General features: G+C 41.4%; 103 protein-coding genes. 53 read left to right on the forward strand and 50 right to left on the reverse strand.

Annotated features, from left to right (window positions below; translation table 11 throughout):
• Nucleotides 1–44: 44 nt before the first annotated feature.
• On the forward strand, nt 45–13049 hold the full coding sequence (locus NNX04_RS21905) for an SNF2-related protein (protein ID WP_261948555.1): 13005 nt from the start codon (nt 45–47) through the stop codon (nt 13047–13049).
• Here the strand turns inward: NNX04_RS21905 and NNX04_RS21910 are convergent.
• On the reverse strand, nt 13039–13437 hold the full coding sequence (locus tag NNX04_RS21910; RefSeq protein ID WP_261948556.1) for a hypothetical protein: 399 nt from the start codon (nt 13435–13437) through the stop codon (nt 13039–13041). The two genes, NNX04_RS21905 and NNX04_RS21910, sit on opposite strands and share 11 nt — an antisense overlap.
• A gap of 129 nt (nt 13438–13566) precedes the next feature.
• On the opposite strand from NNX04_RS21910, the gene NNX04_RS21915 reads away from it, so the two are divergent.
• From NNX04_RS21915 to NNX04_RS21950, 8 genes are all read left to right on the forward strand, one after another.
• The gene (locus NNX04_RS21915; RefSeq protein WP_261948557.1) at nt 13567–15687 is read left to right on the forward strand and encodes a DNA topoisomerase; all 2121 of its coding nucleotides are present in this window, start codon (nt 13567–13569) and stop codon (nt 15685–15687) included.
• A 10-nt stretch (nt 15688–15697) separates the two neighbouring features.
• Nucleotides 15698–16264: a hypothetical protein gene (locus NNX04_RS21920; protein ID WP_261948558.1), complete on the forward strand. Its 567-nt coding sequence runs from the start codon at nt 15698–15700 to the stop codon at nt 16262–16264.
• Between the two features lie 7 nt (nt 16265–16271).
• Complete coding sequence (locus NNX04_RS21925; RefSeq protein ID WP_261948559.1) at nt 16272–17054, forward strand: hypothetical protein; 783 nt, start codon at nt 16272–16274, stop codon at nt 17052–17054.
• 1 nt (nt 17055) lies between these two features.
• Nucleotides 17056–18240 carry a hypothetical protein gene (locus NNX04_RS21930; RefSeq protein WP_261948560.1) on the forward strand — a complete coding sequence of 395 codons (1185 nt, stop codon included), beginning with the start codon at nt 17056–17058 and terminating at the stop codon, nt 18238–18240.
• Nucleotides 18233–19693 carry a secretion/conjugation apparatus DotM-related subunit gene (locus NNX04_RS21935; protein WP_261948561.1) on the forward strand — a complete coding sequence of 487 codons (1461 nt, stop codon included), beginning with the start codon at nt 18233–18235 and terminating at the stop codon, nt 19691–19693. Before NNX04_RS21930 ends, NNX04_RS21935 begins: the two co-directional genes overlap by 8 nt.
• Before the next feature lie 35 nt (nt 19694–19728).
• A complete protein-coding gene (locus NNX04_RS21940) occupies nt 19729–20241 on the forward strand; it encodes a hypothetical protein (protein WP_261948562.1) in 513 nt (170 codons plus the stop codon).
• A gap of 11 nt (nt 20242–20252) precedes the next feature.
• Nucleotides 20253–22847, forward strand: coding sequence for a hypothetical protein (locus NNX04_RS21945; protein WP_261948563.1), 2595 nt, complete (start codon nt 20253–20255; stop codon nt 22845–22847).
• 140 nt (nt 22848–22987) lie between these two features.
• A complete protein-coding gene (locus tag NNX04_RS21950) occupies nt 22988–23533 on the forward strand; it encodes a hypothetical protein (protein WP_261948564.1) in 546 nt (181 codons plus the stop codon).
• On the opposite strand, the gene NNX04_RS21955 is transcribed toward NNX04_RS21950, so the two are convergent.
• Genes NNX04_RS21955 through NNX04_RS21985 form a run of 7 tightly spaced genes read right to left on the reverse strand, consistent with a single transcriptional unit; the run spans nt 23463 to nt 31130 of the window.
• The gene (locus tag NNX04_RS21955; RefSeq protein WP_261948565.1) at nt 23463–26018 is read right to left on the reverse strand and encodes a hypothetical protein; all 2556 of its coding nucleotides are present in this window, start codon (nt 26016–26018) and stop codon (nt 23463–23465) included. The two genes, NNX04_RS21950 and NNX04_RS21955, sit on opposite strands and share 71 nt — an antisense overlap.
• Before the next feature lie 5 nt (nt 26019–26023).
• The gene (locus NNX04_RS21960) at nt 26024–27625 is read right to left on the reverse strand and encodes a hypothetical protein (RefSeq protein WP_261948566.1); all 1602 of its coding nucleotides are present in this window, start codon (nt 27623–27625) and stop codon (nt 26024–26026) included.
• A gap of 41 nt (nt 27626–27666) precedes the next feature.
• Nucleotides 27667–27798, reverse strand: coding sequence for a hypothetical protein (locus tag NNX04_RS21965; protein ID WP_261948567.1), 132 nt, complete (start codon nt 27796–27798; stop codon nt 27667–27669).
• A complete protein-coding gene (locus NNX04_RS21970; protein WP_261948568.1) occupies nt 27788–28966 on the reverse strand; it encodes a hypothetical protein in 1179 nt (392 codons plus the stop codon). The genes NNX04_RS21965 and NNX04_RS21970 overlap by 11 nt, the downstream gene beginning before the upstream one ends.
• Nucleotides 28956–30047, reverse strand: a complete 1092-nt coding sequence (locus NNX04_RS21975) for a hypothetical protein (RefSeq protein WP_261948569.1) — start codon at nt 30045–30047, stop codon at nt 28956–28958. Before NNX04_RS21975 ends, NNX04_RS21970 begins: the two co-directional genes overlap by 11 nt.
• On the reverse strand, nt 30044–30631 hold the full coding sequence (locus NNX04_RS21980; RefSeq protein ID WP_261948570.1) for a hypothetical protein: 588 nt from the start codon (nt 30629–30631) through the stop codon (nt 30044–30046). Before NNX04_RS21980 ends, NNX04_RS21975 begins: the two co-directional genes overlap by 4 nt.
• 16 nt (nt 30632–30647) lie before the next feature.
• The gene (locus NNX04_RS21985) at nt 30648–31130 is read right to left on the reverse strand and encodes a hypothetical protein (protein WP_261948571.1); all 483 of its coding nucleotides are present in this window, start codon (nt 31128–31130) and stop codon (nt 30648–30650) included.
• 136 nt (nt 31131–31266) lie between these two features.
• On the opposite strand from NNX04_RS21985, the gene NNX04_RS21990 reads away from it, so the two are divergent.
• Nucleotides 31267–33972, forward strand: a complete 2706-nt coding sequence (locus NNX04_RS21990) for a DotA/TraY family protein (protein WP_261948572.1) — start codon at nt 31267–31269, stop codon at nt 33970–33972.
• A gap of 19 nt (nt 33973–33991) precedes the next feature.
• Here the strand turns inward: NNX04_RS21990 and NNX04_RS21995 are convergent, their stop codons facing one another.
• From NNX04_RS21995 to NNX04_RS22030, 8 genes are all read right to left on the reverse strand, one after another.
• On the reverse strand, nt 33992–34720 hold the full coding sequence (locus NNX04_RS21995; protein ID WP_261948573.1) for a hypothetical protein: 729 nt from the start codon (nt 34718–34720) through the stop codon (nt 33992–33994).
• A gap of 78 nt (nt 34721–34798) precedes the next feature.
• On the reverse strand, nt 34799–35332 hold the full coding sequence (locus NNX04_RS22000; protein ID WP_261948574.1) for a hypothetical protein: 534 nt from the start codon (nt 35330–35332) through the stop codon (nt 34799–34801).
• A gap of 244 nt (nt 35333–35576) precedes the next feature.
• The gene (locus NNX04_RS22005) at nt 35577–36356 is read right to left on the reverse strand and encodes a hypothetical protein (RefSeq protein ID WP_261948575.1); all 780 of its coding nucleotides are present in this window, start codon (nt 36354–36356) and stop codon (nt 35577–35579) included.
• Nucleotides 36356–36925 carry a hypothetical protein gene (locus NNX04_RS22010; RefSeq protein WP_261948576.1) on the reverse strand — a complete coding sequence of 190 codons (570 nt, stop codon included), beginning with the start codon at nt 36923–36925 and terminating at the stop codon, nt 36356–36358. The genes NNX04_RS22005 and NNX04_RS22010 overlap by 1 nt, the downstream gene beginning before the upstream one ends.
• A 9-nt stretch (nt 36926–36934) precedes the next feature.
• Nucleotides 36935–38053, reverse strand: coding sequence for a ParM/StbA family protein (gene parM, locus NNX04_RS22015; protein ID WP_261948577.1), 1119 nt, complete (start codon nt 38051–38053; stop codon nt 36935–36937).
• Between the two features lie 328 nt (nt 38054–38381).
• A complete protein-coding gene (locus NNX04_RS22020; protein WP_261948578.1) occupies nt 38382–39560 on the reverse strand; it encodes a type IV pilus twitching motility protein PilT in 1179 nt (392 codons plus the stop codon).
• Complete coding sequence (locus NNX04_RS22025) at nt 39557–40459, reverse strand: type IV secretion system DotC family protein (protein WP_261948579.1); 903 nt, start codon at nt 40457–40459, stop codon at nt 39557–39559. Before NNX04_RS22025 ends, NNX04_RS22020 begins: the two co-directional genes overlap by 4 nt.
• Nucleotides 40460–40461: 2 nt before the next feature.
• On the reverse strand, nt 40462–40956 hold the full coding sequence (locus NNX04_RS22030; RefSeq protein ID WP_261948580.1) for a DotD/TraH family lipoprotein: 495 nt from the start codon (nt 40954–40956) through the stop codon (nt 40462–40464).
• Nucleotides 40957–41603: 647 nt separating this feature from the next.
• On the opposite strand from NNX04_RS22030, the gene NNX04_RS22035 reads away from it, so the two are divergent.
• Nucleotides 41604–42623, forward strand: coding sequence for a hypothetical protein (locus NNX04_RS22035; RefSeq protein ID WP_261948581.1), 1020 nt, complete (start codon nt 41604–41606; stop codon nt 42621–42623).
• A gap of 609 nt (nt 42624–43232) precedes the next feature.
• On the opposite strand, the gene NNX04_RS22040 is transcribed toward NNX04_RS22035, so the two are convergent.
• The 9 genes from NNX04_RS22040 to NNX04_RS22080 all read right to left on the reverse strand — a co-directional run bounded on the left by NNX04_RS22040 (nt 43233) and on the right by NNX04_RS22080 (nt 47652).
• A complete protein-coding gene (locus NNX04_RS22040) occupies nt 43233–43529 on the reverse strand; it encodes a hypothetical protein (RefSeq protein WP_261948582.1) in 297 nt (98 codons plus the stop codon).
• A gap of 75 nt (nt 43530–43604) precedes the next feature.
• On the reverse strand, nt 43605–43988 hold the full coding sequence (locus tag NNX04_RS22045) for a hypothetical protein (RefSeq protein ID WP_261948583.1): 384 nt from the start codon (nt 43986–43988) through the stop codon (nt 43605–43607).
• A gap of 156 nt (nt 43989–44144) precedes the next feature.
• Entirely contained in the window at nt 44145–44654 is a 510-nt protein-coding gene (locus NNX04_RS22050) for an ADP-ribosyltransferase-containing protein (RefSeq protein WP_261948584.1), read from the reverse strand.
• Between the two features lie 6 nt (nt 44655–44660).
• Nucleotides 44661–45155, reverse strand: coding sequence for a hypothetical protein (locus NNX04_RS22055; RefSeq protein ID WP_261948585.1), 495 nt, complete (start codon nt 45153–45155; stop codon nt 44661–44663).
• Between the two features lie 57 nt (nt 45156–45212).
• Nucleotides 45213–45680, reverse strand: a complete 468-nt coding sequence (locus NNX04_RS22060) for an ADP-ribosyltransferase-containing protein (protein WP_261948586.1) — start codon at nt 45678–45680, stop codon at nt 45213–45215.
• 75 nt (nt 45681–45755) lie between these two features.
• A complete protein-coding gene (locus NNX04_RS22065) occupies nt 45756–46040 on the reverse strand; it encodes a hypothetical protein (protein WP_261948587.1) in 285 nt (94 codons plus the stop codon).
• Between the two features lie 229 nt (nt 46041–46269).
• Complete coding sequence (locus tag NNX04_RS22070) at nt 46270–46644, reverse strand: hypothetical protein (RefSeq protein ID WP_261948588.1); 375 nt, start codon at nt 46642–46644, stop codon at nt 46270–46272.
• A gap of 4 nt (nt 46645–46648) precedes the next feature.
• Nucleotides 46649–47137: a hypothetical protein gene (locus tag NNX04_RS22075; RefSeq protein WP_261948589.1), complete on the reverse strand. Its 489-nt coding sequence runs from the start codon at nt 47135–47137 to the stop codon at nt 46649–46651.
• Nucleotides 47138–47226: 89 nt separating this feature from the next.
• Nucleotides 47227–47652, reverse strand: coding sequence for a hypothetical protein (locus tag NNX04_RS22080; RefSeq protein ID WP_261948590.1), 426 nt, complete (start codon nt 47650–47652; stop codon nt 47227–47229).
• A 124-nt stretch (nt 47653–47776) separates the two neighbouring features.
• Here NNX04_RS22080 and NNX04_RS22085 point away from each other — a divergent pair, with 124 nt between their 5' ends.
• Complete coding sequence (locus NNX04_RS22085; RefSeq protein ID WP_261948591.1) at nt 47777–48352, forward strand: hypothetical protein; 576 nt, start codon at nt 47777–47779, stop codon at nt 48350–48352.
• A 17-nt stretch (nt 48353–48369) separates the two neighbouring features.
• Nucleotides 48370–48678 (forward strand): hypothetical protein, encoded by a 309-nt coding sequence (locus NNX04_RS22090; protein ID WP_261948592.1) that lies wholly within the window; start codon nt 48370–48372, stop codon nt 48676–48678.
• A 151-nt stretch (nt 48679–48829) separates the two neighbouring features.
• On the opposite strand, the gene NNX04_RS22095 is transcribed toward NNX04_RS22090, so the two are convergent.
• Together NNX04_RS22095 and NNX04_RS22100 are read right to left on the reverse strand one after the other, a co-directional pair.
• Nucleotides 48830–50137 (reverse strand): type II toxin-antitoxin system HipA family toxin, encoded by a 1308-nt coding sequence (locus NNX04_RS22095; RefSeq protein ID WP_261948593.1) that lies wholly within the window; start codon nt 50135–50137, stop codon nt 48830–48832.
• Nucleotides 50116–50499 carry a helix-turn-helix domain-containing protein gene (locus NNX04_RS22100; RefSeq protein ID WP_261948594.1) on the reverse strand — a complete coding sequence of 128 codons (384 nt, stop codon included), beginning with the start codon at nt 50497–50499 and terminating at the stop codon, nt 50116–50118. Before NNX04_RS22100 ends, NNX04_RS22095 begins: the two co-directional genes overlap by 22 nt.
• 206 nt (nt 50500–50705) lie before the next feature.
• Here NNX04_RS22100 and NNX04_RS22105 point away from each other — a divergent pair, with 206 nt between their 5' ends.
• A complete protein-coding gene (locus NNX04_RS22105) occupies nt 50706–51365 on the forward strand; it encodes a hypothetical protein (RefSeq protein ID WP_261948595.1) in 660 nt (219 codons plus the stop codon).
• A gap of 173 nt (nt 51366–51538) precedes the next feature.
• On the opposite strand, the gene NNX04_RS22110 is transcribed toward NNX04_RS22105, so the two are convergent.
• From NNX04_RS22110 to NNX04_RS22125, 4 genes are all read right to left on the reverse strand, one after another.
• On the reverse strand, nt 51539–51880 hold the full coding sequence (locus tag NNX04_RS22110) for a hypothetical protein (RefSeq protein WP_261948596.1): 342 nt from the start codon (nt 51878–51880) through the stop codon (nt 51539–51541).
• A gap of 78 nt (nt 51881–51958) precedes the next feature.
• Complete coding sequence (locus NNX04_RS22115) at nt 51959–52543, reverse strand: hypothetical protein (protein ID WP_261948597.1); 585 nt, start codon at nt 52541–52543, stop codon at nt 51959–51961.
• Nucleotides 52544–52555: 12 nt separating this feature from the next.
• Complete coding sequence (locus NNX04_RS22120; protein ID WP_261948598.1) at nt 52556–52957, reverse strand: DUF7659 family protein; 402 nt, start codon at nt 52955–52957, stop codon at nt 52556–52558.
• 19 nt (nt 52958–52976) lie between these two features.
• A complete protein-coding gene (locus NNX04_RS22125; protein WP_261948599.1) occupies nt 52977–53360 on the reverse strand; it encodes a DUF7659 family protein in 384 nt (127 codons plus the stop codon).
• Nucleotides 53361–53737: 377 nt separating this feature from the next.
• On the opposite strand from NNX04_RS22125, the gene NNX04_RS22130 reads away from it, so the two are divergent.
• On the forward strand, nt 53738–53929 hold the full coding sequence (locus tag NNX04_RS22130) for a hypothetical protein (RefSeq protein WP_261948600.1): 192 nt from the start codon (nt 53738–53740) through the stop codon (nt 53927–53929).
• A gap of 149 nt (nt 53930–54078) precedes the next feature.
• Here NNX04_RS22130 and NNX04_RS22135 read toward each other — a convergent pair whose 3' ends face one another.
• From NNX04_RS22135 to NNX04_RS22185, 11 genes are all read right to left on the reverse strand, one after another.
• The gene (locus NNX04_RS22135; RefSeq protein ID WP_261948601.1) at nt 54079–54696 is read right to left on the reverse strand and encodes a hypothetical protein; all 618 of its coding nucleotides are present in this window, start codon (nt 54694–54696) and stop codon (nt 54079–54081) included.
• A gap of 148 nt (nt 54697–54844) precedes the next feature.
• The gene (locus NNX04_RS22140) at nt 54845–56116 is read right to left on the reverse strand and encodes a hypothetical protein (protein ID WP_261948602.1); all 1272 of its coding nucleotides are present in this window, start codon (nt 56114–56116) and stop codon (nt 54845–54847) included.
• Between the two features lie 303 nt (nt 56117–56419).
• Entirely contained in the window at nt 56420–56839 is a 420-nt protein-coding gene (locus tag NNX04_RS22145; RefSeq protein WP_261948603.1) for a helix-turn-helix domain-containing protein, read from the reverse strand.
• 2 nt (nt 56840–56841) lie between these two features.
• Entirely contained in the window at nt 56842–57108 is a 267-nt protein-coding gene (locus NNX04_RS22150) for a hypothetical protein (RefSeq protein WP_261948604.1), read from the reverse strand.
• 29 nt (nt 57109–57137) lie between these two features.
• Nucleotides 57138–58592, reverse strand: a complete 1455-nt coding sequence (locus tag NNX04_RS22155) for a DNA cytosine methyltransferase (RefSeq protein ID WP_261948605.1) — start codon at nt 58590–58592, stop codon at nt 57138–57140.
• Nucleotides 58593–58747: 155 nt separating this feature from the next.
• Nucleotides 58748–59407, reverse strand: a complete 660-nt coding sequence (locus NNX04_RS22160) for a hypothetical protein (protein WP_261948606.1) — start codon at nt 59405–59407, stop codon at nt 58748–58750.
• Nucleotides 59391–59621 carry a hypothetical protein gene (locus tag NNX04_RS22165; RefSeq protein WP_261948607.1) on the reverse strand — a complete coding sequence of 77 codons (231 nt, stop codon included), beginning with the start codon at nt 59619–59621 and terminating at the stop codon, nt 59391–59393. The genes NNX04_RS22160 and NNX04_RS22165 overlap by 17 nt, the downstream gene beginning before the upstream one ends.
• A 12-nt stretch (nt 59622–59633) precedes the next feature.
• Nucleotides 59634–59876: a hypothetical protein gene (locus NNX04_RS22170; protein WP_261948608.1), complete on the reverse strand. Its 243-nt coding sequence runs from the start codon at nt 59874–59876 to the stop codon at nt 59634–59636.
• Between the two features lie 107 nt (nt 59877–59983).
• Entirely contained in the window at nt 59984–60316 is a 333-nt protein-coding gene (locus NNX04_RS22175) for a hypothetical protein (RefSeq protein WP_261948609.1), read from the reverse strand.
• Between the two features lie 69 nt (nt 60317–60385).
• Nucleotides 60386–60796, reverse strand: a complete 411-nt coding sequence (locus NNX04_RS22180) for a hypothetical protein (RefSeq protein ID WP_261948610.1) — start codon at nt 60794–60796, stop codon at nt 60386–60388.
• A gap of 66 nt (nt 60797–60862) precedes the next feature.
• Nucleotides 60863–62446 carry a hypothetical protein gene (locus NNX04_RS22185; protein ID WP_261948611.1) on the reverse strand — a complete coding sequence of 528 codons (1584 nt, stop codon included), beginning with the start codon at nt 62444–62446 and terminating at the stop codon, nt 60863–60865.
• A gap of 650 nt (nt 62447–63096) precedes the next feature.
• Here NNX04_RS22185 and NNX04_RS22190 point away from each other — a divergent pair.
• The 3 genes from NNX04_RS22190 (at nt 63097) to NNX04_RS22200 (ending at nt 65917) form a co-directional block, all read left to right on the forward strand.
• Nucleotides 63097–63435: a helix-turn-helix domain-containing protein gene (locus NNX04_RS22190; protein WP_261948612.1), complete on the forward strand. Its 339-nt coding sequence runs from the start codon at nt 63097–63099 to the stop codon at nt 63433–63435.
• Nucleotides 63419–64765 carry a type II toxin-antitoxin system HipA family toxin gene (locus tag NNX04_RS22195; protein WP_261948613.1) on the forward strand — a complete coding sequence of 449 codons (1347 nt, stop codon included), beginning with the start codon at nt 63419–63421 and terminating at the stop codon, nt 64763–64765. Before NNX04_RS22190 ends, NNX04_RS22195 begins: the two co-directional genes overlap by 17 nt.
• 255 nt (nt 64766–65020) lie before the next feature.
• On the forward strand, nt 65021–65917 hold the full coding sequence (locus tag NNX04_RS22200; protein WP_261948614.1) for a hypothetical protein: 897 nt from the start codon (nt 65021–65023) through the stop codon (nt 65915–65917).
• Nucleotides 65918–67896: 1979 nt separating this feature from the next.
• On the opposite strand, the gene NNX04_RS22205 is transcribed toward NNX04_RS22200, so the two are convergent.
• Nucleotides 67897–68343 (reverse strand): hypothetical protein, encoded by a 447-nt coding sequence (locus NNX04_RS22205; RefSeq protein ID WP_261948615.1) that lies wholly within the window; start codon nt 68341–68343, stop codon nt 67897–67899.
• A gap of 151 nt (nt 68344–68494) precedes the next feature.
• Between NNX04_RS22205 and NNX04_RS22210 the strand changes: the two genes are divergently transcribed.
• From NNX04_RS22210 to NNX04_RS22230, 5 genes are all read left to right on the forward strand, one after another.
• Complete coding sequence (locus NNX04_RS22210) at nt 68495–69331, forward strand: ParA family protein (RefSeq protein ID WP_261948616.1); 837 nt, start codon at nt 68495–68497, stop codon at nt 69329–69331.
• Nucleotides 69332–70630, forward strand: a complete 1299-nt coding sequence (locus NNX04_RS22215) for a hypothetical protein (protein ID WP_261948617.1) — start codon at nt 69332–69334, stop codon at nt 70628–70630.
• The gene (locus NNX04_RS22220) at nt 70627–71139 is read left to right on the forward strand and encodes a hypothetical protein (RefSeq protein WP_261948618.1); all 513 of its coding nucleotides are present in this window, start codon (nt 70627–70629) and stop codon (nt 71137–71139) included. Before NNX04_RS22215 ends, NNX04_RS22220 begins: the two co-directional genes overlap by 4 nt.
• Nucleotides 71140–71362: 223 nt before the next feature.
• Entirely contained in the window at nt 71363–72625 is a 1263-nt protein-coding gene (locus NNX04_RS22225; RefSeq protein ID WP_261948619.1) for a DNA cytosine methyltransferase, read from the forward strand.
• A gap of 12 nt (nt 72626–72637) precedes the next feature.
• Nucleotides 72638–72955 carry a hypothetical protein gene (locus NNX04_RS22230; protein ID WP_261948620.1) on the forward strand — a complete coding sequence of 106 codons (318 nt, stop codon included), beginning with the start codon at nt 72638–72640 and terminating at the stop codon, nt 72953–72955.
• A gap of 44 nt (nt 72956–72999) precedes the next feature.
• Here NNX04_RS22230 and rdgC read toward each other — a convergent pair whose 3' ends face one another.
• Nucleotides 73000–73932 (reverse strand): recombination-associated protein RdgC, encoded by a 933-nt coding sequence (gene rdgC / locus NNX04_RS22235; protein WP_261948621.1) that lies wholly within the window; start codon nt 73930–73932, stop codon nt 73000–73002.
• Nucleotides 73933–74012: 80 nt separating this feature from the next.
• Between rdgC and dnaG the strand changes: the two genes are divergently transcribed.
• Nucleotides 74013–75980: a DNA primase gene (gene dnaG / locus NNX04_RS22240; protein WP_261948622.1), complete on the forward strand. Its 1968-nt coding sequence runs from the start codon at nt 74013–74015 to the stop codon at nt 75978–75980.
• A gap of 33 nt (nt 75981–76013) precedes the next feature.
• Here the strand turns inward: dnaG and NNX04_RS22245 are convergent, their stop codons facing one another.
• Nucleotides 76014–77021 (reverse strand): DsbA family protein, encoded by a 1008-nt coding sequence (locus tag NNX04_RS22245; protein WP_261948623.1) that lies wholly within the window; start codon nt 77019–77021, stop codon nt 76014–76016.
• Between the two features lie 107 nt (nt 77022–77128).
• Here NNX04_RS22245 and NNX04_RS22250 point away from each other — a divergent pair, with 107 nt between their 5' ends.
• The 21 genes from NNX04_RS22250 (at nt 77129) to NNX04_RS22350 (ending at nt 102795) form a co-directional block, all read left to right on the forward strand.
• The gene (locus NNX04_RS22250) at nt 77129–77848 is read left to right on the forward strand and encodes a DotI/IcmL/TraM family protein (RefSeq protein WP_261948624.1); all 720 of its coding nucleotides are present in this window, start codon (nt 77129–77131) and stop codon (nt 77846–77848) included.
• Nucleotides 77845–78819, forward strand: coding sequence for a DotH/IcmK family type IV secretion protein (locus NNX04_RS22255; RefSeq protein ID WP_261948625.1), 975 nt, complete (start codon nt 77845–77847; stop codon nt 78817–78819). Before NNX04_RS22250 ends, NNX04_RS22255 begins: the two co-directional genes overlap by 4 nt.
• Nucleotides 78809–82057 (forward strand): hypothetical protein, encoded by a 3249-nt coding sequence (locus NNX04_RS22260; protein ID WP_261948626.1) that lies wholly within the window; start codon nt 78809–78811, stop codon nt 82055–82057. The genes NNX04_RS22255 and NNX04_RS22260 overlap by 11 nt, the downstream gene beginning before the upstream one ends.
• On the forward strand, nt 82054–85212 hold the full coding sequence (locus NNX04_RS22265; RefSeq protein WP_261948627.1) for a hypothetical protein: 3159 nt from the start codon (nt 82054–82056) through the stop codon (nt 85210–85212). The genes NNX04_RS22260 and NNX04_RS22265 overlap by 4 nt, the downstream gene beginning before the upstream one ends.
• A 2-nt stretch (nt 85213–85214) precedes the next feature.
• Nucleotides 85215–85757 (forward strand): hypothetical protein, encoded by a 543-nt coding sequence (locus NNX04_RS22270; RefSeq protein WP_261948628.1) that lies wholly within the window; start codon nt 85215–85217, stop codon nt 85755–85757.
• 38 nt (nt 85758–85795) lie between these two features.
• Complete coding sequence (locus NNX04_RS22275; protein ID WP_261948629.1) at nt 85796–86248, forward strand: hypothetical protein; 453 nt, start codon at nt 85796–85798, stop codon at nt 86246–86248.
• A 3-nt stretch (nt 86249–86251) separates the two neighbouring features.
• Nucleotides 86252–86878: a hypothetical protein gene (locus tag NNX04_RS22280; protein WP_261948630.1), complete on the forward strand. Its 627-nt coding sequence runs from the start codon at nt 86252–86254 to the stop codon at nt 86876–86878.
• Between the two features lies 1 nt (nt 86879).
• The gene (locus NNX04_RS22285; RefSeq protein ID WP_261948631.1) at nt 86880–87959 is read left to right on the forward strand and encodes a hypothetical protein; all 1080 of its coding nucleotides are present in this window, start codon (nt 86880–86882) and stop codon (nt 87957–87959) included.
• Entirely contained in the window at nt 87952–91056 is a 3105-nt protein-coding gene (locus NNX04_RS22290; RefSeq protein ID WP_261948632.1) for a hypothetical protein, read from the forward strand. The genes NNX04_RS22285 and NNX04_RS22290 overlap by 8 nt, the downstream gene beginning before the upstream one ends.
• A gap of 147 nt (nt 91057–91203) precedes the next feature.
• Nucleotides 91204–91992, forward strand: a complete 789-nt coding sequence (locus tag NNX04_RS22295) for a hypothetical protein (RefSeq protein ID WP_261948633.1) — start codon at nt 91204–91206, stop codon at nt 91990–91992.
• An 11-nt stretch (nt 91993–92003) separates the two neighbouring features.
• The gene (locus NNX04_RS22300; RefSeq protein ID WP_261948634.1) at nt 92004–93494 is read left to right on the forward strand and encodes a hypothetical protein; all 1491 of its coding nucleotides are present in this window, start codon (nt 92004–92006) and stop codon (nt 93492–93494) included.
• Entirely contained in the window at nt 93494–94744 is a 1251-nt protein-coding gene (locus tag NNX04_RS22305) for a hypothetical protein (protein ID WP_261948635.1), read from the forward strand. Before NNX04_RS22300 ends, NNX04_RS22305 begins: the two co-directional genes overlap by 1 nt.
• Nucleotides 94741–95592, forward strand: coding sequence for a hypothetical protein (locus NNX04_RS22310; RefSeq protein WP_261948636.1), 852 nt, complete (start codon nt 94741–94743; stop codon nt 95590–95592). The genes NNX04_RS22305 and NNX04_RS22310 overlap by 4 nt, the downstream gene beginning before the upstream one ends.
• A gap of 2 nt (nt 95593–95594) precedes the next feature.
• Nucleotides 95595–97301: a GspE/PulE family protein gene (locus NNX04_RS22315; RefSeq protein ID WP_261948637.1), complete on the forward strand. Its 1707-nt coding sequence runs from the start codon at nt 95595–95597 to the stop codon at nt 97299–97301.
• Nucleotides 97302–97322: 21 nt separating this feature from the next.
• The gene (locus NNX04_RS22320) at nt 97323–98408 is read left to right on the forward strand and encodes a hypothetical protein (RefSeq protein WP_261948638.1); all 1086 of its coding nucleotides are present in this window, start codon (nt 97323–97325) and stop codon (nt 98406–98408) included.
• Nucleotides 98409–98426: 18 nt separating this feature from the next.
• Nucleotides 98427–98885, forward strand: coding sequence for a type II secretion system protein (locus tag NNX04_RS22325; RefSeq protein WP_261948639.1), 459 nt, complete (start codon nt 98427–98429; stop codon nt 98883–98885).
• 41 nt (nt 98886–98926) lie between these two features.
• On the forward strand, nt 98927–99397 hold the full coding sequence (locus tag NNX04_RS22330) for a hypothetical protein (protein ID WP_261948640.1): 471 nt from the start codon (nt 98927–98929) through the stop codon (nt 99395–99397).
• A complete protein-coding gene (locus NNX04_RS22335) occupies nt 99394–100836 on the forward strand; it encodes a prepilin-type N-terminal cleavage/methylation domain-containing protein (RefSeq protein WP_261948641.1) in 1443 nt (480 codons plus the stop codon). The genes NNX04_RS22330 and NNX04_RS22335 overlap by 4 nt, the downstream gene beginning before the upstream one ends.
• Nucleotides 100837–100932: 96 nt before the next feature.
• Nucleotides 100933–102009 (forward strand): hypothetical protein, encoded by a 1077-nt coding sequence (locus NNX04_RS22340; protein ID WP_261948642.1) that lies wholly within the window; start codon nt 100933–100935, stop codon nt 102007–102009.
• A 199-nt stretch (nt 102010–102208) separates the two neighbouring features.
• Entirely contained in the window at nt 102209–102421 is a 213-nt protein-coding gene (locus NNX04_RS22345; RefSeq protein WP_261948643.1) for a hypothetical protein, read from the forward strand.
• Between the two features lie 77 nt (nt 102422–102498).
• Complete coding sequence (locus NNX04_RS22350) at nt 102499–102795, forward strand: hypothetical protein (protein ID WP_261948644.1); 297 nt, start codon at nt 102499–102501, stop codon at nt 102793–102795.
• 112 nt (nt 102796–102907) lie between these two features.
• Here the strand turns inward: NNX04_RS22350 and NNX04_RS22355 are convergent, their stop codons facing one another.
• The 4 genes from NNX04_RS22355 to NNX04_RS22370 all read right to left on the reverse strand — a co-directional run bounded on the left by NNX04_RS22355 (nt 102908) and on the right by NNX04_RS22370 (nt 107485).
• A complete protein-coding gene (locus NNX04_RS22355) occupies nt 102908–103882 on the reverse strand; it encodes an endonuclease (RefSeq protein ID WP_261948645.1) in 975 nt (324 codons plus the stop codon).
• 5 nt (nt 103883–103887) lie between these two features.
• Nucleotides 103888–104913 (reverse strand): hypothetical protein, encoded by a 1026-nt coding sequence (locus tag NNX04_RS22360; RefSeq protein WP_261948646.1) that lies wholly within the window; start codon nt 104911–104913, stop codon nt 103888–103890.
• 696 nt (nt 104914–105609) lie between these two features.
• A complete protein-coding gene (locus NNX04_RS22365; RefSeq protein ID WP_261948647.1) occupies nt 105610–106479 on the reverse strand; it encodes a nucleotidyl transferase AbiEii/AbiGii toxin family protein in 870 nt (289 codons plus the stop codon).
• Complete coding sequence (locus NNX04_RS22370; RefSeq protein ID WP_261948648.1) at nt 106442–107485, reverse strand: type IV toxin-antitoxin system AbiEi family antitoxin; 1044 nt, start codon at nt 107483–107485, stop codon at nt 106442–106444. The genes NNX04_RS22365 and NNX04_RS22370 overlap by 38 nt, the downstream gene beginning before the upstream one ends.
• A gap of 399 nt (nt 107486–107884) precedes the next feature.
• Here NNX04_RS22370 and NNX04_RS22375 point away from each other — a divergent pair, with 399 nt between their 5' ends.
• The 3 genes from NNX04_RS22375 to NNX04_RS22385 all read left to right on the forward strand — a co-directional run bounded on the left by NNX04_RS22375 (nt 107885) and on the right by NNX04_RS22385 (nt 110251).
• Complete coding sequence (locus NNX04_RS22375) at nt 107885–108703, forward strand: hypothetical protein (protein ID WP_261948649.1); 819 nt, start codon at nt 107885–107887, stop codon at nt 108701–108703.
• A 152-nt stretch (nt 108704–108855) separates the two neighbouring features.
• Entirely contained in the window at nt 108856–109749 is an 894-nt protein-coding gene (locus NNX04_RS22380; RefSeq protein WP_261948650.1) for a GIY-YIG nuclease family protein, read from the forward strand.
• Between the two features lie 43 nt (nt 109750–109792).
• On the forward strand, nt 109793–110251 hold the full coding sequence (locus NNX04_RS22385) for a hypothetical protein (RefSeq protein ID WP_261948651.1): 459 nt from the start codon (nt 109793–109795) through the stop codon (nt 110249–110251).
• Nucleotides 110252–110528: 277 nt separating this feature from the next.
• On the opposite strand, the gene NNX04_RS22390 is transcribed toward NNX04_RS22385, so the two are convergent.
• Nucleotides 110529–111236 carry a hypothetical protein gene (locus NNX04_RS22390; RefSeq protein WP_261948652.1) on the reverse strand — a complete coding sequence of 236 codons (708 nt, stop codon included), beginning with the start codon at nt 111234–111236 and terminating at the stop codon, nt 110529–110531.
• A gap of 376 nt (nt 111237–111612) precedes the next feature.
• Here NNX04_RS22390 and NNX04_RS22395 point away from each other — a divergent pair, with 376 nt between their 5' ends.
• Genes NNX04_RS22395 through NNX04_RS22415 form a run of 5 tightly spaced genes read left to right on the forward strand, consistent with a single transcriptional unit; the run spans nt 111613 to nt 114796 of the window.
• The gene (locus tag NNX04_RS22395; RefSeq protein ID WP_261948653.1) at nt 111613–112128 is read left to right on the forward strand and encodes a hypothetical protein; all 516 of its coding nucleotides are present in this window, start codon (nt 111613–111615) and stop codon (nt 112126–112128) included.
• Nucleotides 112129–112158: 30 nt separating this feature from the next.
• Nucleotides 112159–112803, forward strand: a complete 645-nt coding sequence (locus NNX04_RS22400; protein ID WP_261948654.1) for a hypothetical protein — start codon at nt 112159–112161, stop codon at nt 112801–112803.
• On the forward strand, nt 112790–113059 hold the full coding sequence (locus NNX04_RS22405; RefSeq protein ID WP_261948655.1) for a hypothetical protein: 270 nt from the start codon (nt 112790–112792) through the stop codon (nt 113057–113059). Before NNX04_RS22400 ends, NNX04_RS22405 begins: the two co-directional genes overlap by 14 nt.
• Nucleotides 113060–113065: 6 nt before the next feature.
• Complete coding sequence (locus NNX04_RS22410) at nt 113066–114271, forward strand: tyrosine-type recombinase/integrase (RefSeq protein ID WP_261948656.1); 1206 nt, start codon at nt 113066–113068, stop codon at nt 114269–114271.
• A 15-nt stretch (nt 114272–114286) separates the two neighbouring features.
• Entirely contained in the window at nt 114287–114796 is a 510-nt protein-coding gene (locus tag NNX04_RS22415; RefSeq protein ID WP_261948657.1) for a hypothetical protein, read from the forward strand.
• Nucleotides 114797–115343 lie beyond the last annotated feature (547 nt).

A 115343-nucleotide genomic window follows, 5' to 3' on the forward strand; every position in this document is an offset into this window, starting at 1 on the left:
CGATAGCAAGCGGCGAGTATAGTAACTCGATATCTGTTGGCGACTTGGTTGATGCCTTTGGGCAGGAAGACACCTACGAAATTGTTAAATCGCTTTCACCCGGAGATTGGATTGCCGCACCAATGGACGCGGCTAACCCGTTGCAAGACTCTTCTGCGCTGATAAATTCGTACTCGCTTGTTTCCAACCCTCATTTAGTGCGAACTGCACTTAATCGCGGCGCTGACGCTCTCATTTTCTATCGAATGATAGATACACCAATTGATGGCCGTGATGCCTTTATCAGCAATGATAATCTCGCCCTTTATGTAAAACCTCTTATTACGTCTATTGTAGAGCTCGGACATACCGAACCATTGGTTAATATGAGCAAGGTTCCAGATGGCTTTTATGTTAAAGCTGGGCAAGGTGTACACGAAGGCCGATATGCACTAATCCACAATGAAACTGGCGAATACGTTAAAAATAGGGAAGTTGTATTTTTCCCAAATGTTGTACAGGCAATTTCCTCCATAGAGCTACCCGAAAACTCCTATTTTATTAATCCTACCGGCATTGATATTACAGCCGCGCTCGATGATGTATTCACTAACCCAGTCGATGTAATCGCTTATCGCGGGGAGCACGGTGCTGCTGTTGAAGGTAGCCCATTTCATTCCCGCCACTATGCAATCAGCTTTTCAAATGAAGATGTTGCACGCCAATATGCTCTCTCCCCAAATAACCTTCTTGATTTAGTTGAAGAGCCAAGACTGATTCAAGCTCGTATTTCCATTAAAAACCCGGTGATGAATGACAATGAAGATCCATTCATCGATTTCCAACACATCGCATCCATACTTGGTGCTGACCGCGCCAAAGAGATAGCACTTAGCCTGCAACCGCAGATTGAAGAGACAAATAACTTTGAAGAGCTCATTAATGAATATGCGCCGTCTCTATCCTCGTTAGATGAGCTATTAGAAGCGCACCCGGTTTTGCTGGATAAACTCTATGTGGATGCCCACCACGTTTTTGATAACGATACTTGGGTGCTCTGGTTTAAAGATGCCGGTTATGATGGTTTAGTGCACGGTGGCAATGGTGATTCGGCTTTGCAGGCTGAATACAAAATCTTTGACGAATCACAAGCCGAAATTCTGAGTGTAACTTCGCTAGAACCAGTGCTCGATCAAGAAAATACGGGGAATCAGTTTAATGCTGAATCCGCACAATCGCTATTAGAGTCGATTGCAGCATCAATCCGCGATATGGCTACCAGCGTATTGGACACTACTGAAAACTCTCCTGAGCGCGTTGCTGCGCTGCGTGCTGTAACTCCGAACCTGCTTACCGATCTAAATCAATTTGCAAGCCTTTTAAATCAGCTTCAAATTAATGGAATTAAGTCATCCGATGCTTTGCTCCCGGATCTCCTTGATCTTGGCGATCCAGTTATTTCTGAAGTTTACAACCGCATTAATGATACCGATGTAGAAATTCAGATTGTTTCGTTAAGTGCCTCGCTCGCCGCGATTGAACCTGTTCAACCACACCAGGTACAACCTGAGCCAGCAGATGTTGATTTGGCACTGGTAGAAGAGGCACTTGAGTCACTAGAAACGAGCAAAAACTTTGCAGATGCCGGAATATCAACTGATCGGGATGGTGAAACGTGGAGCATTAAATTTAAAGGCGTTGTTGTTGCTGAATTGGATGGTGCCCTTACCCGTACTTCCGTACAAGAAGCATTTTTGCGCAAGCTGGGCATTGCCGAACTTTCAAACGAAAAGCTATACGCGAACATTAAGGACATTCCTGAAAAGCTATTACAAATGCAGGATGTGTTAGATCCAATTTTTACTCAACGCTACTACGCGCTGCGGAATCAGCTCTTAGAAATGGGCTACACCGACCGTACTCGCGCATCGGTTTTCTTATCTCCCTCAAATGAAAGCACTATTCGAACTGAATTCTTGCATGTTGGTGTCGGTAAAAATGTTGCAGGTATCACTTATCACGTTGGTGACAAGGCCTACGAGGATACACTGGCTCTTTCTCCTGATGAAATAGTCAAACAATTGCATTCCTGGGTGGAAGTTGCAGAGCAAGAACAAACTGAACTGCTTGAAACGGCACCCGCGATCGTTAATGTTGGTGACTTCAAATCAGTTGAGGAATTGAGCAAAGCTTTAGATGATGGCCGCAAATTATTGGATGGTGATACTACCCATGAAGTCGTTCAATCAACTGTAGGTTGGATGGTAGTTGAGACTACCGGGGCGTTCGCGGTTACAAAAGGCGGTGATCCGCGCGGCAAAGGTTACAGTAAAAGCGAGGCAATTAAGCAAGCAGTAGAGGCATTACAGTACAGCCTAACCCAAACTCTGCCTGAAGAGGTACAGGCTGATCCAGAAACGGATTTATTCGAGCAACAGACAGCTAGTGTTGAAAATGCTCCAATAGAGGATATGTTTGGCAGTGCCCAACCGGTCCTTGGTAAAAGGGTAACTCTTAGTCACGGCACCTCAAATAAACATTTCCATGTTTTAGGTGATGGCCTTATTGCCATTGACTCACAACTAGAAAGGGCCGGTGGTCGCTTCTTAAAAAAACTAGCTGGCTACCGTTTTGATAAACTCAGTGAGTCCAGTGTTCGTGCATTGTTAAAACGTGCAAGCGATGAAGGCTTAGTTGTCGTGAACGATGAAATCCGTAAACCATTTGAATTACGGGTAGACGCGCGCGTAAGGAAACACAATGGGCATGGAGGTAAAGTAACTGAAATCAAGCGAAACGATAAAGGTGAACTAGAAGTTGTCATTTTGGCAGACACCAATACCAGTTTTATCATTGCCTACACGCACACGAGCGCTCTCGGGATGGAAGCGGACTACGATGTAACAATCACGAATTGGGATGAATTAAACAAACTCTATCCTATCGCTCAAGTGGATAAAGCACTTACCGCAGTACCAAAGTTAGTACCGGCGCCCGAGCCCTCAATCGTTGACGAAAATCCCGCAGCATCTGTAGAAATTGGACAGAACGAGATATACCCGGAATTCACAGTCTTTCGTGGCAACACGGTAGAGCGAATTGGAAAGAATACTGATAACGAGTATGTATATCGCAGTGACGATGGCATTAGATACATCAAAGATTCATTGGGGGTGGTTCATTCAGAAGCTCCATTCATTGAAGACTCCGGCGAACTATCCGCTCCCGCAAACCGCGACGACAGATTTAAACTTCTATTGGAAGTAGAGGCTGAAAATTATATTGGAGGCAACGTTATCCCCCTAAGAGGGAATCAGCCATCTACTGGTGAAGAAACAGCGCCCACTAAAATCGTTTCCAGCGAAGAACTTGATACCTTATATGCGAATACAGGTATCAATGCAGCACTTTTGAGTGATTATTTAAAGTCATTTGCAAAATTGGAGGACCACCAGCAAAACAATTTTGATGATGGGGGTGGAGGCTATGATTTCACCACGCGTCGCCTGAAGATGGATCTGGACAGAAAATTTATCAATCTAAGCAATCTAGCTGCATCTAACGGCTACGAAATTCCATTACATGTTCTAAATGAACTGGCCGAGAGCGCCTATAAAAAAACCGAATTGCTAGCAAGCCGTTTAGCAAACGTAATATTTAAGAACGAAATCTCCACCGCTATAGACAGCAAGAAAGTAGTGACTCTGAAAGACGCACTGGAACTTGGTGAGAGCTACGCCCATGGCTTACCTGCATACTGGGTAAATGAGAAAATTAAGAGCTTTAAAAACCGAGATGATCACAGCACCTTTGCGGTGTTTGTATCTAAGGTTTACGGCTCCAAAGAGGAACAAGAGCGTGCTATCTCTTTAGTGGAAGGCGGCGATAACGAATCTATAAGAGCATATTCGGAAGAACTGGAGGCCAAATATGCACGTTCTCGCGCACTAGTTGAACTGCCAGCAGTAATCCAAAATTTAACTGCTATACATAAAGCATTCAGGGGTAATAATCCGATCGCGCGCGATAACACTGCACGCGCCATCAATAAACACCGCAAAGAATATGCAGCAATACAATATGATATTGATGCAATTCAAATCACTTCCGATGATGAAGATATTTACAGTAATAGTGGTAGCTTAACTGAGATTGCTGAAATATATGCATTAAAGCATGGCTTGTCCTACGATGCCGGATTGCTCTACTCACAGCGAGTAAATGATTTTCGCACAGCAAAAATGCTAGTTGCTTTTGCGAATGAGCCTGAAACAAAACTTATCCAAGAAGCAGCGCGAGTAATACAATCGAAACTACCTGATGGCGTAAAAGTAGTTACTGGTGAAACGCCAGAATCTGCACATATATATTTCCGCTATGGTACTGGATCAATAACCATTGGTCGCCCTCGGATCACTGACGAAAATAAATATGATGTGGGTTTTTATTACCGTGCAACAGACTTCCATGGTAATGAATTCAACCGCACTAGTGCATTTAATTACCAAACTCTTCCAACGCCAGAACAACTTGCTGAAGATGGATTGTCGTTCACTCAAGTATCATTCTCAAATATTAAATCATTTAACTCTCCAACTTATGGTGAGAAATACGCATCCCTTCCATCAGATATAAAACATAATCTGAAGGAGATTGCAAAAATGATCCGCGAAGATATAAAGGCGGCAATTGAAAACGGGAGTCTTCCAAAAGGTTTAAAGGTTGGAGTCAGAAAAGATTACAAAACCATTGATCTAACCATTACCAAAATTCCTGATGGGTTCAAGGTGGTTAATCCTGCTTATGCGTTATTCACGTCTACAGCAAAATCGTATGACTCTCCACCTCGTGATATACCACGATACACGCATGAATATTATGTTCTCCGCCAATCCCTAAAGAATTATTTAGACGCATACAATTACGATAACTCAGATAGACAAACAGACTATCACAACTATAACTATAGCTCTGATGTGGACATTGATAATGAACTTATTAGTGCAAGTCAAAATGCTGCACTTTTAGAAGCCACTCTACCTGAAGCGGAACAGTCGATATATCGCAATCTCAACCGCGATAGTTTGTACGAAGTGATTGATTTCCAAAAACGCGGCTTTACCTATATTGGTAATAGACGTGTCGGTTTGGAATTTGGTAACGCGGAATTTCAACGCATCAAGGAAACATATCAAACTGCGCCTGATTATATTATTGATAATAATGGATTATCTGTTGTTGAATCGACTACGGCAGGAGAATTGCTAAGACTTGCACATGCTGCAATTAAAGAGGCTTCAAATTTAGAAAATATTCCATTCTTTAAAGATCAAATCACACCAGTTAGCGATCAGGACAATGAGCCAGGATTGGAATCTGAAGTCGTTGACATGGCAGTAGATGATAATTCAGCTGATGAAGATTCGCTGCAAGCTCAAATATCATTTTCAGATAATGCGCCTGACCCACAGGTTTCCATAATTACGGATGTTAAAGGGAATAACTTTGCACCGACTCTAAAGAAAGCCGTTTCTCTGATGACATCGCTGAACGCTATTGTCACACCATTCCCTTCGCCTGTTTCACGTAACTTTAATCGCATGTACGTTCCGCCTGCTACGAATGGAATGCATGAGGTTCTGCTAACTGCAGAGGTTGTTTCTGGTGATTCACGAGCTGTATACATCCATGCGTCAAATCAACCAAGTCAAGATGCAGCAATGCTTGCAGTAGCTAAAGCATATGAATCTTACGCAAAACAAGCGTTCGATGACACCGTGCCTCTTTCAATGGCTGATTCATTAATTATTTTGAACTCATTTGAGAATAATATTGGAAGAACAGTTTTTACATCATCTCTTCTTACACTTTCAGAGCGGAATATTGCAAAAAAGGGAATAGATGAAATCTTCAATTATTATGAAGGCCTTAGCGATCGCAATATCGATTTTATGGCGCCATCCCTTATCATAACGCAATCAGTTGTTTTACCGCCTATTGATGGATTTATGAGTGGTGGTGAATACACACTTGGGCAACTTGATAACTCGAATTATGTTTGGGGCAGTGTCGTAAGTCTAGGCAATGGCAATAAAGCTGAGCACAAAATTAGTGTTGATTCGACTCAGTACGAATCAGCTAGTGATGCGGCAGTTGCCTTTGTAAAGACTGTTGCTGCTTTAAATCCTGATATGGCTGGCACAATTAACGATTCTCTTTATTCTACTTTTAGAGAAGTTATACCAGTTAATGCCATGAATGAAGACAACCCAATCCCTGATTTAACAAAGTCCGAGGCTTATACCATTCTTGCCAGTAGGTCAAAAATGGATAGAGAACTTCAAGAAAAATTAGCAAACGCTACAACGGATGAAGAGCGTGCCGAAATTCAAACTCATATTGCGGAGTTTGAACAAGAATTAACTGAGTCATTAGTTGTTCATTGCTTGGAGCAAATCAAATCTAAGACCTCGGCAGTTCTAAACTTTAGTAATGAATACATTGAATCACTCGCTGCCGACTATCCCGAACTACGCAGAGAGTGGAATCAATACCATTTGGATATGTCCGCTCTGGCAGTAGATGCAGACAGTGAAATGGTTCAACTCTGGTTACAGGATGCTGGATTAGCTAGCACCCATGTAATCAAAGATGGCGATCTTGTTACTACTCACCCCTTCCCTCTAATCGACAAGTTTGTAGTCAGCGAAAGCATCCATGGCACCAGCCTTGAATCGAGCTATTCGCTTGATATGGACTCAATACCCACTGAACAAAGGGAGGTGTTTGCAAACCAGGCTCGCCTCTTCGGTGCCATAAATGATGGCGATACTCTTCTGTTTAGCAATAAAGATAACCTTAATCAGTTTTCTCATAGCATTAACACTCCATACTCAGTTATTCAGCTTATAGAAAATGAGCAATCTTCGATTAACGGTGAACAACGTAATGGCAATATTTCTAGCGCTTTAAAATTAGAGCTGGAAAATGCAGGTTATATCCAAACCGTGCACGATAACATCTGGCTAACAGCGACTGAAAACAATGTATCAGTACAAGTCGCCTTCCACCCCGGAATTGGCAATCAATCTGTCGATGTAATGGTTAGTCGCGCCGATGCAGGTACGACTAAAGAAGTAGTAGTCACTTTAGATAATGATGTTCAAATAGAAGCGCTGGAAGCCTCCATCAATGAAATACTTGACCGGGCTGGGCTTGAACCACTTAGAAAGCCTTCATTTAATCCATCTTTAAACGATATTAGCGGTGATGAGGTCTGCAAAGTCTTACTCGGCGCTGGGCTCAATGTAGAAGAGACTGCAGCTAAAACATGGATTGTTACTGGCACTATGATTCGTTTTTTAAGCCGCTTTAGACAGCTTGGGGGCACACCAACGTACCAACGAACTAACAAAGCCTTCTGGGAGTTTAATGAGCCAATAGCTAAAAAACTGGCAGTTGTCATCGCAAACCAAATTGAAAAAGCCAATCCCGAGACTGAAGTTAATGGCTTTTATGTCACCGTGTCCTATAATGACAAAGAGCACCAGTTTGAAACTTGTGTAAATAAAGGCAATCCCGATGAGAAAATTATCATTGGTGCCCACAGTAGTTTATCGTCCGCGCGAGTCTCCATTCTGTCTGTGATCGCCGATGATAAAAAGCTGAATCAGCTATGGAATAAGGTATACCCAAATTCACCCAAGATTGATGAGTCCAACAACGTAGAGGAAACTGCAAATGAGCAGCGCAATGTCAATCCAGATCAAGCCCGAGAGCCAGCTACAAGACAAGATGCTTCAAGTTCTCCAGTCCGGGGGGCAAGCTTGGCTGAAGGAACAAGACCCTCAGTTCGTGATGAAATGGCTAGCCAAAGCGGAAGACCTGATCAACGAGTTAACGGACCAGCTGATCGAGAATCAAGAGAGCCTGCTAGCAAATCAGCCGCAAATGACGTTGGAAGATCATCAGAGAATCCAACAAATGGTGATGAGCGAGCAACACTTGATGATGGCGAATTTAGCAGAATCACCGAACCAAGTGAGTTCTTTGATTTAAATGCCGTCGAGAAGGTATCTAATCCATCAGCGGTTCAAATAGGCCAATTTACTCATGAAGCATTAGAAACTCTCCTTTCCCTGCGCACGGCCAATCGTGATGCGACTCCTGAAGAGAAAATAACCCTCTCTCGAATGGTTGGTCTCGGAGCAAGCAATTTTAATGAAAGGAAAACATCGGTTTTTGAAGGGTGGGAAAGGAACCACGTTAATGATGATATTCGCCGCGTAATCAATAAATTTACATCTAAGGAAGCTGCCAGCCTAAAAGGCACTGTACTAACAGCATTCTATACCCCCTCAAATATCACTAACTTCATGTGGGCCTCACTTGAAAAGATGGGTATCAATAGCATCAAACGCAAACTTGATGTTGTAGATCCAGGTGTAGGTACCGGCAACTTTATTGGCTCTGCCCCACTGCATATTCGCCAAAACGCAAACTTCCATGGGGTCGAGTGCGATGCAATTACTGCTGAGATTGCTTCACACTTATACCCTGAAGTAAGAATCATAAACAAAGAATTTCAAAACGTTCAATACACCGCTAATAGCAAAGATATATTTATTGGGAATCCTCCCTACTCAGATGTTCGCACCTTCAATCCAAATACGGGGAAGCGCGAAGTACTACACGATCTATTCCTGCGTGAATCGATAAAAGCAACACGTCCGGGCGGTATAGTTTCATTCGTTACCAGTAGCGGCACGCTAGACAAGAAAAGCTCTAGTTTAAGAGAATATGTGAGTACACAAGCAGACCTATTAGCTGCCTTCAGATTACCAAATACCGCATTTAAAGCTGATGCTGGTACTGAAGTAATGACAGATATTCTTTTCTTCCGTAAACGTAAGCCGCAAGAGCAAGCTTTAAATACTGATTGGGTTAAAACAATTGAATTTGATGGGGGTGATGAAGGAAAGGTTTTATTAAATAAATACTATGAAATAAACCCTTCACATGTACTTGGAACACTGCACATAACAAGCGGCCAATATGGCCCGGTATTAGCCTGTAAAAATAATGGGCAGGAGTTAGAAAACCTACTTCAAAACGCAATAAATAAGATACCGGAAAACCAATTTAATCCAGACCTTAAACTGGTACTTAGCGAACAGTCTGCAGAAGACAAATATGTTTGGCTTGGTGAAACACTTTCTAATGGAAGGAAAGTGGGTGAGCTTGTATTAAGTGATTCTGATGAAGTTCAAATAATTCGTTACAACGGATCATCTGCAAACTACTTTACAGAACCTGCGCCTGTCAAATCATCATTATTACCAATGCTCAAAGCATATATTGGTTTACGAGACTGTGCTCGATCTTTAATTGATCTTGAAAGCAGGCCTGAAACAACTGAAATCAACGAACAAATGAAAACACAGCGCCAAGGATTGAATGCGCTTTACGATGAATTTGCAAAAACTTTCGGTCCAATTAGCAGAAAAGCTACATCCCGCATCCTACGGCAAGATCCTGGCTATTTCTTTACTGCTCAACTTGAGCACTATGATAAAGAAAGTGACATTGCTGTTAAGGCTGACATATTTAATCGTCGTGTAGTTAAAGCTGAAGTGCTGCCGACAATCACAGATCCGATGGATGCTATCTATTATTCGATGAGCAACTACGGAAATATTGAACCTCGTAAAGTTGAAGACCTTCTTGCACGCGATTGGGCGTCTGTTAGAGCAGAGCTAGGAAACAAGATTTTCCTAGATCCAAAATCAGGTAAATATTTCACAGAATCAATTTATCTTTCTGGCGATGTTATAGATAAATTGGAAACTGCAGAAAGGACGCTAGCTACAAACCCTGAAATGTCTGCAAACATTGAAGCACTTAAAGCAGTTATTCCTAAGCAGATTTCAATTACTGACATTAGAATCAAAATTGGTGCAACCTGGATACCGGAAGAAATTCTAACTAGGTTTGTAAGAGAGGTACTTAATGCAACTGGTTACTCCAAAGCCGACAAATGTTACGTTAACTACAATCACACACTTAATACATGGAACTTCAAAGTAACTGATTTAGTTCTTCGTGAAGCTGCAGCGAGAAACAATATTGAGTTTGGTACTGAGGATTTCCCATTCCATAAATTATTTAAAAACTGTTTAGAGCAGACACGCCCTACTGTTTATGAATTCGACAAGCATGGGAATCGAATAGCTAATCCTGCAAAAACACAAGCTGCACGCGACAAACAAGCATTAGTAGAAGAAAAGTTTATCGCAATGATACTAAACGATGCCGATTTGGCTATTAAGGCACAAAACGCCTATAACTACCGAATGAATCGTTTCGTACCGAACAATCCCGATGGCCAGTATGTAACATTCCCCGGACTAACTACCGAGTTAAAAGGTAAACCGTTTGCACATGGTAAACATCAGCTTGGAGTTATTGAAAGAGCACTTACATCTGAATACGGTTTATTAGTTGCCCATGAAGCTGGCGGTGGTAAAACCATTAGCACAGTGACAATTGGTATGAAGTTTAAGCAGCTTAGACTTGCTAACAAGCCATTGATCGCTGTACCTAACCATATGCTTGTTCAATACACTATTGAGGCGCTTGATCTATATCCAAATGCAAAGATTTTAACTGTTTCGCACGACGACCTATCTAAAACAGGCCGTGAGCAATTTGCATTTAAGTGCCTGATGAATGATTGGGATCTTGTAATCTGTACTCATGAGCAATTTCAGAAAATGAAAATGCCAAGCTGGTACATACAGAATGCAATAGAAAATGAAATTGGGCTTTTAGAAGAAATGATCCTCAACAACAAAGAGGATCGAGCAACCGTTAAACAACTTGAACGTCAAAAGAAAGCATTAGGAGAAAAGCTTTCTGCTGAAATTCGCGATATTGAGAAAAGACAGGATGATATTGATTTTACTACCCTTGGGTTTGACTGGGTTGGTTACGATGAAGGCCATTATCTGAAAAACCGCGCTTTCGCCTCTAAAAACTCCAATCTTGCAGGTGTACAAACACTTACCAGCCAGCGTGCACGTGATGCTGAAATGAAGTTTGATTGGATACGTGAATCACGCGGCGACACCAAAGGCGTTTTGCTGGCAACTGGTACACCTATCTCAAATACCATTGGTGAGGTAATGGTAATACTTCGATACCTGGCGCCTGAGCTATTGGAGAGGGCTGGTATTTACAATTTCGATGATTTTATTGCCAATTATGGTGAGACAAAGATTCATGTTGAGCTCACAGCTGATGGATCAGGCTATCAACTTAAAGAACGCCTGAGTGGATTCCATAACATACCTGAACTAATGAAATTGTTCATACAGGTAGCAGATATAAAAATGGGAGATCAACTTGATCTCAAACGACCTGATGAAAAACGTATAACCCGTGTTTCAGAAATGTCACCTGAACAACGATTGTTTATGGATTGGCTTTCTTATCGTGCAAAAGATGTTAAGACCGGTAAGGTAATGCCGCATGAAGATAATATGTTGAGCATCTATACCGATCTGCAAACAATTAGCATCGATCCACGTTTGTATCACCACAAATTGTGTGATGCACCTAATTCCAAAATCAATATGGAAATAGAAAGTATTTACGATAGCTGGGTAGCAGGCAATGAAACTCTCGATACTCAATTAATCTTCTTAGACCGCTATCAGAAAACAGAGAAGGTACTTGATGGAAAAACCAAATCAGGAGATCCGAAGTTTAAAAGTTTGGTTACATTTAATTTGATTGAAGACATTAAAAACAAATTGATAGCAAAAGGTATTCCCGCCAATCAAATTGGTTCAATTCATGATGTAAATACTGATGAGGAAAAAGAAGAGCTGTTCAGCAGTATTCGCAAAGGCAGCGTTCGAATTTGTTTTGCTACTACAGCGAAAATGGGTGTTGGTACTAACGTCCAAACACGAGGTAAAGATCTTCGTCACCTTTCATACCCAATGCGCGCGATTGACATTGAACAGCGGAATAAAAGATTTGTTCGTCAGGGTAATATGCATTCTGAAGTTAATCTTCATTATCCAACTACGAAAGATTCAGGTGACTTGGCGTTACTCCAAATGATTGAGCGTAAAGACAAAATGACCAAACAGATTTTGTCTTGTGACTTTGACAATATGGCACGTAGTCTTGATGAAGACTTTTCACCATCGTATGAAGATATTATGGCAGTGACTACTGGCAATACCTTGATTAAAGATAAATTGGAAACTGATTCATTAGTTGATAAGTACCGCAGACAAAGAAAAGCACATGAAAATGAATGTTATTCAGCACGTCTGCATGCCAACACTATTGTGAAGTCTGATATTCCACGAGTAACCAGTTATATTGCCGAATCTGGTGTATTGGCTAGCAGTATTACACAAGACGCTCTTGAAACTTTTTCAATGAAAATCCAAGGGGTAACGTATACCAAAGCAAGCTTGGCGGGAGCGGCTATACATACACTTGCAAAACGGCTTCATGGCACCGAAAAGAAAATGCACATTGGTGAATATCTTGGACACAAACTTTCATTGGTCCGCAACCCAATTGGTGTTAATCAAGTTGCTCTTGATGTTAAAGGTATAGAGTTACGTGCAGAAATTACAGAAAGCTTGAGCTATTTCCCTTCCCGTATAGGGACTGTAATAAAGCAACGCATAAACGGAATTGAAGAAGGAGCTCAGCGCTTAGAACAAATGGAATTACAAGCAAAGGAATTTGAACGTATTAGTACCGCACCCTTCCCCTATGCAGATGAATTAGCAGCAGCAGAAGAAAAGCAGTCAAAGATTAATATTGAACTTGCTAAATCTGAAATGGAATCAAAAAAAGATGTAATCGTTGGCACACATCCATTCGCTGCATTATTGGCAAAACTTAAAGGTGAAAACACTGAATCGAAAGAGGAAAGCCAAAACCGCTTGTTAAGCGCTGAGGAAATTATGAGAGTGCTGGAAAGTGAAACGGGGAACAGTGAAGAGATAGAAAAGGTAAAAGAATTAACGCTTACTCGGTAAGCGTTATTTCTGTAAGTTCATTATTAGGTTGAACTTCCGGCAAAAGAATTTCAAGGCCGATAATGCAGGGCTTTTCGCCAAGTAACGACTTAGCAACGCGAACCAAACCATGCCCAGGATTTGACTCTAACTGAACACTGATTAAATCGAGATCAACAAGCACATTAAAAATGGCGTGGACTGCATGGTTCTTTAAATTTAGCTCGGTCATCAGGTCGGGCATTGATATCGATTGACGTGAATGAATGAGTCGTAGCGCGGCTATGCGTGAGGGCTGCAAAAGTTGTCGTAGTTTAGATAATTCGATCTCATCGGTATCGGCAGAGACTTTGATTATTAACTTCGGGGGGTTGAATTTTGCGTCTTTTTCGTGTTTTGGAGTCTTCATACGATCCTACAAATTTTTACATGCAGCAGCTTTCCATATCCATGGAAATCTGTTGCCTGCATTGTCGAAATATTTTACAATCAAAATGTGACGCCTGCCACATTTCTTTAACCAGAACATGAAAAGCCGATGAAACTTTATTTAACTGAAAAACCTAAGACTGCGCGTCAATTATGTGACGTTTTGGGCGCCAGCAGGCATGTTAAGTCATCGGCTAACACTACTTTTGGCGGTCACAAAGTTGGCGACGGCTGGATGGTGACTTGGCTCAGTGGGCACTTTTTTCGTCTCTTGGAGCCACAAGAATACAATCCAGATTTGAAGCGGTGGAGTCTGCGGGATCTTCCTATTGTCTATCCAACCATTGAATGGAAGCCAATCGATAGTTCTGACACCATTCCAGTTGCAGAAATTACCGAACAAATTGAACACATCAAGTCGCTCTATCCCAAAGTAACCCAGCTAATACTAGCTACTGATGGCGACCAAGAAGGCCAATTGTTAGGTCAAGTCTTTTTAGAGCAAACAGGTTGGTCTGGACCAGTAGCAAGGCTATGGACTGACTTGTGGGAGCCGTCCGGTCTCCGCAATAGTTTGACTAAGGTTCGTGATAATGCCTTTTATTCCGGTACATATCATGCCGGTCTCTCAAGAATGCTGCTTGATCAGCTACTTGGGATTAATCTTACCCGCCTCTATACAATTAAAGCACAACAATCAGGGTATAACATGGTTGCGAATACCGGCAGAGTACGGAGCTCTTCGCTGGCCATCGTAGTTGATCATGATGAACATGTAAGAGCCCATACCAGTCGGGAATATTACTCAATTAGAGCAAAATTTACCTTTAATGGTGTTCCCTTCTTAGGAAAGTTTTCAATCCCTGATCACCTACTTGCTGATAAAACACATTGCTTTGATAAGGCTGCCATTGAAAGCATAATTCGATCACTTTCTGAAGAGAAAATTGCGCGGCTAATCGATATTAGCTCTACTGAAGCGCGAACAAAACCACCAAAACCTTTCAGCCAAAACACACTTGCGCAATTTTGTAATTTGCACTTTACCCTTTTGCCAGACGAAACATTAGCTGCGTGCCAATCTCTTTATGAAGCCGGTTATTTATCTTATCCACGAGTAGAAGCAGAGGTTTACGAAACTTCAGTTCTATCACAAGCCCCAGCGATACTAGCGACGCTAGCATCGTTAAATGACACATTCAATGCAAGCGTCCTGAATGCTGATTTAAAACAATACCAACCAGTATTTGTTGATGCCGAAATTGACGGACACGGAGCAATATTCGTATCTGAATTAAGACCAAATTTTTCAAATCTTAAACCAAATGAACTGATTGTTTATTCTGCTGTTGCTAACCGGTTCATCGCACAATTTTCTAGCGACATGATCACAGCAAACACAACAATGAAATTACTAGTTAAAGATCAGACTTTTATTGCCGAAAGTCTCATTCTTAAATCCGTTGGTTGGTCAAGTCTGGAGCCGCGATCGATAACAGAAAAACCGCAATTACCTCCAATGGAAGTGAATAATGAGTGTGAGATAAACGAAATCTCGTTACACAGCAGAAACACAAAAGCTCCACCACGCCTCACGGTTGACACTTTTTTAGCAATATTAAAAGACTGCACTAAATATCTATCACCGAAAATTGCTTTGCGCATTGGAACCGGTCAAATAGGTACCGGTGCGACACAACCTGGAATTATTAAGACACTAGAGGCACAGGGTGTTGCCCAAGTCGTAGAAAAAAAATACCTAGTCCCAACAAAACGAGGTCGCGACCTTAGAAAATTACTTCCAGATTTAATTGCTTCTGCTGATTTAACTTCGATTTGGGAACTTAATTTCCGGGCCATTCGTTCAGGGCAGCTATCTCACAATGACTTTATTAAGGGAGGCCTTGACTGGATACAGAAAATTGTAGAATCCGGCAAAGAATCAAACTTCCCAAAATCTCCAACACTGACTCCATGTGAACTGTGTGGATCAGCAATGAACAGAAAACAAAACGCATATAAAAAAGAAGAACATTACTGGCAATGTACCTGTGATGAGTGTCGATTATCGGTACCTGATGTGTCCGGTCTACCAATGAAATTACACGCTGAGCATGGTAAACCATGTCCTAAGTGCACTGACAAAATGGTATCAAGAGCTGGGAAAATAGATAAAAAGCCCGAATTGGTATGTAAAAACAAAGATTGTAATAAAAAGCGGGTTAATTAGAGGCAAAAAAATGAGTCTAGCGGAACGACACGAAGTTATAGAAAGCATGAACTTAAACCATCTCCGATTACATGATGAGGAGCCGGTTTGTCCACATTGTCATTCTATTTGCGAACTGCAAAGTAGAAAGGGAATTTGGGCATGTTGTTCATACTCGATTACGATTAAATCGTGGGATATTGTTCGGTTACACGCCAGTGTAGTCAAAGAGCTTTTTATCGGTGCTGGTATTGAATACATTATATTTAGTGATGTGCCAATTGAAATTGAACACGCGGTTAGTGCAAGTCACCTACTTCCGCTAATCATTTTACGTGCAATTGATATCGGAGAGGCGATCGGTATTAAGCCGCTCATTGGCCTATCTGAAATAGATGAAAACTCTGAAAATGACGCAACTTTATTGCCATTCATTGTTAATCTCAATTCAACAGGCTGCGCACCAGATGAAAGCCTAAGCCTGTTTTCAGCTGCTACTAGAAACATTATCGATTTGTATCGGGAGTCAGAACCTGAAGGTGCAATGATGGACTTTAAATTCCTGGAAGTAGCCTATATTGACTCTGAAGTAGCATAGGCAATTGATGAGCAAGCCTAGTCTATTAGATGAGTTTTCAATAGGTCTTGATAATATGCATAACAATGGTGCGTTAGTCAGTATGGCTAACGCAAAATGGATGAGCTCATTGTTAATTGCAATATCAGAATCCCCATTAAAATCCGTTCAAAGTATTGATGATATTTGTTCAAGATACCGCGAGTTATCCAATTACCTATTGGATCAGATTGGAGCAGACAGCTCAGATCCTCGCCTTCAAAATCTCGCATTACAATCATTAGTTGCCCCAGCCGCAAAAGAAATTATTGAGACAGGATCTTTAAACGGTCAATGGATTAATGAATTCACTGCCGTTATCAAGTCCCTCCCTGCTTTTTATAAAGTTTCAACTTCACCTGTCAGTGCCAGTACATCATTAGGAATGACCATCTCAAATCATTTTTGCGATCTATATGTGATGACAAATGAATTCTCATTTCTCAGGCCACAATCAGAAGTAGTTTCGTGGGCTAATGATCTTATCGATCACGAAGCAAGAAACTCCGCTCAAATAATATCTCCGCGTGAAGATCACGGAAGCGCATATCAAAACCAACTGAATGTAAATAGAAAGCTATTTATCTCTGCATATAGAACCGAAGCGAAAAGCTGGCTTGAAATGCTAAATGATCACCCCGAATCTGCAGGACTATACCCTGAAGGAATACCACTCACAGGTGTTCAAATACGATTCCGAGAGCAAATTAATTCCATACAATCACTACTTAAACTGCATCCACAAACATACAACCTAAAAAACAGTAGATAACATGTCAAACAATTTTAAAGGCTCCGAAAAAAAAGGGAAAGCAAGAACCTGGGCAGGTAAATCGATTAAATGGATTACCCCTTTAGGGTTGATAACATCCGTAATTCACAAGGAGCAGTACGACAACGAAAGAATTTTGGCTAGTGATAACCGAAAATTAATAACCACTAGACTTTGGATTGGCATTGTTACTTCAATATTTGTTTTACTGACATCCGGGTATCTATTGGTCAATAACACTCCAGATTCAAATGAATCTAAGGTTACTACAACACCCTTTTCAATATTATTATTATTTGTCGCAGTTTTCTGTATATTCAGGGTTTATTCCAAGGTTCAGCTGATAAATAAAATTAATAAAAATACTACAGCTGTCAATATAGATAATTCAGAATCGGACAACGAGGAATCTGTTTTAAATAAGTTTTCTATAGACTCTACAGCCGCATCTCTTTTACTTTTTCGTATTACAGTTTTCAAATACGCATATTTTTGTGCTGGTATATTTTCGCTATCTCTATTGCTCTCACCGCGCAATATCTCAGATATAAAAACAGCAATTATAAGTGGAGCTTTTCGGCCATTTGGTGCAAATATTACACTCATGACTGCAATTGCTCTTTGTGTAATTTTCTTTATTAAATATGTAACAGCGCAAAAAGACCTAAATCTTATCAAGAAGTTTAATGCATCTCCTACAATTCATGGGTTCACAACAATTAATAATTGCGTTTATGGAATTGTAAATATCATAGTTCTGATCCTCCTAGTTGCATTACTTGGAGATAAGCTGATTGTATTATTAGCTACTCAATTTCCACTTTTTATTGCTGGTATTGCGCCAATATTTTCAATTCTTATTCTGCTTATCTTTAGCGTAAATGCTTTTAGATCCGCAATAAATTTGGCCGGACTTCAGACAGATGATAATGCAATTTCATTAATGTATTTCAATATATTGATTTGCAAACCTATTAAACTTCCAGTCCCTAACGAAAGCGCTGAAGTTGAAAACATTCCAAACATCTATTTCTTTGTATCGGTCTCATTTGTCGCTGCGATGTGCATTGCCAATTACACAGGCGCAGTTTCAATTTTAGTTCTTGTTCCATCTGTATTTTATATTGGGATTCTACTTGCTATTAATGAATTTCATAGTGAGCTGAAGGAGATCTATAGTGAGTAATATTCAAGAAAACAGATCAACAGATACCTTTGGCTGGATATACGCTTTATTTTTCGTATTTATTGCGGTGATGGTTTTATTTACATTTTTATGGAGCGAATATTCCCAGCTCGTTAAAAATATCATCTTAGCAAGCGCATATCATCTTCGTCATATACAGCTCCCATTTACATTTCTAATGTCTGATTCATATTCCATGGCCTTGTATAATATGCCGAATCTCTATTCGAATTTAATGAATAAACCATATGATGACGAATTCATTATTCCATTTCTTACAATCGCGCTCCGATCAATTGCGATCTGCATTGCATTTTTAGCAATACCAAGAGCAATCTATCTAATTAGAAATAATGATAGGATTAACTACACCCGGCATATGAATCTTCGCCAAATAATAGAAATAATGCGTGAAAAATATCCGAGAATCAAACCAACTACTGCTCGCTGGCTTTTAGATGAAGATGCCCGATTTGGCAGTTTAGGAAGCCAACTTAACCCAATTGATCTAATCGTTCAACGTGGTTTAATTTCATTGTGCTCTGAAGATGACGTTGACGACAAAGTAGCAAAACTAATTATTAAAAATGGTTTATCAAATATCAAATTGGCTGGACTGAAGTCGCCTGATCAATACCTAAAGAATAGACTCAATATGACACATATTGAGTATGCAGGATTAAAGTTTCCAACTGGAAATCTAAATAAAAGCACTCAAGATATTGAATTCGTATTAGATAATATAGAGCTATATCATGGCCTACTTAAATTAGATGTTAATGGCTTGAAGAATTACTATCTATCGACTCTTGGCCCTCGATGCCGATACGTTAAGAATTTCATTGATATTCGTAAGCTACCACCAGCCGAGCGTAGCTTGTGGATTTTGTTTCTTGCTTGTATCGCGCAAAAGAAGGAACTTAGAATAACTATAAATAACCTCTTAGATCAATTTGCAGATTCATTCGAAGAAGGCGAATTCAATTCTAATAATCATAAAATTGATTTAAGTGGAATTGATGAGCTTTATGAAAAAATAATTAAAGAAACGTCTGTGATCATTGAATTTGCACGCATATCAAAAGCCCATGGCTACTACTACACAGCATTTACAGAGCTCTATACGACTGCCAAGAAAAGATTTGGAACAATAACCTCACAGGACTTTCGTTGGTTAAAAATCACAAACAGAATACTTTTCTACTCTCTTAATCAAGTTGGTCTTGAGCGTGCAAGATATGAATCAGCAGCAATTCGCAGCCATTATTTGGCTGAAAAGAAGCGCAATCACGGTTTAGGTGGAAAGATTGGGCATCCTCAAATAGATAGTGCAGTTTTAAATACGGTTTATTCGCTGGATTCTGAAGGATGGCTAGCTCGTCCACTTACTTATGAAGATACTGAGCCAACAAGTAAAGATTTTATGAAAGCTTGTTGGATCAATCCTAATTAACAAACAATTTGAGCCGGTAAGTAATGAAAATCTTCATGTCGCATAATCAGGATACATTTTGGGTTACAGGCCCAGATTATAAAACTTATGAGATCAAAACTATTGAAGATCTAAATTCAATAAAACAATCTTTACCCGAGAAGAACTTTCGTGCGGTTGTATGTGAACTTCATAAATTGAGATCCGGGAAGCAAATCGCCAGTAGATTTAATACGTTTCTAAAGTGGGTTGTAACTCCTGTAGCAATAATTTCGATTGCAGCCAACTGTTACTTGACCCCATCAATAAATGCTTCAATTCAAACACAATCAGAAATAAATCCAAGTAGCTTAATGTCTTGCCCAAGCGATTCAAAGGATAAAAATAATACAAAGCGATATGCAGGATTTGATCTTTCTGGCGTTAATAATTCGGTGAAGCAACTAAGTAAACTTAATGAGCAATCAATAGATATAAAGAATTCGTTAATTGATAGTTCATTAAATAATTCAATCCCAATTACTGACGACGATCTTGATAAACAAATGTTGCCATTTGGCTACAATTAACTGAGTAAATTATGGCTGTAATAACTAACACGGTTAAACCAGAACAGTACCATACTGATCTTTTATCGTTAACCAAAAAGCTTCAATTAGTTCTGACCATCCCCTTTGTAAAGGGATCGGCATACATTACGATTTCCATACTGGCAATTGTTGAACCATTACTACTTGCTCTTTTTACTCCATTATTTTTATTATTGTTTTTTTCGTCACCTAGATTTGAGTTTCCATCACGAGCTCCATTTGAGTCAAACAGAATTGATAAAAGTGATCCTCTTGACTCAGGCAAGGGCTTTAATAAAGCAAGAGGCGAAGTATATTTCGGATGGCACCGTGGAACAGGAAAGGAAGCGTGGACTTCGTGGAATGATATGTTGACTCACCTTTATATGCTTGCTGCAACAGGTGGTGGTAAATCTGAAGCGATATGGGCCATTTTAAGTAATTTCTATTTGTGTGGCTCCGCTTATTCGATGGGAGACGGAAAAGGCACGTTAGAGATGATTCAAAATGGTAGGGTTCTCGCTCGAATATTTGGCGTAGAAGACGATTATTTTGTAATTAACTATATAAATCCAAACCCAGAGAAAAAATATAAATTAATGTCTAACTCCATGAATACATGGAGCTCTGGCACGGCTGCGCAACTTAAAGAGCAAATGGCTTCTCTTGCATTATCAGGTGATGCAGGTGCTAACCAGTATTTTGAGGACAACGCCGAAGTTATTATTGAGAGGATATTCCCTGCTCTATGTGAACTTCGCGATAAGGGCTTTTTACAGCTTGATATTCAGGTTATTGGATCGTATTTGTCTCTGCCTAGAATGTATGAACTTTCATGCCATCCTGCGCTCTCCCCTTATAGTTCGAGAAATATTACTGATCACTTAAAGACAGCTGGTTTTAATTTTGATACACCAGAAAAACAATCAGATGAAGTCCAAAAACAACATGCTCAGTTTGTTTCGCATTTCTCGAAAATTATTTCATCTCTCTCAATTCAGTACAGAGATATCTACGTTGTAGATCAAGGTGATATTAATCAAAAAGACATTACCTCAAATCGTAGGACTCTTATGTTTGCCCTACCCTCGCTTGAGAAGTCGGGATCTGAATTGAAGAACCTTGGTAAAATTCTTCTTACAGGACAAAAAAATGCGATTTCTACGGATCTTGGTGACGAGCTGGAAGGAACTAGAGAGAAAACTACAAGCCGTTTATCAAAAAACCATTCTGTACCATATGGATTAGCATTTGATGAGTGGTCGTTCTATGCAATCCAGGACATGGCTCTTTTGCCTGCACAGATTCGCGGCCTGAAATATTGTGGTCTTTATGCCGCTCAGGATTACAAGGGAACTGAAAGAGCTGGGGAAATGGATGCTGAGCAGGTGTTCGCCAACACACGTGTAAAACTGTTTGGTGCTCTGGAAGAGGCAGGTGCATCTTGGACTCGAATTAGGGATTTGATAGGCGAGTTTTTGGTGGCAATAAATGCTAATTACAAATATTTGCCCGGTATATTTGGTGGCAAGCAAATTATCGACCGCGAGCGTACCGAAATCACAAAGCGAGCTCCTATTGAAATTGGGGATCTGCAGAAGCAAATTTCGGGTGAATTTTTTATGTTTCAACGTGGCAAGCTTAGCCCTATACGATTCTTTTATACCGATCTTGAAGGACTTGATAAAAAGGCTGCAAAAGGTAACGGATTTAAAATCAATCGCTTGTGCCGCGTCTATGCTCCAAGCGATGATGCTATCGAAAGCATTGATCGCAATGAAACTTTCTTGAATATTATTTTTTCCGGTGGAAAACTCTTTAACAATATAGACAGCTTGGCGCCTTTAAAGAAGGAACTGTCAAGACTGATTACTGAGAATGGAAATCTAACAACAATTGATCACGTATCCGCTCTAACAACCTTTGTCGAGGCAAATGCCCTAAAATTTGGGTTGCGCCTCTCTGCTCCTAAAAAACCTAATCCAATAGAAAACCATCAAATATCTTTAAGCCCGGCTCAACGTGAAACCTCGCCGCCATTAATTCCTCAATCAGATACGAGTGATGATTCAGATACTAAAGTGATTGATAATCCAACACCAACAGTTGAATTGACTAATGTAGAAAATGCTGAAGCTGACCTAGAGACCATTGCTTTCTCATCTCCTGAAGCTGGTAACGATACATTGGATACATTTCTTAATATGGCTGAACCTGTTTTCCAAAAACACCCGCACGATGTTTCAGCAATTGATTTCGAATCGAAGAATGAGCCTAAGTCGTCTGCCCTGGATATTTATCTTGGGCAATACCCAAGCGAACTATCCGAAGCAACTATTGAATCAAAAGTTGCGATCATGGAAGGATATGATGATACTGTTGGCGCTCACATTTTGAGTGAGAATGAGGCAAAACGTATAGTATCTGAATTGACACAAATTAACTCTTTGCTAGGTTTTAGTCCAGAAACGTCTGTAAGCATTGCGCAGAAAACAGTCAATAATTTGCATAAGTATTGTTACTATCTGGCGCCTCCAAAACCAAACTCTATTAGCCAAGATATCATTTCTGAATTAGATGCCAGAATTGAGCAGATTTTGACCTAGATTGTCGTTTTATATATCATTTTGGAAATCGAAGTGACGTATTTGTATATCTGTTAGAACTTGTTGACATACAACCTATGTAAAATGTGAATCATAGCTTATTATTACATATAACATTTTACTCTCCTAAAGCGGCTAATATGAATTTAAAAGGGTGTGTCATTACAGGCGAAGTTGTTGAAAAAGTGAGATTATCACTCGAACTATCAACACTTGATTATTGCTGGTTATTAGGAATATTCGCACCAACATATGCTCGGATCATTTCAAATGGGAAAAATGAACCTGTAGACCATGTTCATGCGGGCCTTATTCGATATATCAATAAGTATTACCCAGATTATCCATTCAAAAAAGTAATCACGCAAAATACCAAGGGCAGCACTCGATCTCTTATTAATTCTATGAGAGCGAGCGCAAAAAAACTTGGCCCATTAAAACTGCAAAATGAAGTATTGAATTTAGATGAATATGGAACAATTGGAACATTACTGTTCCGATCCTACAGTAGCGCACGACACTACGAAACCGGCTCTACTGAAATGACTCTTACAATTGGACGCTGGTGCAATGTTGTAATTGAGTGCTTTGAAGATGGCCATGAAGACCGCATTCTCAACGTGATAAAAGAAGAGGCGAAGGCGCACCGTATCCAGCCTGATTCACTGCTTCCCCGTGGCTGGTAGCACTCTCTTTCATTAATTCTGATATTACTTCACCGATAAGGTATTCAAGTTTCTCAAATACAATCCACTGGATACCTTCTTCGGGAAATAACTCACCATATGGTAGATCCCCAGGATTTCCAACAGCTTGAAATTTCGGTTTTAAATCTCCTGTCCACCTCAATCTGAACCAGAAATATCGAATTACTGCATGAATAAACAATGCATTGTCACCGGCACAAAGTTTTATAGCTTCACTTGCAGGTAAGGTAAGTTTAAAAAAACTCCTGTGCTGTGCCGTGTAAAGTAACACTCCTCTTAACAAGGCTTTTAGATCATGAGAGATTGAAACACTATCGAGCATCAAGATATATTCATTGCATAGCCATTCTGCGTGCTCTGAAGGCTCTAAAATAGCTTTTCGAATTATCCCCTCTGCGGATCTTCCTAAGCGCGCACTAAGTTCGCCACCAACCGCCTCAAGAAGATCTAATAGGTCTTCTTCTGTACCAATTTCCATATCACTCTTTTGAAATTTGCCTTTCAATAGGCCAACAATTTCACACACAACATTGAATAATGATTTGCCCTCGCAAAACAAATAAAGAGATTCAGCCCAGGCATAGCAAACTGCACCTGCGGCAACTATACCCAAATCTTTTGTGTCAAAGCTTGCTGTTATTGAATCGCTCGTTTCTTTAAATCTAAGGAGGCTTCCAAAACCAATAGATTTATCTGTAAATCCAAGTGCACGCTCAACTGTTTCACACATCGAGTAGACTTCATCAATCGATAGGCTTTCTCCGTTCGCTACCCAAAGGACTGGCTTTTGATAATTAGAAAAAAACTTTGAATCGTTTGCAACTCTATCAATATCAATTGGCTCAGTTGAAATGATAGCTTCACTCAGTTTCAGGATTGATCCATTTTTTGTGGTGTATCCTATATAAGAATCGGCAGACCTAACCGACGGTCTAAATACTTTTAATCGACCACGCTTAACAATGTTATAAAGGTCATCACTAGCGTGCTCAATAGAACTGTATAACCCGGTACCAACCGGATTATTAGCTTCTTTTCCAACCCTAAAAATTTGCCAACCAGAAATTGAAGGTGTTCTGGAAAAGGTATAGCCATGCCACCACCAATATCTCGAATCATTAAAGGATGAATTTGAATTGGTTGAACAGAAGGAATTTATAGATTCCGCAGAAGAAAACGTTTGCAGAAGCGTTAATCTCGCCTTAGTAGAAAGTGCAATCGAATTTATTATTGTCTTAACGGTCGTTTCTTCTCTTGACCATATCTTTGTCAAAGATTCAATATTTATCACTGTCGAAAAGGTATTAATTAGATCTTCAAACTGTTTGAGAAAAATAGTATTTAGTATTGGAATGTTTGGCTGATTAATGATTTCACTAAAAAGCAAATTCGATATCACTTTTGAATAATCTACACGTTTATTTATTTTGTCAGAAATTCTATTCAGTATTTTAAAAACTTCGCAGAAATGTATAAAGTTGATTGATGAATCTGAAAGAGTTTCGTCAATCTTATCTGCAGCACTATGATCAATCGCGGCATCTGGTATTTCAAGATTGTCTACCCAATCCGAAATATCTTCGTCAACCTGGATAATACGCTTATCGATAGGCTCAATAATTGAAGAATCTTTTTCAGGAATGCAGCCTATGTCCAAAAGATGTTGCGCTAAGCATTCAACCTCGGAGTAAACCTTAATATCAACTGGCCCTCCCAGTACGGGGGTGGAATATGTTTTACGATTCTTCCAATCAGCCTTAATGATAAATACGGTGGGCCCATTCCTCTTATACCAAATTGGCAATACTGATTCTATTTGTGCACTTAATCGCTGCCTCTCAATTATCTTTTTTAGAAGAAGATCATGTGTGATTTCAGATGGTATACCGTCTAAGTTAAGTGTATGAGCCTTTCCTGTAGACCAAACATATTCAAACGTAGGTACGTCTTCTGGGTTTTTCGTTAACCTATCCAGTACAGCTGCTTTAATTACCGACCACGAACCTCTACTTGAAATTGCGCCTCTAAGTGCATCATTCTTACAAGCGCGAACTGCTTCAATTCCAATAACAGATTCGTTTTTCGTTAAATATTGAATGTGTTCTTCAGAAAACCCTCTAATAACTGCAACAACAGATGGCGGTGGTGGCGATATAACTAACTTAATTGGCTCATATATTTTTATCGGCTGTTTTTTTACATACTCAACATCACCGAATATCCTACGCCAAAAAGAATGATCCTTATCAGTTGCATCAATCAGCCACCCCTCTGGACGCTTAATGAAATCACAAGCTTCAAGCACTGTGTCAAAGCCTACGGGCACATTTTCCAACAAAATTACCGGGCACTGTCTACCGCCTCCTTTTGGTTTAAACCAAAGAGGAATAACTGCTACCTTTAATGAATCCAATATTGGACATAAAATAAAAGGTAATTCTTCCTTTGATGCTGTGTGTGTCATAACTCTTAACGTGATTGAGACAGTGATTTGGTGCTATCTTGGCCCTGCTCATTAGTAGCTGACTGGCCGAATAGCTTTTTAACAAGCTTCATTAGTTTTTCGATCATTTCATCGAGTTTTCTTTTTCTTTCCTCTGCCTCTGTTTGTGATACTTCAGGGATATTTTGATCTTTCTGAACATCTGATAACTGTTTTAACAATTCATCTTCTGGAGAACGTTTTTCCATCCATTCATGGACTGGTTCAACGAATTGTTTTGCAATATCTTTTTCGTCCCAGCCTCTCTCTTGCGCCATGGTTGTGAGTGATTCAAGGGTATCATTCAAACGTTGATACTCATTCGCAACAAAATCCATCTCATTGGATGCATCAGGAATTATGTTACTTGAATTTAATAAAGCTACAGCCATTGCCTTTTCAGTTGGATTCGAGCTCGTTGCACTTGTTATTGCAGCCCCTGCATTAACCCCAGGCGCAACTTCTAATAATGAAAGCCTGCCTTTCGGATACCCATCTTCAATACCTTTCATAATCGAAACTAGAGCATTTCGTTTGCCTTCTAATTTCTTATCCGAGATTAGCTTGATATCTCGCTCAACAGACGTTGAATCATGCTTATCTATTGCATTAGACATGCGAGTTTTGATATCGATCACATTGCTAGATTGAGGGAGCCCTACTAATGACTCTCTCATTTTTCCAGTCATTAAACCTTTCTTGCTTTTTAATAATGAAATCGAAGTAGATATACCCGAACCAAGCCTTTTAGCTGCATGAGAATTGTAAATTGCTTTTGCAGAATCAGTAGAAACTGTGTCAATACCCTTTACAAGCTTTCCAGATAGATTTAAAACATTTCCTGTAAGCGATAAAGCACCACTAACAAGATGTTTAGCAGCTTGGCCTAACGATGGTTCATTGCCACCACTATGACCATTGGCAACACGGTTATAACCATCGTGGTAAATTTCGTGATCTTCGGCGATGCGGTTCTTCAATGGTTGAGTATCTTTATCTTTGCCGCTTGTATCTGGTACGGAACTTTCTATAAGAGTTTCATCATTTTCTAATGCTGGCTGTTTTGTATCGTCAATCTCAAGTAGATTTTCATTTTCAAAACTGGCGTCATCAAATTCTGTAAATTTCAAATCTGGAGCTGGAATTTCTATCGATTCAAACCTATTATTTGAATTATTTTCAGAGGTATTTGAAGCCGACTCATTAATATCATATCCGAACTCTGAAAGTAGATTTACATCATGTGAAGATATCGGATTGTGATCGTTTCCGTCCATTCCAAATGCAGAAAGTAAATCATCATGCATAGGTGTTTGATTGATGTTTGATGCATTTTCGGAAATATCAGTATAGTCATCTAAATTAAATGAATTTTCACCTTTTAATGAGCTAAAACGCCATTCCTTTAACTGTTCAAGTTCATAGATTTCATTTAAATCAATTGTATTTCCTTCATCAATAAAATTAATTAGAAAGCTTCTTAATTCCTGATCTTGTGCATCTTCCGATAATGACGACTTTAGGAATTGTTCGAAATCCTGACGAACCTCTTCATCGAGAAGTTCCAGGTTCTTAATATTAATGTCCATTATTAACTCCCAAACTGTTGTAGGGTTAAATGCTAGTAAAACTAGTTTGAAGTTGACGTTTCAAACTTTTCAATAAGGTTTTCGTACTCTTTATATAACTCTTGATCTTCAGGCTGACCTTTGGAAAAATCTCTCAAAAGGTCTTCATTTTCTGTTGAATAACTAACGCTCATTATTGCTCCTGTTAATTGTATTTTGTGAAAGTGACATAGATTCGTACCCATAACTACCACTGAATTTTTCGTCAGTCATTGCGCCTAGTTTTGCGCCTTCCATTTGCAAATTATATGAGCCAGTTTCTAGTAACAATATATCGAGAATATTGCTTATCGCTTCATTAGCAGCGATTGAATTCTTTAACTCTCGATCGCCGCTGGTAACAATGTCAACCATACCTTCAGTTGAACTATAACTGTCCAAAACTTGTGCCTTTAGAAATTGAAAAAATGATATTGAGCCTGAATCAGTTTTAAATTCACTTCGCAATGCAAGATCCCATGCAAGAAACTCACTAGCAATTTTCGATCTTGCACGGATAGATGAATATCCAATATCTGATGAAATGTATGCGTCCGCATCGCGCATACCACTTTGAATCCCGTGTGGTACTGCAATAAAGCGCTGGTAACTCAGTGCTTCATCAAAATCATTCTCATTGACAATTTCTGATTTAAAATCGATTTCCTCAGATGCCTTTATAAGACTTATCATTTTAAATTGCGTATCAATCTGTTCATTCTCAATGAAAATCGATTTTAAAAACGCATCTTTCCTTTCAATGACTGCAGATACTAGGAATGCTATATCAGCAAATTCAGATCCATCACCTTTAAATTTATCGAATGCAGACCTGCTAATCACTTTTGCATATTGCGCATTTGAAAGTTGCTTTGTTGAATGCGATACATTTTCCAATCCAAAGTTTTCGCTGGCGACTTCGTTTTGTTTTGCTACATGACTTGATTTTTGAATACTTTCTACACTTTGCTGCAGTCCTTCGTAAAGTCGTGATTCCACAATTGAATTAACAGCAAGGGTACCTGTAATTGATTCAGAATCTGCAATTAAGGCCGAAACAATATTGTTCCTATAATTTGTTATTGACTGTACTTCAGCATTAACACCAAGCTCAATTGTTTGGTCCATTGTGGTATGTAGTGTAGAGAGCGAGTCGAATGCAGTTGATGTTGCAGTTTTTATTGCCGGTAAAGATGTATTTACGCACAGAGCGCAAACCATATAATTGCAAGGGCATGTTTGCGTAACTGCAGATAGCGGCATTATTCCTAACATTGCTCCAACTAATGACAGTATTGGTTTCTTAAATTTTTTAGTTCTCATTAGTTGACCTTTTTATCTTTGAGCTGGCATCCGTTTGTGCCTGAGCAGATTGTAGTTGGCTTAATGCTCTCTCATTTATAAATCCCAGTTGGCTAGCATTTATTCGCGCGATAGCCATTTGTGTTTCCAATTGTTCAAGTTTGATACGGTTACTCAACCCTACCCTGCGAGATATTGAACGTTGAAGTCCTGCGCCAGTATTAGAAGAATCCTGGATATTTGCATCCTGCCCTGAAGATTGCTCGACGGCTTTCCACATATCACCAATGATTGATATAGCTTCTGTCCCATCCTGAGCAGCATTTTCAGATTTTGGTATCGTTCTTTTGGCGATCTGATTTGAAAGCTCTTGACTTGCATTACTGGCCCTAATCCAAGCACTCATCATTTGTTCCGCACTTTTTGAGCCCCCACCCCCAGTGGTTGACTGATTTAAAAGCACATCTGGACTGACCGGGAAAGAGCGCTCCCCACTGACTACGCTGGCTTGTTCCATTGCAATTTTTGCCTCTTCCTCTGTAAAACTTGCTGAAGACAAATTAATTGCATTAGCAGTATATGGATCTACTATTTGTGTCCTATTTTCTTCCATTCTTTCTTCAATCTGTCTCTGGCTGTTTAACTGTATTAAAGTTTCAACTATTTCCTTTGCATCCTGTCTGGCTCCTGTGCGGCTATAGTCTTCGCACAATTCGGCTGGTATGTTCTCTGGTCCATATGTCTCTGCAACTTTCTGATTTGTTTCTGCGATTAACTTGCTTTTTTCTAGTTGCTCCAAACTACCTTTAAATCCTTCCATCAATCTTGATTGAATTTCTGCATTTTTTGCTAATTCAATTGTTACGCTGTTTGATGATGCCGTGATTGCTGAAACGATTGAATCACCTGTTTGCATTAGTGCACTTGAAGTTGATGTGTAGTTTTGAGCAATTTGGTTAGTAGTTGAGGTAATTGAATTGCCTGCGCTGGCTATTGATTGAGTAACAGACGTTCCGTATTCACCAACATCCTGACAAATAGTGCATGAAAATGCGCTTTGCGCACACACGGCTGTAAGCGCGACAAGGAGTTTTATTTTCATTGGTTAAACCAATCAGACCAAGCTTTGTCGCCTGTTCCGCCAGTGTTTGATTGAGTTTGATTCCTAGTACCTCCAGAAGCTCCTGTATCAACTGATCCTCCAACTTGATCACCTTCACCAACATTATGAGAGCCTGCATCAATATCAGCTTCTAGGTCTAACCCTCCACACTCCTGTACATTAAGGGATTCAAATCCGGCACTACCATCTACGCTAATGCCAAGGGCTGCGTTACACGTTAGAAGCTTATTACCTGCTTCAATTGCCTGACTTCCAGCTTCACATGCAAGAGATCGTAATGCTTCTATTGCTTCTTCTTTGGCTCTTTTAAGTGCCTCACCGGTAAGACTTGGAATGCCTGAAAAAAAGTTGAAATCAAAGCTCTGAATATCTGATAGGCATGTTTTGTTTTTTAGTGGCTCTCCTGCTGATATTTGTTCAGCTGCTTTGTTTCCTACGGCACGCTGAGCAACAGCTTTTTTTGTTGCCGCTTCAACTAAGCCTGGGCACTTTACGCTAGCCGGTACATTCGTGCCGTTCGCATAACTGTACGTACTGATCATAAATGCTGTGATCGCTGACATTAGAGCAACTGTTAATCTATTTTGACCCACGCGCTAAGCCCTCCAAAACGATTTTTAATGCCAAACAGTTTTCTCTTGAAAAGATGTAGTTTGTTACCTGCTCTCTGGCCAAATGGAAATAAAGCCGCTCTCTGACTAACTTGCCGTAAATCTGTAACGGTTCTTGGTTAATGACTCGTTGGTACAGATGCCCATATATATCGGGCTGGTTGTCCACTAGCTCCTTAATGAACCAGAATGCCCCGGCGTTAGGCGAAAAAGAGAGGATAATTAATAGAGTTTCTAAGTGTGAATCGTAAGAATCGGGATTTGTCGATATTCGAGCAGCGATGACTTCAATCCGTTCATAAACCTTTGATAACAGTTGAATCATCCCCTTTGTGATGCTCTCTTCCGCGCTATGCCCAAGATTTTCATGATCATCCATCCGGTTTATTACTTCCTGAGTATCAGGATCTAGTGAACGCCAAAATGCCGAATAATCGGTTTCGTTACTCATATAACCATCACCACAATAAAAAGTAATATTTTTGACAAAATTGCATAACCAATTGATTGTGAACGCCAGATGGCGAATGTTGTACAATCGTAGCATAATCCCAAAACGCAAACACCAACCAGATCAGACAGTAATCATGATTAATCAAAGAAATCAATTGCTTAAAGCATACCTTTCTCGCTTCATATTTATCTCTGTCTTATTAATGTTTCCATTAAGTGCCTTTTCACAAAACAATGGAAATGACAATGCTTCTGATGGCTTAACCAATACCGAATCACACGCTGTTGACTCTCAAGGGCCGGATTATTTAAATCCCGTTTCAGATACTGCAGACCTGAACTTGCTTGCTGGTATTTTTGGCAATATCGCTAGAGCCGCAGCAGGCCAAATCGACATTGCTGATATAGCAATTGCAAATGCTGGAGATGGAAGCCAATCTACCGACAACATTATGTCATCGATAATGCATATCTATCTTTTGGGGATTTTGGGTATCACGGTGATGGTTATTGTTTTTCTAATCGCTTTAATGACTATTCAGTCGGGTAAAGAGGGGAAAATATTAACTGAGCGATACAATGAGTGGGTTGCTATAAGAACATTATATTCAGTCATTGCAATGTCACCAATCCTTGGGGGTTGGTCAATTGGACAATATGCAATTTTAAACGGTACTTTTTTTGTTAATTCTTTTACAAACGAAATGAATCATGCTTCATCCAGGTGGGTATTTGCTAGGGGCACAACTAACTCGATTGATCTAGATCCGTTTGAATATAGAAAAATTATAGAAACGGTATATTTGAATGAAATATGTGCGCAGATTAATAATAAGTCTGTTACAGAATTTGCTGCTCTTCATACCAATTTTATTGACCAGCAGATGGGAAGGATTGCAAGCGGAAATCTATCTGAAGCAACCCAAGCTGGTATCAACAAAAGTATTGACTGGCTCCTATTTAAATCAAATCAAAACATGGTGCCTGAAAACACTATATCCGTTAGACAGGATTTTGAATCATCTGACCGAAATTCGTCCCGATTTACTTGGGGTGCTCCGGCTATGGGTGAGAATGTTTGCGGCGAAGTTAGTATAGATTTTAGTGCAATGGGCCAAGCCGGCCTTTCAATCGGCGCTGATACTTACTTTAATGCACATAGAGATGCAATGCTGAATTTAACTGAATATGTGAAATCCCAAATTTCAAATGTTTCAAATTTAATAACCGCTATTGAACAAGAGATTCCTATCGATCAAAAAGAACAACGAGAATCAAGACTAGCATTAGAAGCCAGCCGAAACGATTCGTTTGCTGCATTTGCCTTCGCTTTCGATGGCTTAGCCAAGCATGATGTTTATGCTGTTGACCGTGTTTATGCAGAAGCAGTAGGCATATATCGAGGCCAAGTTTCCGAAATATTCCGTGCTGACACTCAAAGATATGCTGATCTTTTTGATCAACTGCTAAATGAAGTAGCTCGGATGCAGCGAGAAGGAAGCCCGGCTGATTATCAAGCTTTATTTGAAGGGAATAATCCACAAATATTCGATCCAAAATTCGAGGGAATGATTGGCCCTGAAGTTATGGCAATGGTAAACAACACAAGAAAAGGTTGGGTTTTCGCAGGATATAAATGGTGGGATCTATCTAAAGCACAAACCACACAGATTGCTCTTCAATCACACTCGCCTACTGCTTTGCCTTATACAAACTTTATGACTGGTATTAGCAATTCTGCTCGCGCTGAAATTGATTCATTCACTCAAATATATCGGTCTGCGAAGGCAACAAGATCTTTCAAGGATTACTCTATTTCTGTTAACGGCGAAACTCACAAACCAAATCCAATATCAGCAGATGCCTTAATGAGTTATGCGTCAATGGTTGACGGTAAGTCTGCCATTACACAGTATAAAATTGAACTTGGCCCATGGATTACTAAAGCATTAACAGCTGGGGCTTTCGATGATTTTTCTTCCACAGATCTTTTAACTAATCTCCAAGGTGCTGGGCATAAATATCTTGTGATTGCAGAATCTATGCTAATCACTGTTGGCACTCTCAATGTTATTTCATCCGTGATGAAAGAAGGAGGTGGATGGACTGCGCAGCTAGTCACTCTAGGTGCATCGAAAAACCTTGGGGTAGCTGGTGCAGCAGTGATTGAGCAGCTTATGAAGTCTATGTTTTGGTTAGCAGGAATATTTTTAGCTGCCGGTTTTCTTTATGCGATCTACTTACCACTCCTACCTGCAATGATTTGGACATTTGCGATTATTGGTTGGCTCGAAAAACTCATCAGTCTAGTTATTATTTTTCCAGTTTGGATGCTTGGGCACGTTATCCCAGAGGGAGATGGACTTGTAAACGGCGTTGCAAGGCAGGGTTATGTACTAACGGCAAATGTTCTCCTGCGCCCCCCGGTAATGCACCTAGCGCTTCATTGCGCAATGGCTGCATTAGGTGCAGTAGGGTTTTTAATTTCACACATCGTTGAAGTGTTTATGCCAAGTGCAAATAGTAATTACAACACCGGGATTGCCATTGGTCTTGGCGGATTTATTGTTTTAAGTGGATTTCTAGTTGTTATTAGCCATATGATTTTAGCTTGGATTTATAAAGTTCCTGATGAGCTTCCCCATTATTTAGGTGGGGGCGGATCAAATTTTGGCGAAGGAGAAAGTAAAGGTCATCTGAATGCGATAGCTGGAATTGTAAGCTCTCACTCCCAGTCTGTTCCAGGTCAATTAACAGGTAAAGATGAAGGGAAAAACGGTAAAAAGAAGCATACAAATGGAAGGAAACAAAGCCCTAAATTTGGGTCGATGGGAGCATAAAAAAACCCGCTCGCGCGGGTTAAAATATACGTGAATTGAAACGCAGGTGGCTCATATACTTTGAATCTTCTTCATAGTTTATAGAGCCCTCGTTTGAAAAGACTTTGTTGTCGAGAAGATATTGACTAACGTACACGGTGCTTAGCATATCGGGAGTAGATGATGCCAAATGCTCTCTAGCCCTTGTTGATGAATGCCCAAATGAGTACGCGTAAATATTTTTTGGAATCCATATATCGTCATCACCCACAGTGAAAGCAACACTAACAGCAAATTCCATCATTGATGGGTAGTCTGACTTATCCTTTGCAACATAAACCTTCATAATTACTTCTCGCATATTTGGAGAGGATTTTTTCTCTTTAGTCTCCATATACCTTGCATACATAATCGGCAGATTTTTGTCTTTTATTTCCTCAAATAAATTTATTCTCCGCGAAACTTTGCCATTTACAGTGTTAAATGTACGAAGTTCTTGTGTGCCCGCATATTCTATTGGTAATCCTTCTACGCTGGTCTTTCCCCATGAATACAGTGCGCCTGGAACCAGTTTTAGAACCATCTCTTTAGCGTCATTCTCTTTGGAGGCATTTGGTTTTTCCCATGAATATTCAGGTTCAAAAAATTCTGCCACCGCATTAACTGCAGGCGCCACATGATTGCTAAACACGTTGCCCGCAAACTTAGTTGCATGAAGACCTAGAAACACTCCGAATACAACAACAAGAAAACTAACTACCTTAAACATAAATTCACCATTTACTATTTCCCAGCACACATAGTATCGCAACCATCAAAATAAGTAAACCCCTGTAGTGGTTGACTCTTATATTAATTTTTTCTTTTTCCAGTTGTAATACGACTGCTTAGATATACCCATTTCATGGCATGCCTTTGCAACACCCAATCCACTTACTTTACTGACCAACAACCGCAAAAACGCTTCGTCAGGTAACTTCCAGTTGCTGGGGTTAATTCCCTCTGCCATTTTCTCCTGATAACTTCCAACAGACTTTGTTTGCCGCGCTGAGCGCAATGTATTTATCGCGGCCGCCGCACAGCACAGAGCCTTATAAGCATCCCCTTCTGCCCCCTTCAACTCGATCCCCTCTTTCACGAAGAGCACAGTATTTCCATTTACCAATAACTTATTAACTACACTCCACCCTTTATCCCAATCTATAACCCGGTCTCCAATTTCAGATATCGTGCCCAGGTCATCGATGTATATCACCCCGGACACCAGACCGATATTTGTTGGCAACTCATCGGCTTCGCACCCTCCCTTACTAAATACCCGATCACCCATTCTTTTTTTTGCGTCGCACTTTCGCGGGTGCCTCGTAATATACGCATTCATTGACAAACCCTTTTAGTAAATCATTGCAGTGATTTACCATCATATTTTCAATTTATGTGACTGTCACGCTAATTTCGCTTATTTATACTTGTACGTTACCATCGCGGCAGTATCACGTTACTATCGCTAATACGTCTGAAATATAACGCACCACTATCATGATGGTAACGTGCCTCTCGGTTGCAGTTTCTATTATCAAAAAAAAACGCCCAATGGGCGTTTTTCTGACTCCTGATTTTGTAATTTAATTCGACCTACGAACCTTCATAATATTGCCATCAATCAGCATGTATCCTTCGGCTCCTACTTCCACATTTGTTCCCATTACTTCTATTTTGGGGGACTCTGCTTCTGCGGATGCAAATCGCATATCGTTCTTATTGACCAATACCCAGCGCTCATTCCAATTAATATCAAACTTATAATCATATTGGACGCCAATTTTGTAGAGCGTTGCCACCCAATTTTCATTTACTGATTGCCAACTTACCTTAACGTTTTCGCCAATGCTTTGGTGGACATAAACTTTCCAGTCCAGTGGAATCAATGTATTAAATGATGCTGCCAGGTTAGCGTCAAATGCTTGCGACGATCGCGCAGGCAGAGAGGCAGGAACTAACCCGATATGAGTTATCACTTTTTTAGTGAGATCCACAGAAAGCTTATAGTCCTTGTTTACTTGGGCAACCTGTTGGTCCCGGCGCTTTCTCTCTTCATCTAACCTTTTGAGCCGTGCAACTTCTGCTTGCTCTTTGTCTAATGCCCTTTTCTGCTCATCAAGCTCTTTTTTGGCCTTTTCCTGCTCCGCTTCAATCTCTAAAGCGCTCACAGTGCGAATATCTGCTTTTTCCTGTTTGTGCTTAATCTCCATTTCTGAAATCTGAGTTTCGTATGAATTCTGAATTTCTTTTACATTTTGAACATTCAGTTCATTTGGGTTGTTTTCTGCATAAACAACCCGGACTTCAGATTTCACCGGTAACGTTATAAATAAAGTAATCGCCAAACTTATTAGTTTTTTCATTATCTCATACTCATCAGGCCTGAAATTGGGGTTGTTTTACTAGTCGCTGCAACGCCACGCTGGCTTGTATTTGAGCTTGCTGGTTCTTCAGTTATTGCCGGTGGTGCAGGCATAACCTTTTCAGGCTCCGGCTTTTGTGAGACGGCCTTTTGCGCCTGACTGGCAGGCGCGGCAGGCTGAGCTGGAACAACCGGCTCAAATGGAGTGTCATTTGGCTTGGATGGTGAAACTTGTTGCGGCTCTACATGTGAAACTTGTAAAACGCTCCTGGGCATTAGGCTGTACCCCGAGTTTGACAGCGCCACCTCAGCAAATTGCCGTTTGATATCAAGAACCGTATCGATCTGATTTTTGGAGTAGTTTTCTTGGTGTACTCTCCAAAGCCCTAGCAACACATTATCGAGGCCAAGGATTTTTAGTAACTCCCCAGCCTCAAGTGTTGAGAGCAATAATGCTCTTTTTTCATCACGCTGCGTTTTGCCGAGTCGTTTGAATAAAATATCCAAAATCGGCCCATGGGAGCGCTTACGATCAACACTCCCGAGGTATAGGTATTTGGACGTGCTCATGATCAGTGATTACCCTACTGTTACTGGTTCTTGGGTGCCGGAAGTCCGCTTTAATATTGCATCGCGTATCGGATCGATGTTGTCTAAGCTAGCGAATTTCAAATAACCGCGTGCATTTGCACCATCCGGGTTTTCTACCATTTTTACTTCAGGGTACTGCTCTCTGATCATTGATTCGCATAGCGCAGCTCCGCCACCAAAACAGACCATTTCGCGCAATGAAGGGTAAAGCTTGCGAATGTCGCCTGCGGCGTTAAATATTTCCTTCAGAACTGATGAAATCGCTGTATTCCATTCTTTTGTGAAATCTTCCAGTTTTCCAAACAATGTTGCCTGTTTTGTCATCAAGGCTTCGTCCAGACTAATGCTGTCAAGAGCCATATCCAATTTTGACTCAATCATTCTGCGCAGGGTGTCACGCATATTGCTCACACCAAAATTTATTGTATGAATTTTTGCAATGTCATTACCCGGCAGAATGATGGCCATATCTGTAGTTCTACCCCCGATATCAAGTACCATGCGGACAACGTCAAAACTCATGCCTTCACGGAACTTTCCATCGTTACCAATCAAATAATCCGCTAAGCCTGCGATTGCCTCCGGGAATACGCCATGAAATACGATATTCGCGCTTGGAGTATTCCCTACACCAACTGTTACAGGTGTCATTATATTTTCGCGTTTAGCATCGATCAGCCGTTGATTTACTTCTCCGAGTACGGGCATGTAGGTGGTTAGGGGCAAGCCTGTCACTACAGCTACATCTTGGCCGCCAGTAATACCAATTTTGGATAGTGCCGCATGAACCAAAAATCGATTTAGCGGCTTTTTTGGAAAGTCGTCTGAACGCGTATCTTCGTGATCCATCGTGTCACGTATGGTGTAAACATCATCGCCGGATGAATAAAGCCCAACACCTTCCATGCTCATGCTGATTGCATGACGGCCACGCTTTCCGCGCGATTTAATTTTGTCTTCTAAAATAGTCAACACACCATTTTCCATTGCCCAATGCGCTGTATTAGTTTGGTCAAAACCATCATCAATGGCGATCAATGGGCACGGCAGGCCAAATCCAACCTGAGCGTTGTATTCACCGATATTTACTTCTTTAAAATATGACATATAAGCTCCTGTGCTTAATTAGATGCCTGCTAGAAAACGTCTCTTGTTTGTGTCTTGTGAATAAATTGCGCGATGTCTACCGATTGATAGCCGCCTCCATCGCCTGAATAAACCGCCAATGGAATGCCCTAGCAACCTAGCCAAAATTAAAAAGCAGATTAAGCCAATAATTCCGAAAAAAAGTTTCTTGCTTGGGAAGTAGATCAAAAGAAAGAACGTATAAATTATCTCCCCCTGCACGCCACAAATTTGAGGATGTAAAGCGGTGTAATACCACTTAATACCAGAAGCCCATTTGGATTCGCTCATTAATCAATCCTGGTTTGAATTATTGCTCAGTCGCTTTATCGAGTTGATATGTACGAACAATATTGTTGTAGTTGCTTTCGCTTAACTTACCGGCATTAAATGCTTCTTTCGCGGAGTCGATGTACCACTGACCACTGGCGTCCATTAGGTCATTCATTTTTCTTGTTACAGCGGCAACACCACCGGTTTTTAGTGCGTCAGTTAATGCAATTCGATCATTGCCAGTCAGACAGATGTATTCGATGATCGCTACCATGCCCCCCAATTCAGATGGAAATAGCCTCTGAAATACAAAAGTTCTGCTTGATTCAATAAAAGTAGCCAGTGTTGCTTCCATCTTGTCCGGGTTTAGTTTCTGCGCTACACGCACAAACACACTGGTTACTGAATTGGCATGAATTGTTGAATAAAGAGCATGACCTGTTTGCGAGGCTTCAATTGCAATAAGCATTGATTCCTCATCGCGCATTTCGCCGGTCATGAGTACATCGGGGTTTTCGCGTAATGCGGCTCTCATTGCGAGCTGAAATGAATCAACGTTCCTGCCTACTTCGCAATGCGTCAAATAGCCTGTTTTGTTTGGTAGGGCGTGATGATTGAATTCCACTGGATCTTCAATGGTTACTACAACTTTGCCGTCTGGATGGTACAAAACGCTTTTTAAGCATGCTGCAAGTGTTGTGGTTTTACCTGAACCTGTCGGGCCACTAAATAGCACCATGCCTGACTCGGGGAATAGACCCTCAATGAGTGGTTGGGGTAGGCCTAGACTTTCTATGTCCCTTGATGCTTCCTCTGTCGGACGCAACACCAAACTGAATTCCTCATTGCTGTATCCTGTTTGTACTGACTTTGCATTACAACGGAAACGCAACACCTGAGCACTTTCTGTTAAATCGTTTGACTCTTTAGACGCAGTTGCCAAGCGTATTCTGTGCGACCAACCTTGGGGCTGCCCTTTGAGAATTAATGCTTTCCTGACAGCAGATACCATTTCATCCATCAAAGCGTCCATTGAGGCCTTTGATATCACGTTATTGGTAACACTTACTAAGCGCCCCCTGTAACGCACCATAACCGGGTACTCTGGCTGTAAAAAAAAGTCACTAACTTTTCCATGAAGTTCACTAAAAATTAAGTCGAAATCATTTAAAGTTGCTTTTGCAGGTAGAGGGTAGGTGCTCAATTCATTACTCATTCTTGGCCCCCCTGCTCTATCCCACCTTCACCCAGGGTTTCCCATTTTTCGTGATGCTGGAATGTTGGGGTGCGCGCTATGGTTAGAATTTCATCGCCAACGTTAAGGGTTTTGCCATCACCGCTGATCATTACACCAAAGGATTTGTTGGTAACTTTTGGCGGGGAAATCAGGCCTTTATTTACTAGGTCGATGTATAGCAACATGCCGCTATAATCTCGGCGCAGCAAATTCAGATTTGCGTTAAATTCTTTGTTTGCCTGTCTGACTCCCAGCTTCCAGCCATCTAAAACTGCTGACTGCCAAACCTCAACTTCATCGGTTTTCTTTGCAGGTAGGCCTAAACGATTTACAGGATAATTATCGTCCAGCTTTTGATATAGGTAATTCAAGTAAGAGGGTGGGCTTGGAACCAGCTCAGCTTCGGATGCAATACGGAACCCCTGCCTAATAACTCTAATACTTCCGTCTTCCAGTTTTTCGACATGCCCCTTTATTTCTTCTACTCGCGGAGGCAGATAAACACCATCAATCATTACTTGTTCAAAATTGAAAGTGGTTTCCAGCATATTACTCATGCTGCGCAACCACGAGTTGATCTTCTCTTGGCGCCAGCGGCGCCCTTTATATATTCCGCTTTCAAAGCCCACTTCTTTGATGCTTTGAAGGCGCAGTCCTTTTGCTCCGCCACCGTTGGTCTTTTCAATTTCCTCATCTACAGATGTGATACTTTCATTTAAGAGTGCAGTGAGCTCTGGAACATCAACAATTTTTTGATCACGCATCCCGCTTGTCGGTAAAGCCTCAAATGATGCAGGCGCCTGTTCTAGTGCTCTATTCGAGGAACAGCCCTGTATGACTGAGGACACCAAAACAGCTAGTGCTAATTTTTTGATCATACTTAAAACCCTTCGTATATGATTTGCAGGGTTTTACTTTTCATATCCATGACGACCGTGCCCCGGCTACCAGCCTGAATGCCAGCGTCATACACGTACTCCCCAATTGTTCTGTATTCTTCTATGAATACGATTGGGATACCTCTAACCGGTTTATTGCCAGCGGGTTTTATATAGTCGTAACCTGAAAGGCTAGCGAGTTTACGCACGAGATTTTCAATTTCGCCCTGATACCCTCCGGGGAATGCCATAACCCGAGAAAGGGACGCATCCAAGCGCTGAACATCCAACGTCTGCTTACGGTCTTTGAATTTGATACTACTAAGGCGGTCTGTAACTCCCCAGCGTCTTTGAATATCTGTTGTTGAATTAACAAGATTTTGAAAGCTCTCATCATCTGCATTTTCAAGCATCACGGCATTTTGACGTTTACTTGTACTGCATGCCGTAACTCCACACACGAGAGCCATGCATAAAATCAACTGCGAAGTTTTCAATTTGTGTAATCCCACTGTGATTTTAAAGATTGTAGGATCTTACATTAATATGCAAATCTTGAAAACCTCAGCGATCGTCGCTCCTTATATTTCATACCGCCTCAAAACCCAATAATCACGCGGGTTTTGAGCACTTTCAACAAACACGATGGTAACGCGATATCAGAATGTTTCTATCGTTGTGGTCATTCCATATCCAAGCATGCGTTGTAGGTATGGTCTTAATCACAGATTTTGCGATCATTTAAATCCCCGCCTTAGCTATAACCCGCATGAATAAAGGGTTTTGGCTTAACGTTACCAACGCGATAACAGTATGTAACTAAGCCAATACCAATGCATTAGAAGCTAAATATCCATTTCCCTTAATAAAATTATGTGGCCTACAGGTTTTAAATAAAATCCATACATTTTATATGCCATGAAACCCGCATGGATAAAGGGTTTTGGTCTGCCATTACTATCACGATACCAACGCGATACAAGTACGTTTATTTCGCGTTGTCTGCAGAATTGCAGTGTTTTCTTTCTGTTTATCGATAGTGGGATTATACTAATAATCCACTCTGAGAATCATATGTAAACCACTCTGAGAAACGTGGGCAGTCATATCAACTAAGCATCCAAAATAAAGTGGTCATCTTAAAATGTTTGAAGTCGATAAATTCACGAGAACCGAAAATACAGAAGCCGCATATACGAAACAGGCGGTATTTATGCTGGAAAACTACGCAAAAAATGCTGGAAAGGACTGGGACCAGGATCATGGGCAGCTAATTGATTGGTTATCAAGTAAAAGGGATTCCAGTTCGGCGGCATACTGGGGGCGCATTAGGTCGGCATTAGTATTCTTCTTCAAAAATAATGGGAATCCTGATCTTGCGGCATCAATCAAAGCGATTTCAAAGGATAGATGCGCACCCCCAACCCATACATCTGCAAACAAAAAGAAATCTGTGTCGGATACTGAGCTGGTGTCGCTGGCAAATTATTTGTTGCGCGAAGGAAGCTCAAAAATTTCTATTCAAACGTATCAGTTTTTTTTAAGCGGGATAATTACGGGCATGCGCCCGAGCGAATGGGAGTTTTGCGATTTCCGAATTTTACGGGATGCAAAAGAATTACGACTGCAAGATTTTGGTGGCGGTGAAAATGTTAGCCCTGAAATGGTTGACGGAATTAAAATTGTTGTCCAAAATGCAAAGGCTACCAACGGTCGCGCGCATGGCGAGTTCCGCACCCTTCTCTTCCCCAAACTCCACCCCCAAGAAAAAGAAGTGCTTTTAGACCATTACAGGTCGGTTGAGCATGCAAGAGATCTAGGCCAATTCCCCCTATTCCAGCGTCAATGTTCAGACAAGCTTCGTTATGCTGGACAAAAGCTATGGCCATCCAAACGCAAACGGATATCCCTTTACTCCGGTCGTCATCAATCGATGGCAAACGGTAAAGCATCTAACCTGCCTGCCAATGTAATTGCAGCTATGCACGGTCACGCAACGGACCGTACAGCTGGGGAACATTACGGGCGCAAACAGTTTGGTGTTTCAGGGCGTGTTTACATGCAAGTGCCTGCAGATGAAGTTGCTCGGGTTCGTGAGATACCTTCTACCTGGAGTCCACCGGCGATCAGCAGAGAAAAAGAGCGCAATAATTCTGGTAGTTAGTTGCGCAACCGCTATGGATTCAAATTATTTGGGTTTCAGTTTATCGGGATTCGCAAAAAATATGGTTGCCCAAAAAACTGGATTCCCATTTCGCGCAAAAATTCCACTGCTCCATCATTTCCTTTCCAAAAATTGTTATACCGCCTGCCACCCCCATACACTGGGGGTGTATCTTTCAAGTTTCTGTATTCCGTCAAATAATTGGGATGCAATATTGTTTGGGTATCCATTCAATATAGATTCCCATTTTCGCGCGCCAAAAATATGGTTCCTTGTCGATCGCAATTAGATCGCAAGGTTTCATTAGTGCCCAAGGAATCCAACGCTTCTAGGTGAAAATATTTAAGTTCGCCGAGAGAAGTAAATTTTTTGGGTGTCTGAATTGATTGGGTGTCCAAAAAAAAATGGAAATCCAAAATATTTGGGTATCGGGTAAAATTTGACTGCCAGATCTTCGGCTATCCATCGCGCCTATGTAATCCAGGTCTAACCATGCAGCGCGGGAAGCCAATGGGTAGCTAATTTATATGGGAGCCAAAAAAAATGGGAATCCAGATTTTGGATTCCCATTTCGCTATACCAGTCCCCCGACAATGGGGGTGATTGGGTTTAGTGGATTTCTTTAAAGACAACCTCACCTAAACGGATATTGCCGTATTCACTTTTGTAACGCGCCGCGTGCTCTATCCATAAAATGTGCGTTTCTGTGTTTACTAAATATTTACGGTTTGCGCCAATCTCGTTAATTACCTTTGCCGCCCTTTTGCCAAAACTCCCACTAAAAAGTTTTGTCGTGACTTCATACCTTTTACCTTCATACTCACAGTTTTCAACCATAGCGTCTGAGCGCTCCAATCCCCATGCAACCAGTTTCCGCGCCTCTGAAAATTCGTTCGCTTTAGCCATGTTTAAATACCTATGTAAAAAGATTAAGTGCTGCTGCGCCGCTCATCATAAAAAGTGCGGCGCATACTGATTGTGCTATGCACGATTGCGGACACGGTAAACTTGCGTGAAGCTAAGCTGATTTACATACCCAAGCTTATGAGCGCGATGAACAAGCTTGCGCTGCTCATCTGATGGGAATGAATTAAACCCTTCAAAAGCTTTGATGGCGTCATCCAGCTGCTTGTATTCTTCATCGGTTAGATCATCTGCCTTTAGCTCGCAAAGTAGCTCATCCTCTTCCCAACCCTTATGAAGATTCTTAAATAAGGCGCTATCTTCAGTGAGTCTCACACACTTATAATTGAAAGCACCCCCCATTCCACTAGGGGAAGAAATTACCAGACCGATTTTTAAATCGGCTACTTTTACAGGCGAGCCATCTGCAAGTTTTGCATTGTGAAGGTTAGTTACGGCCATAATTAAACTCTCTCTATTATAGGACACTGTGACCTATTATAGAATTCTAGCACCCCCATTGCAAGCGAATGCACCAAGCATTTCTAATGCTTAAATACAAAAACACCCCCATTGGTTTCCTGTGGGGGTGTTAGATTTTTACTTGGCTGATCACAGTTAATTTGGGCTTATTATTTCTTTCCCATTGATTGAGACTTGATGTGAGTGGAAGGCGATTATCTGCTTGCTGCCATCTACATAATTGGCAATGATTCCATCGTGCCCCAACGACTTAATTTCGTCCTGTAATGCTGTATCAAATAGTTCCCAGCCTATATCAATCGCCTCATCCACTAACGCCCTACCATTTGGCAAGGCCAATATTGCTTCAATTGCTGGATGGTCAAATAATTCCCTTTTGGCGACTGCGGAATCATGAACCGCATTTATAACCCACGGATTCAGTAAGTTGAGTTGCGCACTAATAATAATCGAGCCGTATTGACACGCAAAATCTCTGGTATCTGCAAAATAGATACCTGCTCCGTATAGACCGTCTTCGCTCGCTATAAATTCATCAAAGACTTCATTTGTGCCGTGATATACAGTGTGTGGGAAGGTAGCCTGAGCGCTTTCTGTAGCTATCCCAGGTATCGCAGGCTCTCTATGTAAGGTGCAGTTATTCATGAGCGCTCAATACCCTTGCACAAGCGGTACACGGCGACCGTAAATGCATTCAAAGTCATTTATCGTGAGCTTGCCATTCTTGGCGCCAGTGACCATAGATGCATATCGATCATCATTTTCATCGTCTGCATCAATGATGGACGCCTCATAATAAAAATTAATCAGCCACTCCGACCAATTCTTGATAGTTATTAATTCATGGTTATTCACACGTAAATCAAGTTTCTGGCACTCATCATCTGTTAACTCATCAGTGATGAAAAATTCCAGCTCGGCTAAAGATGGCGCGCGATTGCGTGATAGATACTCTTTGGGGACTACAGTCACATCACTAAATCCGCTTTTGTGATCAGGATGGGGTAACAGGTAGATGGCTTGATCGCCAATTACCAAAGCTGTCCCAAGTGGTTGCTTGGAAAGCGTGGAATGAATAGACCCGAGCAAATCCATACTTTTCTCATTCAGGTCTATGGTGTAGTAATCAATATCAACATTTGGCATATCTGGCCCTCGAAATTTAAAATGTTTTAACTGGGAAGGAATCAAAACGTTTTAAGCTTATTTCCAACAAATGATTTCTATTTGATCGCAACTAAATGCCACCAGCTCTTTGCTGCCATCAGGATAGGTTGCAACCACACCATCATGTCCTAGTGATATCAGCTCTCCTTGCAGTGCCCGATCAAACAGCGTGTGGCCTCTTGCTTTTGCACTATCTAATAAATGCCTTCCTTGGCTTAGGGACAGGATTGCCTCTATGGCAGGGTGATCAAAATCCTCTAGGTAGGCACCTTCCGATTCAAAATCAACATCAATTACCCACGGATTATTCAGGCGAACAAATGCAGTAATGATTGAGCCTCCGTAACTGCCCGCGGATTCTTCTGTGTCTGCAAAGTAGATGCCTGCCCCATATGTGCCGACCGCGCTGGATTCAAAGCTCTCAAAATAAAGGTCAGTGCCGTGATAGACGGGTAAAGCATAAGCAGAGAGTTGTGTTTGAATAACTGATTTCATTGCGGTCATGCGATGGCATCCTACTGGCGGTGGTGCGTGGCTTATTTGAGCATCCATCGCTGAATGCTCGTGCTAATGGCTGAATTAGTCTGCTGCATGTGCTTCCGGCAGCAAGGTGAAAGTTGGGCGGGGCACCATCTTGTTATACGTCACTGTGTATTCGATGTTCTTCCCACACGTGCGCAGGTACTGAATTGAAGTCACGTTATTAGCAATGCCGTTCTCGACCATCAAATCTTCAACAAGAATGAAAAGATCATCGTTATCCCCCCTGAAGTCGATCCAGTGATCATTGCCCCGCAAAGAGGTGGAAGCAAAGTGAATTTTGTTGCGCGCCTTGTCGTGAAGTAAAACCAAAGTATCTCTCATAAATGCCTCATCATTTTTTAAAATTAATTGCTTTTTACGGAATTAATTATACTAATCCACGACAACCAACACAATAAAAAACCCCTTAGAAATCAATGACTTACAAATATTTATTCAAATTAATTGGGTTTATTTCTATTTTCTTCTCGCGCAAGCTTTCACCCCCAAAAAGATTGCAATTTAATTTAACGCTTACAGGTTTTAAGCAGGCAAAAAAAAATCCAGCTTATTAAGCTGGATCTCTTTTATGTTGGGGGTGAGTGGGTACTGGTTTGGCTATCCATCGCCTTAAAGTTTGATCTGCATCCTCGTCTCCAATGCGCGCTTTAAGAGCTGGGTAATCAAAATGGGTTAATTCCTGTTTATCTACTTGATAACCGTCAATCACATTGTCTGCCCAATCCCTGTCAAAACCTGGCATTGTTGGGAGGGCGGTATCGGCTGGCACCGCATCAATCCAATCACGCATTGCGTTTGCAACTTCAATTAACTCTGCGCGCTCACTTTCCCACGCTATGGCATAGTCGCCCAATCTGTGTCCGAGGGTATTACCTTCATCAACCAATCGATGTGCCCATGCTGCAAGACTCTTGTGTGAGAGCATTTCGCTATACCCTCTCCAAGCGCATCTCATTGCGCGCACCAGAAAAATCTATAGTCGTTGTCGGGTCCTCTTCGTTTATGTCTGCAAACGCCCGCAGCAATAAATTTCCATCGTTGTAATCAAAGTGGGCAACTATCCCAACATCATCTTCTGATACGGCATCACTAAAGCCAAGCAGCTGCACACACACGTTATCTTCTGCAAAAAGGATATTCCCTTGCTGTGGGGAGCCTGTCAGGGTGTCGGCATCTTTTAGTGTGAATGGGATCGGGCAATCTAACTCTTGAACAACTTTGGCAATGTTTTTAATTTCGTTGCCTTCAAACACCAAAAATGGTGCCTCATACCCTTGGCCTTCTACAGACTCAATTGCTAATTCAATGTGCTCGCCATTCGCCACCTGCTCTGCTGACACATCAAGCGTGACTGTCACAATTGTTGAAGATCCATTTGCATCACAACAAGCTACAGCAACTTTTTTCACTGCCGACATTATTAATTCCTCTGGAAATGATTTATCAAATCGGTTTTAAATATCTGAGAATTGTTAATGAAATGGCTGGCGCATTTGCCAGCCCGAAATCAAACCCATATGTGGGTTGAGTAAAATCTGTCACCTTCTGCAATACGGCGCGCTTTAAGTTCCTCAAAGCGCACTTTGGCTTCCTCATACAATTCAGGTGTCGTGTAGTAGGGGTACTCTCCGCCGTGACCAACATACGTGTCTTTCATCCGGCCAAGCTCTACCGCACCCTCAGTGTTGTATCTGACGTAGGTCAATGTGAAATTGTCTTTCTCGAATGGACTGCTTAATACCTGCTCTTCCATTTTGATGTTTATATAGGTTCCCTTCATAACCTGCTCTTGGTAAAGCTTCTCGCGCGCTTGCTCGTTAAAGAAAACGTAGCAAATCTGAACTGGCGTAGAAAAACCGTTATTAAATGAACTGTAAAGTTTAAAAAGTTTGAGACCCACTTTTATCTCCCAACGAATAAGTGTTGGATTCATTATATACCCTTAAAGGGTATATACAATATTTATTTTTTCCCTCATAATCCACCTTTAAATTGAAAAGCTTTGCATCATTTGTAAATGCAATTAATTAACTGAAATTACTTCTGTGGGTGCATTAATGATTACTGAAGACACTATCGTTTCCATGTCTGAAGAAATAAAAACTTTCTGTGTACGATTATTTCCACGTTCTTGGAGCGTTACGCATACTTCATTTGAGATTGCAGAACTAGAAATGAATCGTAATAAAATCGTTTTTGGGAAAGCGCATCATTGCGGGAAAATACAGATATCAAATATCTACGTTGGAACTGATTGCTATAGCGCTTTGAAAAGCACACTGATCCATGAGTTTAGTCATCTGATTGTCGGACTAAAAGAAAATCACAATTCGCGATTCAAACGTATTTTTGAATATTTAAGTGATAAGGCTGAAATGGATACTGCTGCCATCTTGAAAGATCATGATGTATTACGCGGCAAAGCTAATGCGATTAAACCCTGCACATTGCAGCTCTGGATGGTATTTCAAAATGGCGATACTGAATTTGTCGGCAATTATCAAAAGCGCTCAAAAAAATACACCGCTTATGATCCATCTGTAAGGAATTTGCAGTACAAAGGCAAGCTAATTGATCGCTTCTATTACACAGAATCACCCACAAACGACTCTAGTCAATCCATTCAACAATAACTAATAGGGGTTCTAATGTGAGCGAAATTATCGAGTATGGCTTTAATGGGGAAGTTGTTGGAATTGATGGAAGGCTATTTGAAGTGTGTTCAGATGGACTAGGGTGTAGAATCTGGATTAATGCTGATGATGGATCTGCCGTTGCCCGTTTTAATACTCGAACAGGCGTAGATGTACATAACACGGTGACTGACCAACTGCGGGGCGCCCATGAATGTTTGTGGTGCACCCACGGCAAGCCAGATAGAGAAACCTGGAACCAGTTTGTTGTAAAAATTGATGAATTGTTTGGAATCAGGTTTGCAATAGATGCCGTTAAAATTTAAGCCGGTATTTCTCTTTCATATTTATGTGGCCTGATTAGCCCGTTAGCGAGTCTAAATTCTGTCGGTACCTATCCCTTTTTTCGCAATAATAAATAGAGTAGTCCTGTCACTGAAACCCTGCATTTTAACGAAATCCTTAATTCATTCTTGGCTATCGTATGTTCCGAAACATCTTTGATATTGCGATTGCTTTGTCAGATGGGAGCTTTACGCCTTCTGCAATGTCATGCCAATTAGCAATAGCATTGTTAACTTCACTAATAATTTTTTTCGGATTCTTAACATTAGCAGCGCGCGCGGATTCCACAATGTCGTAGAGAGTAAAGTTGTCCCTCTTACCATTGCATGTCATTTGATGCGAATCGATAAAGCGTGAATTCTTTTTATATGCGAAACATAAGTCATAAGCCGGTGTTATTGACCACTGGCCATCACCATCCATCATAAACGCATGATTCTTCGTGTGGTCATCTTGATTGCGCGCAATGATGTTAAACACCATACGCTTGAATAATTCAGTAATAGAAGGCTGCCCCACCCCCAACTCTCTAGCAGTAGCAAATAAATGCTCATAGCTACATTGACCAACTGGATCGCGGTCCTGATGCGCAATAGCCGCGTATGTCTGTACGTGATACTTCATATCTACGTCTTTGCGATCAAAGCGGCGCGTCATGAAGTGCCCTACTCCGTCTGCGTCCGTAATCAAGCGCGAATACATCATTGTTATACCGGCTTCTACAGCCATCAAGTGATATGCCATTTCCATGCGGCCTGTGTCCGCATCGGATTCATGTTCATCGTTCGATACGCCGCTGAGTTTAAGCAAATAATGTTCAAAGCCCGCCTTACATTCTCCCTGACCTGACATAATTTCTTTGGTGCTGTCATTCCATGCTATAACCGCTTTCGCTTTAGCTCCGCCAGCACTGGTACCAATTTGAATTAGTCTTTCAAAATTGGGGGTGTCGGTATTCAGTTGCTCTACTTGGTTGTGCTCGTCCATAACCTTTCGTGCTACGTCCAGCAAGCCATCTAAATCCATGCTGTCATCTTTCTTGCTGTGTATGCCATCGGTATCAGGCATAAATTCAAGTGCACCCATGCCGCGTGCGCCAAGGTAACAAAGTCGTTCCACTGGGTTTAAGTCGTTAAAACTTCTCCCCTGCTTAGCAAGCCAAACCGATAACAATTTGTTCCCGAATTTTTCCGGCAGCGAATCTGCCAGCAATCCAGGTAGACCTTTGAATGTATTGCTGTCCCGGTGCGCGGGGAATGAATAAATCTCGGTTGGTGATAACGGCATGATTAACGGGGACACCTGCAAACCTGATTTGCAAAACTCTGGTGTGTATGCGAAATCGGCTACGCGGTCTTTAGCATTCCACGCAACTGCTCCAACGTGCTCACCCCATAAATAAACATTTGCAATAGTGCTCATTTTATTTTGTTGCCCCATTTCGGCTTCTGTGCTGTTGCTATCCCATCCAATATAAATCCAGTAGGCCTTTGCGTTGGGCGCTTAATCGGTTTTGATACCTGAAGAATTGAGGATTGCGCTAAATCTACTGGGTTTTGTTTTGGGGGTGCAGCCAATGCTTCCAGTAGATCCAAGCGATTAAGTGTTTGGAGTGCGATTACTAACACATCGATACCTACAGACTCCCCTTTGAACAAACGATACAGGCTAGATCGAGTTATGCCGCTCGCTGAACTGAAATCTGAGATGGTTGAGGTTTGCAGTACGTGTGCCTTTATCGCGCCTCCAATAGCTTGCTGGATCGCGTGGGGCGCTGATGCCCTGAAATTGATGGGATTCATAATTACTCCGGTAAGCATTATTTTTCTAAATGTACCATATTTGCTACAGAATTAGCTTTTTAAATTGAATGCTTTGTATCGTATATGACACATCATATCGGGATTTTATCTAATAATGTTCCACATATGAAACATTTATTACCAAAATTTAAGCGTTGCGTGATATCATTTGTGCCAAATATGAAACAAACAACGGATTTATCAATATGCAATATGATCACGCGTGGCAAGAACTCGGATTCATACCGCCATACAGGCTTGTTGGCTTTTATGCGATACCATCCCCTGCTCTCGCTGAAGCAAACCCTAATGCATACCAACGTCAATTAAGCGAAATGCCGAAGGGGTGCGGGATTGGTTCTTGCTCCGTTTGCACCACGCCTCTGGTTAATAACTACATCCTCAAAGATGCGCGCGGTGTTCGCTTCGCGGTAGGTTGCGATTGCGTACAAAAACAAGGCTCATCCAGTTTGATTTCAGACGTACAAGCACATAAAAACCGAATCGCGCGGGAGGTGCGTGCAGCTAAGCGGGAAGAACAACGCCGAGCCAAGTATGAGTATTACCTAGCAGAGCTGGAAAGCCAGCGAACACGCAATGGAGGCCTTACCGATGATGAATTGGAAGCCCAGCACCGTGAGCAAGCCGCGCGCAACCGGCACAATGCTATAACTGATTTGTTGGCGCCTTTAGCGCACATCCTGAATCAGCAAAATGGTGATTTCTGCCGATCAGTTACGCGTCTGCTAAACAACGGTGATGTAAAGGCTCTGTCCACGCGAATGATCGATATCGTTGATCAAATATGCCAACGCAATGGTTTGGAAGGTGCCGCCAAAATAATTGATCGTGCGAGGTCCATTTGACTTAAAGCTTGCCCAACAAGATCCTCATGTCTACAGTTGGGCGAGACGAAAATGTAGTAGCGAGTTGATTATCACATTCCAGTATTTTAATAGCCAAAAACCCCAAATATTTGGGCCTGCCGCATAACTGGTATCGTGACCTGGATTGGGTTTGCCGTTAAAGATGTGCAACCTTACTTAATTGCCTTTTTCATAGCTCTAAAGGTTTTGTCGCTGATTCGACCGGTTTCATCAAATTCAATATCAGTAATACCCATCTCTTTTCCTTTGAGCATTGCATTCAATAAGCGCAAGAGTTCCATTGCCAGTGCTTCAACTTTAGTCACTCCCCTTTCATTCTTGGGGGTGCCATCTGCACCAACGTTTTTGCGCAGGGCTAATTTATCGCTAATCTTCCCACGTACCGATTGAGTAATTGGCATACCCAAATTTACAAGTTCCGCAAGCTGCGCTTGAGTTATTCCCAGCTCGTCAAACGCATCACGATAAATTTCATTAGTTTTAATTTCTTCCATCGAAAATCCTGCCTGCTCAAATAAGATAAAGCTGAAATGAAACACCCCCAAGCCTTATGGGGGTGAAAGTTAGATTGATTAAGCTGGAACCAAGCTAAACATGTCAATTGTACGTGTGTCGCGCACGATCGGCTGCTCGGGTAACGCTTTAATGTGAAGCATGACATTAGATTTTGTTAATTGCTTCAAGCTTGCGATTGTACCGCTACTTTCTATTTCCTTCAGTAGTGAAATAACGCACCCGCCATCGCCCATTTCAAAACAGGCGTCATATAGGCGGTCTGTAAAAGAATCCATCATGATCACAGTTCTTGCCCAAAGTACGCGGTGCGGCAAGCTTTTCTCAACAAGATCGGCTGTAGGAAGTCCGCTGACCTTAACAGCCATTGACTTATGTTTTCGAGTCATCAAAATTAATACCTGATTTGCGAATTCGTCAGGTGATACAGATTGATCATTAGCTCGATAGAAAAAGGCAATTGATTGAATTTCTATTGACCATACCCTTTTTTCATTCATCCCAAAGACAGTAGTTTTACCACTGCTAGTGTTACAAACAAAGCGAAGTCCCAAGTTGCACAATGCCCACCAAATTGCATTGTAGCGATTCATGCCGCCCATCAATTGTTCTAACTTGTATTCACTCAAGTTCATTCTAGCCATTTCTATCAACCTCTAAACAGCATTTTTGAATTGAGTGGTTGCAACATTCAACAACTCACCCCAGGTTATCCCATACTCTTTCAGGACAACCTTCGCGCGATATAAACCCGCTTCAGCAATTTCACGCTGTATCACGCCATCCTTACCATTTTTCGCTAAATCATAAGCAATTGCTGTTTGACGAATACATTTAAGCTTCTCATCGAGTTCGCTAGCATTATCAGCGGGGCATAGAACACAACCCGAAAGCAAAGTTTTTAAACCTACATACGAAACACCTTCAACTTTCTGTTTTTGAGCCCAAGCCGTGGGTGTAGCAAAGAAAGCGCCATTGTCCGCTAGCAATTTGTTTTGAAGCTCATCTATATAGTCGTATAGATTTTTAACTGAAGCGGTGATTTGTTGAGTCTGCATAACTACTCTGCTCCTGAATTTAATATTGATAAGTCGCTGAAATTTCTTTGAACACTGCCAACACCTCATCACGTGTGATTCCGTAACCTTCTAGTGCATCGATACAGCGGCTGACTCCTCCATCAATGAAGCATTCATGATTATGGAGTTCGCGTGCAATTACACAGTCCTTTCCGTTTTCCTCAAGATCGTGGGAGATTGCGCTATCGATCAAATTAACAAGTCCTGCAGCCAGCGCATCGGCGTAAACTACCGGCACTATGATTCCGTTCGTAAGAGTGCAGTATTCAACTCCTTCAATTCTTCGCTCTTCAAACTGTGCCTTGCCAAGCGCAAAAAAGGCACCATGAAGAGCAAACAAACCGCTCTGCATTTCATTTATGTAATCAGATAGATACTTCATGCTGCACCTGTATATAAACTTATAGCAGCAGAAATGCTGCACTTCGAATTTATTATATACCCTTTAAGGGTATATTCAAGATAATAGAAATTATATTTTTGATATATTTTCCTGAGAAAACGCTGAATTAAATATTTGATTATTCCATTCGGAATAATTCATTTTTTTTAAGAACTTTAGAAACAGTTTTTAGATGAAATGAGTTAAATATTGTGAAAGGGGTTTTGCGGGATTTTTAAAAATATTTCCAGTTTATACATGAATTGGTATAACGATCATAAAAGGAAATCAATTGCAAGTATTTGTTTTAAATAATTTTTAAAATTGCTATAATTTCTTCGAGCACATTGCTCATATAACATTTGAGAAAAAACATAATGAAAAAAATAAATAATAATAAACCAAGTCACAATCGTGCACTGGAAGTTATTCTAATCACCGTTTTTTGTGGGGCAGCTTTTTATACGTTAGTTTTCACAAATATGGGATGGGCTGATAAGTCACAGCTGGCATCAGTATTGGTTGTGATTGCAACTCTTGTAAGACCAGTTCTTATAAAATTGAGTTGAGAAGTAAAAAAGGCTGCGTAAATGCAGCCTTTTTTAGATGTTATTTACAGAGAACTTTTTTATTGAGGCTCGACAGTGAGTAATCACTTATCAAACGGCAATGCCAGGCATTTTCCCCTTTTGATAAATAATTGCACTTAGTGAAGTGATCAGTGTTTCCCTTCCCCCTCTGATTGACTAAGTGAATGTGCAATGATCAGACGATCAGCCTCTAATGAGAGAATTTTTCCCATTTTTACCCGCAAGCCGTCAAATATAATTGCTTCTTCAATTAGCATTTTCGCATCTGGGCTATCATTAAGAGACTCTGGAAGCTGGCTGTGGCGATCAACTCGATTCACATAGTGCTCATCCGCGTACTTGAATAATATAGCTGCGTTGGTCAGATCCCTAGCCTCTGAGGCTATTGCTGTCTGGTGTTTCAAAGCCGCTTCTGTTGCCGCCTGCATCCCCCTAGCGTCTTTAATCGCTTCCCGGGTTAACTCTAGTTCTGCATTCGCCTGAGTCAACGCTGTGTTCGCTTGCCTTAGTGCTCTATGGTTCTGACGAAGGCTTACTGCTAACAACCAAATAGTGAAAAAACCGATGATTGGGTTTACTGCGCCTCCAACAAAGTCCCCAAACTCTCCCCATGTACCTTGATCGGTACTTAGTCCGTGATGGAACTTGGACATGTAGAAGCCAACCGCAACTACTAAAATCCCGGCAACCAAGTGAGGTGCCCACCTCTGAATAAAGGACTCTTTCTCTATAATTGGATTTTCCACCGCAACCAACTCCATTCCATCTAATATAAATGCCCAATGATGGGCGCCAAGTGCGCGATAATTTAAAACAACCCAACCGGTTCCGCTGATGTATCCCCGCTGAAGATCAAGCGAAGAATTAAAAGGAGGCTTCGGCCCCCTTTTATTATCAATTAGATATTACAGATTCCGTCTCAGCTATTGCCTCCCTTAATGGCCGAATAGCGTCAGCCGGAACTTGTTTAATAATAACTGCCTGCCCTCTTTCCAATTGCTCTGAAACAGCTGCAACCTGGGGCGGGGTTGGGAACGGATTATTTGCAATTTCACGAATAACCTCAGCAACAGCAGTACGAGGCGAAATTGAAACGTCTTGGCTTGTAGCTGTAGCAAGCGATGTACTTACAATATCGAAGCTTTCTTGAACCTGTTTACGAATTGATTCCCGCTCTGCTGAAAATAAAAAATGGTCGTCATTTAGATACCTTATCCCTAACGACATTTCTGTTCGAAGGGCAGAAAGTGGGTCAGTTAATGCATTGCGAGTGTTTGCTGCATAATCAATTTGATAGGCAATTACATTGTTAAAATGTTTAGCCCAGGTTTTAGATGTGTCATTTAAAGCAGCGGTGGGATCTTTGTAATAAGTATCTTCAACAGTAATTTTAAAAATTGAATGGCTAACATCAGAAATTGGAACATTATTAAAGTAAGCAGTATTGTCTTTAACAATCACATCACCATTCATATATTTACTGTAATCACTTTCTTTTTTGGCTGAAAATGCCACAAATGCACCTTCACATATATTCCCAGGATCTGTTGAAAATTGGTAATCAGCATCCATTGTTAAAATCGCACTGTCTTTTTCAACTAAAAAAGAATCGACAACACTTGCTACAGTATTTGCAGTAGTTATTGCAGCGGCTGTAGAGAAATCTGGAATGAGAGATGAAACAGCAGAGAATAGAGCAATTGAGTTCTGCACATTTGAGTCATTATCTGAGAGAACTTGAATGGTAAGTGAAGGTGAACTGAAGTTATATGGCATCCTGTCTAATATCATCCAGTCTTGCATAATATCTCCGCCACTACTGCCATTTTCAAATCGTGTGGCGTTTTTCACGCGAGTAACATTTAAGTTATTGGGGCCTTTTGTTGCTGAAAACTTAGCAAGCCCATAGGACGTTCTATTCGACTTCCAAAAGTCTAAATATTTTGCATCCTTTTTAATTACATACATTCTGACTATATTGATAGAAACATACGAAGAGAATTTTGAGGCAACTTTTTTACATGGTTCTGTCTTTTCCCCATGTATATTTTGATAAGTAACAGGTTTAATTCTGGTAGGTAAGCTTTTTTTCTCAGCAAAAGCATTAGAAGAAAAAAGTAATGAGAAGAGAGCACAAAGCAGAGCAGAAGTTATATACCGGTTCATAAGCAATCCCTTTGTAGCTGAAGTGGCACGGATACCCAAAATTACAAAGATCAAAGATCTTGTCAATTACATCAGCTAACAATTTTACCCTTACAAACCAGTTTTAGGTTTAGTCAATGTAAATGTTAATCTTCCACCCAGCATTAGCTAATGATGCCATAGAGTCTTCTAGGTACGCCTTCAGATCCTCAACAGAGTGAATTCCATCGGGATAAGATGGGAACAGCTCAAACGTGACTTCATGACCACTGGGGGTGAATATCTCGCTCGTACTGGTACTACCTGCTGCGCTGGTACCTACTCTCACCTTGACGTTGTTACGTAGCATAAATCATCCTCGGATAAATGAGATATTGTTAATCTAGTAATTTCTTTGCGTAATTCTTGCGGTGTCATTCCCCATTGAGAATTAACAAACCGGTTAAAACTTGCGTAACCCGAAAACCCGACAGCTGTACTAACCTCTAATAATGAAATGTCTCTAACAATATGAAAAGCAATCAGGCTTTTCCGAAGCTGATCAACTATCAAGACGTAGGACAGATTATCATTATTCAATAGCCTACGTTGCAATGATCGAACTGAAAGGTTCAATGCAGCACCTAATTCCGGCAACGTTGGAAACGTCCCGTGCGACTTCATGTGGCTACTCAAATGATTTACTACTTCTTCCAATAGATCACTACCAGATGGTACCGAAATATCAACTTCCATAAATTTCATGTCTAAACCTTTTTCTTCAAATCACTTTCGACAATTGCTGTTTTACAACCAAAATAATTTATCAAATCCTGTAGATCACTATCATTCTTCATGTCGGTTAAAAGGTCTGCAATATCCGGCCTATTAGCTCTAATCTTTAACCATAAATCTTTTTTTTCATCATTGGGCAGGTCATTCAGGATGATTACCGGCTCTTGCTTTCCTGCCTTTGGGATATCATTCGATGGAACTATAACATTTGATGAATCAGTGATCTTTCCAGAAGCCATGTATTCACCCCATGTAGTGGGACAACCCACTACGCAAAAATATCTAACTGATTAGAACGATATACATCGATTGGCTTAATCTTCTGTATGCGTTCTTTTTTTGCTGAAAAAATTGATACCACATTTTCAGTCGAAACAAAAAGTTGATTACCCAGCAGACGACCTATGCCACGCGCATGATTAAATAGAATGCTTTGACCTAAGCCTTCATGAGCTGTGGTATCAAAAACGTTTTTAATTAAGCACTCTGGAATGCCTTTAACGCGGCAGTGTTCAATCGGGGTTAAGAGGCGTTCTAAACCTTGTTCATTTACAATAAATGGCTCACTTGAACGTCTTTTCATATACGAGCGTCCAATAACATTAATTTTTGTCGCTGCATTGGTATAAAGCGCACGACGAAAACCTTTGCCCTCCGCAATATCATGCTCTTGCTTTGCATCAAGGTAATCGTGTTTACGCCACAAAGAATTTGTAACTTCATTTGGCTCTACGAGTTCACCAAGAGTTCCATAAACCTTATCAAATGATTCAATTTTTGATACGTCAATCGCAGGTAGACCAGCTGATACAGCGATGAACCAATAACGCTTTCTAGCTTCAAAGCTACCAGCCTGCTCTTCATCAAGTAACATTTCATAAATGTTGTAACCTAAATACGAAAGCATGCTTTTTAAAAGTGTGTATGTGGCTGATTTCATTGCTTCAACAACATTTTCAGATACATATATTGCAGCATTAGTTTTCTGTAAAATCTTTACTAAACCAAATACAGCGGTCGCGTCTTTGTTATGTTCTTCAGCAATTTTAATTTTGTTTTTGGCTTTCCCAGCTTTAGAGTGAGATGTACAAGGCAAACTAAACTGAACCAAATCAGTTTGTGGCAACAGATCTTCTTCAATCTCTTCTAATGAACCTTCGATCACCTTAGTGGCTTTCGTTACGGCGTAATTGTTGTCAATGGCGACTTGAAGGTACTTTGCTTCTCGATCAACCAACCAATCTAGTGATGATTTAATTCCAACATCCTGTAAACCATCAGCCAGCGCTACAGCGGCAACACCAATCCCACAACATAAGCTACCTTTAGTTAATCTACCTTCTGCAGCATGGTTGATAAATGCTTCTTCGCGGTCAACCTTTTTGCGGTCAAGATGATGAATGGAAATTGATAGTTCGCCGTGGTGAATATCTATGCGAACGCGGGTTGCACTTTTCGCGAATAACTTTGTTTTCTTGCCGTTCAAGTCGATGATGGGAATTATGCTGTCATTATTCTTATTCTTCTTTCCTGAGACAGTGCGATCGCCGGTAGGATCAAGCTTTATCTTGATTACTTCGTTCTTAAAGTCACGCTCAACGGTGTATGGCTGTCCGAACGTAAATCCAGCAGCACCCATTTTAGCGCCTGATATCCAAATGCGCGCTGCGCCGCGATAATCAGCAACTTTTCTATAAATGTGTTGGACCGCTACTGAAGCCATATTAAACACCTAAAAAACATAAATACCGATAAATTAATTATAGGACACTGTGCCCCATAATGTAAAGTTTTAGTTTATTTTTTTATGATTGTTTAGTTTTGGCCGTAAAAAAAACCTACCGGCAATTAACCAATAGGTTTTATCGAATGAATTTATTAAATACGCATATTTTTTACTGTTTTGTCATACCCTTCGCACAAGGCAGCGTGAACCATAAACAAGGTGTCGGCTTTTAACCCAATGGATCTGCCAGAAATAGTTGCGAATTCCTCGTCATTCCACTGAAGATGTTCATCAATATGAATGTAGTTGCCCGGCGTGACGCCCATGTATCCACGCTCAATTCGGAATTGCCTCAAGGCAAGATGAGAACACATATCTGTGAAAAACAGTTCTTGCGTCATTCCAGCTAGTTCAATAATTCGGAAAAAGCGAGGGAAATCAATTTTGCTTTCTGAACACGATTTAATGAGTGCATCTAATGCGCCAACAAAGTCTAAAGATTGATCTGTAATAAAGTCGATTTGATATACGATTGCATCAGTATCAAGTTCTCTTACTTTAGCTGCTGCTGTGATGAGCATTACAAATAAAGATCGCGCCTCGTCAAAAGATAACTGTGGTTTGGTTACATTTGTGTGCGCTTTACTACTCCACCCCCAAAGCTTTTCATTTTTCTCAAGAATTTGAGCAGCGGTAATTATGACGTTTCTCAGATAATTTATGTTGCTCTTTAAAAAGCGCTGGTCATGTTTCTCAATATGACTTACCTGTGCCTCTACAATTTGTTTAACGTCTTTATATGGATTCTGCATGTTTATTCCTTTTTAAATTGTTTCGATTCAGGTTGTTTTCAATGATTGCAAGCTTTGTCATTAATTCATCTAGCGTGATGATTGATTTTGAATAATCTTCTATAGCCTCAAACCCTTCGCAGCTGCCAGTATGAAAGTAAATAGCCTCTGCCATTTCCTGGCACTGATTAATGTCAATTGCTGTGCTGCTGCATACAAGTAGCGCGTTACCCATAATTCACCGCACTTAAAACTGTCTAATAAACAGTGACCAAACATCTGCCATCGACATATTGGTAGTATTAATACCCTGTGAAAAAACTTTGAATTCATCTTTGATACCATTCAGTACCATTGGTGATTTTAAATCTGCACCCCGCCATCGCAGCAACCCGCCCTGTGCAATCCCGGATACTGCTTCGCGATATACAACTCCGAGGGGTATAAGTGATGGGTTAATCTTCACTGGAGAATGTTGTTGATTATTCATGATGCTGCTTGGAGTTGTGGGATATAGTTAATATTCTATCATCTAATGAATGTGAAAAAGTAATACCTACTCCCTTTACGGTTTAGGTATTACACGGAAGGCTGCTATTAATCTCTCGAAATAGGTTCCATCAACTGAGTTGCTAATAGGAAATGACAGATATCCCCGAGTGAAATCGGGCTAGTGTGATTTTCCCACCGTTGCCAACTCTTGGCTGTCTTAAAGATGATCGCGGCAGCTTCTGCTTGAGACATTGCATTATCAAGATCTGGCCGCGCGCAGATGCGCATGGCTTTTGCCATCTGATGCGTACAAACCGCTGCTTCCAACTCTTTTAGCTTGGATACACTATCTTTCGTTTTATAGCGGTCATGAGCTTCCCAATTTGTAATCAATTTGACTGCTTTAGAAACTATTGATTGTGCTTGGGCAATAGTCATGCTCTGTATTTCTAGGGTTTCAGGCCTAACCGCGATCCCTGAAACACCCCCCGCCTTTCTGCCAACCATTTATGTGCCTTGTCTTGATTTATGATTACTAATTATCGTTTGGATAATCTTTGTCGTGCATTGATCGTCTTGCCGCTTTCTTTTTTGATCAACTTTGTGCTCAATCGGCTCCAAACCTGGACCGCCGTACCTGACATTCTGGCCAATTGCTTCAAAAACTATTTCTTGTGAGCACTCTTCAGGCCAGCTCGTTATCTGTTCCTTAAAAGCTTCTCCGTCGATTTCGCCTTCTACTAACAAATGGTTTCCCAGCATTAAATTACTTACATATTTCCCTGTGCCGGAAATTTCATGAGCCCCTACTTTGGTAGCCAGGGTAATGCGCATTGGCATAGTGGTATCTTTAGGGTCGGTACAACCAGTAAAACCTATGACGGCTGATAGCAGAAGTGTAGAAACTGACTTTTTCATGGCGTGTAACTCATTGTGAACATCCGCATAATATAGGACATGATGGCCGATAATACAATGTGACCTTTATCCCTCGTAAAAATCGCCTTCCGATATTTCATCTGTAGATTTTGAATTTGTGAAAAAGTCTGGCTGTAATCGTTTGAAACCTTCTTTTTGAATGAGCCCGTCTTTGCCCAAGATCGGATCGGCCTGATTAAACCAAAAAGTAATTTTGTAGCCGTGGGACATATGCGGAGTGAACTTTACAAAATAGCCATATATATCAAGTGTATTCTCGTGGCCATCAATCCACTGTTGAGCATTCTTCTCAGCAAATTTCCTGCACTCAGTTAACAGTGCGTTTTGCCAATCATTGAATCGAATTGCTGAAGGCATAATCTGCTTTTGGACGGTTTTTATTGGAAATGTTAAAACGCGTGTTGGATCTCTGGCGATGTTGCGCGCGGCGAAAAAATAAATATGAGTAATCATTTTAAGCCGGTTCTTCAGCAGCATAGGATTGATTACAAAGGTGTTCCATACCTCGGGATCAAGTAATTGCGAGAAGATTAGAGGGTGCAGTGAAATGCGGTATTTACGTGGTAATCGAACACCACTTAGACCGTCTTCAATTTCTGAAACAGAGTCTCGTTGCCATAAAAACCGGAAATCCATGTTATCTGGATTAAACCTCTGCCCGTTCTCATATACTGAGTCTAACCCAAAGAATTCAGCAAACTTGCTGTTGGGTGGGCATGCGATATTGAGATTAGTAAAATACAAACGATCTATGGATTTGCGAAATGTTGTACGGTTTGAACCAACGCTTTCTAACCCGCAGATCTTGCAAAGGTCAACTAAATCCAAAAAATATTCGTTTTTTACTTCAAGGCCTTTTGCTAGTCGATTTTCGTTTGTATAAACGACCATCGTTATTATGCCGAGCACGGTGTTCTGGTCTTCTAATGAAAATATTTCAGAGTCGCCGCCTGCCGTTGCAGTGATTTGAATCATTTCATTTTGAAAGGGATAGTGAGTAACTATTTTTTCATTGCGCGAATCTCGGACAGACTGACGACCGGCTGAAAAAAATACGTTATTAAGCAAACGCTCTGAGTAGGCGTGCCCATCGGAGTCTTTGTATGAGAGCAGCTGCACCCCGGATTGAAGTAGATCAGTTTCTTTCTCCTTCAGCGCTTTATAGTAATTAATATCCCTGCCTTCGTGAGTCGTTAATGGCTTTTGCTTCTTGGGTAACGGTCGTGCCAGGATTTCATCAATTTTTTGCAGCGTATATTCATATAGTCTTCCTTGCTTTCCCGCGATCGAGATTTGCTTACGATCAAACACACCATACTCAATGAACGAATTCAGTCTCTTGCTTAGTGTTGCTTTTGAAAGGCTGATTTTACTGTCTTTAGTCTGATTGACTGCGGCACGCAACTGTTCAATATCTAGCATGAAATACTGAATTTGATCTTCAACTATGATTTTGCCATGTGATGTGGCAAGCATAATGATTACTTTCAGAAGGTCGATATCCTCCCTCTTAATCAAAGTTGACAGGTATAACCTTATCGAATCGATTGATGAGGCTTCAACTTTAAAGATCGGGCCATGATTATCGAAATTAGGAATATCGACCAAAAATTTAGTATTTATATTCATCAACTGTGCGCATGTTGGAATGTGTATGAAAATAGTTCGATTATTATTGCATTCATTCTGCCTGCTTTTGAACCAATATTTTTCACATCAATTTGTTGTTGAAAAGCCCTTTAAAAAGTATTTAGCTTTATTGTTAGATATTAATAAGATTCTTCATGTGCGGTATTTCATGTTTAATACGCCACGTAATAAAACCTTGTTAATCAATAACTTACACACCATTTAAAATGGTTCTCTTCTGCAAATTAATTGTTCTCTTCTGCGATAGAATGGTTCGCTTCCGTATTTTAATGGTTCACTTCCGGTAGAAAATATTGGTTCGCTTCTTCGTTATTTTGGTTCGCTTCTGACTTTTTATTTGGTTCACTTCTGCATGAAGCTTCACTAATAACAGCATATGCACAGGAAATAAACAGGATATGCACAGAAAAGGATGAAAATAACGATATTTTGGTTCACTACTGCTTTTTTTGGTTCATTACTGTGTGTTTTAAGTCTTTCCATTCGATAATTTTGAAAGCTGATTGTGTTTTGCACTCACTTTGCATAAAGTTTGACAAATCTTCTTAAAAGGGTTGCTATAGCGTCTCTTTTTCAAAAAAAAGGGCGCTATAGCGTCTCTTTTATCTAAAGTGGGTGCTGCAGCGACTATGACAGAAAAAAAACGTTCTCAAGCTCGTGTTCCCCTATCTAACCCAACAATTGCAAAGAGTTTTGATTTTGGCGTTCGGCTCCGGGCTGCACGTAAGCGACGTGGCTGGTCTTTAGACTATGCGCAAGAGTTGACGGGCATATCTAAGACGACAATCAAACGCATTGAAAAAGGTGATCCCTCTGTTGCGTGGGGCTTTTTTCTTGTTGTGCTGCAAGTTTATGGACTCATATCTGAGCTCGACAGCTTGTGCCAGGTATCAAAGGATTACTTGGCTCCTGTTCCCTTACATTCACGTTCTAATAGCACAGCGACTTTTGATGATGACCTCTCCTGAATTAAATAAATTATATGTCCATGTTGACATTGGCGGGGGTGAAAGAATCCTTGCTGGTGAGCTCGTTATCGATCGGGCTAATCGAATGGGAAAGTTTCGCTATACCCGTCAATATTGTGAGCACCCCGATGCGTTTACCTTAGATCCAATCAATTTGCCGTTGATCAAGGGGGCTATTTACGAAAGCCCAATGACGCGGGAATCAATGGGCATTGCAGGAGCTTTATTGGATGCGGGACCGGATGACTGGGGGCGTAGATTGCTCATTGCACTGTTAGAGCCGCCACCTTCCAATGATCTGGAGTTTCTGTTGGCTGGATCGGGCAAGGGTACCGGAGCTTTGTATTTCACGCGTGACCGGGTTGAGCCAGAAGCTAAATCAATTCCGCGAGAATTTGATAACCTTGAACAGATTGCAGAGACAGCATTATTAATTGACGAGGGTATTCAAGTATCAAAAGAGCGAGCGATGTTTTTTCGTCAAGGCAGTAGTTTGGGTGGTACACGGCCAAAAACATTTATAGACGAGCCTAAGCATAATGGTGATTCTGGCCCTGCTGGATTTACGCGATATATAGCCAAATTTTCGAGGAAAGAAGATCTGGTAGATGAATGCCTTCTTGAGCACGCAAGTATGGAAATGGCGCGAGATGCGGGTATTGACGTGCCGAAAACGAAAGTTATGGATACCGCTCTTGGCCCAGTATTCCTTATTGAACGCTTTGATTTAGATAAGCGTGGTGAGAGCGCACATGTGATTAGCTTTAAATCACTAATTAATAAGACCGGGATGGACAGTGTTACATCTGAACAAGAGAGTTATCCAAACCTTGCAAATATCGCTAAACAAATATGTGTCGATGGTGCGAGTGATACAAAAGAGGTGTTCAGAAGAATGCTTTTCAATATTGCGGTCGGTAATGTCGATGACCATGTGAAAAACCATAGCTTCATTAAACCAGCTGGTGGTAAAGGATATCAACTATCGCCCTGTTATGACGTTGTTCCATCTATTGGATTGCAAGGCAACTTACAAATTATGAGTGTGGGTCCATCAGGCGGCCATCAAACAGTAAAAAATATAACTTTAAGCGCTGAGCAAATGGGGATATCAAATGCTGACGCAGCTGAAATTGCTGAAGATGTATTGCGAGCGACCTCTAATTGGGAAGAAAGATACAAGCAAGTTGGATTAGAGGATAAAGAAATACAGCTTATTGGGCAGTGTTTTAAAAATCGGGCACAAGTTACTCAATTTCTTGAATCGATCCCCGCGATCGATAGAAACCGCGAAGCTAAGAAGAACACAGGAATAACATTCACCCGGTAAAGTGTGGCATGCCACACTTTACCCATTTAATAACCTTCCAACTCCGCCCGCTTGACGACAAGATCATCTCTTGTCAGTATTTGTGCCTGTGGCACAATATTGCAGCCTTCTCAGAATAAATAATCCTATAAAAACAAATAAAATAGAAAAAACCCTACTTATTGAATTAAATATTAGGATATTATTTAAATCAAATGTGCCACGGGCACAAGTGCAAGCAACCTCCATATGTTAAAGGCGCTATAGCGACTCTATATGATTGAAATTGAGATCCCCTGCGTAAACTGCCAAGTACACCCACTGATGGCTTTACCTTATTCAACTGAAGACAGAATGAATAATTTGAATGATAGGTTTAAAGGTGGGGGTGCCCTACCCTTCCCCGTTGTCTTAAAGCATGGCAACTTATTTTTAGTGGTATCAGGCTGGGATGTTATTCAATTACTAAAACTGAAAGAAATTCATCGCGCTCGCGTGTTATTGCTAAACGAATCTGAAAATGCAGAACTTGAGTGGTGCATTACCAAGCATTGCCAGGATCTAGACTTGCCTTGGACCAGCAATGCATTAGCGATAAATAAGGCAAAAAAACAGCTAAATTTAGCCGACAAAGATTTAGCCGTGCGGCTGAAAATAGATAGGAGCAAGGTTACTAAGCTGATAAAAATTGCCTCAAAACTTAGTCCTAAACTATTTAAGCTCGCTGAAAGAAAAGTGCTTAGTTATAGCGATTGTCGTCGGTTGGTTACGTTACCTTTTATTGAACAGGAAGAATTAGCAATCGAAGCAATTGCAAAAAACTGGGATTCTAAACGAATATTGAAAAAAGCCTTTCCAACGACACAGATAAATAGCCCCCTGCCCTTTGGTACGATACAAGAAATTAGTAAAAGCCGTGATATTAAGCGACTTGAAATTGATATTAGCGAGTTAATTGGGTATCCAGTTAGCATCAATCCTTTAAATGACGACTGCTCCGCTGGATCGATTGATTACCAATTTTTTGACCGCTCTGGTTTAATTGATGTGCTTACAAAATTGAGATCTGGTTTTGCAACTGGTGCTGTACCTAAAGGCCGAATTTCGCTTACCTTTGATTCTCTGGATGGTTTTGAATCATTAACAAGCGGGTATTTTGACAAGGATATGTAGCATGCCACATATTCACGCGCGGCTATCCATTTGATACTCAAACTTATACGGTAGACGGCTCGCATAATCCATCGAACCAAACCAGCTTTATTCCTTACTGTGTGGCGTGCCACACATTTGATCGATCTCATACTCATTTACTGAATACTTCCTCTTAGCGGTAGATGACTCGCAAAATGACATTTACCTATTCGATGGGCTATGGTGCTTTGCGGGTGTGGCATGCCACACATTTATATTGGCACAAGCCGGTAGTGAACTTATCCGCTCCAGGTAGGCGTCCCGTAAACAACTTTACTTAGTCTGAAGAGCTATGGTGCTATCCGAGTGTGGCATGCCACACATTTATATTGGCACAAGCCGGTAGTGAACCAATCCACTTCAAGTAGGCGACTCGCAAACTTGCTTGAACCATTTTGAAAAGAAAGGGTGTGATCCGGGTGTGGCATGCCACACATATATTTTGGGATTAGCCGGTAGCGAACCAATCCATTTCCTGTAGGCCACTCGCAAACTACTTGAACCAGTTTGTAAGGGTAGGGGCGGTGCGGGTATGGCATGCCACACTTTTAGATTGGGATAAGGCGGTAGTGAACCAATCCCGTACAGGTAGACGACTCGCAAAATACCCTGAACCATTCTGATGGGATAGGGTGGAGTGCCGGTGTGGCATGCCACACTTTTAGATTGGGATAAGGCGGTAGTGAACCAATCCCGTACAGGTAGACGACTCGCAAAATACCCTGAACCATTCTGATGGGATAGGGTGGAGTGCCGGTGTGGCATGCCACACTTTTAGATTGGGATAAGGAGGTAGTGAACCAATCCCGTACAGGTAGACGACTCGCAAAATACCCTGAACCATTCTAATAGGATAAGGGGGAGGCACCTGTGTGGATGCCACACTTTTAGATTGGGATAAGGCGGTAGTGAACCAATCCCGTACAGGTAGACGACTCGCAAAATACCCTGAACCATTCTAATAGGATAAGGGGGAGGCACCTGTGTGGATGCCACACTTTTAGATTGGGATAAGGCGGTAGTGAACCAATCCGGTAAAGGTAGACGACTCGCAAAAAAACCTGAACCAATATAATGGGATTGTGGCGCAGTACCTGTGTGGCATGCCACACTTTTAGATTGGGATAAGGCGGTAGTGAACCAATCCGGTACAGGTAGACAACTCGCAAAATACCCTGAACCATTCTAATAGGATAGGGGGCGGTACCTGTGTGCATGCCACACGTTTAAATTGGGAAAAGCCGGTAGTGAACCAATTCATTTCCTGTAGGCCACTCGTAAACTACTTGAACCAGTTTGTATGGGTAGGGGGCGGTGCGGGTGTGGCATGCCACACTTTTAGATTGGGGTAAGGCAGTAGCGAACCAATCCATTACAGGTAGACGACTCGCAAAATACCCTGAACCATTCTAATTGGATTGGGCGCGGAATCAGTGTGGCATGCCACACGTCGAAGTTGGGAATAGCCGGAAGTGAACCAGCCCATTTTTCTAGGCAGCTCTTAATCAGACCTTAACCGATTCGATAGTTAAAGATCCAGGTGTGGCATGCCACATCTGAGCTTGAACAAGCCGGTAGTGAACTAATCCATTATGGTAAACGGCTCGATATATCAATTGAACCAATCTGATTGACCCGTTGAGTAGGTGGTGTGGCATGCCACACACTTTATAGGTTTGTGTGTGCCATTAAGTAAAAAGATAGCGTTATCCTTAATAATGATGACAGGGTAGGGGGGGGAGTGTATTTGATACGAAGCTTCTTATCTCGGGAAGCTGGGAGAATCGAAACTATCGTTAGTAGACGACTCGCAAATTCAATAGAACCAATTGATCTGCATTGGCATTAGTGTGGCATGCCACACATTTACAGAGTCAGTCGGAGAGGGAGGAAAGATCAAGAAGGAAAAACCGCCAGTTGTTTTAGCAGACTGGCGTTTGAAAATTAATAATTGGTATCTACGCAGAAAGCTCCTCATTAGCTCTATTTCTTTCATCCTCAAGATACTGCTTAACTTTATATTCAATATAGAGAATGGCTTGAGTTGATAGTGGCTTATGACTGACTGTATCCGCTCGGCGCATAGCATCTTGAATACGACCCGCACTAACGCCTGTAATCATTTCAAATCTTTTATAGCCAAATTTACTAAGTGCACACCTCAAGCTGTAAAACCACTGAAGCAGCAATTTAGACTGATCGCCATGATAATGATGATGGTCTTCCACATTCACCTGTCGCCAGGTCAATTCACCTTCGACTTCAACCAAGTATTGAAGCGTGTATTCAGCGGATAGCTCTTTTGCTAACTGGATAACATGAAATAGCTTTCCACTTACAAGCTGATCTTCTCGGCCTGCAATCACTATGCGGTAGACACCGCTCCCGATTCTCGATAAATCCAATTCATCACCCTTTTAAGTGGCGCATATATAAAGTTTGATATATATTTACTGTAATATATATATAGAAACATATTTACAGTTGTGCGAAGTAATGAGAGGATAATACTACAATCCTGCAACGCGGGCTAATTGATCAATATTGGAGTAACCAGTGAAAAAGAAGATTTTAGCGATAACGAATCAAAAAGGCGGCGTGGCTAAATCCACCACTGCGGCACAAGTTTCTAGCTATATTGCGAGCAAAGGGAAAAGGGTTTTACTGATTGATCTTGATCCTCAAGGTAATGCTTCATCAAAATTTTTGAAAATGGTTTCAAAATTTGAAGACAACGGAAATGCCTTTGGTCCGCCGCAACATGAAGATGGAGCTTATTACACTTCCGCATCTCTCTTTAAAAATCCCGCAGAAACTGAGTGGGATGCTTACCCAACTGCAACAGAAAACTTATTCGTTTTGCCAGCCTCCAGCTCAATGTTTGAGTCACAACAACGATCTGATTATGCAATCAAAAATTTCACAGACTGGATGAATTACGCAGAGCTTTGGGATCATTTTGATGTATTGATTATTGATACACCACCTGCAAAAAATCTGTTTTCAGAAGCTGCGATTACAGCTGCTACACATGTAATTATTCCATGCCCCATGGAAAAGTCGCCCTTTGAGGGTTTGATGGCTGCGATTCAATTTATCAACGTTGTTAATGCTCCTTTTGCAACAAATGATATGGCCCAAATTATCGGAATTTTGCCGACGATGTTCCGTGGTACACAGGCTCTTCATAAATCATTTTTAGCACGCTTAAAGAAAATGCTTGGTCAGCTTGCCACACCGTTTGAAATTAAATATCGACCGACCTATCAAGAAATGGATATGGTTGCCAAAACAAAACCTTACATCGTTCCTAACAATTCCAAAACAAAAGCTGCCTACGAAGAGTGGACTATGCTGGGCGAATTTGTAATGAATAAAATGGAGATAATGTAAATGGCAATCGGAGGTAGCAACAAAAGCCGTAAAGAGCTAATTGAGGATGAAGGCGATGAACTACTAGCAGGGGTTCAGGCAGCTTTACACGTTACATCACATCATGACTCAATCATTGCCGTAAAGCTTTCAAAAATTAAACTCGATGATTCAAATGGTAGATTCGGACAAGTTGAATTAATGAGTAAAATCGATCTTATCGTTGACTGTATCAAAGAATATTTATCAGTAAGCGAAGAAAAAATTGTTCCCGACTGGTCAGCACTTTCTGATGTTTCAAAAGTACCAGAATTATCAATTTCAGCAACGATGCTTTATAACAGTTGCGCAAAACTGGCAAACACATATTTGCAGAATGAGGGGCGCGCCGATACTCCACCAAAAGTATGCGCCGCAAATGCTGAGGGAATTCATCTTACAAAAACTGGACATAGACGAACAATAGCATACACCTTAGCTGAGCCAATTACTGGCGTTAATGTAATTGATGTAATACTGGATAAGTCAACATCTGCAAACGACCAGCTTTATCAGTCAATAGGGCGTATCACCGAAAATACAGCGCGCGAAGACAACACACTTGCTGAACAGATTGTTAGCATTAGTCGGGTTCTTGAATTACTCCAACAAAAAGGAGAGTCTGTTAATAAGGCAAAACTTGCACAAGCAACTGCAATTGAAAGAACTAAACTAGGTCGGATAATTGAGGTTATTACTTCAGGATTATCTAAATCTGAATCACTAATCAAATCAATTCATGAAAATGGTATTGAGGATATTAAATCGCTTAGCCTCATCGCAAAGCAAAGCAGCGATCAATGGACCATTTTGGTTGAACAACTGATTGCGAATGGTTCTGCATGGTTTAGGAATCAATTTAAAGACGGAGCACCGATAGAAACTGTGCAAGCTCCAATGGTTGCACCTGTAGAATTGATCAAAACAGTTCCTGAAATTACACCGACGAAAAATCAGAAAGTTGAAACTGCAGACGAAGGTACAAACAAAGAACGGGCTTCGACGATTGCACCAATTACATCAAATAAGCAATCACCCCCAGTAGCTAACACTGATGAAAATATTACGTGTGACAATGGTTCAATTAACATAAATATTTCTGGCACTGGACAGGAGGCAAATCCAAGTGTTGTGTTAATTGATCCTAAAGAAGCTGGTGCAATTAAGGTTTTGACGATGTTGAAACAATTGGATAGCTCCATCACTTTGCTCGAAAATGAAAGTGGGTTACAAACACTGGAAAAACTATTGGTTAAGTTGGGCGAGGAAGAAAGCAAGTGAAAATGAGAATGAAGCCGGTAGGCAGTCCTGTACTAAACTCAAAAGAAGTTAAGGTGCAAGCGACTAAAACCGAGGTAAAGAAATCTACTGTGAAATTCACAGAGTCCCAAGTGTTTTTGCTGGACGTGGGCATAAAAGAGCGTAGCCGGATATTAGACTTGGCTGTAAGACGTTTATTAAGTTGGGATTCATATTTGAATGCACCTTGGGATGATGCAGCTAGAGGGCTTTGTTCAATAGGGTGCGGCAATACTTGGCTTGATGTAGTTGAAATGGGTATTGAATACAAAACCAAAGCAAACCTTACAAAGCCTCAAGCTATTTCTATTCCTGTTGAAACATTTTCAATGCTTGAGCTAGCTGAAGCACGTGTAAGCCAAATTCGACCTTCGCTTGCGACAAAAGGAATAATTGCTGGAATAATTCGCAGTGCCATAGCTCAGGACCAACTGACGAAAATGATTGGCGAAGAGATTGAAATTGAAGATTCCATTTCAATCGCTGAATAAATTGATGCCAGATTGGCCTTCCTCCAACGTTAAAAGCTAACATACCAAGATAATATTAGGAATTACTGACACCGGTATTACTCGCAGCACTCCGCAACTTATCACTAAGCAACTCGGGTTTAACCGAATCGATGGCAAGCGCAAAGTTCGCTTATCGACAAACTTTCTTGCACTCATGAACTTTAAACCCGGTATGCCATTACGCATAATTCCGTCATCCGGGATGAATGGATTTGAAGTAGTACCAGCTGAATCAAATGAGCAAAGTGCGAATATTGTGTACAGCCGTACATATAAGCGTGCAGGCCGAAGTAATAATCCACTCGAATTAATTATGGAATTCGGCTCACAGAGTCTTATAGATTCATGTTTCCCTAAACCTACTGAAAGATTTCATGTTGAGATGTTCAAAAACAAAGTGCGATTTTCCCCACTTGCTAATCGTACATTTAATATCATCAATAGATTTAAAAATGCCGATCCATTTTCAGCAATGGTCGCCCTTACTGGGGGCGTCGATATCTATGCAATGGAACGATTGGGCTGGAAAGCAAATATTGTTTTAGAGCATCGACCACAAGAAGCGCGAGATATCGCAAGTGGTCGAAATTTGACAGAAGTTAATGCACTTAATACTTGGGTTAATGCAAATCCTCGCGTAATCCTAAATGAAGACATTCATAAGCTTTCAACTGAGAGATTAGCAATTATCTTAGCGACTCAGCCGCCTGTCGCAATCTGCAGCTATTCAATTGGGTGCGACGATCATAGTTTGGCAAAGTCAAAAAAGGCCAAACAGGTTTCGCTTGATGACCTTTCTACCATGCTGGATATGATTTATCCCGTCCTTAAACAGATAGAAATGATCGAACCTTTGATTGTTCTACTTGAAAATGTAAAAGGTTTTGGAAGCTCAGACGCTGGAAAGATTATGTCAACTACGTTGCGGCGCTTTGGGTACCATGTCAGTGAAATGGTTTTGTCTGGTAAGGATTATGCAGCCTACCAAGCAAGAGAGCGTTATTACATGGTCGCTTCTGTGTTCCCCGGATACAAAGCTCCACCAGCAGTAAACACTCCAGCTGGTAGCCTATGGGAAATAGTTGAAAAACATTTAGCTGATTGCGTTGATGTTACCGATACAAAGCTGATAAAGAGTCGAGAGGGATATCATCGCAAAATGCCTGCTTACATTACGCGCGATAGTTTATTTTCACCAACGGTATTAAAGTCACAAGATCGCATCCGCGATGGCGTTTTTATAGAAGATGGTGGAAGAGTTTATAAGCCATCAATTCCATTACTAAAAGATCTTATGTCTATTCCTCAAAGTTTTAATGTTGAATGGATGGCAAAAGAGCAAGCAACAGAAACACTTGGGCAAAGTGTAGATTTTGTTCTACACCAAGCTGTTATTAAATCAGTCAATGAGCATCTGAATATCCATATTGGTAGCCATTCGTTGGTAAGCTATGGAATTAAGTAAAGGGGAGGTTATATGAAACTTGTTGTAAATAATGACGGTAGTCAAACACCAGAAAAACACACAGTAGAATCAGCGATGCTTTGGATGACAGAGCAATATAACCGGGATTTGAAACGCTTCAGAATTATCATGGTACCGGTCTGGCTATTGTTTATTGGTACAGTGATTTTTGCTTTGATGCAAGATTCTCTAAGTGTGTCTTATCTGCTCCTGCAGATATTTTCTTCTGTTATGGGTACCGTTGTTTTGTATTTTGTTCTAGCGAAGTTGTTTAAACCAGAAAAGCCTACGAATGCCGATGCAGAAAAGTGGGTTAAAGCAGTTTCTTAACGTTGTATATGTAGAAAAAAAGGGGCAATCATGCCCCTTTTCTTTTAGATTTCTGTAGGGATGTTTGATACCGCGTCCCAAAGCTCCAAGAATGCACTATAAAAAACCATGAAAGTAGCTTGTTGATATGTGCGTAGTGATTCGTGACTGTCACCTTCCTGGATCTCTTTTATTTTCTCACTGCAGAATGCCTTGAAATTCATTTGAGAAATAATTCGTTTTGAGGATAAAACAAGTTCAACCTGCTCCTTCCATATCAATTGCACTTGACCTACATGCTTCTGGTTATGTAGATGAACACGCACCTCTTCGGAATCAGCATTTTGATTTGAAAGTGCTGCTTTACATGACTCGTTTTCAAGACGCATATTACTACCAACCTCAAAGTTATACTCTTTTGGCTGATTTTCTGGTTTATACACCCACGCGGTCAGAGTATCTTCTAAAACAGCCTCTACTAAGTTCCCTTTCCAGTCGAGACTAGTTCCTTGATCTTTAAGAGCAACATTAAGTTTATCTACAACAAATTCTACTGCTGGGCTATTAGATTCTGTTACCACAAGTATGCGCCGATCAGCATCATAGATGGCTTGATAAGTGTTTTCATTTGGTGCGGTCTTTGGGTAGAGCTTTTTCTTTTGCTCGTCCCTTAGCGTTTCCCGTTCATCTTTATTTAACCTGCGATTTTCCTGCTTTTCTTTTTCTGCAATAGCTTGGTTCCATTCGCGGCTAAGTCGAGACTTATTCAACACCCGGCGATCATGCCGGAGAGTCAGGATGTAGACGTTATTGCATCTAGGGAGTACCGGCCAGGTGTCAGTATGATCAGGTCTTGTAAAACCCCAACTTTCCTCTTGAACATTACTCAATTCCTTGAACTCAAGCTTCTCCACTGCTTTAGCAAGTAGATCCATATTCCATGGATTGGGTACTGAAATAACGGTAGCTCTTTTGAGGCCTTTAGAGGTTTTTAGCATATATCGACCAATTACTATGGTTTCGGGAAGTGTGGGATTATACTAATATTATCAAATCTATAAATGGTCGAAAGCTCACTATGCAATATTCACCGGATCTTCTTCAGAAAATAGCCGACTCACTTGATATCGTGGATGTAATTGACTCGCACGTAAGCTTAAAGAAATCTGGAAAGAACTACTCAGCTTGCTGCCCGTTCCATGAAGAGAACACCCCCAGCTTCTCTGTGAATGCTGAGGATCAGCTTTACTACTGCTTCGGCTGTGGGGCAGGGGGGAATGTCTTTAACTTCTATGAGGGCTTCTGCAAGGTCTCATTCCCGGAGTCAGTGCGAGCGATGGCCAAGCTCGCTAACATAGAGCTGCCAAAGGAGGAAATGAGTTTAGAGCAGCGCAAGGAAATTGGTGACAGAGCAAGGGCACTCGATGTGCTTGAACAGGCTAATCAAATCTATCGAGCAGAGCTACCAACCAATCAAGAAGTCCTTACACTGCTTTCTAAACGAGGGTTGAATCGAGATATGGTAGACAAGTTTTCACTTGGCGCAGCAAAAAATGAATGGAGGCATGTTATTGAATTATTGGGGGGAATGAAGAACCTCAATAGCTTAGTTGACTCCGGGTTAGCTGTGTTTGAGAAAAAAACAGATACCACTAAAGGGAAATTCTATGACCGGTACCGGAATGCTCCTGTATTCCCGATTCGGGATACCAAGGGTAGGGTAGTGAGTTTTGCGATCAGGCCATTGCAGCCGATCAGTGGCGATGGTAACAAAGGCTCTAAATATATAAATGGGCCTGAAACTTCGGTTTTCAGTAAGTCAAAATTTGCATACGGCTTATATGAATCACTCCAGGTTAATAGCAATCCAGACCGGTTAATTGTTGTAGAAGGTTACATGGATGTAATCTCGCACCATCAATTCGGGATTACGAACACTGTTAGCAGCATGGGCACAGCCGTTAACGAGCAAAAAATTAAATCACTTTACCGGCACACCGATCATTTAACATTTTGTTTTGACGGTGACGATGCAGGTATTGAAGCAAGTAAGCGTGCGCTAAATGCCGTACTTCCATTTCTGGATGATCAAAACAGCGCGAGTTTCGTTACATTGCCTGCTGGTGAAGATCCCGATTCCTACATTCGCAAAATAGGTGCTGAGGCTTATTCCATATATCTAACTCGGAATGATGTGCCTGCAAGCGAGTACCTATTTCAAATAGCCCGCAATGGTAACTCTGATCTTTCATCTGCCGAGTCGCGAGGACAAGCATTTGCTAATGCCAAGTTGCTTATGGATCAAATGCCGCCGTCCACTATGAAAGCGATAATGCTCTCAAGGTTGCAAGATATAACTGGCATTAAACCTACCGAGTATCTGCCATATAGCATTCAATTGGCTGAAGGCGCTTGTAATGGTGTGGATCTTGGTTCGTTGGAAGCAGAAGTACGTGAGCTCATTGCTAGTCGTTTGGGGGCAAAAGTAGCTGACGTAAAAGTGCAATGGTCAATGCCAGAAATTGGACCAAAACAAATTCCATTCTCCCCGGTGCTAAATGTAGGTGATGCTCAACAGGAGCTAAAAATTCGTATGCGCGAAGTAGGGCGTGTTCTTTCACTTGAAACACCAGTGGCAAGAGGCCTGACACTTGCACAAGTCTTAAATACTGCAAGATCAAACATTAATGACGCCAGCCTTATGGCTAAGGGATTGATTGCCGGATATATGCGGGACAGCGATGCGTTTGATACAGAATGCCGATTAGCGGTTAGTCATTTGGAGTTTATTAAAAACCAATTGGCTGCAATGAATTCAGGGCTCAATCAAACAACTAAAGATCACGTTATCCAATGGGCGCAAAATGTAGGTAATAAAGCATTCGTCGTTAACAGTATCAGAGATTATGTAGATTCAAATACAGCGGCAAACTTGGATCGTAGTGTTCAATCCATGATTAAAATCGCTGGCACCATTGAGAAAAACTTAAAAATGGATGAGATACCACAAATGAATGAAGAAAAAGTTATGGGAAGGAGTATCTAATCGGTTGTGGAACATCCCTGTTCATGTGATGTATCAATTGATGTTTAGGTCTGCTTTAAGCGTTTTCAGGAATGATTCGTTATACCCATACTGGTGATGGATAACGCCATCGGTAGATTTGAAAAACATTTGAGGGGTACCAGCAGACCGCACATCGCTTTTTTCAGAGCGAATCATTGATAGCAGCGCAGTAGTACGTGTTAACCAGTCCTTTGCTTCATCTGGTTTAGATAAGGCACCATCAAGCGGCATATTATTAGCAATGGCTTTGAGCTTAGTAAGGCGTTCATCATTAGTTAACCCTGGATCAGTCAATGCAACCAAGTTTGAATACGGCGGCCTAGATGGTCCAACCACTGGTATCCAATAAACAGTAATTTCCCCGGCGCCGATTAATGGCTGCAACTCTTCATACTTTTTCATGCAATAGGGGCATGCGGTATCAATTAGAACAAATATTTCGTGTCCGCCTTTTCCGTCTTTTATGCCATTCGCAGATTTCAATAATGAGTAGTAATTTTCAGGCGCATTTACTGGATCTTTAAATACAGATTTACCGGCGCTTGTTAGATTTGAAAAACGGAAAATTCCATCAAGCTTAAATGGCTCATAAACAGTTGAGGTAGAGGCCTGTTGGCGCTCTTGTACAGCTGGTGTTGAAACTGTGGAAATTTCTTTAGTTGGCTCAGTATTTGTTCCTGCTATGAGGACTTTTCCGTTTGCATCACTGATTGATTTGTCCCCCGCGTTATAAACGGCAATAGGGCCAGCAATAAAATGTAGTCCATCCGGCAGCATTATCAGATTCTGAAGCGCACCTCGCCCATCAACATAGATCACTTGAGTAGCTTGGCGCATACCAGGTGCGTCAGGTGCTCTTTGAATAGCTTTTATGTAAGTCCCTTTTCCACCCACTGCTATTGCAATTTCCGCCGCCCTAGACTGAACAGCATCTGGAACAACCTCAGTTCGTGAATAAGCGTTAACTGAATGTAATAGGAACATAGCATTAAATACAAACATAGAAAGCTTGTTTGGCATAGGTAAAACCTGTATTTAGTAATATGGGGGTGGACAACATTTGCAGATCTTACCATAATGCCAACATTTAAAGCATGTGCTAAAAGCACCATCACACAGGTTAAATAATGAGCGATGTAGTTAAGCTAAATAGTATTGAAGTGGCCGCTTTAGAGGGATATCAGAAAGATTTAGAAGAGGCGATACAGGACGATCCTATGTTGATCGTTAGGTCGTTGTTAACTGAAAACGACACGCTTAGAACTATGGCTAAGCGTTCCCATACTTCATTACTTATTGTTGCGTTATATGGGGTTGTTGCTAGCTGTGCTGCTTTCGCAGGATTCTCGCGCGATACTGAGTTTCGCTATTTCTACATTAATTCAAAAGGCCATGTGTACGAAACAAGAGGAATGAATTACCCGGTAGCAACACAAGCTAGCGTTACTACTTTGGCAACAGAAATAGGAACCGCGCTGCATACATTTACTTATAAGAACTACGAACAGTCCTTTGTGAAATTAGTTAATCAATGTAGGCAAGAGGTGGTAGGGGCTTATTTCAATAAGCTAGACCAGGAGGGGATTTTTAAAGCGGCAAAACAGTTGAAGCAACATTATGACGGCCTTGCTACCGGCGCGCGCGTTGTTGGTCAAAAAGCAATAGATAAAGACGGTCGCCAAGCTTGGAGAGTTAATTTAAAGGTTAACGAAGATATCACTGGAACAATGGAACCTGTGTCTAATGATTTTGATATGACCATAGATATCGAACAGGTACCACTAAGCGAAAATCCATCAGGATTAATGTGCGTCCGTATAGATGAAAACTACCGAGGCAAAAGATGATTTGTCGTCTCGCCGCATTTTTCATTCTCTACTCACTTATGATGACTCCAACTTATGCGCAGGAATATAACGTCATTCCTAATGAAGAAGTACGGCGTGCAGTTGAAGAAGAGAAAGGCGGTCCACCTGTTTTGTATCGACAAGTGATGGAACAAAATCAGGAATACGAAACTGCAATGGAGTACATGCCAAAGGCAACACCGAAGTCGAGAACAGTCTCATTGAGCATGGATAATTTGAATGTTCCGTTCGAAGTAGAGGTTGCAACAGGTTACATTACAACCCTCACCTTCATTGACTCAAATGGCAATCCATACCCACATAAAATTAGTAGAGTTGGAAACAATACTACATTCATTGTTTGCACCGGATCTGGCGAAGACTGCGTAGCGAAAAAAGAAGACATTGATATCGCACACATTCTGACTATCGGTACTCCGAAACATACGGGAAGATCAAACCTGCGCGTAATGTTCAATGGCTTGTACAAAGCAGTACAAATCCCACTAGTCGTAAAGCGAACCACTTACCATGATGAAGTGACAATCATGCTGCCAGTTACTAATCCAGATTCAAAAATAGAACCGCTATTCAGGAATACATCGCAAAGAACAATTCAAGACTCTGACGATTACTACGCTCGTGCATTGATTGATGGAATTTCAGTTTCAAATTTGCCGGATGCAGTTGAGCTATCCATATCGGTTGAAAACAGAATTGGACAAGAGGCAAGTTCTGCAAATATTAGAGCAATTTATGCTCGCGGAAACACCTATCTGAAAGCGCCTTTAAGAAATCCAAACCCAAGGCCATCAGCCCTGACAAACGGGTTTATGAATGATGTTGTATACAGATTTGATGGTAGAGCTGGTGTAGTAACCGCGCTCGATGAATCAGGTCAAATAGTCGTGATCACATTAACGTTGCCGGAAAACATGCTCGGATACAGGAGTTTAGGAAGTGAAAAATAAAACGGAACCTGTAATCGGACCTGTAACTGACCTGCCAGAATACGAAAGAGTTGTACCTAAAAAGCAAGGTTTTTTTTCAAGCATATATTCGAATATTTCTAAACCCTATCACGATAAGGGAATGCGATCTACGATCGTAATTATTACGACTTCTGTAGTAATTGGATTAATCGTAATTGTATTCGTCAATCCCGCAAATGTTGATAATGCAATCGATGCACCAAAAGTATTGATGGAAAACAGAAGTAAAGAATTTGGTGATGCTACAGAGGGAAAGTTAACTGAGGAAGAACGAAATGCAGTGATAGTTGAAAATGAAAAAGAACGATTAACCTCTCGGTTAAATTCTGAAAGTTACACTCCTAATCGATTAAGCATAATTGGAAGTGATGACGATTATGATCCTGAATTGACAATGGAGCAGGTATGTAAGGCTGTCGTACTTAGTCTGAAGTCAAAAACTGAGGTGACTGAGGAAATTTTTACAGGGTTTGGAAAGGCACTGGTAAAGCATGGAAAAAAACTAGATCTATCTAAATCTGAGATTGTTGACGCAATAAATAGCTGTTCTGAATACACATCGAGAATTTTAAAACTGAGTGCGAACGAAGCAATTGAACTTGCATCGGGTTTAGCAATAGATGCTGCTAAAACAATAGGCATGAGCAAGGAAGAAACAACATTAGCTGCAGCTAATGCCGCTCGTCAGGTCGCTAGTGCATTTGGATTAAGTGAGCAGGAACAAGTCATTGCGGCAGCAAAGGCCGCACAACAAACTGCTGAAAAGCTTGGGCTTTCAAAAGAAGAACAAGTACGCGTTGCTGCAAAAGCTGCTGCAACGGCAGCAAGTAAGCTAGGGCTTAGTGATAGTGAGCAGATTGCAATGGCAGCGCAAGCAGCACAGGCCGCATCAGCTGCTATTGACTTATCGAAAGAAGAGCAAATTGCACTTGCCGCTGAAGCTGCTGCAGAGCAAGCAAAAAAATTAGGACTCACACCTGAGCAGCAAGTAGCTGCTGCAGCTAAAGCTGCACAAGAAGCTGCAAAGAAGCTGGGTTACTCAGAAAGTGAGCAAATTTCAGCAGCTGCACATGCAGCAAGAATTACTGCAGAAAAGGCCGGGTTTAGTAAAGAAGAGCAGATCGCGCTAGCAGCTAAAAGCGCACAACAAGCATCAAAGGCCTTGGGGCAATCCAATCAGCAACAGATTGAAGCTGCAGCAAGCGCAGCTCAAGCAGCTGGAAAACAACTGAAATTATCAAATGAGGAACAAATTGCTTTTGCGGCAAAAGCAGCACAACAAACAGCTTCAGATATGGGGCTTAGTATTGACGAACAAATCACCGCTGCAGGACAAGCTGCATCGAAAACAGCATCGGCTCTAGGTTTGTCGAAAGAGGATCAAATTGCAGCTGCAGCAAAGGCGGCTCAAGCCGCTGCAGCGAGTCATGGATTAAATGAGGAAGAGCAAATATTTGCAGCAAGTAAAGCCGCACAAAATGCAGCAAAAGCTCTTGGACTGTCTGAAGCAGAACAAGTTATCGCTGCAGCAAACGGCGCTCAAATTGCGGCAAAAGTATTAAATAAATCAGAAGCTGAACAAATAAAATATGCAACAGAAGCAGCAAAAAAAGGTGCTAAAGAATTAGGGATGTCTGCTCAAGAAACTGTAGCGCTTGTAGCTAAAGCCTCGTCTCAGGCAGCAAGAAATGCTGGGTTAAGTGAAGAAGAACAAATTGCCATAGCTGGAAAAGTCGCTACTGAAGTTGGTAAAGAGCTGGGGCTATCGAATGATGAAGTAATTTCATTATCAGCTAAGGCTGCAGGTTCTGCAGCTAAAGAGCTTGGCTTATCAGAAAAGGAAATTGTTGCGTCATCTGCAAGAGCGGCAAGGAACAGTGCAGCAAGTCTGGGATTAACTCAGGATGAACAGATTAATCATGCGGCCAAAGCAGCTGTAGAAGCTGCAAAATCAATGGGCTGGGCAGAAGAGGAACAAGCTGTAGTGGCGGGCATTGCTGCAGCTGAAGCAGCAAAGAAAATTGGTAAAAGTGAACAGCAACAAATTGAAGCTGGTACTGCAGCAGTTGCCGATTTCGGAAAATCATCAGGGATGCAAGCTGAAAAGACTGCCAAATTAGCGGGTAGGGCTGCATTAGAAATATCTGCTTCATTAGGCCAGGAGGAAGTAAAACAAGCACAAGCTGCCGCGTTTGGAACGCAAATGGCGGCTAAAAAAATGGGTTTATCTGCTGAAGATCAAGTAAAGCTTGCTCAAGAAGCAATATCGGTGACAAGTAAACTTTTAGGGCTCAGTGATCAAGATCATTTAGCTGCAATGGTTAATGCTACGGATTCAGCAATTCGCAATTCAGGCGTATCTGGATCTAATCGCGATAAATTAGAGCGTGCTTATAAACCCAAAATTAAAAAACCGCAATTTACTCCAGAACAAGCGAGAGCAGTTGTTCTTAAAATAAAAGAACAAAATGAAAAAACGCCAGTGAAGAAATCAGATGGCAAAGAATACACTGCCGTTTCAACAAGATTCGAAAGTGAAGAACCTAAAGGCAATGAAAGTTCATCTGGATCTGGAGCTCAGGTAAATAATGAAAATACCCCTAATAACAAAGCAGATGAATTAAAGCCATTTGTTAAACCTGAAGTAGCTGCAGGGCAGTGGCTATATGGAATTCAAACAACACGTGTTAATACAGATAATGCAAGACCGGAAGTTGTAGGAAAAATTGTTGGTGGCCCATTTAACGGTGCCAATATTATTGGTAAATGGGAAAAAAATGGTGAATGGGGAAATACGATCGGATTGGTATTTGATCGCATGAATTGGCACGGTCACGAAATAAAAGATGTTCAATTAATTGGCTTCAGTCCAGAAACAAATATGCCCGGCTTTGCAACTGAAGTAGATCATCATTTCTTACAGCGATTCGTTGGATTAACGATGCAAGCAGTTAGTGTAGGCGGAATTGCAGCTGTAGAAGCTCGCCGAGACACGACACAAAATACAAACTCCCAAGGAGATGTAATTGGCAATACGCAATCCCCTCTGGATGCTGACCAAGCAAGAAATCTTTTTATTGCTGAGAGCTTAGGTGTCCTTGGTGAATTTGGAACAAAATATACATTGCGACCTATAACGATAGACACATATAACGAAAGCATGCGATTGCTGGTTATGAAAAACCTTCACTACCCTGAACAACTGGAAGAGCTATGAGTAACGTATTTAATTTAGATCGTACACGCGCTGAATCAGATGAAGTTTCCACTATAAATCCGTTAGGCGAATTAGATTCTAATGAAGTAATCGATTCACCTATTGAAAAGGTGGAAGCTGCAGTGGGTGAAGTAAAAGACGAAGAAACTTTGACATTGGAAAAAGATGGCACTGATGATCATAGCTATGAATTGAAACAAGATAAAACCAACACTGTTGATTCAACTGATGAAGTGGTGAAATCGAATAAAATGAAGCGAAACGCATATATAGCGCTCGCAACTTCATTAACACTATCTGCAATTGTGTTCGGTGGCTATCAATACCACCAACAAAATAACTTAATTGGGATTTGGCACGCTATTCAAACAGAGGCCGAAACTTTGAATCGGAATCTATTTAGCACACAACCAACAGAGTATTTTGATTCAACCGGGTCAAACTTTGTTGCTTCATCTGAAGAGCATGCTGAAAATCCAGGAGAGTTTAAAGTTCAGAACTTTGACTCTGAAAAAAGCGAATCAACTTTTCGATCGATAACAAAAACCGCAGTTGATATATCGATCGATAAAGCACTTGAAACTAGCGTTCAAAGTGCATTAGGAGAGGTTGCAGTATCGGGTAACGATAACCCAACCGACCAACTAAATACAGTTATAAATGGTGTGAACAATGAACGTATAGCTCTAGGTCAAGCGCCACTAAATGACTCTGAAATAAAATCAGTGGTTCAATATGCAGGTAAATCTCTAGGGATTCCAAGTGAAATTTCTGAAAAAGTAGAAGGCAAAAAGATTGAAATTAGTAAAGCGCAGTCTTCTGCAGAGAATGAAATTATTAAAGCATCCGAGATTTCACCTATTGATAAAGTGGAATATGTGGCTGAGCAAATTAAGACTCAGGTCTCGGATATAACAGATAATGAATTTCATGCAGCTGTTAAAAATAGTGGCATAAAACTTGGAGTTTCTAATGCTGAGGCGTCGCAGATTGTTGATGGGAAAATAGCTGAATCAAATGCAATATCTAATTCTTTGGTGCCTGAAAGTGAATCAAATAGTGATGCACTTTATCATGTGACTAAATCGGCGATAACCGCAAATGAAGCCGCACAAACTAAGTCAAAACATTCTGATATTGAATTAAAAACTATAGAGGCAGCAATTACTAATCAGACCAAGTTGCCGGATGGCTCTATTCCAGTTCAAATCACGAATAAACAGCAACTTGCCTTAGTGGATAAAGCCGCGAAACATCTGAAATTAGATAAAAAGGATGTTGCAGTTGTTAAAGCCCAGCTTATTGCTGAGAACAAAGCGCGAGTAGATGGATTGCCATTAAATTCACAAAAGGTTGCCGGTGTTATTAGTGCAGCCGAAACTAAGGCAAATCAAATGGAGCTCGGTACTTATGAAGCTGCATTATTTACTGCGTCTTCCGCACAGTCTATCCAAGGAATTGATACCGTTGCACTAAACCGAAACATGACACCGATGGCAAAGGCAATTGTCAGTGCTCATTATGAAGCCCGCGTAAAACAAATTGAGCAAATGAAAGCTAACGGCAATAAGCCAGATCCTGCGAAAGTAGTAAGTGACATTGCCAAAGTTGTTGGTACAGCAACTGTACAGGCAAAACTTTCTACAAATGATCGAAAAATGTATGTCAAACAAGCAATTGATATTGAAGCAAAAGCTTTATCGGTTCCTAGTGAAATTGTAGAGCGTGAGATTGCGCGTGCTAATGCAGAAATCGATGCAAAGGATGCAGGATTAGGTGATTTAGCGTCTATTGCAGTTGGAGCAGGCATTGCCCAAATCGCATCAGTAAAAACTAGTGACAGATCGGTCGATGATATTCAGAAGATGGCAATAAATGAAGCTATTGCCGTTGTTAAATCTGCTGGGTTGAATCCCGATGCGGAAAAAGAAGTTGTTGCTTCTGTACAAAAATTCATTAGTAACAAAGCTGCCCCTTTAAATGCTCCTGCTACTGGTGATGAATTAGATTCGATATTAACTAGAGCTAATGATGAGCTGATAAAGCTTAAGTTAACTCCAATTGAGCGTGAAGCATATATTGCAAAAAATAAAACAGAATATCTTGCAAGTAAAGCTGGCTTAAACAAATCACAAACAGAAATTGCCGTGGTGCGAGCACAGGCTCGTGCGCGTGCGCAAGCAATGGGATTTTCAGAAGCACGCGTATTAGATATAGAAATGAGAGCCGGGAATGAAGCAATCCAGAAAAAAAATCTAACTGAACAAGAAATACAGGTTCTCACGCATGCAGTTGCCAAAATGGAAAGTACTCAAATTGCTTCATCGGAATTAGGTTCAGCAAAAGACGATCAATTGGCTGGTGCTATCACTGTAGCTAAAAATGATGTTAGAAATATTAACTATGATAACAGCGAGTTAAAGGCACAGCAGGATAGGCTTGAGGTACGTGTAGCCAACTTGGCAGGAAAGCTTTCTGAAACAATTGATTTGATAACAAAAGTTTCTGCTAATAATGAGGCAATGAATAAAACCATTCTTCAACTTCAAGCCGCAGTGAATTCAAATGCCGTTGAATTAAAAAACCAGCGCGATGCCACACAGGCAGAATCAGAGAGACGATCTACTAGCGCTGGGTGGATATCTAGCAGAATTTGTGAGATTGAGGCGGCTACAGGCAATTTTTCGAATCCCACAGTTTGTAAAGCTGAATATGCGAAATATCGCGGTCAACAAGCGCAACCTGGATTCCAAACATTACCAGCTTCAGCCTCACATTCATTACCAATAAACAATTTGAATGATGTAGCCCCCGCACAATATCCGGGAGTACCAGTTACTGCCTATCAAAACGATAATTACTATTCCGGTGAACGTGTATTTGCTCAAATTCCCGATACTGAGTTATCGCCAAACAAGAAAGAAATGTTTGTCGCTCACGATGCGTGTATTGCTAAAAACATAAATTACAGTTTTTCAACTATCGCAGAAGACAGCGCGATAATTATAAACAGTAGGGGTGGTAGCCAACGTATTGTGAAAGGAATGTATCTACCGGATCTTGGTGGAGTTATCGGATTCCAGGCTGAGAAGGCGCCGTATTTTGTTTCATTTGAAAATGGAATCGTATGCCACCACGATTTTAGCGGTACGTGATAATGGACGCTGTTACATTACTGGTTCAAGTGTCATCAAATTATCCATATATAGCTTATTTAATAAAACTGCTTTCAATTTTAATTGGAACGGGAGCGCTTATTTATGCTCTTTGGATTGAGATTCAAATTAATGTCTTTCAATCTACGCATTATTCAAATGCAGGTGGATTTAAAACCTTTATCATTTGTTTATTTGCTGGATTTTTAATTTCATTAGGGGTGACACTAAATATCGTCGGTGCCACCTTTTATGATTACGGCGATTTTATTATCCAAGAATATGGAAACTCAGATTCGTGGAAAGTAGATGAGTCGTCTGTAAATACAATAGCAATGAAACAGTTTGTTATTGTTAGCTCAAAAGTTCTGGCCCTAATTTTTGGTTTTTGGGGTGCGTTAGGTATTTTGCTAACTGCATTTCCTCAAGCTGAAACAAAATTCTGGCCGGGATTTGTCCGCGTGGTTGTTGGTGCTGCCATGTTTAACCCAATCGCAATTCTTGATTTCTTTGGTGGTTGGGGAACTAAATTCCTCGCCCCATAATTAAGTTTTTAACTAAAAAAGCATAGGAGCTTTTGATTATGAAAAACAAAACGTTACTTTTTACTCTTGCAGTTATTGCCGGTGTTGTTATTGCCAATCCATCAATTGCACAGGACTTTGCTTCTTATGCAAATGGCCATGCCACTAAACAAGCTTCAGCGGGTATGTACATGCTCAAGCTTTTTGCGATGCTCATTGGCGTTATTGGTCTGATTGGATCGATCATTGCTATTGTTATGCTTGCAATGGAAAAAGCACCGCCACAATTGCAACAAGTTGGATATAAAGGTCCGATCATTGGAATCTTTTGTGGTGGTCTACTTTGCTCTATAACGTGGTTCGTTGGTTTCTCTGCAAGTACAGCAACGGGTTCTGCTCAAGACCAAGATACCTGGCAGAAACTTCAAAATGGCAGTGGTTCAATTCTTGATTCTAATTTCGCAAATTCAATTGCAGTAAATTTGATTCCTGTTCATTTTAACGCTGCTTAATCTATGAAATTGCAACTAATCGGACATTGGTCAAAACCACTGGCCGCCGATAAGCATAACAGCCTGATAATTCAGGCTGTTAAACGCTTTGATGGGTGCTGTGCGTATTGTGCAGTTAAAATGCCCATGACAGTTACGCACCCCCATGGCGGATTATCGGTGTGCCTGAAGGACAATGAAGTACCGCTGGAACTAGATAACCTTCTACCGTTGTGTGCTTTCTGTGTAAATTTCAACGATATTAATAATTTAAAAGGTAGTGGCTCGTTTGTCGAATTACCATGGATTACCCAGTCAGATTTGACAAATATTCTCCGTGTCATTTACTGCGTGCAAACAAGTAGTGATCCATTTGTAAAATCCTCTTACATATATCAAGGCTCAAGTGCAATCCTTGAAGAACTTGGTCGCGCTCCAAAACAATGGGATGACTTTTATTTTGATGGATCAGTTGAAAAAGTTATTGAAGCTTATGATTCTGCATTTGGATTCTTTGACAAGCGATCTTCTAGTGAAGTGCTTTATGTTGATCGGCTTCGATTTTTCTTCCTTCCTGATAAATTCAAAGCTGCAATAGATTTCTGGCGCCCGACTATAGAAGCGCAGATCATAAAAGGTTTCGGCCAATAAAATGAGCCATGAAACTCTTTCTTTTTGCGATGGCAAATTGGTTATTTGTAATCTTACTGCATATCAGGTGTTGCAAACTTATCCAGGTATGACGCGTTTCAAACCGCACACATATTTTGGTAGAGAATTTGAACGTATCGAACAATTTCACCAACTCGATTCAGCTATTTCCCGTAATGCGTGGTACACAAACTTTTCTAAGGTGTATTCACACTATTGGTCAGAAAAGCCGGGGCGTTTTAACTACTATGAATCTCATACAACAAATAGAAAATCTAAGCTATCAAGTGCCATTATTGAAAGCACTATCCCGGCTTCATATTCTTTGTGCCTAGATGATGGTGATGGTGTATTAGTTGGCTTAAAGGTTCCAGCTGTTGAGTTGTTCCGCCGAGCTGCTTGTTTACCTTTGATAGATAGCCCACTTTTTGTTTCACCAGCTTCTCCAAGTGGTGCATCAATACATTTTTATCAAATTGATATCCACGATATTTCCTATGATGCTCTTAGGGTGTATGGGCTTTTAGAAAGAGAAAAAGAAGGTGCGGTTTGGCTATCCAGCTTTGAAATGACCGGCTTAGGTTTATCTGCAATTCCCCGGAATGTCGCTTTTACAAAAACTGTTTACCCAAAACCTCCGATACCTGTCCGTGTGGATATTGCTGACTGGGAGTATTTATCTCACTCGGTAGAAGACGCTCACATCGCTCGATTGGCAGGTGTTATCGATCTTTTTGGCAGAAAGCCCAACCAGTTTGGATTGTTGGTGGCTGGTGCCATTAACGCGATACTTTCGATGAGGTTTAAAGAGATTGTTTCTGCACTCCCATTTGATGTGAAAGTCACACGAAATATGAATGAGATCTTTTTTGTGATCGGTAGGCAGCATGTTAATCGCATTCTTCAGCTTGCCTATCGGGTACGCGTATTACCATGCATCCCAGTTGAAATGGTTGGTATGCCTTGGAATAGAGAATCGACTGCATTTGATGCGCTCTTCGAAAGTTACCTGAAGGGTCGAATCTCTGAATTAAATAATTGGAACTTAATGGCACTGAAACGGGGTGGCATAAATGCTTAATTGGCTTTTTAGTCTTAGTGAACAGTACGAGAAAACTAGATTCCGCTTAGAGCATCCGGGATCGCTATCAGATCTCAATACTCCTATCGGGAATACCCCATATTGGTCAACAACAGCAGGTTCGCTTGTGTCAGTAATCAAAATCGGTGGGTGTCGTGAATACGTTTTAGAAGACTCTCACGAGGAACATATTGAGCTGATAATTAATGAGCTAAGGGCACAGTTTCGCTCCGGCACTACAGATTTTTGTTTTGTCCATAACCATAATGATGAGCCTGAATCCAATCGTGAAGCACTTGAGAATGTTTTAAGTTCGACGCGCGCAGTCAGTGAAATGCAAGGCTACCAGAATAAAATATTCATTGATGAAATGGTAGATGTGCTCATACCCCATATCCAAGAAGAAACTACCCTGCTTTGCGTGTGGACACACAAAGGGGAAGCTGCGAATGTTTTAACTAAATTTCCAATGATGAAGTCAAAAACTTCACAGGACATTACCGGATATCAGACTGCCGAACGCCTATTGCCAAGTCATAAGGCAAAAATGAATATTGTGTTAGGTGCAATCAAAGGGGCAGGGATGAGCGCTCGAATTATGACTAATCATGAGGTGGGTCAACATATTGCAGTAACACTCAATCCTGACGGTAACAGAACGTTTGTCCCGCGACTCATGGGTTATATAAAGCGTGGGTTTGATCGCCATGGCAAAGCAGATTCGCCAAGCAACGATCAGCGATTTTTTCTAAAGGAGCCTGATAATCCTCGAAAGGGAATTAAGGGAAAGGACTACACCTGTGTTTTCCCGCCTCGTCTTGGATATCAAGTGTGGAACACTCAGCCAGTCTATGAACGTGAATACACAATAATCGGATCACGCGCTTACAGTAGTATTATTGTGTCGTTGGCACCTGAGCTTCCTGTTACTTTTGAAAAGCTGGTTGATTCATTAAAACGCGAGTCTGTGCCATTCCGTATAGCAATGCACAGTAGAACAAAATCACCGGCATCGCTAATGGCAAATTTTGCGCTTCTGACATTTCTGAAGAAAATACCCGGTCAAAACTCACTAATTTTCGATGCTATTACGCAAATTCGTCAGTACATAAAAAATCAAAATCCAACTATTACTTTGCAAATAGCAATAACTGTGTGGGCTCCTGCCAATAAACTGGAATTGTTGAAAGTTCGCGTTCAACAAACACTGAAGGCTATTGGGGCTTGGGGCGGCGCGCAAGGTCAAGTTATGGCAGACGACTCTATATTCGGACTTGTGAGTACCATTGCTCCGTACAGGGCTAGATCGGTTGCACCAGCTGCTATTGGTCCAGCCGATGAAATTCTCTATATGGCACCTATTACAAGGCCATCATTGCCATGGGAAGTAGGCGGTGTGCCATTTCGAAGTAACACCGGAAAGCTAATGCCATTCCAGCCTTTATCTGACCTTCTTTCGCATCATGTGTACTTGGTGTGTGGTGAGCCAGGTTACGGAAAATCTCTAGCTTGCCAAATCATATTAATTGCAATCGCTGAAACTCACGATGTTTTGCCATATATGGCGATGACTGACGTGGGAACATCATCAAGGGGAACCATTCGGTATTTGCAGTCGATAATGCCTATATCCCGTAAGCACCAGATACAGTATTACGAAATGCGTAATACAAAGGAAATGTCTATCAATAGATATGACACTCCGCTAGGAGTAAAGATACCTCTGGCTGATGATTTTCAGGCAATGTGCGACTGGACACTTTTAGGCTTGTCGGATTCACAAACGGGCGAATCTGAAAAGGGTATGGACGCGCTTGTAGCTGACATTATCCGTTTGGCATTTGAACGCTGTGCAGATTCAGGTCCGCGTGCAGAGCCTAAGCGTTTTGATGAGTCTGATCGAGATGACTTGTTATGGCAAAGCCATATAGAGCCGGTATTGAAGAAAAACAAAATTAAGATTGGCCGCGAAACTGCTTACTGGTCTCTCGTAGATCACTTATTTGATCTAGGTGAATATCATGCCGCTGCTCTAGTGCAGCGCTTAGCAGTGCCAAGACTTGATGACCTTATTAGTGCTTGTAACGCGTCTGAAATTAAAGACGCGCATAGATATGAACTGAGTCCAAAATTCACATTGGCTGACTATGCATATCAACGACTGATCGCTCTCAAAAATGAATTGAAGATTACGCACCTGCCAACACAGATTGATATTTCAGAAGCTCGTGTGACCAGCTTCAATTTGGAGGCGGTGGTACAAAACTCTGACTCAATCACTGCGAAGCGAAGCGGCGCGCTTTTCTTTGGTCTGACTTCACAGCTACAGGTTGACGCATTCTTTTGGAATACGGAAAGGGTGAATCAAATTCCTGAGAGATATCGGGCATATCATCTTGCACGGCTGAATGAAATTATCCGCACAAAAAATATCTATTTCGCTGATGAGCAGCACTACTTTACCGGTATCGACCTAGCAAACCGTATACCGGACAACATTGCTACCATGGGGCGTAAGCGCGGTATCGGCGTAATGCTCTCCACTCAGCTGCCTCGACACTTCACGGAAATTATGCGAGATCTTGCCACAATCAGGATATTCGTTGGATTCCGAAACAACTCAATTCCAGGTGTCGTGAAAACCATGAACCTTAATGACACTGAAGAGTGGATATTGAGAAACAAGATTACTCAGCCGGGTCGCAATGGTAGTCATATGCTCATTCAGGTAGACGGCGAGGATGGGCGATACTCGCAACTGGTTAATTTGAGGGTAGGGATTCGGAAGCTTTGGGGCTTATCAACCAAGTCTCAATCGAATGAGCTGCGGACAGCGCTTACAGAACAATTTGGATATGAGCTAGGTCTAGAAATCTTGGCAATGGAGTTTCCTACAGGCGAAGTGGAATCGGAGTATGAGCGCATACGTGTCCAACTCGCAGAGGGCACCAACTCAACGACTGGGCTAGAGAGTCATTCGACAATCAAGCGCATTGACAACATCATGCAATACATCATCGATAAAACTATTTCTAATGGAAAGTTGTTGGTTCCTGAGATAAGAGAGAGGCAATTGCAGATGGGGGTGGGGCGATAAGCGGAGATTTTTTATACCTGTGATGCCCAAATAGCACCATAGGGGTTCAAAGGTTGGCATATTGGGATTATACTAATATCCTACTATAAAATATGCCACTATTGCCCGACAAGGCAATTTAACTATGAATCCCTAGGTCTTTTTGAAATGATTGACGGCAAAATTAAACTACTATTCTCCATTCTTGTTTTCTCGATTGGCTTGTCGGCCTGCACTGGGCAGTCGAAAAAGGCACAAGTCTTTGAAGTAATTGGTGTGGCTAATGACATTAGTAAAGAAGAAGAAAAGATAATAAGGAGTAACAAAGGGAACACCTTTAATCCTGTCGGCGCCATAAAACCAGCTTCAAGCATATCAGTTGCGCCTGCATCATCAAATGCAAATGCAATCGTATTAAGAATACATAAAAAAGAATCCCTCTATTCAGCTATATCACGGCTGCACAAAATTTCAGGATACACACGCCTGATATATGACCTGTCTTTCGGTGCACCATCACCCGATAAAATTAAGTCCAGTAAAGACTACACAACCAAAACAGATCAGGAATTGTTACCTCAAATTGAAGTCGTGTTTAAAGATAGCTATCCGGGAGTGCGTCTATTTGCTGCAGGCGATGTGGGTGGCCATGCTCTGGTTATAACTGACAAGCCATACCCTTCATGGCATTCACTAAGAATATACGATGTACCAAAAGGAACGCTAATGGATGCAGCCGCAAATCTCGCGCTGACAATTGGATGGACGTTGGAAGCGGAGAATGGATACTCAGCCAAAAATTTCTCAATCGACAACTCATACCCTATCGTAATTGCTCCTGGCGATCCTAAAACATCATTTACCTCATTACTTTCTACTTACCCCGCTAAAGCTCAACTTCGTCCAAATACACGAACAGCGACCATAGTTGAACGCGTTCTCCCGAAACAAAATTAAGGCTTACGTAAATGAAAAAGATGATATGTGCAGTAGTTAGTCTTTCTTTGTTGGGATGTTCCTCATCACCGTATTGGCAGTCATATAAGGGTCACAAAGAAGCGAAGGCTGTGATGAATCAAAGCTACAGCTGGGATGATGATGCAGCTGAATACGTTTCAACCCCGACACCTAATCTTGCTCCAATTGAAGAATTTGATGGGCCAGAATGGTTGTTGGCGAATTTACAAGAGCCGCTTCGCATATCTGATTACCCATTTGATCTATCTGTAGATCTGATTCTGCGTGGTACAGGTGTAACGGCGAAATTCGATTATGAAATGGATCTAACTCTACCCGTAACTCTGGAAAGCGCGGGAACGATTGAAGATGCACTTAAAGCGATCAGCGCAAGAACAAACTATTCGTACGAAATAAAGGACAAAATCGTTGAATGGCATAAATATGAAACTGAAGTCTTTGTGTTACCTGTTGCTGGTGGTGATTACAGTTACATGATTGGTAAGGATCAACAAAGTGGGGGTGGCGCATCTACATCAGGTGGATCAGCAGGTTCACAATCGATCGATACTTCGGCATTTGACGTAGATCTAAAGCAATACAGTAAAACAGAAGCAGAAAATATCAATGTACTTCAAGATGCCTATGCATTCGCCAAGCAGATAGTTGGTAGAAACGGCAATGTAGCGATTTCAAAAGCAACGTCCTCGGTATTAGTCAAAACTACCCCGGACAGGATGAGAGTTGTATCAGGATTTATGTCTTCAGTGATTGATGAATTATCTGCTCAGGTGTCCCTCGAAATTCAAGTAGTACAGGTTACAACGCGTAATGCGGGCGATATTGGTGTTAACTGGAATGGCGTTAAGAACGTAACGAACGGGCAGCTAAATTTCCTAAGCGGCGGCAGTGGTACATCAATGGCCGAAGGTACTCCATTCGCATTCTCTGGAACTAAAAACACATCAGCAGGAACGGTAGACGTTTTAGTTAATGCTTTGCAGCAACAAGGGAAAGTGACCTTTCTTACAGAGCAAAAAGTATTGTCCCGCAGCGGGAAAATTTCTGAGTTGGAGCTGGGTGATATTGTTGGGTACCTTGAAAGCTCAACAATCACGCAAAGTACTGATTTAGGTTCGAGTACAGAGTTACAGCAGGGAATTATTCAGTCTGGTTTTACTCTCTATAGTTTTGCAAAAGTCTTTACAAATAAAGTAGCACTAGTGGTGTCTAGTAGATCTTCCGATTTAGCTCCCTTTGAAAAGGTAGGTTCTGAAGACAACTTCATTCAGATTCCAACTATGCACTCTAACCGACTCAATGTGCAAAACATTGTTACAGATGGAACAACGGTCGTTGCTGCATCGGTTCGCCGGGAAAAATCCTCATCTCAAAGTGCTAGTCCGTTTAGTTCAAAGTTTCTGCCTACGAGCATAGGTGCAGGAAAAGAGATAATCGATATTTATGTATTAGTTACTCCGCGTATTGTTAGGTCACTCTAATGATGATAACGCGTAATGACAAAATAAGTTTCATAGTGTGTGAATCGCGCGACAAAATCGCGAAATCGCTCACTAGGAAAAGACAGCTTGAAAAACTCAATTACTTTAAACAACTTCATAAAGTTGAGTTTGCTTTCAGTTATGCCGAAGGAGAAGACAATCTATTCTGGTTTTCAAAAAACCCAGGATATTCACTTGCACAGGCTGTAAAGGTCAAATTTGGGAGTACTGGAAAGTATCTGTGGGTTGACCGAATTTATGATACAAACGAATTTATCGTTGTTTGTATTGATAACGGTATTGTGTATTACGAGGCTGTTGTAGATGAAACGGGCGTAGCAAACTATGCGCTATCCCCAATATTTGAAATGGCTAACCTGCCAAAGATTTACTATAGCAATGAGATACCAACATTTCTTGCAAAATACATTCAATCTATACCTGAATTCAATGACTCAAATAGCATTAAGTATGAGTTTATAGATCATTCAATACTTGACTCGCTGTCAACCAACAAACAGTATCTTTTTAAAAAGATATCCTCTCTTGAAGGACAGCTAAACGAAACAAAAACGCCAAGTAATATCCCTGTATATTTAATGGGGGCAGCTGCAATTGTAGGCGGAATATTCATCTTTACAGGTGACGAAGAGGCACCAATTCAAAATATTATTGATCCATACGAATCGTATAGGGTAGAACTAAGTAGAAAAAGCGCAGATTCTTCTTTTTACGAAACCTATAAAGCACTGGTCAAAATTGAATACAGGAACCAGTGGAAAATAAATGTGTGTGAAATAAATGAAGATTCACCGCTTGTCTGTGAATTAAATCCAAGTTTGACAGCCCGGTCGAACGACCTTCATCAACTTGAGAATGTGCTAGGTAATGGTACAAAAACAAGGTTATTCAATCAGGCCGCACATATTATTGTGCCAATCAACTCAAATCGAGATATTCCCGCTTCACAAATTGTGAAACTTAGTGAAATTAGAAATATTGTATTCGACAGATTAAGCGCATTAACGAATCCAGGTAGTGTAAATCTACTTGAAGTTGCACCAAATGAAACTTGGTCTTCGCAGGTGTTTGAGATTTCAAAGAGCAATTCAAACCTATCAGACTTAATATCATTGGCCAATTCATTGAATGGCCTTCCTGTGAACCTTGTTTCGCTAAAATTAAAACGCGAAGATTTAACTTACACATTCCAGATTTCAGTAAAAGCTATAGGCGGTAATGATCTATGAAAAACCTAACAAAGAAAAACGTATTGCTTATAGCAGCTATGGCCTGTTCAGGTTTATTTGTCTTCATGCCAGAAATTATGGCGGCAATTAAACCCGCGCAAGACGAAGTTCAACAACAAATACCCTTACCGCCTACGCCGGTAACTACACAGGTGTTTGAGGAAAATGGAAAAATCGATATTCCTGAGTTGAGCAAAGAAGACCGTTTTTTGCAAACTCTTGAGTATAACGCCAAGGTTTCTCAATTACAGGCCTCTATAGCTGAATCAGAAAGTAAGCGCGATAAGGCACGATTTGAGCAGCAAAGAGGTACGGCAGAATTAGATAAATTAAATGCCGAAACAGACAAGATTAAAGCAGAAATAATCCGTACAAAGATGGAAGGTGAAGCAGAATTGATAGAAATAAAAAATAGAAAAACGGATGTTCCCGCGCCCGTTGCACCTCCACCGGTCCAGGTTCATTCTCCAATTGTCCCACCATTTCAGCCTATGCAGGGTTTTAACAATTCAGCACCACAAATTACACAGCCTGCTTCACCTATTCAAGCTGGTATACGTGTAAATAGAATTTCTAATAATAGCGCTACGCTTACTGTCGATTCTGAAATGCAGAACTTGGCAATTGGTAGTGAGTTTAACGGGATTCGATTAATTTCTATTAGTGATGATCGACGCTCAGTTGTAACGCAAAACGTAAGGACTGGAAAACGGATTACAAGCACTCTGTCTCTTACATCTTCCAGACGTTTTTCGGCACCGGATACATCTGAATCAACTACTGATAGCAGTAACCAAGGGCAGGGAAGCGAAATTGGGCAAAGCTCTGGCATTCAACCGGGATATTAATCATGGAATCGAAAGATAATATTGCAAAGTTAGAAGAAATGTATCGGACACAATCGGTCAATGTAATTACTGAGATTACATCTAATCCTATTGATGATGGAGAATTGCGGCAGTATCTTTCTGAGAAAAACTATAATTGGCTAACTGTTTTAAATTCAGGAGAAATACTATTTAATTTTGAGACTGATAGTGATAGTAAGTCTGAGAAAGTCGAGGCTATAAATAATGTAGCTAGTATGTTGTTGAAACGTGGCCTTACACCGATGCCAAGACCGTGTAGTGTGACTGTAATTCAATACTTGCTATCACTAAATGCAAAATCTACAAATGTTAAAAAAAGTCACCAGAACCTTAATCTTGTAACAGACAATACTATCGATGACCAGAATGAGCGTACTGAAGTACAGCATCTTCTCGACAACATTATTGATGCTGCTGCACAAGCAGGTACAAGTGATATTCACATTGAAACGGATGAGCACAATAACGTTGCGCAGTTTCGATTTAGGGTCGATGGTAATTTAACTATTCAAACAGCTACTGCTCTCAAACTTACAGAGCGCATGGCTATAAAATTGGGTTCAATGATTATCGGACATGAGGCGCACACTGGCGGAGGCAGCACCAGTGATACATTCGATGAGAATAGACCGATTAATGGTTCATTTACTGTAAAAACGCAAAAGCGTACTGTTAAATTGCGTTACAGTCATTTACCAATTGCAGAGCCAAAAGGTTTAAGCATTGTTATGCGTATTGTTACCGGTGACGGTAAGGGTACTGTTCCAACCTTTTATGATCTGCAATATTCACATTCAGAAATTGCTTTACTTGACAGAATCTTTAGATATCCGCAGGGAATAATATTATTCACTGGACCTACGGGTTCGGGAAAATCAAGTGCAATGGCAGCTGGTACAACAATCATTCCTAAAACAACGAAAATCATTTCGTTTGAAGATCCTGTTGAATCAAAGCTTCCGAATGTTTGCCAGGTTCAAATTGGAAATAATGAATATACGAGCTATGCGGCTTACGCTCGTACAGTGTTGCGTCAAGATCCTGATGTAATTATCTACGGGGAAATCCGTGATGAGATAGTAATGCAAAGTGCAATCGATCAAGCGAATACAGGTCACTTGGTTCTGTCAACACTACATACAAATACACCTGCAGATGCAATCGCGCGCTTGATATCTCTTGGAAGTGATTTATCAACCCTTTCCCATGGTTCGTTAATTCGTGCATTAGTTGGTCAACGTTTGGTTGGAAAACTATGCCCGGCATGCAAAGTTAAACTGTCAGATTCAATAAATTCAGCTAGCGCAACCAGTGACCTGAAACGGGTTTATGCGCATTTCAGTAAAAACAACCCGGCTCAATTGGATTCCATCTACACAAAAAATCTGAATGCAAAGCATTGCAATATTTGTAAAGGTGTCGGTGAAAAAGGCCGATTACCTCTTGTAGAGATAATCATGGTTGACCAAGTAGGTAGGGATTTTATTAAGGAGCTAAATATCAAGGGTTGGCTGGAGTATTTACGAACAAAAGGTTGGCGTGACCTTACTGAAAAAGCAATAGAGAGAATTACTAACGGTAGTGTATGTCCGTTATCTGCAGAATCAACTCTTGATGCACCTTTTGGAATTAATACTGTTGAGTTTGATTATGAAGAATTCGATAGGAATAGTTCAACATTCCTGTAATAAATATTTGTGGTTGTGGATATGAATTTAGTTCGTGCCGAAGAAATTAAAGTTGCTGCTCATCAAGCTATCCTGAGTGCATATCGTAAGTTTTGCTTTAATAAAGAAAAGCAGTCCGAGCTATTAAACCTGTTTTCTGAATTGATGAAATCAGGACGTATGCCTTATGACATTGCAGACCATCTTGTTAAATATGGATCAAAGGAAGAAAAGTTGATAGCAAATGACATTAAATTAATGCTTCAAAATGGTGATTCTATTGTGAACGCCTTAGAAGGTTGGTTTGATTCGATGAATATCGCTGCATTAAGGGCTGCTGAAGATGGTGGTCAAGAAGGATTCTGTCTTGCAATGCAAATTATTTCAAGCGAGCTAAAAAAGGAAAAAGTGGCGAGTTCTGTTTCTTTGGCAAAACTTGCAATGCCGTTTCTTTACACGATTATTTCATTTGCAATGGTTTTCTTTATGCAGACAAAATTCGTCCCAATCTATAAGGAAATATCTAATGGGAATCTTCCACCGCCAATTCAGAAATTAGATTCGTATGCCGGATTCCTAATGGATTATGGCATGCTTGTACTAATCGCAATGGTAGGTGTATTTATTTATTTCAAATACCTTGAGAAGAATCTCATCGGGGATTTTAGGGATAAGGTTGAGGTTTTTAAAATCGGTCCATGGAATCCATTTGGAGGTTATCGATTAAAAGTTGCTGCCCATATTGTGTCCTCTTTTGCATTGTTAAAGCGATTTAACTTTTCCGCTTACGCTATCTATCAAGTGCTAATGAATGAAGGATCAGTTTATCAGCGATACCATGTAAATATTATGCGAATGCAGTTACCAGAAGGTAACGAAAATGAATTTGATTCGATGGACTCCGGCCTATTAGAACAGCAATATATTTCATTGTTGAAGCTGTATATGGGCACTGATAATTCAAACATTGTTGATAAGTTGAATGCAGCGGCTGCGGATATTCGTAAAAGATGCGCAACAAGACTTAAAGTTAATGCAGATATTATTTATTACATATTGTGGGCAGTTTTAGTCAACAATTTAACAATCGCCGTAGGTGTATTTATGGCAACAAACTCTAACCGTTAAACATCAAAAGAGGTAATTATGAAAAAATGTAAAAACATTTCACTCAAGAAGCAGCGCGGTCTTTCTGTTGTTGAAATCTGTGCTGGTATCGTGATTGCAGGCTTTATTCTTTTTGGAATCATGCGAGGTATTAATGCTGGCTACTCAGATTCAAAAATGGCTCAGGCTGAAAAAGATATTAATAATATCTACGCGGCGGCGCTGAAAAAAAAGGGGTATAGCACAACGTTTGCTGGCATAACCTGTGACAATCTTGTAACTGATAAATGGTTGGATAATGGTTGGACTTCATGTACTGCTGTGAATCCGTACAACGGCAATTATACTGCGGTACCTAATTCTGACCCAACGCGTTTAAACGTTACTGCGGTGATTGCTGATACTGCTGCTTGCCGACGTTTGGCAGAGACATTTAATAAGCTTTTTACTGCTTCATGCGCATCGACCACCTTAACCGTTACTTTCACTACATCATAATGAATCATAGGCGAACCTACGGTTACTCCATTGTTGAGCTAATGGCATCTATCGCCATTAGTTCAATGATTTTATTTGTTTGTACTAAATCTGCGATGACTGCTCTTGCTCTATCTAAAGTCGATCGTTCAGAAAACCAAGCAAGTGAATTAATGAGCGCTACCCAAGCGTTTTTTGAATCCCGTTGTGGTTCTGGTGGTGGAGTTCAACCAACGATTACTCTTCTGAAGCAGGAGGGTTTTCTTAATGACAAGTTTGATTCTGTTTTTAGTTTGGGTGGTTCAATCAGTTCAAGAATTGTTTGGTCAGATGGAACTACTACATCTCGGATTCAAGTTATGGCAACGTTACCTGTTGGAAAGAATGCTGCAGCTTTCGTGAATTCTCTTGGTGCAGATAGAAATGTAGGTCAAACAATATATTGGGATGAAACACCGGCGATATATAGTCGTTTACACAACGATGAAATATATGAAAACTTTAAGTATCTAATGCCAGGATTATGCAAATGAAACGTCTACGCGGGTTACGAAAATACGAAAATGGCCTCTCTTTAATTGAGGTAATGGCTGCTATGGTCATTATGTCAATGATTGTTGCTGGGACAGTCTCAATGCAAGCTAATGAAGCCCGAGATAAATTTGCAGATCATGCTGCTACAATGTCAATCCGGGTTCAGAATGCCGCACGTACTCATCGTGCAGAAACTGGAAGCTGGCCTACTGGAACAGCACAGTTAGTTGCTGCAGGGCGCCTTACTGCTGCAGAAGCAACATCACCGTTCAATACATCATATTCATTTAGTGTTACTGGAAATAATTTACGAATTTCTGCAAATGCTTCTAATTCCACTTACGCAAGAAGATTGTCGGGAATTTTGCCCGGTGGTGCTTCTTCGGGTTCTTCTTACAGTTTTCAATTCCCTCCTGCAGGTAGTGAAGTATCTTTAGCCGCACTTTATAAAAAGGATGGTTCTGAGCCACTTACTGGATCGATGAATGTAAATAACTTTAACATTAATAATGTTGGTACCGTTGGTGCTGGAACAGTCAATTCAACCAACATAAATGGAACAACTATCACTGGAACGAATGTAAATGGGACAAATGTAAACGCAACACATATTAATGCAACTGGTTCCGTGAACGGTGGGAATTTTGATTCAAGTGGGTGGGTAACTGGCACAAACTTTAGTGCAAATGGGAATGTTACAGCTGCAGGAACGATTCAAGGAGGCTACATACGTTCATTAGGTAATATCCAGGCAGACGGTACGGTTAATGTTAATCAAAGTATTTATGCTGCTCAAAACGTTGTGGCCGGACAAACTGTATCTGGAAATAATGTAATGGGTAATTTTATTCGCTCCTATGGAAACTCAAAGGTTGATGGGAGGCTCGATGTAGATCAGGAAATATACTCGTCAAATAATATTGTGAGCAATAACATCATGTATGCCCGTAGATACACAGATTTAGATGACCAAACATATTTCGTTGATGCCAATGGGCAAAACAGGCTTTTTAATGTAGATATTGTTAATGATATTCGGCTTACAAAAAGATTTGCTGTCGGCGCTGGGTGTAACTCAGGTCAAATTGGATTTGATTCTTCGGACAAATTAATAGTTTGTACTAATGGTCTATGGACTGCGACTGGTGGTACGGGAACAATTGAATATTCAAATTCTGCTCAGTCAAGTTATACATTTGGGAATTTAATGATTAAGTATGGAAAAGTTAATGCAGATGATGGTGGTGTTCGATCACATTTGTTTTCACAACCATTTCCTCCAGGATTTACAAACTTTTCTTGTCAACTTACTTATGATGCATATGATCACGGAGGTAATGCGACCGGTTGTTCTGCGAACAGCACAACTTTATTTACTAAAAATGGAAACGCCAACGATAAGGACGTTCACTTTGTGGTGTTTGCAATGAAACCTTAAACGGTTATCTCGGAAACTGAAATATTGCGCTTGAAAAACAGGACAGCATGACCTAATATGTTTTGGTGTTCAAATATAAATATTTAAGGAAGTATTATGAAAATCTTTTTCCACTTGTCTTTGGTTCTTAGTGTCGTTTTATTGTTCGGTTGTGGTGGTTCTGACGAAGGGTCGGGATCGGAGCCAGATAAGGAATTGCCTTCAATTTCTACTTTCACTCCTGAAACTGTTCCTGCTGATCGTAAAGCTGAATTTGAATTGTATTTGAAAGCGCAGTATTGGGGCTATTTGCCTGCGATAACTGGCTTATACAAGGTCGAGCTAAATGGTGATATAAGTTACTACTACTTGCCCACCTATGTTGAGTCCAATGGGTATAACGACTATTACATTACTGCTTACAACTTTTTGGGTGATGATTTTGATAAGTCCTCACAGTGTTATTTGCCTGCTCGTGAAGGAGATCTTAATTATTTCCTGAATACTGGTACCGGTGGTGATTCGATTGGTACTGCTTTGCAGTATACAAACATGTTTGAATCAAAATCGGGCAATCCTGAATTCCTGATTAAAACACCGGCTGGTGATATCGTTTATGAAATTGACCACGAAACTAAGAAAGTCGTAAAAACATTTCTTAATGAGATACATACAACTGATGGCACATTGGTAGACGAGCAAAATAAGATAGCTTTGTCATTTAAGCGTGAATTTGATATCACTTTCGCATGGATTCAAGACGCTCTATGTAAAGGCCTACCTGCTAGTGAAGCACCGGCGGGTTTTGCAGGTGTTTATGATACTTCTACACTGGTCTATGAACATAGAGTAGAGAATTATCTGGAAATTGACGAACAGGGTATTTTGCATAATTGGAAATATATGGGTGATGGGTTTTCACCAACTGATACAGATAACTGCTATAAAAAAGCACAATGGTACAACCGCATTCTAAACAATGAACCACTTATGTATAACAAGGAATTGAATTACCTTTTTGCCACCGTGAACCAAGTTGATTACCGCTTTTATCTGGATTCAAGTGGTTCTGTTGTCGCGGTCGGTGTTCCTGAACCAGTTGAGACATTCACCAACCCTCTAATTGATGTGACGATTAGCGCTAGAAAATCAGCTGTGACTATTGAAGATATGAAGTCGATGGAGTGTGAATAGTTTCTTGTTACAAGGATGTATGATGTAAACACGTAATGTGTATTCTATAGTTGCCCTGTTTTTTCGGGGCTTTTTTTTGTCCGGATTTTGGTGCCAGTGTGCTATGAGATTTGATTTTATATGCTGGGATGATCTTGCAATGATAGCTGAGTATTGTTTCCTTCCGCAGTTTGCCTTTTTTATTTTATGAGGTTTTGATATGCCTGCACTGACTCAAGCAAGACAAGCGAGTAATCATTCTCGGATATTAAATAGATTGGCAATCCAGGTTGAAGCCATGTCTGCTGACTGGGGGGATTGGGATAACTATTTTTTAAGTCAGCTTTCCGATATATCTGGTCGATTGCGTGATGCTGCCGCAGAGATGAAAGAGTATGTTGAAGATTCGGCAGGTGATAAGCAATCTGATTAGCAAAACTATGTGACAGTCACGCTATTATTAAACTACAATAATTTCCTTAACCTTATTGACTAACTGCCGAGGTTGCAGTGATCGATCCAAATGACAAACAAACGCTTTCACTTCTTCCTACACCCCCAAAGAAGCGAGGAAAAAAGCCCACCGGCAAAGGAAAGACGCCAGCGCAGAGAAAAGCGGATCAACGCGCACGCGATGGCTGGAAAATGGTAAATGCCTCTGCTTCTAAATCTTATGCTGAGGTGACGCTGACTGGTCTATTAGAGCAACTTGCCTTTGCTGTATCTGCTAAAAATCCTGATTTGGTAAAGGCCCTTTCAAAAGAGCTGGTTCGCCGCGCGACACCTGTAATAGTCATTCCCCAATAAAAACCCCGGCTTTTTCATGTCCGGGGCTTACCATTTCGATTAATAGTCGAATCAAATAAATGAGTTGAAAGCCAAAATCAGCCCCTACCTTAATGTTCACTCGGTCAATGATTTAACTGCTTGTTTGGGGGCAGTTCTTCGCAATTACATACCCAGCCTGCAATGCTTCACCTTGGTTTGCAAAATTAATCCGGTTTTGATCGGAAACTGAATCATAATTGGGGCAATCGGAATGATGAAAGATTTTGCTTCGCTTATTGCCGCGCACTGATTGATTGTCTGCGGTGTTGTTTTTCGTCCGCTCGTGTGTGCTGCCGTTCTGTTTTACTGTCACGCCTATACGCTTGAGGCCTTCACCTGATAGTTGATGACCAAGCTCCCAAGTTCTTTCGCCGGTAACGAATGAATTGCTGGCACCCATAATCTCGCTGATGCGTTGCTCGCGCAATTTTTCCCATTGGGTGACTGGGTATTGTTTATTCCACGCAATGAATAATTGTTGTTGTTGCTTGGACAAGGGGATGTTGTAGCTGTCGCTCATATAAAAATAGGTTCGCGCGATCATACCTTTTACGCTATTAGGTGGTTCTGCAGTGCGCTCTTTGAAGCTAACTTTCATCTTGCAGCTGCCATAAGCTGCCTGAGAATTTTGGACCATGCCAAAGTTGTAATTCGAGCGATCGCTATTTACCTCACCAATGGACGGTGCAAGGTTGTGCATATCCGCTTCAATTGCATTAAACACGCGGTCATTTTGTTTGCAGTTTTCTCGACCACCTTTTTGCCAGCATTTTAATGCTCTCCCGAAGTTTGACGCTGGAAAAATGTGCTCCCATTCAAGCCGGTTTGCCCTGTTTTCATCTGCGCGTGTTTTGTAGCCGCACGATGCCAGGTCTATTCTGCCGCCTGATTCACCAAGCCATCGGTAATTGCATCCGCAATAGAGTGTGCCCTTATTGGTTTGATCAAAATACACGTGAGTTTTCATTGCAATTTTGGCCTCTCTAAAATCATCGGGTGCGGCCAGTGGCTTAACTGCAGAGAGGGAGCATAGGAATACAAAAGCGATAAACTGAGACAATTTCATGGGGGTTATTTCTTCTCTTTTTCTATGATGGTGGTAATTATTTCTGTTAAGTCGGTGAGTAATGGCCGAAGGCTTTCTGCGGATCTGTTGATGTTCGATAAGTTGTCAGCCACAAAGTCTGCACCTTCCAATTTTTCACGTTGAAATGCATTTATCAGTTGACGGTTAAGTGTTTGTGCTTCTTTAAGTTGGTTCTGTTTTTCTTCGAGCACAGCTTGGATGCTGTTTAGCGATTTGCTGGCAGTGTTTTGCGCAATTGCTAATTCCTCTTTCTTGTCCGCTAAACTTTGACGCAGTGCTGTAATGGTGTCGTTTGCGGCGCTTAGTTCAGATTGTTTTGCTGCAATATCGGCTTCCTGCTTTTTGAAGAGCTCGGCTTTGCTGGCGTCTAAGTGAAGGAGGGCGGTTGCCTTTTCTGATTCAAACGCAGCGCGCTGTTTTTCAAGGGCCGCGGTTAAGCGTTCGCTGTGCCTCTCATTGAGTTGAGTAATTTTCTCTTCGTGCTGCTGTACCATTTTGTTGTTGGCCGTTATCAGCTCCGCATTGCGCGACTGGAGGTGTTCAATTTCTTGGTTGCGGCTTTCCAGTAGGCGTAGCGACTTCTCATAGTCTGCACGCAGGGCACTTAGCGATTCCATTTCATTGGAAAGCTTTTCGTTTGCCGCTTTCAATTCGTTTGATTGTGCTTGATTGATATCGGAAAGCTCGGTGATCGATTCCTCCATGGATTTCAGTGCATTGTCCAGCGCGGCTTTGGATTTGGCTTTGTGAGCTTTAAGTAGCTCGTTTGTGGCCATCACCAGATCAATTGCCATGGATGCATCCAGCTCGTCGCACGCGGCTATTACAGCGTGGTGCTCGCGGTAGATGCGTACCAATCGGGATACCACGGACATGCCACCCCCAGTGATCGCTAACACATCTTCATTTCTGAAATCCAGGTCGGGTCGTTCGCTGGCTAATTTCTCGCACGCAGCAAATACCGCTGCCGGTGTTGCTCGGGTGTTTGCGCGAATGTTGTTGACTGACATGGCGGCTCCGCTGAATGCGTTGGGGGTGATGGAGTGGATTTGTTCATGCGGTTTATTGGCCGGATGATTTAACTAATTGAGTTTGAAAGGCCTGATCAAATATTTACACCGTAAGCTGTCTGGCTTGGGCGCGAAGCATTTTGAGTGGCGGCGCGAAATGGAGGCCTTGTAGAAGCCATTTTACAGCAATTGTCACAAACAATACACAATACTGAATACTGATAAGTGTATTTAATGCGTAAATATATATGCGCTATAATTATAGTTATAGGAGATATGTAGCTAAATATGGCGTCGAATTTTGCAGGTCCGTTTGTTTAATTAAACTACGGCGTAAATTGCAACTAAAGTTGGGAATTCATTAACTAAATTTGTCCAATAAATAAACTTTTGCAGGTCGCTTCGATGTTTGTTTAATTAAACTACGGCGTAAATTGCAACTAAAGTTGGGAATTTATTAACTAAATTTGTCTAATAAATAAACCTTTGCAGGTCACTTCGATGCTTGTTTAATTAAACTACGGCGAAAATTGCAACTAAAGTTGGGAATTTATTAACTAAATTTGGCCAATAAACAAACGCTAGACGTTCATTTAACTAAGCCCCGGATGCTTGAAAGGAATCTAACCTACTGAGAAATATGGAAAACTGGACATAATGTTTATTTATTGGACAAGTTAAGTTAAGCAAACAGTCTTATTTTTCAGATTCTTCTGTTTCATTGGTGCTATTAAATCCAGCTATAAATGCGTTTAAAAGCTGCTCGCTATTCCTGTAGTCGCCATGCCTATTCATGTCATAAAGAAATACAGTCATCCCCAGTTTTTCGTTGCGGCTTTCAAAAATTGATTGCAGTACTTCGGCTGATTCCGGCTCCGCCATGGCAAAAACCTTCGCGCCGAAGTGATGGGCGCACGCAAGCTTTAAATCGTGGTCGTATTGCTCCATCAACGGTTGATCGCCATACATCAGTTCTGCTATCGGGTCTAACTCTTCCAGGTTTTCAAGAAGATAAGCTATGTCTGCGGCGTCCTTCCCTCTTTTGTCTCGCTCTCTATCCGCCCATGCAATGAACTTCAATAACAGCATGCCCTCGGGAGAGGCCACCTTGACTATTAGCGCTGGTGAATCGGATAAGGACACGTTATAGGCATGGGTTAGCGCTTCGCTAAATCCCCGAACATTCATTTGAAATTCGTTGGGGGGCATCTTGATAAAGGCTTGTGCGTCTGCAATGTCTCCAAAGGGCACAATGTCTATGGGAATTCCATTGTTTGATCTGAGTCGGTGATGGACTGCTGTTGTTTCAAAACTGTTCTGGGCCAGTGTCTGTCGTAAAGCTTCAACTGCGCCCCAGTCTGCAACCTGAATTGCAAAGTCGATATCGCTTGTGGCTCGTTTGATCGCCGCTCCAAAAGCATGATGCATAACCAAATCCCTAGCGGATGCACCGACAATCAAATAAGGGATTCCGAGTGCTTCCGCACATGCATGGACGCTGCGGTAGGTCTCCACCATTCCTGGATCTCTAATCTTCTGAGATAAATTGATCAAGTCTGCTGTCATATACGGCCTGAGCTACATCAAGGTTGCGAGAGTCATGCGTCCCAATTAGGTCGGCATAAACAATTATTGGATTGACAACATCAAGCGGGTGACTTGAAAAAGCCGGATAGTCGGGGCCGAACTTTTCGTAAACCTCTATCGTGGTGCGTTGATTGTTGCCCATCGGGTCGGCCTTACGGATTCTTGCAGCAGCAAAGAGCTTGCCGCGCTTCTCCGCGTTAATGTAAATCGTAAACACTTGCGGCCTAATGTAGTTTGTTAAAATCTGAGCACCAACCTCCCCGCCCCAGTACCCGCCGTAATCGGCTAGGTTGATTTCTTGCCATAGATAATAGTTTTCCGCCTCATAATTACCGACGAATAGTTTTGGCTTGATCTTTTCGGTGTAAGTCTCAACCCATCGCTCAAGTAACTTTTTCTTGTTGATTAACTTACGGATGGCAGGCTTATCCCTGTGCATGATAAATCCGGCTCCATAAAGCCCGTCAAGCGCGGGACCAACCGTGCCCAATGAGATGCCAGCTGCCTGCGCCAAATCGCGATAAGAGGCCGTTATAGGTGCTATACCACTCAATAGAGTAAGTATCAGCTTCATGCCAGCAAGCTCAAATGCTTTGTTGCTAGTTGGTTTATCTTCCTTTACCGGTTTTAGGCCATCAACGGCGAAATAAAATACAGGAGTGTGTATCCGACAGTTGCCGGAAAGGTCAAAAAAGTTAATGCCCTTTGATGTTAGTGCCTTAGTGATGCTTGGATTAGCGTAGTTGGTTAGTAAAATCCCGCCATCGGGGAATGAACCAAGCTGTGCGGCGATATGTTCAATATGGGTTGGCCTCAAGTGCATGAGCGTAACGCATCGCAAACTTATCGTTGCATTAAGCATCTCACCTTCCAGCAACTCAAGCCTGTCTTCGTCCCGATTAGTACCTTCTACGAACTTACACCGCATCGGTAGTCGCTCGCTTAGTGCTCGGGCTGCTTTGTGTCCAGCGCTCTCTTGATTCATGACCTATTACCATCGTGGGGTTATTGTTCGCAATTCTACAGTGTTCACGAGCCGTGAACAACGTGAACGAGTGAACTTGGGGGTGGTAAAGGTATGGTGCTGGTGCGGCTTGTTTGTGGGGGGTGGTTATGGTGACTTATGGAGCCGATATGGACGCACTGGTAATGTCCAGTAGCTTCCTAAGCGGAAACTACTGCTATCCAGGGTTTATCTGGGCTTTTGCAATCCACGAGGTAGGAAGTAAATCGGAGGCGTGCTAGGATCATCACGTCCTCTGGTCTATAGGCGCCCGTTGCATTGGCAAAATTGACTTTTACCCAACCTATTGCCATTACCCATGCCGCAAAGGTTTCGGAGCAACGCCCTAACTCGACCTTGCGGTACGATAATGGTCTCTCTATGAATGCAACTATTTCAAATCTGTCAGAACTCAACGTTAATCATTTCAAATTTCAGTCCCAACACTTTCATAAGTTTATTGCTGCCGTCACCGATCAGTCAGAAATTAAGGGTGTGAAGGCCTTAGATAGATACTCTCGTTTGCACGGATTTAATGACTTTAATCAAGCCCATCAATATCTTTCCCGACAAACAAAGTTAATTAAGTCTTTTACATTTCCAGCGGCAGAAGCAATACAGCTAGAGTGCCGTGATTGCTCCAATAATCAGGAGCAAATTGGAATGATTAGCCGTTTCTTCAAGTATTACTTTTTTGCACCGAGCTATTTGCCGAACAGTAGAATTTTGTTCAATGCCTCCCTTCAGAAGATGGGAAGCTTTACGCATTTCCCAATTGAGCCAACACTAGGACTTTGGTCTAACGGTGACAATCTTGCTGTCGCACTCGCACGATACTTTGGTGCTTCTGATCTTATGGAAAAGCAATTAGCAGGGATATTTATGATGTTTTTCGAGCTATTCCAGCATGATCACATCACTGGCTTTAGCTTCCAAGACGTTCTGGATATGCTGCACCCTGGAAAATTTATGGTTTGCATGCAGTTGTTTAAAACTGAGCTATCCACGGAGTATGGCTTTCAAAGCAATGCAGGTAGTGTGCATTCCAAGATGATTGAACACTGCAGCGTAAAAGATCTGGAGGAGCACCAAAGGTTCTACTTTCAGGCGTTCAGTAGTGTTTGCCGCCAACCACTTAGGATAGGCGATATTCCCCAAGATGCACTCTTTGACAAAGTGTATTCCCGGCTGCGTCGATAGTAGATTATGGGTGTTGTATGTCCGCATAGTGCTGATTTTGCGGACATACTTTTAAACGAAGTTGGGCGCAGCAGAACTCCCCTTACCTGCTAAGACTCATTGTTGTTAACTATAAAATCAATACACCGCTCTATAGGGCTTGAGTGCTTTATATGGAAAACCCTACACTAAAAAAATTGCCAGCGTACTTCTTTAAAAAAGTATGGGGGTATGATCCAGAAACGTGGCCGGTGCTGGGATTTGGAAAGCCAGCGGGTGCGGACCAGTTAAGGAGAGAATATTCGACTGGCGACTGGGTTGTGTTGGTCGGAACAAAGTCTGAACCCACGCACGAAGAAGATCGTGGTCGATTACTTGGTTTGGTCCAAGTCACCAATAGAATTATTGAAGTTGAGCCATTACTGAAAGAATTAAAAACTGAATTAGGCGACAACGCATATCTAAACGGCAAATTTAAATGGCCCCAAGGTTTTCCCTATTTAAATGCTTGGGCTTTTAGGGATAAACCCTTAATTGACGATCTGTTCCCCGGAAGAAATAGAACCAGAGGTCGAGTTGAAGCCGCGTTTGCAATGAAACTTAACGATGAAGAGGCCAAAGTTATTGCGGCTCTTCCTACAGAGGAAACTAATTTTGTCTTGTCACCATTGCTCGAAAGCTATAGCAAGTTTCAAGACGTTTTAACCAGGCCGGGGCCACCACCCGCTGTAGGAGTAAGGGAGGCACATTATGAGGATGGCGAGAACTGGGTTTACATATTCAGAATCGAAGGAACCGATTTTTATAAAATCGGCCGCGCAAATGATGTAGATCGGAGGCTAAAAGAATTTAATTCTTCGCCTCATGCGATATGGTCTGGAAAACCACTTGTTAAAGTAACTTCACATGAGTTCAGTAGCGCTGGCGATGCCCACGATATAGAGCAGATGGTACTAGATCACTTAAAAGATTATCGAGTGAATGGTGAGTGCTTTAACATCCGTAAAGAAGGCATTGCGTTAATTGCTCTTGCAAACATGATTTATGAGTTTTGTCATCCGGCTTAAATAGTATTGGGCGAAGCTCTCCCCCGGATTCTAGGATATCGAAATGGAAATAACTGCGTTGGGGCGATACAAGCTTAGCTTTGACTCAAACAATTTCTCAGTAGTCTGTCCTCTGGGGCGCGCTAAATTTTCAGGCCTAGCTACCTCGAAATTACCAAAGCTTTATGTCGCCAGTGTTGATGGGCAGCCAATTTATGTTGGCATTACGAAACAGAGTATTCGGAACCGTCTACGATTGGGGTGGGCTGCTACTGGCAAAGCCGGATACTATGGGTATGCGTGGAGGCATAAGTTTTCTGCCGCCGATTTCGATATTTGGTGCCATACAAACCCTAATCCTGAAGGGAGCTGTTTGGATATTGAAACGGTGGAGGCTGAATTAGTATTCCTCATTCGCCAAGCCGGACAATGGCCACTATTTCAAACAGAAATTCATTTCCACCCGTCAACAGAAGTACATCGTGCCATTGCAAGGCAAATAGCCGATAGCTACGGAATATAGACTGGTTTTGCTTGTCTGAACTGATTTGGACAAGCATCCTTTTGAGTCAGCTCGCAATTTTATTTAATTATCTGTTTATAACTGCAGCTATAATTAATTTGTTGGTGGCGATTTGCTGCACTACCAACAAAAGAAATTGCTCGCCACGCTCACATCCACCAGTCGCCAAACTGTTAGGCTGGATGTGAGCTTCCTTCCAACGTCCATTGGGCAAGCTTCACTGGACGCTGTGTACTCTTCTTTTCTTCATTGCTGTAACCTCCCGTAAAAAAAGTGCTTATGTCGGCGTCGATATTGAATTGGTGCCGGGTGTTTCTTGCTGCGGTTCGGTTTCTGCTGGTGCCGGTGCCGGTGCTGGTGCTGGTGCCGGTGCTGGTGCCGGTACCGATGCCAGTGGCGGTAGCGGTGGCACTGCAGCAGCCAGATCCTGTTTGCGTTTTTCCTCTGCCGTCCAGTAATCGCGCAATGCTTCTATATCACCCATGGCTCCCACTTCTGCCATGCGCTCCATAAATCGACTGTAGAGTCCTATTTGGACCTTCCCAATTGCATTGAGGTATTCAATGGCAGCATTCGGATTTAATAAGAGGACATAATGGAAGTCCCCTGAAGTACCAGGCTTAGGTAAAATGAACCCAAGCTTATGTAGTTCTTTCATTTTGCGCCGCCAAGTATCTACAGCTCTTGGTCCAGAAAAGCCAGCCTCCCCAGCAAAGGTGGCAGGATTTTCAATCGTAACCAGCGGGTGATCAGGTGAGCGTGCCCATAGACAAAACAGTGTGTGGCCAGCTGGCTGTCCCTTAGTTTGGTCGTTTATTACCTGCATGGCGATTGGCAAGGTACGAGGTATTGTTGAATAACCGTCGTTCGTGCGCCGATGCCAGAGCCACTCTTCAGGTATCCCTGGAAAATGAAGCGCCATTTGCATTGCTGCCCGTTCAGCCATTTTCATTCGTCTTGCTTTTGACTGTTTACCATTGGCCATGTGTTTGTCCCCTAAAATTGATTCCGTAGTAGATGGTTGCCATCTTTATCGAAATTTCACTGAGCGGCAACGATTCGATACGCGCAATAGATATCGCGGTTTAGTAGGTTGAAACTTAATTTCAACTAGCTAAGAAATCATCATTTGATGTTTATGATACTATCTGTGATGCGCTAAACCACGCGAAATTAAATTTATATTCCTTTAAAATCAATATCTTATATATATACAGTGTGCTCGCCGTGCTCATTGTGCTGATGTGCTCACCGTGCTCGCCGTGCTCATGGGGGTGTTGGGGGGCCTTTTACGGGGTTTTGAGGGGCTATTACTTCAGTGAATCCGGTGAGAAGCATATTGCTGATGTAAAAATGGCTGGGTGCTAGAGTTCCAGCATTCCTTTTTAAACCAGGAAGAGCGGCTAACCAGAAACCAGTTTTATAAAAAACTGGTATGGGTAGTAGATGGCACGCGGCGCCTGCGGGATAAAACGCAATTCCTGGAGCTCCTAAATGGCGAATTTATCGCCCACCAAAAACCCACTGTATTTGAAGTCCACTGGCTTAATGACTGCAGGATTGTGCAAGAGTGGAGCGGCGCACCTTATGTGGTGTTCGATTTTCAGGTGGGGGTGGACGAGCCTCAAGAGCCGCTTTGGTTTATGTTCAGAAGAAGCGACATACTGCGAGCTTACATGTGCCCTATTTCGCGCGGAGAATTTGTAAAAATATTTCTAACGGATAATTTCGAAACTACTTTATCTTGTTTTTTTAGCCAATTTTTTGATGTAGTAAAAGCAAAGCAGCAAGCTCTGCTTCTGAGAAAAGCCGTAGCCCTACCGGGATTTGAAAACTACTTGCGAATTGCGAGGCGCAGAAGGCCGCGCGTTAAATAAATCCTGCATACACCACATTGGAGTAGGAAAATGACCAATAATCGATTTTACATCTGCCATTCAGGGCAACACATAGAACACTATAAGGGTAGCTACGGTAATGTGGCGCCCGGCGTTATCGGGTGTGTGTACGCTTGGAAAGGTGTTTATGTCCGTTCTCCTGAGCAGAGTGCAGTTAATGATAAGCAGGCAATTTTAGAACTTCACAGCTTGGCAGATGGCAGTATCTGTAATGGCACTTTGGATTCTTTCGCGGCTATTGGAAATTGTGCCTCGCTGAACCTCCTTCTTGAGAGCTTCGATATCGAGCCTGAAGTTGATTTGCTTCACGCGCGCTTGAAAGAGCTAGATGATGGCCTTCGGCAGAAAAAACAGGATCTGGTGCCGCACTTTGCTACTTTGAACAAGGTAAAAACGTATTCACAATTGCTTGCTATTGATTCCGCTATTCTCAAGATATTAGTAGGACACGAAGATTTGCGAATTGAAAAAATCGAATTGGTTAATAATGCGATTGACTTTCAATCTAGTGGCCATCATCGTGACAAACTGGATATTTACCGAAGTGCATTAGCCGGTGAATTAATTCCTAAAGGCATTTTTATTAGCATTGATGATGGTGGAAAGCTTTTATTTAACCCCGTAGATGCGTTTAATGATTATGAATCAAATTGAATATAGGCCTGTTGAGCTCATAGTTGGGCAGTTAGGTGTTTTGAAATTATTTGATCCAGAATTGTTGCTTGCAGCGATTGCGTCTGTGATTCCGGCAATTGAAGAATCGGTTTGCTGCAGCATTAGCTTTGAAACGAATTATGGTAAAAGAAGTTTGGATTTTACAATTCGTGGCGATGGGGGCATGCATGAGACATATGGCTCTCGCCCGGTTTTGGATTTCGACTTATTGCTATCACGCATACATTGGGGATAATGCTTAATGACTGCAGAGATTGAGAATTTAGAAAAAGGGAAGTCGAGGCTCAAATACAGGGCTGATTTCCAGCCTGCCGAGAAAGTGTATTCGCATACGCCGATGCGGCCTTCAGGCGGGCACTGTCAAAAAATTCAGCGTTACCGGCTTGCGATGCTGGAAAGCATGAAAGGCCGTGTTTCCCCGGAGACGTTCGCCCTGTTCTTCGAGCGGTCACATGATTTGAATACGGTATTGCCTGAAAATTCTGAAATTGCGCTATATAGCGATTTCGCGCAATACCTGAAATTCAGCAGTGGGGGTGAAAACGAATTTTTGCCGGTCTCCGATTTCGCCCTAATCGCCTACATCGATAATCTGCAAGGGCTGAAAAGAAGCAAAAGCACAATTGAGCGCCATGTTGCATCGATCGTTTGGTGGTGCACCTATCTTGAACTAGATGATCCGCGCCGCTTATACCGCGTGAAATTGAAATTGAAGAAAATGCGCGCGGGGAGCAATTTGGGTACCGGTCAAACTCAAGCGTTGCGTTATGAGCATCTGGAGGCTGCTTTAGGCGTGTTTGATCCCGCGATCCCGCGAGACTACCAAGATATGACACTGCTCTTTACCGCGTTTGAAACAATGTGTCGTCGTTCTGAATTAGTAGAATTGCGTTGGCAGCATTTTGAACTGCAGGCTGACGGTACTGGCCTAATGTTTATTGAAAGCTCTAAAACAGACCAGCGCCGCAGAGGGGAGTATTTATTCCTATCGAGAAACACGGCGGATCTATTAATAGGCTGGCGAAATTTATCGGTGGAATCCGGGGGCGAAGGTGCCGCGTACATCTTCAGGGGCATTTACTCGAATGGGATGCTCGGAGATCAATTAAATCCAGGCGCCGTAAATCGCGCTTTCAAGCGTATTGCGCGCAAGCTGGGGCTAGATGAGACTATTTTTTCCGGGCACTCCACACGCGTGGGCGCGGCGCAGGAAATGCTGGAGCGAAATATTAATGCCGCGAAGATTATGAAGGCCGGTCGCTGGAGATCAATGGAGATGGTCACGCACTATGCTGCGAAGATCAATCCGCGCAGTGGCGGTATGGCAGATTTGACCAATTTGATCGCCAATGAGAAGCGTGCTCAGAAGGGAAACTACCAAATAGCAAAGGATTTCGATCTGTTGGAAAATGTACACATTGATTCTAAAAATGTGATTTCGCAATGAGTCGAGAAAGTCAATTTGAATAGTGAAATTTATTACCACGGATCTGAAGGCGCGACTTACCCTTCTTTGAGAATCAATTGGAGTATTGATAATCCTTTCGGGCCAGCAATATATTTAACGCGCGAGCCCATAGTGGCAAATTGCTATGGTGGTGCAATCTATGTGGTCGAATTTATCCGAAACTCGAATTTCACCATTAATCTGAATGGCTCGTTTCGTTCTCAGACCGTAGAAGCGCGCGAGGCAATTCTGAGGATCGGAAAAGAGTTAGGATTTAATTTTGATAGCGCTGGTAAAGTGCAGGCGCGCGGCCTGATTCATCCCTTTGAATGCAACACAGCGGAGGTTAACCGGTTGTTAGCAGATCAAGGTATTTGGATGGTTTATGGCACATTGTCTGGAATGGAGTGTAGCGGTCTGAGGGATCGGGGAATTCAATATGCGGTGATTGATGAGTCTGCGATTAAGATTAAACAAGTGACCAATTATTATGATTTGGTAAGCCCGGCGTCGACCGGGCGTTAAATGGCCGCGACCATTTCTAAGGTTTTAGTGGTTTGTACGCAGGGATTGTTAGTTCGACCCCTAGCATTCGGCTGTGTTGAATCAAATATCCCGCAAGATCCAAGCTGCTAAAAGCGTTTGTGTTACTCAACTTATCATAGAGCGCATTAGCAAACGCCTGTACCGGATAAGTGTTGTTTGCAGAACTCAATTCGCGCTGTACAGCAGGTATCAGTTGCGTCACTTCTGATAAATCAACCAAATTTCTAATTGCTCGCATTACTTTCCTCCCCCTTGTGTACTTCAATGTTGGAAATCACTCGTTTGTGACTGCTAATAGGTTTGTTACTTTGCGATGGGTTTCTCTGTCGTGCATCTGTACGTTACTTTGAGGTCTGTTATCCCCTCGTCCCTGGCTGATTTCTCGATTGCCCTTACGGTTGACTCCCCTTGCACCTTGCATATCTCTTCACTGGTAAATGAGCCAGCAGGGATGTTCGTTGGCGGTACTCCCTGAATAGTCAGGACAAGGAAGTAGAAAATTGTGGATGGCATGTTGCGCAATTAT

It is taken from the genome of Cellvibrio sp. QJXJ, assembly GCF_024452345.1.
Taxonomy (GTDB): Bacteria; Pseudomonadota; Gammaproteobacteria; order Pseudomonadales; family Cellvibrionaceae; genus Cellvibrio.

What these genes read in the sequence shown, in the direction of transcription:
- NNX04_RS22175 (WP_261948609.1), bottom strand. Translation starts at nt 60,316, where the DNA reads ATGACTATTGCCCAAGCACAATCAATAGTTTCTAAAGCAGTCAAATTG.
- NNX04_RS22320 (WP_261948638.1), top strand. Translation starts at nt 97,323, where the DNA reads ATGAATTTAGTTCGTGCCGAAGAAATTAAAGTTGCTGCTCATCAAGCT.
- NNX04_RS22060 (WP_261948586.1), bottom strand. Translation starts at nt 45,680, where the DNA reads ATGACCGCAATGAAATCAGTTATTCAAACACAACTCTCTGCTTATGCT.
- NNX04_RS22000 (WP_261948574.1), bottom strand. Translation starts at nt 35,332, where the DNA reads ATGAATGCGTATATTACGAGGCACCCGCGAAAGTGCGACGCAAAAAAA.
- NNX04_RS22155 (WP_261948605.1), bottom strand. Translation starts at nt 58,592, where the DNA reads ATGGCTTCAGTAGCGGTCCAACACATTTATAGAAAAGTTGCTGATTAT.
- NNX04_RS22285 (WP_261948631.1), top strand. Translation starts at nt 86,880, where the DNA reads ATGAGCCATGAAACTCTTTCTTTTTGCGATGGCAAATTGGTTATTTGT.
- NNX04_RS22070 (WP_261948588.1), bottom strand. Translation starts at nt 46,644, where the DNA reads ATGCTCTCACACAAGAGTCTTGCAGCATGGGCACATCGATTGGTTGAT.
- NNX04_RS22265 (WP_261948627.1), top strand. Translation starts at nt 82,054, where the DNA reads ATGAGTAACGTATTTAATTTAGATCGTACACGCGCTGAATCAGATGAA.
- NNX04_RS21910 (WP_261948556.1), bottom strand. Translation starts at nt 13,437, where the DNA reads ATGAAGACTCCAAAACACGAAAAAGACGCAAAATTCAACCCCCCGAAG.
- NNX04_RS22245 (WP_261948623.1), bottom strand. Translation starts at nt 77,021, where the DNA reads ATGCCAAACAAGCTTTCTATGTTTGTATTTAATGCTATGTTCCTATTA.
- NNX04_RS21970 (WP_261948568.1), bottom strand. Translation starts at nt 28,966, where the DNA reads ATGAGAACTAAAAAATTTAAGAAACCAATACTGTCATTAGTTGGAGCA.
- NNX04_RS22335 (WP_261948641.1), top strand. Translation starts at nt 99,394, where the DNA reads ATGAAACGTCTACGCGGGTTACGAAAATACGAAAATGGCCTCTCTTTA.
- NNX04_RS22085 (WP_261948591.1), top strand. Translation starts at nt 47,777, where the DNA reads ATGATTACTGAAGACACTATCGTTTCCATGTCTGAAGAAATAAAAACT.
- parM (WP_261948577.1), bottom strand. Translation starts at nt 38,053, where the DNA reads ATGTCATATTTTAAAGAAGTAAATATCGGTGAATACAACGCTCAGGTT.
- NNX04_RS22125 (WP_261948599.1), bottom strand. Translation starts at nt 53,360, where the DNA reads ATGAAGTATCTATCTGATTACATAAATGAAATGCAGAGCGGTTTGTTT.
- NNX04_RS21980 (WP_261948570.1), bottom strand. Translation starts at nt 30,631, where the DNA reads ATGTCAGCGATCACAGCATTTATGATCAGTACGTACAGTTATGCGAAC.
- NNX04_RS22095 (WP_261948593.1), bottom strand. Translation starts at nt 50,137, where the DNA reads ATGGGGCAACAAAATAAAATGAGCACTATTGCAAATGTTTATTTATGG.
- NNX04_RS22305 (WP_261948635.1), top strand. Translation starts at nt 93,494, where the DNA reads ATGATGATAACGCGTAATGACAAAATAAGTTTCATAGTGTGTGAATCG.
- NNX04_RS22230 (WP_261948620.1), top strand. Translation starts at nt 72,638, where the DNA reads ATGAAACTTGTTGTAAATAATGACGGTAGTCAAACACCAGAAAAACAC.
- NNX04_RS22250 (WP_261948624.1), top strand. Translation starts at nt 77,129, where the DNA reads ATGAGCGATGTAGTTAAGCTAAATAGTATTGAAGTGGCCGCTTTAGAG.
- NNX04_RS21915 (WP_261948557.1), top strand. Translation starts at nt 13,567, where the DNA reads ATGAAACTTTATTTAACTGAAAAACCTAAGACTGCGCGTCAATTATGT.
- NNX04_RS22215 (WP_261948617.1), top strand. Translation starts at nt 69,332, where the DNA reads ATGGCAATCGGAGGTAGCAACAAAAGCCGTAAAGAGCTAATTGAGGAT.
- NNX04_RS21945 (WP_261948563.1), top strand. Translation starts at nt 20,253, where the DNA reads ATGGCTGTAATAACTAACACGGTTAAACCAGAACAGTACCATACTGAT.
- NNX04_RS22145 (WP_261948603.1), bottom strand. Translation starts at nt 56,839, where the DNA reads ATGAAATTTATGGAAGTTGATATTTCGGTACCATCTGGTAGTGATCTA.
- NNX04_RS22200 (WP_261948614.1), top strand. Translation starts at nt 65,021, where the DNA reads ATGATTGAAATTGAGATCCCCTGCGTAAACTGCCAAGTACACCCACTG.
- NNX04_RS22390 (WP_261948652.1), bottom strand. Translation starts at nt 111,236, where the DNA reads ATGGCCAATGGTAAACAGTCAAAAGCAAGACGAATGAAAATGGCTGAA.
- NNX04_RS22190 (WP_261948612.1), top strand. Translation starts at nt 63,097, where the DNA reads ATGACAGAAAAAAAACGTTCTCAAGCTCGTGTTCCCCTATCTAACCCA.
- NNX04_RS21975 (WP_261948569.1), bottom strand. Translation starts at nt 30,047, where the DNA reads ATGAAAATAAAACTCCTTGTCGCGCTTACAGCCGTGTGTGCGCAAAGC.
- NNX04_RS22330 (WP_261948640.1), top strand. Translation starts at nt 98,927, where the DNA reads ATGGCATCTATCGCCATTAGTTCAATGATTTTATTTGTTTGTACTAAA.
- NNX04_RS22370 (WP_261948648.1), bottom strand. Translation starts at nt 107,485, where the DNA reads ATGAATCAAGAGAGCGCTGGACACAAAGCAGCCCGAGCACTAAGCGAG.
- NNX04_RS21985 (WP_261948571.1), bottom strand. Translation starts at nt 31,130, where the DNA reads ATGAGTAACGAAACCGATTATTCGGCATTTTGGCGTTCACTAGATCCT.
- NNX04_RS22380 (WP_261948650.1), top strand. Translation starts at nt 108,856, where the DNA reads ATGGAAAACCCTACACTAAAAAAATTGCCAGCGTACTTCTTTAAAAAA.
- rdgC (WP_261948621.1), bottom strand. Translation starts at nt 73,932, where the DNA reads ATGCTAAAAACCTCTAAAGGCCTCAAAAGAGCTACCGTTATTTCAGTA.
- NNX04_RS21930 (WP_261948560.1), top strand. Translation starts at nt 17,056, where the DNA reads ATGTCAAACAATTTTAAAGGCTCCGAAAAAAAAGGGAAAGCAAGAACC.
- NNX04_RS22295 (WP_261948633.1), top strand. Translation starts at nt 91,204, where the DNA reads ATGATTGACGGCAAAATTAAACTACTATTCTCCATTCTTGTTTTCTCG.
- NNX04_RS22080 (WP_261948590.1), bottom strand. Translation starts at nt 47,652, where the DNA reads ATGAATCCAACACTTATTCGTTGGGAGATAAAAGTGGGTCTCAAACTT.
- NNX04_RS22180 (WP_261948610.1), bottom strand. Translation starts at nt 60,796, where the DNA reads ATGAAAAAGTCAGTTTCTACACTTCTGCTATCAGCCGTCATAGGTTTT.
- dnaG (WP_261948622.1), top strand. Translation starts at nt 74,013, where the DNA reads ATGCAATATTCACCGGATCTTCTTCAGAAAATAGCCGACTCACTTGAT.
- NNX04_RS22010 (WP_261948576.1), bottom strand. Translation starts at nt 36,925, where the DNA reads ATGAGCACGTCCAAATACCTATACCTCGGGAGTGTTGATCGTAAGCGC.
- NNX04_RS22365 (WP_261948647.1), bottom strand. Translation starts at nt 106,479, where the DNA reads ATGACAGCAGACTTGATCAATTTATCTCAGAAGATTAGAGATCCAGGA.
- NNX04_RS22165 (WP_261948607.1), bottom strand. Translation starts at nt 59,621, where the DNA reads ATGGGTAACGCGCTACTTGTATGCAGCAGCACAGCAATTGACATTAAT.
- NNX04_RS22160 (WP_261948606.1), bottom strand. Translation starts at nt 59,407, where the DNA reads ATGCAGAATCCATATAAAGACGTTAAACAAATTGTAGAGGCACAGGTA.
- NNX04_RS22345 (WP_261948643.1), top strand. Translation starts at nt 102,209, where the DNA reads ATGCCTGCACTGACTCAAGCAAGACAAGCGAGTAATCATTCTCGGATA.
- NNX04_RS22115 (WP_261948597.1), bottom strand. Translation starts at nt 52,543, where the DNA reads ATGGCTAGAATGAACTTGAGTGAATACAAGTTAGAACAATTGATGGGC.
- NNX04_RS21950 (WP_261948564.1), top strand. Translation starts at nt 22,988, where the DNA reads ATGAATTTAAAAGGGTGTGTCATTACAGGCGAAGTTGTTGAAAAAGTG.
- NNX04_RS22310 (WP_261948636.1), top strand. Translation starts at nt 94,741, where the DNA reads ATGAAAAACCTAACAAAGAAAAACGTATTGCTTATAGCAGCTATGGCC.
- NNX04_RS22045 (WP_261948583.1), bottom strand. Translation starts at nt 43,988, where the DNA reads ATGGCCGTAACTAACCTTCACAATGCAAAACTTGCAGATGGCTCGCCT.
- NNX04_RS22075 (WP_261948589.1), bottom strand. Translation starts at nt 47,137, where the DNA reads ATGTCGGCAGTGAAAAAAGTTGCTGTAGCTTGTTGTGATGCAAATGGA.
- NNX04_RS22340 (WP_261948642.1), top strand. Translation starts at nt 100,933, where the DNA reads ATGAAAATCTTTTTCCACTTGTCTTTGGTTCTTAGTGTCGTTTTATTG.
- NNX04_RS22185 (WP_261948611.1), bottom strand. Translation starts at nt 62,446, where the DNA reads ATGAATATAAATACTAAATTTTTGGTCGATATTCCTAATTTCGATAAT.
- NNX04_RS22150 (WP_261948604.1), bottom strand. Translation starts at nt 57,108, where the DNA reads ATGGCTTCTGGAAAGATCACTGATTCATCAAATGTTATAGTTCCATCG.
- NNX04_RS22040 (WP_261948582.1), bottom strand. Translation starts at nt 43,529, where the DNA reads ATGGCTAAAGCGAACGAATTTTCAGAGGCGCGGAAACTGGTTGCATGG.
- NNX04_RS22025 (WP_261948579.1), bottom strand. Translation starts at nt 40,459, where the DNA reads ATGATCAAAAAATTAGCACTAGCTGTTTTGGTGTCCTCAGTCATACAG.
- NNX04_RS22055 (WP_261948585.1), bottom strand. Translation starts at nt 45,155, where the DNA reads ATGCCAAATGTTGATATTGATTACTACACCATAGACCTGAATGAGAAA.
- NNX04_RS22105 (WP_261948595.1), top strand. Translation starts at nt 50,706, where the DNA reads ATGCAATATGATCACGCGTGGCAAGAACTCGGATTCATACCGCCATAC.
- NNX04_RS22035 (WP_261948581.1), top strand. Translation starts at nt 41,604, where the DNA reads ATGTTTGAAGTCGATAAATTCACGAGAACCGAAAATACAGAAGCCGCA.
- NNX04_RS22170 (WP_261948608.1), bottom strand. Translation starts at nt 59,876, where the DNA reads ATGAATAATCAACAACATTCTCCAGTGAAGATTAACCCATCACTTATA.
- NNX04_RS22315 (WP_261948637.1), top strand. Translation starts at nt 95,595, where the DNA reads ATGGAATCGAAAGATAATATTGCAAAGTTAGAAGAAATGTATCGGACA.
- NNX04_RS21960 (WP_261948566.1), bottom strand. Translation starts at nt 27,625, where the DNA reads ATGGACATTAATATTAAGAACCTGGAACTTCTCGATGAAGAGGTTCGT.
- NNX04_RS22255 (WP_261948625.1), top strand. Translation starts at nt 77,845, where the DNA reads ATGATTTGTCGTCTCGCCGCATTTTTCATTCTCTACTCACTTATGATG.
- NNX04_RS21940 (WP_261948562.1), top strand. Translation starts at nt 19,729, where the DNA reads ATGTCGCATAATCAGGATACATTTTGGGTTACAGGCCCAGATTATAAA.
- NNX04_RS22275 (WP_261948629.1), top strand. Translation starts at nt 85,796, where the DNA reads ATGAAAAACAAAACGTTACTTTTTACTCTTGCAGTTATTGCCGGTGTT.
- NNX04_RS22385 (WP_261948651.1), top strand. Translation starts at nt 109,793, where the DNA reads ATGGAAATAACTGCGTTGGGGCGATACAAGCTTAGCTTTGACTCAAAC.
- NNX04_RS22280 (WP_261948630.1), top strand. Translation starts at nt 86,252, where the DNA reads ATGAAATTGCAACTAATCGGACATTGGTCAAAACCACTGGCCGCCGAT.
- NNX04_RS22120 (WP_261948598.1), bottom strand. Translation starts at nt 52,957, where the DNA reads ATGCAGACTCAACAAATCACCGCTTCAGTTAAAAATCTATACGACTAT.
- NNX04_RS22065 (WP_261948587.1), bottom strand. Translation starts at nt 46,040, where the DNA reads ATGAGAGATACTTTGGTTTTACTTCACGACAAGGCGCGCAACAAAATT.
- NNX04_RS22225 (WP_261948619.1), top strand. Translation starts at nt 71,363, where the DNA reads ATGAATGGATTTGAAGTAGTACCAGCTGAATCAAATGAGCAAAGTGCG.
- NNX04_RS22405 (WP_261948655.1), top strand. Translation starts at nt 112,790, where the DNA reads ATGAATCAAATTGAATATAGGCCTGTTGAGCTCATAGTTGGGCAGTTA.
- NNX04_RS22410 (WP_261948656.1), top strand. Translation starts at nt 113,066, where the DNA reads ATGACTGCAGAGATTGAGAATTTAGAAAAAGGGAAGTCGAGGCTCAAA.
- NNX04_RS22005 (WP_261948575.1), bottom strand. Translation starts at nt 36,356, where the DNA reads ATGAAAAAACTAATAAGTTTGGCGATTACTTTATTTATAACGTTACCG.
- NNX04_RS21990 (WP_261948572.1), top strand. Translation starts at nt 31,267, where the DNA reads ATGATTAATCAAAGAAATCAATTGCTTAAAGCATACCTTTCTCGCTTC.
- NNX04_RS22290 (WP_261948632.1), top strand. Translation starts at nt 87,952, where the DNA reads ATGCTTAATTGGCTTTTTAGTCTTAGTGAACAGTACGAGAAAACTAGA.
- NNX04_RS22110 (WP_261948596.1), bottom strand. Translation starts at nt 51,880, where the DNA reads ATGGAAGAAATTAAAACTAATGAAATTTATCGTGATGCGTTTGACGAG.
- NNX04_RS21920 (WP_261948558.1), top strand. Translation starts at nt 15,698, where the DNA reads ATGAGTCTAGCGGAACGACACGAAGTTATAGAAAGCATGAACTTAAAC.
- NNX04_RS22050 (WP_261948584.1), bottom strand. Translation starts at nt 44,654, where the DNA reads ATGAATAACTGCACCTTACATAGAGAGCCTGCGATACCTGGGATAGCT.
- NNX04_RS22360 (WP_261948646.1), bottom strand. Translation starts at nt 104,913, where the DNA reads ATGTCAGTCAACAACATTCGCGCAAACACCCGAGCAACACCGGCAGCG.
- NNX04_RS21925 (WP_261948559.1), top strand. Translation starts at nt 16,272, where the DNA reads ATGAGCAAGCCTAGTCTATTAGATGAGTTTTCAATAGGTCTTGATAAT.
- NNX04_RS22325 (WP_261948639.1), top strand. Translation starts at nt 98,427, where the DNA reads ATGAAAAAATGTAAAAACATTTCACTCAAGAAGCAGCGCGGTCTTTCT.
- NNX04_RS21965 (WP_261948567.1), bottom strand. Translation starts at nt 27,798, where the DNA reads ATGAGCGTTAGTTATTCAACAGAAAATGAAGACCTTTTGAGAGATTTT.
- NNX04_RS21995 (WP_261948573.1), bottom strand. Translation starts at nt 34,720, where the DNA reads ATGTTTAAGGTAGTTAGTTTTCTTGTTGTTGTATTCGGAGTGTTTCTA.
- NNX04_RS22020 (WP_261948578.1), bottom strand. Translation starts at nt 39,560, where the DNA reads ATGAGTAATGAATTGAGCACCTACCCTCTACCTGCAAAAGCAACTTTA.
- NNX04_RS22270 (WP_261948628.1), top strand. Translation starts at nt 85,215, where the DNA reads ATGGACGCTGTTACATTACTGGTTCAAGTGTCATCAAATTATCCATAT.
- NNX04_RS22300 (WP_261948634.1), top strand. Translation starts at nt 92,004, where the DNA reads ATGAAAAAGATGATATGTGCAGTAGTTAGTCTTTCTTTGTTGGGATGT.
- NNX04_RS22400 (WP_261948654.1), top strand. Translation starts at nt 112,159, where the DNA reads ATGACCAATAATCGATTTTACATCTGCCATTCAGGGCAACACATAGAA.
- NNX04_RS22130 (WP_261948600.1), top strand. Translation starts at nt 53,738, where the DNA reads ATGAAAAAAATAAATAATAATAAACCAAGTCACAATCGTGCACTGGAA.
- NNX04_RS22195 (WP_261948613.1), top strand. Translation starts at nt 63,419, where the DNA reads ATGATGACCTCTCCTGAATTAAATAAATTATATGTCCATGTTGACATT.
- NNX04_RS22140 (WP_261948602.1), bottom strand. Translation starts at nt 56,116, where the DNA reads ATGAACCGGTATATAACTTCTGCTCTGCTTTGTGCTCTCTTCTCATTA.
- NNX04_RS21955 (WP_261948565.1), bottom strand. Translation starts at nt 26,018, where the DNA reads ATGACACACACAGCATCAAAGGAAGAATTACCTTTTATTTTATGTCCA.
- NNX04_RS22375 (WP_261948649.1), top strand. Translation starts at nt 107,885, where the DNA reads ATGAATGCAACTATTTCAAATCTGTCAGAACTCAACGTTAATCATTTC.
- NNX04_RS22355 (WP_261948645.1), bottom strand. Translation starts at nt 103,882, where the DNA reads ATGAAATTGTCTCAGTTTATCGCTTTTGTATTCCTATGCTCCCTCTCT.
- NNX04_RS22100 (WP_261948594.1), bottom strand. Translation starts at nt 50,499, where the DNA reads ATGAATCCCATCAATTTCAGGGCATCAGCGCCCCACGCGATCCAGCAA.